The sequence below is a fragment of the Bacteroides cellulosilyticus genome (assembly GCF_020091405.1).
GTDB lineage: Bacteria > Bacteroidota > Bacteroidia > Bacteroidales > Bacteroidaceae > Bacteroides.
Map to the genome: position 1 here is coordinate 4,558,024 of NZ_CP081903.1, position 115,343 is coordinate 4,673,366.

General features: G+C 44.7%; 103 protein-coding genes, 1 tRNA gene and 1 pseudogene (1 of these 105 running past the window's edge). 74 read left to right on the plus strand and 31 right to left on the minus strand.

Going from position 1 to position 115,343, the window contains the following annotated elements; genetic code table 11:
* Positions 1-72: 72 nt before the first annotated feature.
* The 13 genes from K6V21_RS17045 to K6V21_RS17105 form a co-directional block, all read right to left on the minus strand.
* Complete coding sequence (locus K6V21_RS17045; RefSeq protein ID WP_004322064.1) at positions 73-798, minus strand: hypothetical protein; 726 nt, start codon at positions 796-798, stop codon at positions 73-75.
* Entirely contained in the window at positions 795-3,326 is a 2,532-nt protein-coding gene (locus K6V21_RS17050) for a hypothetical protein (protein ID WP_151927948.1), read from the minus strand. Before K6V21_RS17050 ends, K6V21_RS17045 begins: the two co-directional genes overlap by 4 nt.
* A 4-nt stretch (positions 3,327-3,330) precedes the next feature.
* Complete coding sequence (locus K6V21_RS17055; RefSeq protein ID WP_004322062.1) at positions 3,331-3,969, minus strand: hypothetical protein; 639 nt, start codon at positions 3,967-3,969, stop codon at positions 3,331-3,333.
* A complete protein-coding gene (locus K6V21_RS17060) occupies positions 3,969-6,680 on the minus strand; it encodes a helicase HerA domain-containing protein (RefSeq protein WP_151927947.1) in 2,712 nt (903 codons plus the stop codon). The genes K6V21_RS17055 and K6V21_RS17060 overlap by 1 nt, the downstream gene beginning before the upstream one ends.
* Positions 6,681-6,790: 110 nt before the next feature.
* Positions 6,791-7,084: a hypothetical protein gene (locus K6V21_RS17065; RefSeq protein ID WP_004310185.1), complete on the minus strand. Its 294-nt coding sequence runs from the start codon at positions 7,082-7,084 to the stop codon at positions 6,791-6,793.
* 11 nt (positions 7,085-7,095) lie between these two features.
* Positions 7,096-7,473 (minus strand): DUF4134 domain-containing protein, encoded by a 378-nt coding sequence (locus K6V21_RS17070; RefSeq protein ID WP_004322059.1) that lies wholly within the window; start codon positions 7,471-7,473, stop codon positions 7,096-7,098.
* 60 nt (positions 7,474-7,533) lie between these two features.
* Complete coding sequence (locus K6V21_RS17075) at positions 7,534-7,857, minus strand: DUF4134 domain-containing protein (protein ID WP_004310187.1); 324 nt, start codon at positions 7,855-7,857, stop codon at positions 7,534-7,536.
* 1 nt (position 7,858) lies between these two features.
* On the minus strand, positions 7,859-8,311 hold the full coding sequence (locus K6V21_RS17080) for a hypothetical protein (protein WP_032497462.1): 453 nt from the start codon (positions 8,309-8,311) through the stop codon (positions 7,859-7,861).
* Between the two features lie 235 nt (positions 8,312-8,546).
* Entirely contained in the window at positions 8,547-9,434 is an 888-nt protein-coding gene (locus tag K6V21_RS17085; RefSeq protein ID WP_007901068.1) for a toprim domain-containing protein, read from the minus strand.
* A 106-nt stretch (positions 9,435-9,540) separates the two neighbouring features.
* Complete coding sequence (locus K6V21_RS17090; RefSeq protein WP_004310190.1) at positions 9,541-10,647, minus strand: AAA family ATPase; 1,107 nt, start codon at positions 10,645-10,647, stop codon at positions 9,541-9,543.
* Positions 10,625-11,023: a helix-turn-helix domain-containing protein gene (locus K6V21_RS17095; RefSeq protein ID WP_004322056.1), complete on the minus strand. Its 399-nt coding sequence runs from the start codon at positions 11,021-11,023 to the stop codon at positions 10,625-10,627. Before K6V21_RS17095 ends, K6V21_RS17090 begins: the two co-directional genes overlap by 23 nt.
* 176 nt (positions 11,024-11,199) lie before the next feature.
* A complete protein-coding gene (locus K6V21_RS17100) occupies positions 11,200-11,973 on the minus strand; it encodes a hypothetical protein (protein WP_004310192.1) in 774 nt (257 codons plus the stop codon).
* 133 nt (positions 11,974-12,106) lie between these two features.
* The gene (locus K6V21_RS17105) at positions 12,107-13,237 is read right to left on the minus strand and encodes a site-specific integrase (protein ID WP_004310193.1); all 1,131 of its coding nucleotides are present in this window, start codon (positions 13,235-13,237) and stop codon (positions 12,107-12,109) included.
* Between the two features lie 285 nt (positions 13,238-13,522).
* Here K6V21_RS17105 and K6V21_RS17110 point away from each other — a divergent pair, with 285 nt between their 5' ends.
* The 3 genes from K6V21_RS17110 (at position 13,523) to K6V21_RS17120 (ending at position 17,602) form a co-directional block, all read left to right on the plus strand.
* Complete coding sequence (locus K6V21_RS17110; RefSeq protein WP_224319328.1) at positions 13,523-13,744, plus strand: hypothetical protein; 222 nt, start codon at positions 13,523-13,525, stop codon at positions 13,742-13,744.
* 8 nt (positions 13,745-13,752) lie between these two features.
* Positions 13,753-16,848, plus strand: coding sequence for a leucine-rich repeat protein (locus tag K6V21_RS17115; RefSeq protein ID WP_224319329.1), 3,096 nt, complete (start codon positions 13,753-13,755; stop codon positions 16,846-16,848).
* A 238-nt stretch (positions 16,849-17,086) separates the two neighbouring features.
* Positions 17,087-17,602, plus strand: coding sequence for a DNA-binding protein (locus K6V21_RS17120; RefSeq protein ID WP_224319330.1), 516 nt, complete (start codon positions 17,087-17,089; stop codon positions 17,600-17,602).
* Between the two features lie 72 nt (positions 17,603-17,674).
* Here the strand turns inward: K6V21_RS17120 and K6V21_RS17125 are convergent, their stop codons facing one another.
* Entirely contained in the window at positions 17,675-18,553 is an 879-nt protein-coding gene (locus K6V21_RS17125; protein WP_224319331.1) for an Rpn family recombination-promoting nuclease/putative transposase, read from the minus strand.
* Between the two features lie 110 nt (positions 18,554-18,663).
* Positions 18,664-19,869 (minus strand): MFS transporter, encoded by a 1,206-nt coding sequence (locus K6V21_RS17130; RefSeq protein WP_224319332.1) that lies wholly within the window; start codon positions 19,867-19,869, stop codon positions 18,664-18,666.
* 195 nt (positions 19,870-20,064) lie between these two features.
* Here K6V21_RS17130 and K6V21_RS17135 point away from each other — a divergent pair, with 195 nt between their 5' ends.
* Positions 20,065-20,565 carry a hypothetical protein gene (locus K6V21_RS17135; protein WP_224319333.1) on the plus strand — a complete coding sequence of 167 codons (501 nt, stop codon included), beginning with the start codon at positions 20,065-20,067 and terminating at the stop codon, positions 20,563-20,565.
* 110 nt (positions 20,566-20,675) lie between these two features.
* On the opposite strand, the gene K6V21_RS17140 is transcribed toward K6V21_RS17135, so the two are convergent.
* Together K6V21_RS17140 and K6V21_RS17145 are read right to left on the minus strand one after the other, a co-directional pair.
* The gene (locus K6V21_RS17140; RefSeq protein ID WP_217715573.1) at positions 20,676-21,290 is read right to left on the minus strand and encodes a flavodoxin family protein; all 615 of its coding nucleotides are present in this window, start codon (positions 21,288-21,290) and stop codon (positions 20,676-20,678) included.
* Positions 21,291-21,389: 99 nt separating this feature from the next.
* On the minus strand, positions 21,390-22,571 hold the full coding sequence (locus K6V21_RS17145; protein ID WP_224319334.1) for an iron-containing alcohol dehydrogenase: 1,182 nt from the start codon (positions 22,569-22,571) through the stop codon (positions 21,390-21,392).
* A 402-nt stretch (positions 22,572-22,973) separates the two neighbouring features.
* On the opposite strand from K6V21_RS17145, the gene K6V21_RS17150 reads away from it, so the two are divergent.
* Positions 22,974-23,876, plus strand: coding sequence for a helix-turn-helix domain-containing protein (locus K6V21_RS17150; protein WP_217715571.1), 903 nt, complete (start codon positions 22,974-22,976; stop codon positions 23,874-23,876).
* A gap of 2 nt (positions 23,877-23,878) precedes the next feature.
* Positions 23,879-24,775, plus strand: coding sequence for a helix-turn-helix domain-containing protein (locus K6V21_RS17155; RefSeq protein ID WP_224319335.1), 897 nt, complete (start codon positions 23,879-23,881; stop codon positions 24,773-24,775).
* Here K6V21_RS17155 and K6V21_RS17160 read toward each other — a convergent pair.
* The 5 genes from K6V21_RS17160 to K6V21_RS17180 all read right to left on the minus strand — a co-directional run bounded on the left by K6V21_RS17160 (position 24,772) and on the right by K6V21_RS17180 (position 32,248).
* Positions 24,772-25,902, minus strand: coding sequence for a vWA domain-containing protein (locus K6V21_RS17160; protein ID WP_224319336.1), 1,131 nt, complete (start codon positions 25,900-25,902; stop codon positions 24,772-24,774). The genes K6V21_RS17155 and K6V21_RS17160 overlap by 4 nt on opposite strands.
* Before the next feature lie 10 nt (positions 25,903-25,912).
* Entirely contained in the window at positions 25,913-28,246 is a 2,334-nt protein-coding gene (locus K6V21_RS17165) for a DUF5682 family protein (protein WP_224319337.1), read from the minus strand.
* 116 nt (positions 28,247-28,362) lie between these two features.
* The gene (locus tag K6V21_RS17170; RefSeq protein WP_217715567.1) at positions 28,363-29,442 is read right to left on the minus strand and encodes an ATP-binding protein; all 1,080 of its coding nucleotides are present in this window, start codon (positions 29,440-29,442) and stop codon (positions 28,363-28,365) included.
* A gap of 12 nt (positions 29,443-29,454) precedes the next feature.
* The gene (locus K6V21_RS17175) at positions 29,455-30,933 is read right to left on the minus strand and encodes a DUF5691 domain-containing protein (protein ID WP_224319338.1); all 1,479 of its coding nucleotides are present in this window, start codon (positions 30,931-30,933) and stop codon (positions 29,455-29,457) included.
* Entirely contained in the window at positions 30,920-32,248 is a 1,329-nt protein-coding gene (locus tag K6V21_RS17180) for an SWIM zinc finger domain-containing protein (protein WP_224319339.1), read from the minus strand. Before K6V21_RS17180 ends, K6V21_RS17175 begins: the two co-directional genes overlap by 14 nt.
* A 273-nt stretch (positions 32,249-32,521) precedes the next feature.
* On the opposite strand from K6V21_RS17180, the gene K6V21_RS17185 reads away from it, so the two are divergent.
* From K6V21_RS17185 to K6V21_RS17235, 11 genes and pseudogenes are all read left to right on the plus strand, one after another.
* Complete coding sequence (locus K6V21_RS17185; protein ID WP_224319340.1) at positions 32,522-33,157, plus strand: SagB/ThcOx family dehydrogenase; 636 nt, start codon at positions 32,522-32,524, stop codon at positions 33,155-33,157.
* 332 nt (positions 33,158-33,489) lie between these two features.
* On the plus strand, positions 33,490-34,074 hold the full coding sequence (locus K6V21_RS17190) for a DUF3575 domain-containing protein (protein WP_217715563.1): 585 nt from the start codon (positions 33,490-33,492) through the stop codon (positions 34,072-34,074).
* Positions 34,075-34,080: 6 nt separating this feature from the next.
* Positions 34,081-35,622, plus strand: a complete 1,542-nt coding sequence (locus K6V21_RS17195) for a DUF3868 domain-containing protein (protein ID WP_224319341.1) — start codon at positions 34,081-34,083, stop codon at positions 35,620-35,622.
* A 60-nt stretch (positions 35,623-35,682) separates the two neighbouring features.
* Positions 35,683-37,269, plus strand: coding sequence for an Mfa1 family fimbria major subunit (locus K6V21_RS17200; RefSeq protein WP_224319342.1), 1,587 nt, complete (start codon positions 35,683-35,685; stop codon positions 37,267-37,269).
* A gap of 3 nt (positions 37,270-37,272) precedes the next feature.
* Complete coding sequence (locus K6V21_RS17205; protein ID WP_025830674.1) at positions 37,273-38,241, plus strand: FimB/Mfa2 family fimbrial subunit; 969 nt, start codon at positions 37,273-37,275, stop codon at positions 38,239-38,241.
* Between the two features lie 33 nt (positions 38,242-38,274).
* Positions 38,275-40,722 carry a fimbrial protein gene (locus K6V21_RS17210; protein ID WP_224319343.1) on the plus strand — a complete coding sequence of 816 codons (2,448 nt, stop codon included), beginning with the start codon at positions 38,275-38,277 and terminating at the stop codon, positions 40,720-40,722.
* Positions 40,723-40,765: 43 nt separating this feature from the next.
* Entirely contained in the window at positions 40,766-43,036 is a 2,271-nt protein-coding gene (locus K6V21_RS17215; protein WP_224319344.1) for a DUF4906 domain-containing protein, read from the plus strand.
* Between the two features lie 27 nt (positions 43,037-43,063).
* A complete protein-coding gene (locus K6V21_RS17220; protein WP_073313941.1) occupies positions 43,064-43,858 on the plus strand; it encodes a DUF1566 domain-containing protein in 795 nt (264 codons plus the stop codon).
* Positions 43,859-43,927: 69 nt separating this feature from the next.
* A complete protein-coding gene (locus tag K6V21_RS17225; RefSeq protein WP_025830675.1) occupies positions 43,928-44,341 on the plus strand; it encodes a DUF4469 domain-containing protein in 414 nt (137 codons plus the stop codon).
* 46 nt (positions 44,342-44,387) lie between these two features.
* Complete coding sequence (locus K6V21_RS26780) at positions 44,388-45,263, plus strand: helix-turn-helix domain-containing protein (protein ID WP_258770949.1); 876 nt, start codon at positions 44,388-44,390, stop codon at positions 45,261-45,263.
* A 10-nt stretch (positions 45,264-45,273) separates the two neighbouring features.
* Positions 45,274-45,417 (plus strand): annotated as a pseudogene (locus K6V21_RS17235) (PD-(D/E)XK nuclease domain-containing protein); the annotation flags it as partial.
* 72 nt (positions 45,418-45,489) lie between these two features.
* Here K6V21_RS17235 and K6V21_RS17240 read toward each other — a convergent pair.
* Together K6V21_RS17240 and K6V21_RS17245 are read right to left on the minus strand one after the other, a co-directional pair.
* Positions 45,490-46,620, minus strand: coding sequence for an OmpA family protein (locus tag K6V21_RS17240; RefSeq protein ID WP_025830676.1), 1,131 nt, complete (start codon positions 46,618-46,620; stop codon positions 45,490-45,492).
* A gap of 449 nt (positions 46,621-47,069) precedes the next feature.
* Positions 47,070-47,705, minus strand: coding sequence for an HU family DNA-binding protein (locus K6V21_RS17245; protein WP_224319346.1), 636 nt, complete (start codon positions 47,703-47,705; stop codon positions 47,070-47,072).
* A 396-nt stretch (positions 47,706-48,101) separates the two neighbouring features.
* Here K6V21_RS17245 and K6V21_RS17250 point away from each other — a divergent pair, with 396 nt between their 5' ends.
* From K6V21_RS17250 to K6V21_RS17280, 7 genes are all read left to right on the plus strand, one after another.
* On the plus strand, positions 48,102-50,192 hold the full coding sequence (locus K6V21_RS17250; RefSeq protein WP_224319347.1) for a BT4734/BF3469 family protein: 2,091 nt from the start codon (positions 48,102-48,104) through the stop codon (positions 50,190-50,192).
* Positions 50,193-50,396: 204 nt separating this feature from the next.
* Complete coding sequence (locus K6V21_RS17255; RefSeq protein ID WP_224319348.1) at positions 50,397-50,540, plus strand: hypothetical protein; 144 nt, start codon at positions 50,397-50,399, stop codon at positions 50,538-50,540.
* A gap of 50 nt (positions 50,541-50,590) precedes the next feature.
* Positions 50,591-51,466: a helix-turn-helix domain-containing protein gene (locus tag K6V21_RS17260; RefSeq protein ID WP_224319349.1), complete on the plus strand. Its 876-nt coding sequence runs from the start codon at positions 50,591-50,593 to the stop codon at positions 51,464-51,466.
* Positions 51,467-51,554: 88 nt separating this feature from the next.
* Positions 51,555-51,977, plus strand: a complete 423-nt coding sequence (locus K6V21_RS17265) for a pyridoxamine 5'-phosphate oxidase family protein (protein ID WP_224319350.1) — start codon at positions 51,555-51,557, stop codon at positions 51,975-51,977.
* Positions 51,978-52,119: 142 nt separating this feature from the next.
* Positions 52,120-54,072: an LruC domain-containing protein gene (locus K6V21_RS17270; RefSeq protein WP_224319351.1), complete on the plus strand. Its 1,953-nt coding sequence runs from the start codon at positions 52,120-52,122 to the stop codon at positions 54,070-54,072.
* Between the two features lie 143 nt (positions 54,073-54,215).
* Positions 54,216-55,445, plus strand: coding sequence for a two-component regulator propeller domain-containing protein (locus K6V21_RS17275; RefSeq protein WP_224319352.1), 1,230 nt, complete (start codon positions 54,216-54,218; stop codon positions 55,443-55,445).
* A 16-nt stretch (positions 55,446-55,461) separates the two neighbouring features.
* Positions 55,462-58,197, plus strand: a complete 2,736-nt coding sequence (locus K6V21_RS17280; RefSeq protein WP_224319353.1) for an ATP-binding protein — start codon at positions 55,462-55,464, stop codon at positions 58,195-58,197.
* Between the two features lie 46 nt (positions 58,198-58,243).
* Here the strand turns inward: K6V21_RS17280 and K6V21_RS17285 are convergent, their stop codons facing one another.
* On the minus strand, positions 58,244-58,969 hold the full coding sequence (locus K6V21_RS17285; RefSeq protein WP_217715545.1) for an RDD family protein: 726 nt from the start codon (positions 58,967-58,969) through the stop codon (positions 58,244-58,246).
* Between the two features lie 100 nt (positions 58,970-59,069).
* On the opposite strand from K6V21_RS17285, the gene K6V21_RS17290 reads away from it, so the two are divergent.
* The 10 genes from K6V21_RS17290 (at position 59,070) to K6V21_RS17335 (ending at position 68,718) form a co-directional block, all read left to right on the plus strand.
* Positions 59,070-60,032 carry a stage II sporulation protein M gene (locus K6V21_RS17290; protein ID WP_007216298.1) on the plus strand — a complete coding sequence of 321 codons (963 nt, stop codon included), beginning with the start codon at positions 59,070-59,072 and terminating at the stop codon, positions 60,030-60,032.
* On the plus strand, positions 60,013-60,945 hold the full coding sequence (locus tag K6V21_RS17295) for a hypothetical protein (protein WP_217715544.1): 933 nt from the start codon (positions 60,013-60,015) through the stop codon (positions 60,943-60,945). Before K6V21_RS17290 ends, K6V21_RS17295 begins: the two co-directional genes overlap by 20 nt.
* A 16-nt stretch (positions 60,946-60,961) precedes the next feature.
* The gene (locus K6V21_RS17300; RefSeq protein ID WP_224319354.1) at positions 60,962-61,576 is read left to right on the plus strand and encodes a DUF4129 domain-containing protein; all 615 of its coding nucleotides are present in this window, start codon (positions 60,962-60,964) and stop codon (positions 61,574-61,576) included.
* Positions 61,573-62,850: a DUF4350 domain-containing protein gene (locus K6V21_RS17305; protein ID WP_217715542.1), complete on the plus strand. Its 1,278-nt coding sequence runs from the start codon at positions 61,573-61,575 to the stop codon at positions 62,848-62,850. The genes K6V21_RS17300 and K6V21_RS17305 overlap by 4 nt, the downstream gene beginning before the upstream one ends.
* Positions 62,851-62,861: 11 nt before the next feature.
* Positions 62,862-63,836, plus strand: a complete 975-nt coding sequence (locus tag K6V21_RS17310; RefSeq protein WP_029328080.1) for an AAA family ATPase — start codon at positions 62,862-62,864, stop codon at positions 63,834-63,836.
* The gene (locus K6V21_RS17315) at positions 63,833-65,143 is read left to right on the plus strand and encodes a DUF58 domain-containing protein (protein ID WP_224319355.1); all 1,311 of its coding nucleotides are present in this window, start codon (positions 63,833-63,835) and stop codon (positions 65,141-65,143) included. The genes K6V21_RS17310 and K6V21_RS17315 overlap by 4 nt, the downstream gene beginning before the upstream one ends.
* A gap of 73 nt (positions 65,144-65,216) precedes the next feature.
* The gene (locus K6V21_RS17320; protein ID WP_224319356.1) at positions 65,217-66,350 is read left to right on the plus strand and encodes a GyrI-like domain-containing protein; all 1,134 of its coding nucleotides are present in this window, start codon (positions 65,217-65,219) and stop codon (positions 66,348-66,350) included.
* A gap of 17 nt (positions 66,351-66,367) precedes the next feature.
* Positions 66,368-67,204 (plus strand): zinc finger domain-containing protein, encoded by an 837-nt coding sequence (locus K6V21_RS17325; protein ID WP_224319357.1) that lies wholly within the window; start codon positions 66,368-66,370, stop codon positions 67,202-67,204.
* A 20-nt stretch (positions 67,205-67,224) separates the two neighbouring features.
* On the plus strand, positions 67,225-67,695 hold the full coding sequence (locus tag K6V21_RS17330; RefSeq protein ID WP_224319358.1) for a GyrI-like domain-containing protein: 471 nt from the start codon (positions 67,225-67,227) through the stop codon (positions 67,693-67,695).
* A 249-nt stretch (positions 67,696-67,944) separates the two neighbouring features.
* Entirely contained in the window at positions 67,945-68,718 is a 774-nt protein-coding gene (locus K6V21_RS17335; RefSeq protein WP_007209821.1) for a class I SAM-dependent methyltransferase, read from the plus strand.
* A gap of 55 nt (positions 68,719-68,773) precedes the next feature.
* On the opposite strand, the gene K6V21_RS17340 is transcribed toward K6V21_RS17335, so the two are convergent.
* The gene (locus K6V21_RS17340) at positions 68,774-69,397 is read right to left on the minus strand and encodes a hypothetical protein (protein WP_224319359.1); all 624 of its coding nucleotides are present in this window, start codon (positions 69,395-69,397) and stop codon (positions 68,774-68,776) included.
* A gap of 164 nt (positions 69,398-69,561) precedes the next feature.
* Between K6V21_RS17340 and K6V21_RS17345 the strand changes: the two genes are divergently transcribed.
* On the plus strand, positions 69,562-70,344 hold the full coding sequence (locus K6V21_RS17345; RefSeq protein WP_224319360.1) for a DUF4377 domain-containing protein: 783 nt from the start codon (positions 69,562-69,564) through the stop codon (positions 70,342-70,344).
* A gap of 142 nt (positions 70,345-70,486) precedes the next feature.
* Here K6V21_RS17345 and K6V21_RS17350 read toward each other — a convergent pair.
* Positions 70,487-70,560: transfer RNA gene (locus K6V21_RS17350), tRNA-Asp, on the minus strand.
* A gap of 339 nt (positions 70,561-70,899) precedes the next feature.
* Here K6V21_RS17350 and purU point away from each other — a divergent pair.
* From purU to K6V21_RS17450, 20 genes are all read left to right on the plus strand, one after another.
* Positions 70,900-71,757 (plus strand): formyltetrahydrofolate deformylase, encoded by an 858-nt coding sequence (gene purU / locus K6V21_RS17355; protein WP_217715534.1) that lies wholly within the window; start codon positions 70,900-70,902, stop codon positions 71,755-71,757.
* 9 nt (positions 71,758-71,766) lie between these two features.
* On the plus strand, positions 71,767-72,360 hold the full coding sequence (gene hisH, locus K6V21_RS17360; protein ID WP_224319361.1) for an imidazole glycerol phosphate synthase subunit HisH: 594 nt from the start codon (positions 71,767-71,769) through the stop codon (positions 72,358-72,360).
* A gap of 16 nt (positions 72,361-72,376) precedes the next feature.
* The gene (gene hisA / locus K6V21_RS17365; RefSeq protein ID WP_224319362.1) at positions 72,377-73,108 is read left to right on the plus strand and encodes a 1-(5-phosphoribosyl)-5-[(5-phosphoribosylamino)methylideneamino]imidazole-4-carboxamide isomerase; all 732 of its coding nucleotides are present in this window, start codon (positions 72,377-72,379) and stop codon (positions 73,106-73,108) included.
* An 89-nt stretch (positions 73,109-73,197) separates the two neighbouring features.
* Positions 73,198-73,956 carry an imidazole glycerol phosphate synthase subunit HisF gene (gene hisF, locus K6V21_RS17370; protein ID WP_007209752.1) on the plus strand — a complete coding sequence of 253 codons (759 nt, stop codon included), beginning with the start codon at positions 73,198-73,200 and terminating at the stop codon, positions 73,954-73,956.
* A 73-nt stretch (positions 73,957-74,029) separates the two neighbouring features.
* Positions 74,030-74,641 (plus strand): bifunctional phosphoribosyl-AMP cyclohydrolase/phosphoribosyl-ATP diphosphatase HisIE, encoded by a 612-nt coding sequence (hisIE, locus tag K6V21_RS17375; RefSeq protein WP_029328897.1) that lies wholly within the window; start codon positions 74,030-74,032, stop codon positions 74,639-74,641.
* A 38-nt stretch (positions 74,642-74,679) separates the two neighbouring features.
* Positions 74,680-75,405, plus strand: coding sequence for a cell division ATP-binding protein FtsE (locus K6V21_RS17380; protein WP_007209750.1), 726 nt, complete (start codon positions 74,680-74,682; stop codon positions 75,403-75,405).
* A gap of 21 nt (positions 75,406-75,426) precedes the next feature.
* Positions 75,427-76,746 carry an aspartate kinase gene (locus tag K6V21_RS17385; RefSeq protein ID WP_022391971.1) on the plus strand — a complete coding sequence of 440 codons (1,320 nt, stop codon included), beginning with the start codon at positions 75,427-75,429 and terminating at the stop codon, positions 76,744-76,746.
* Positions 76,747-76,841: 95 nt separating this feature from the next.
* Positions 76,842-78,002 (plus strand): diaminopimelate decarboxylase, encoded by a 1,161-nt coding sequence (gene lysA, locus K6V21_RS17390; RefSeq protein ID WP_224319363.1) that lies wholly within the window; start codon positions 76,842-76,844, stop codon positions 78,000-78,002.
* Between the two features lie 160 nt (positions 78,003-78,162).
* Positions 78,163-78,477, plus strand: a complete 315-nt coding sequence (locus K6V21_RS17395) for a nucleotidyltransferase family protein (RefSeq protein WP_224319364.1) — start codon at positions 78,163-78,165, stop codon at positions 78,475-78,477.
* Positions 78,478-78,635: 158 nt separating this feature from the next.
* Positions 78,636-79,529, plus strand: a complete 894-nt coding sequence (locus tag K6V21_RS17400; RefSeq protein WP_224319365.1) for an Rpn family recombination-promoting nuclease/putative transposase — start codon at positions 78,636-78,638, stop codon at positions 79,527-79,529.
* A gap of 50 nt (positions 79,530-79,579) precedes the next feature.
* Positions 79,580-79,879, plus strand: coding sequence for a hypothetical protein (locus tag K6V21_RS17405; RefSeq protein WP_224319366.1), 300 nt, complete (start codon positions 79,580-79,582; stop codon positions 79,877-79,879).
* 181 nt (positions 79,880-80,060) lie between these two features.
* Positions 80,061-81,044 (plus strand): tyrosine-type recombinase/integrase, encoded by a 984-nt coding sequence (locus K6V21_RS17410; RefSeq protein ID WP_224319367.1) that lies wholly within the window; start codon positions 80,061-80,063, stop codon positions 81,042-81,044.
* A 483-nt stretch (positions 81,045-81,527) separates the two neighbouring features.
* Complete coding sequence (locus K6V21_RS17415; protein WP_224319368.1) at positions 81,528-82,823, plus strand: DUF3575 domain-containing protein; 1,296 nt, start codon at positions 81,528-81,530, stop codon at positions 82,821-82,823.
* Between the two features lie 64 nt (positions 82,824-82,887).
* Positions 82,888-83,259 (plus strand): hypothetical protein, encoded by a 372-nt coding sequence (locus K6V21_RS17420; RefSeq protein ID WP_224319369.1) that lies wholly within the window; start codon positions 82,888-82,890, stop codon positions 83,257-83,259.
* A 40-nt stretch (positions 83,260-83,299) separates the two neighbouring features.
* Positions 83,300-84,322: a DUF5119 domain-containing protein gene (locus tag K6V21_RS17425; RefSeq protein WP_224319370.1), complete on the plus strand. Its 1,023-nt coding sequence runs from the start codon at positions 83,300-83,302 to the stop codon at positions 84,320-84,322.
* 70 nt (positions 84,323-84,392) lie between these two features.
* Positions 84,393-85,553: a fimbrillin family protein gene (locus K6V21_RS17430; RefSeq protein WP_224319371.1), complete on the plus strand. Its 1,161-nt coding sequence runs from the start codon at positions 84,393-84,395 to the stop codon at positions 85,551-85,553.
* A gap of 517 nt (positions 85,554-86,070) precedes the next feature.
* On the plus strand, positions 86,071-86,955 hold the full coding sequence (locus K6V21_RS17435; RefSeq protein WP_224319372.1) for an Rpn family recombination-promoting nuclease/putative transposase: 885 nt from the start codon (positions 86,071-86,073) through the stop codon (positions 86,953-86,955).
* A 406-nt stretch (positions 86,956-87,361) separates the two neighbouring features.
* Positions 87,362-89,047: a fimbrillin family protein gene (locus K6V21_RS17440; RefSeq protein ID WP_224319373.1), complete on the plus strand. Its 1,686-nt coding sequence runs from the start codon at positions 87,362-87,364 to the stop codon at positions 89,045-89,047.
* Positions 89,048-89,058: 11 nt separating this feature from the next.
* Entirely contained in the window at positions 89,059-91,077 is a 2,019-nt protein-coding gene (locus tag K6V21_RS17445; RefSeq protein WP_224319374.1) for a fimbrillin family protein, read from the plus strand.
* 147 nt (positions 91,078-91,224) lie between these two features.
* Positions 91,225-91,518, plus strand: a complete 294-nt coding sequence (locus K6V21_RS17450) for a hypothetical protein (RefSeq protein WP_224319375.1) — start codon at positions 91,225-91,227, stop codon at positions 91,516-91,518.
* Positions 91,519-91,729: 211 nt separating this feature from the next.
* On the opposite strand, the gene K6V21_RS17455 is transcribed toward K6V21_RS17450, so the two are convergent.
* Both K6V21_RS17455 and K6V21_RS17460 read right to left on the minus strand, forming a co-directional pair.
* Positions 91,730-91,951 (minus strand): dephospho-CoA kinase, encoded by a 222-nt coding sequence (locus tag K6V21_RS17455; protein ID WP_224319376.1) that lies wholly within the window; start codon positions 91,949-91,951, stop codon positions 91,730-91,732.
* Between the two features lie 141 nt (positions 91,952-92,092).
* Positions 92,093-93,850 carry an AAA family ATPase gene (locus K6V21_RS17460; protein WP_224319377.1) on the minus strand — a complete coding sequence of 586 codons (1,758 nt, stop codon included), beginning with the start codon at positions 93,848-93,850 and terminating at the stop codon, positions 92,093-92,095.
* Positions 93,851-94,383: 533 nt separating this feature from the next.
* On the opposite strand from K6V21_RS17460, the gene K6V21_RS17465 reads away from it, so the two are divergent.
* The 7 genes from K6V21_RS17465 to K6V21_RS17495 all read left to right on the plus strand — a co-directional run bounded on the left by K6V21_RS17465 (position 94,384) and on the right by K6V21_RS17495 (position 100,676).
* Complete coding sequence (locus K6V21_RS17465; RefSeq protein WP_224319378.1) at positions 94,384-95,034, plus strand: hypothetical protein; 651 nt, start codon at positions 94,384-94,386, stop codon at positions 95,032-95,034.
* A gap of 15 nt (positions 95,035-95,049) precedes the next feature.
* Complete coding sequence (gene dnaB / locus K6V21_RS17470; RefSeq protein WP_224319379.1) at positions 95,050-96,426, plus strand: replicative DNA helicase; 1,377 nt, start codon at positions 95,050-95,052, stop codon at positions 96,424-96,426.
* A 166-nt stretch (positions 96,427-96,592) separates the two neighbouring features.
* Positions 96,593-97,099, plus strand: a complete 507-nt coding sequence (locus K6V21_RS17475) for an HU family DNA-binding protein (RefSeq protein WP_217714565.1) — start codon at positions 96,593-96,595, stop codon at positions 97,097-97,099.
* Positions 97,100-97,123: 24 nt separating this feature from the next.
* Positions 97,124-97,225 carry a smalltalk protein gene (locus K6V21_RS17480; protein WP_167332571.1) on the plus strand — a complete coding sequence of 34 codons (102 nt, stop codon included), beginning with the start codon at positions 97,124-97,126 and terminating at the stop codon, positions 97,223-97,225.
* A 22-nt stretch (positions 97,226-97,247) separates the two neighbouring features.
* A complete protein-coding gene (locus K6V21_RS17485) occupies positions 97,248-97,721 on the plus strand; it encodes an N-acetylmuramoyl-L-alanine amidase (protein ID WP_217714564.1) in 474 nt (157 codons plus the stop codon).
* A 78-nt stretch (positions 97,722-97,799) separates the two neighbouring features.
* Complete coding sequence (locus K6V21_RS17490; RefSeq protein ID WP_224319380.1) at positions 97,800-98,279, plus strand: ferritin; 480 nt, start codon at positions 97,800-97,802, stop codon at positions 98,277-98,279.
* A gap of 132 nt (positions 98,280-98,411) precedes the next feature.
* On the plus strand, positions 98,412-100,676 hold the full coding sequence (locus K6V21_RS17495) for an ATP-binding protein (protein ID WP_224319381.1): 2,265 nt from the start codon (positions 98,412-98,414) through the stop codon (positions 100,674-100,676).
* 108 nt (positions 100,677-100,784) lie between these two features.
* Here the strand turns inward: K6V21_RS17495 and kbl are convergent, their stop codons facing one another.
* On the minus strand, positions 100,785-101,975 hold the full coding sequence (gene kbl / locus K6V21_RS17500; protein WP_007216316.1) for a glycine C-acetyltransferase: 1,191 nt from the start codon (positions 101,973-101,975) through the stop codon (positions 100,785-100,787).
* Positions 101,976-102,129: 154 nt separating this feature from the next.
* Between kbl and K6V21_RS17505 the strand changes: the two genes are divergently transcribed.
* The 5 genes from K6V21_RS17505 (at position 102,130) to K6V21_RS17525 (ending at position 107,512) form a co-directional block, all read left to right on the plus strand.
* Complete coding sequence (locus K6V21_RS17505; protein ID WP_224319382.1) at positions 102,130-103,086, plus strand: NAD-dependent epimerase/dehydratase family protein; 957 nt, start codon at positions 102,130-102,132, stop codon at positions 103,084-103,086.
* A gap of 19 nt (positions 103,087-103,105) precedes the next feature.
* Positions 103,106-103,954, plus strand: coding sequence for a DUF4348 domain-containing protein (locus tag K6V21_RS17510; protein WP_217714559.1), 849 nt, complete (start codon positions 103,106-103,108; stop codon positions 103,952-103,954).
* Between the two features lie 17 nt (positions 103,955-103,971).
* Entirely contained in the window at positions 103,972-104,970 is a 999-nt protein-coding gene (gene murB / locus K6V21_RS17515) for a UDP-N-acetylmuramate dehydrogenase (RefSeq protein ID WP_224319383.1), read from the plus strand.
* A gap of 27 nt (positions 104,971-104,997) precedes the next feature.
* Complete coding sequence (locus tag K6V21_RS17520; RefSeq protein WP_224319384.1) at positions 104,998-105,762, plus strand: MBL fold metallo-hydrolase; 765 nt, start codon at positions 104,998-105,000, stop codon at positions 105,760-105,762.
* A 109-nt stretch (positions 105,763-105,871) separates the two neighbouring features.
* On the plus strand, positions 105,872-107,512 hold the full coding sequence (locus K6V21_RS17525) for a DUF3352 domain-containing protein (protein ID WP_224319385.1): 1,641 nt from the start codon (positions 105,872-105,874) through the stop codon (positions 107,510-107,512).
* A gap of 62 nt (positions 107,513-107,574) precedes the next feature.
* On the opposite strand, the gene K6V21_RS17530 is transcribed toward K6V21_RS17525, so the two are convergent.
* Positions 107,575-107,949, minus strand: a complete 375-nt coding sequence (locus K6V21_RS17530) for a DUF3127 domain-containing protein (protein ID WP_217714555.1) — start codon at positions 107,947-107,949, stop codon at positions 107,575-107,577.
* A 177-nt stretch (positions 107,950-108,126) separates the two neighbouring features.
* Here K6V21_RS17530 and dnaN point away from each other — a divergent pair, with 177 nt between their 5' ends.
* From dnaN to K6V21_RS17565, 7 genes are all read left to right on the plus strand, one after another.
* Positions 108,127-109,251 carry a DNA polymerase III subunit beta gene (gene dnaN, locus K6V21_RS17535; protein ID WP_007209735.1) on the plus strand — a complete coding sequence of 375 codons (1,125 nt, stop codon included), beginning with the start codon at positions 108,127-108,129 and terminating at the stop codon, positions 109,249-109,251.
* Positions 109,252-109,362: 111 nt separating this feature from the next.
* Complete coding sequence (locus tag K6V21_RS17540; protein ID WP_224319386.1) at positions 109,363-110,133, plus strand: 3'-5' exonuclease; 771 nt, start codon at positions 109,363-109,365, stop codon at positions 110,131-110,133.
* A gap of 4 nt (positions 110,134-110,137) precedes the next feature.
* Positions 110,138-111,352 (plus strand): bifunctional phosphopantothenoylcysteine decarboxylase/phosphopantothenate--cysteine ligase CoaBC, encoded by a 1,215-nt coding sequence (coaBC, locus tag K6V21_RS17545; RefSeq protein ID WP_224319387.1) that lies wholly within the window; start codon positions 110,138-110,140, stop codon positions 111,350-111,352.
* Positions 111,353-111,382: 30 nt separating this feature from the next.
* Positions 111,383-112,264: a DUF4835 family protein gene (locus K6V21_RS17550; RefSeq protein WP_224319388.1), complete on the plus strand. Its 882-nt coding sequence runs from the start codon at positions 111,383-111,385 to the stop codon at positions 112,262-112,264.
* Positions 112,265-112,300: 36 nt separating this feature from the next.
* A complete protein-coding gene (gene recN, locus K6V21_RS17555) occupies positions 112,301-113,965 on the plus strand; it encodes a DNA repair protein RecN (protein ID WP_224319389.1) in 1,665 nt (554 codons plus the stop codon).
* A gap of 37 nt (positions 113,966-114,002) precedes the next feature.
* Positions 114,003-114,743 carry a 23S rRNA (guanosine(2251)-2'-O)-methyltransferase RlmB gene (gene rlmB / locus K6V21_RS17560; RefSeq protein WP_217714549.1) on the plus strand — a complete coding sequence of 247 codons (741 nt, stop codon included), beginning with the start codon at positions 114,003-114,005 and terminating at the stop codon, positions 114,741-114,743.
* Positions 114,744-114,746: 3 nt separating this feature from the next.
* Positions 114,747-115,343: the 5' portion of a serine protease gene (locus K6V21_RS17565; protein WP_224319390.1), read on the plus strand. The gene runs 1,107 nt beyond the window's last position; 597 of the gene's 1,704 nt are visible here — the first part of the coding sequence; its start codon is at positions 114,747-114,749; the stop codon falls past the right edge of the window.

A 115,343-nucleotide genomic window follows, 5' to 3' on the forward strand; every position in this document is an offset into this window, starting at 1 on the left:
TCCTTATCAATTTTGGTACATAGAAGTCATAATCTAACTTGTGGCATTATTTACCTCCTTCCTCTTTTACCGTCAATAATCCAGTCGCCCCGCATTGCGCCATCGTCCGAAAGCACCGTCAATAATTTCCCGTTTGGTACGTTCCCGGTAAATCTTCGATTTCCAGTAGCCGATACGTACCTGTATGTATCTCCATGTCTCGATGTATGCCCGGTTCAAGTGTTGCTCAATGCTGTCCAGCGACTTGTTCACGGACTCCAGTACCATAAGCAGGTCGCTGGTCGAGCAGGCCGCTGCGCCCGTGGCATACAGTACGAGGTCGCTCACCGACTTATAGAGGTGTTCGCCCTCGTTGGCGATGTCCCGTATTGCTTTTTCATTGATAGTCAGTATCAGTGCGTCTGACGGCTCGATGTTCCCATGTTTCAGGATTTTCTCATGGAAAGCCTCCAGCATGGTCTTATAGTCACCGATACGGTCACTTACCGAGCTGTAGGTATCCTTCACGTTCAGCACCGTCCGCAGGGATTGGTACATCACGTCGATGACATCAAAGGCACGGGTATAGCGGTCAAGGTCGATATTTACTTCCTTGTATTTGCCCGTCTCCTCACGGCTGTACTCATGCAGCAGTTGGTTGCTGTATTCCAGCGTGCTTCGGGCCAGCAACAGGCTGCGTTGTTTTTTGTGGTCATTTATGTACGCTTCCACCGACACGATATCGAATGTCCATTGGCCCTTGGCGACATCGGGTAGTAGCGCAAGCAACGTAATGGCTATCAGTATAGTGCGTTTCATGGCCGTACCTCCTTTCTGCCACTTCGGGATGTCCGTGCGTTTTCTACCCAGCGGTCATGGCACTCTTCCACGAGTGTCAGCCTACGACCCTCGTCCGTATCGAGTCCCGGTAGCACATCCTTCAGTACGTCGATGATGTTCCGCTTGTAGTGCATCATCTTCTCCAAGGATACGAGGTCGGCGTATATTTTCGTGATACGTGAATCCACTTCTCGTGCGATTTCGAGGCGGTCACTTGACCAAAGCAGGTGGTACACGTCGCTGTTCGGTACTTCTTCCATAGGTTCTGTACGGGCATACTCGGTAGTGATTTTACAGTTGGGATATTCCCGTGCGATTTCCGATATGCGATTATTCACGATTTTAGTCTTTTCCTCGTTCGGCAGGTTCGGATCGAGTGTCAGTACATCGGCAACGTGCGTGTCTGTGTATGCCGAAGTCAATTCCCAACTGATTTGGATAATGGCACGGTGAATCTTGATACCCAGAAAGTATTTCGGCTTCCGTGCGATAGAAATAGTCGCACGGAACGTAATGATACCATTGATGTTCGGCATCGTCGCCTTACGGACGAACGTATAGCCGCTCCATGTACCTCCGTCCTGCCAAGTGAGGCTATAGGCTGTCTTGCAATCCTGCATGATAGCCGGTAGGCGGTAGTAATCATCTGTCGGCACATCGTTCTCTGCTTCCGCTTCCTGCTTCGCATCTGCGTACTCCTTCTGTTTTTGTTGCCACTCGGCAAGTTCGCTTTTCAGTTCCTCGATACGTGTCCGGTTGGAGTTATATTGTTGCCGATAAGCTGCTGCGTCTTCCACGCTCGCCTCGGCAATTTTTTTCAGAAGGTCGGCGTTTTCCTTTTCCAAGGCACTAATCTGAGATTGAAGAACGGCGACTTGATTGTCCGCTTCCCGTATCAGTGCGTCCAGTTCTGAAAGATCCAGTTCGTTCTCCGTTACCGAGGCCTGCATGACGCACTCTTTGGAATGGGCGTCCAGTGAGCCGCCACACTTGCGACACTTGTATTGTGTCGAGCCTTGTCCCAGCGTCGCCCCGTCTGAACAGGTTACACTGATGGTCACGCTTTCGCATCCCTGCAATTTTGCAGCGTCCGTCGCCTGATAATAGTTCCGTGCATCGGATGCTATGTAATAGACATAGCCTTCCTCGTTGTCATTGAACTCCGAGAGGCGGGCATTGAGTTGCGCTTTGAACGTATTCAAATCCATCGAATAGGAGTCGAAGACATCCTCATAGACCACCTCCGTCCGATTCCAACTCTGTGTCACGTGTATCTCGTAGGCGTATGCCTTCTTTGTCTGTTTGTTACCCTTACTGATGATATAGGCCTGTTGTCGGGTATTGATAGTATAGGTGTAGCCATCGTTGCTATTGTTGAGCTGTTGTACTCGACTTCTTGACCATCCGGCATACCGTTCTGAATTGGCGAGGGCCTGCTCCCGTTGCGAAGCGTTCGGATAAAATCCCGGATCACTCGTGTTAAAGCGTGTCCATGCACCCCCGTTCAATATGCTGTTGTCGTCTGTCGGTGGGTAGTAGTCGCATAGAGAAATGCTTCCTTGATCACGCCGTGCGATATACCACCGTTGCGTGTAATAGTTCCCGACAGCATTGTCCATATAGTCGGTCATCCACGATGTGAGGTCGTAATTGCTGAAATTGAACAATGCGGCCACGCTATCCTGACCGCCCACCATGTCGATTAGCAGACTGCCGATGTCATGTTCCGCCTGCTCGAAGAGAGTACTGTAGTGTTCATACAGGTTGCCGATTTCATTGACTTTGCCACCCAACAGGTCATGGAACGCACTACTTTGCAGTAGAGCGTCACCGAGGTTCTCCATACCTGATGTTGCCAGCCCTACGCCCATGTTATAAAGGTTGTCAATGTCGCCCTTTAAGTTCTCAATCGTGAAATTGCCCGGCACTTTGGTAAAGTTGTCCAACATCCGTTGCCAATCGGTACCGCCCAGTTCTGCGAGGTTCAGCAAGGTGGCAATGTCGCGGTCAATTTCCAGAAAAGCGATGTCCGAGAACGACAGCGTGCTGTTTGTCACCACACTTTCGAACTGCATACACAGGCTCTTCGTATCGTCGCACACTTTCATCAGGTAGCTGCCCCAGTGGATTGCTGTTTGTGGTGAGCGCAGCATCAGCTTCGCCACCACCCATATTTTCGGCATGATTTTTTCTGCCACCATGTGGTAAATTCGACGATAGTAGTAATTTTCCGTGCTGCTGCACCAGATGCCAAGGTCGGACAGAGCCTTGTGTTCCAAAAATTTGGAAGAAAATATCCCTGCTGCCGCCACTTCTGCCGCCGTATAGTGTTTCAGAATATCATCCACCTGCTCGCGGTAGTAGCTTTCGGCTACTGCCTCCGTGCCGAATGCTGCGGCCATGGCCGCCACGGTACGAGCGTCATAGTTCACGCTGTAATATTGTGCGTGAACATGCTGTGTCAGGGCAGGCAATAGGATAACCCAAAAGATAAACAGCCGTTTCATCGTTTCAGACCTCTTTTATGTATTCCGGTTCCTTGTGATTGAAATACCACCGTTCAGATTCGATACAATTCTCCGTGACAAGTCGGCAGAACATATCATGTATGATGGTAGTATCCTTGATGGCCCTTTTGATCCGGGCTTCTTGGGAGCCGAACCATCTCAAAAAGAAAGGCTGGTTTAGATAAGTTTCGCGCACGGTCTGATAACGTAGCCATCCCAAGTCACTTAGTCTTTTTTCACTCATCGGACTACTGTTCAGTTCCCTGAATAGTTCTTCTCGAAACCTGTTTTCATCGAAGACAGGTTTGCTGTTACATAGCCTGTCGCACATATCGTAAAACTCCTTTTCTTTGGGGTTTTCTTCATAATACCGGTTCAAATACGCTTCCAGTTCTACATCGGACATACCCAACCGAAGGGAATACTCTGCCAACAACCGTTCGATGGCGGCTACTTTGTCCGGTGTCATGTCATCCATGCGGAGCAGGTTCTCCTTGGACAGCATACAAAACTCCCGGAGGGACAAAACAGTGAGTTCCGGATTGCTGACAGAGATTTGTTCGCGCGTCAAGCTGCTTTCAAACCCCATCATATTTATCCCGTAGCCCAGTGACAGGGTGATTAAAATCCTTTTCGTTTTCATTATGATGTTATTTTAGTGGTTAAGTTCAGTACACATCCCGCTTCATTAACTTTCTGCGCAAACGGCAATGCCTTGCCGATACCGCTGGTATTCCAGTCGCGGCAATATGCCTCGATAGCCTCTTGGTGGCTGCATTGTAACTCGCGCTTGTAAAGCTTCAGAGCCTCTTTCTCCGCTCGTTCGGTCGTGTAAGTCATGTAGCACTCGCGTGGTTCTTCCACGCCATAAACACCGCTGGTCGTGCCCCGACGGATAAACACCTCGCGGAAGAAGCTGCGTCCTTCCTTGTTTTCAAGGCGGTTAATGGTGAAAATTTTCTTACAGTCCACGTCCGTTAGGCCAAGAATCGTCTTGATGGTGTCGAAACGTTCCTTGAATTTGCTCTGGTCAAGCAGCATCACCACATCCGAGTTATTGATGATGGCCTCTTTCACGATTTCGCTGCCGATGATGTCTTGTATTTCCTGTGTCACCACGCCCACACTGGCCCAGAATTTACGCGCTGTTTTGTACATAAATTTAATGTACTCCGCCATCAGCGGGCTGGCGATGGCTTTCCATGCTTCCTCGATGACAAGGACTTTGCGGTTCTTCTTGATGCGCATTTTTTGCAAGAAAACATCCATGATAATCAGCGTGACCAAAGGAAAAAGCAGCGGGTCATCTTTTATGCTGTCGATTTCGAAGACCACGAACGTCTCGTCGAACAGCGAGCTGTCCATGTTCTCGTTCAGCGTTTTTTCGTGGTTGCCGCCCAAATAGAAGTCCTTCATCATATAGCGGTATGTCGAGAGGTCGATGCCCGTGATACGGTTCTCCTCACAGATATCCGGGATGCGCTGCACGGAATATTCATAGAAAGAGTTGAATGACAGTTCCTCCACTTTCAGTTCCTTGCGTCGGCCCTCTATCTCGTCAATGATACCCTCGATGCGGACCGCGCGTTCCCGTTCGCTTTCGTGCCGCTTCTCACTGCTGTTGCGGTCATCAATAACGAGGCTCTTACGCAAGTCCTCACGCTGTTGGGGTGTGAAGCCCTCGAAACCATTGAAGTAGGCGTCGTAATATTCCGTGATGACGTGCTCTATCAGACGGTCTTCCGTCTTTGTGACCGTTCCCTGCGTACCTTTCCAGATAAGCAAGACGAGGTTTTTCAAGAATCCCTTTTTTTCTACGTTCATCTCTTCCCGATTGATGCGGAACGGATTCATCGTGATGGGCCGTTCCTCGGTATAGCTGATATACTTGCCGCCGAAATACTCGCATAGCCCCTCGTATGAGTTACCCGTATCGACCATTACCACGTCCGTCCCCTGTTCATGCAACTGGCGCACGACGGAGTTCATGTGGAAACTCTTTCCGCTGCCCGAAGGCCCCAGGCAGAAAAAATTCGAGTTGTCGGTCAGCTTGTTCTTTCCCTCTTTTCCCGTGATGTCGATAGCTACCGGAACACCTTGACGGTCAGTATAATAAATTTTTATCGGCGTTTCCTCACTATGCTGCACCCGTTCCTTGTACATCAGGCATACCGCAGCGTCGGAGAGGGTCAGAAAACGGTCATATTCCTCGTTCAGGCTGTAACAGTTGCCCGGAAATGAACTGACGAACAGTTCCAGTTGGTTGTATGCACGCTTACTGATATGTATGCCCATGCGCCCAAAAGCGTTTTCCAAGTGATTCGTGCATTTTTGAAGGTCGGTGTCGGCAGGCACGCCCACCACCATGTTGAAGTGCGTGTACACGAGCAGTTTGCTTTCACGGGCTATTACGTCCTGTACCTGCTTGATGTCCTCTACGGCCATTTGGTTACTCGGATTGGGGATGCTTGCGTGCCGGTTCTTCTTTTTGTCGAGTAATGCCAGTTCACGCTTCTGACTGGGCAGGAAAATAATTTGGTTGTACACCACCGTTTCTGCGTTCGGAATATTATCCACCACCGAGACAAGATCCACTGGCATCTCGGTATTATTCACCTCGATATTGGTATAGGGACGTATCAGCGAGGGGAGTGCGGCGCAGTCCACGTCCACGAGGCTGTACACCTTACAGCGTTTATCACCCATAGATACCGTTTCGTCGTCAGACTTGACATTCGTCATCGAGACCGTACGGTCTTTGAAGTTCATCGCAAAGTAACGGTCCACATATTCGCTTGCCTCGGCTTTGTTCAGGAATTTCACTTGTACACCGCTGTCGCGTAGTAGGTCTCGAACCTTATAAATCTTCACGAGGAAATCGCGCCATTTCTTGCTATCGTAAGAGAAAAGACGGCTCTTCTTGGCTTCCTGTGTGATAGTCAGATAGCAAAGGCTGTCCGTGTACGGACGCCCATTAAAATAACGGAAGTACGATGCCGAAAGAAATTCTTGATTATGCTCCGGCTCCTTCGCGAACTGTTTTCTCACGAAGATGTCCTGTTTGTGTAAGGCATATCCTTCGCCCAGTGTTTGCGCAAGGGCAGAGAATAGATGCGTGAAATCGTAATAGCTGTCAATGTCCGCCGAATACTTCTGTACCGGATTTTCGATTTTTAAGACGGCGGAATATTCACCCGTCTTGGTGTACAGCACACCCACACCATCTGTATCTTCCACAGAGAAATAGATATTCTGAAAGATGTGCTTGCGCTTGCCGCCCGTACCGAACGTATAGACTGACAAGGCCATACCCGTACATAGGGCGATGAAAAATAAAATGATATATAGGGTCATTCCGATATGCGTTCATTAAATAGGGGCAGGTCTGCCTCGGCTGGAGGCGAACCCGCCCGCGTTCAACAATCAATCAGCCACACACATTGCCGTGATGGTTTTTCTTATAGTCATACTTTGTGCGAATAGGCATACACATACACTCCACGTTTTACATTTTTGCTGTGCAGCCCTTTTCGCTGTTTGAGGATGATAAGCACGATTCCCGCAGATAAGACAGTTGCCAATACGACCAGTCCGGCCACAAAGCCCATAAGACAGTAGGCGGCGATAAAGCCCACAATGGCTCCACCAGCCACGCCTGCCGCCCAATAGATGTAGCGACCTTGTAATCCCATCAGCTCCAAAGGCCGTTGTAACCCCTTGAACAGCGGATAATCCGGATAACGTCCGTCATTAATCATTTCTTGACTGTTTATGCGTTAATTCCGAAGAACAGAGGTAATGCTTGGGCTGCCGCAATCAAGAAAAGGCACGCCCCAACTACCATCATAATCTTCTTCTTGACATCCTGTTCCTCGTTGTTCATGGCGATATACACCGAAATGGCTCCGATGATGGCCACGACACCAGCAATGGCATAGCAGAGTTTGACCATGACAGGAACGTATTTCACAATTTCCTCCGCTACGGTTGATAGAGCTGTCGTACCGGCCGAGTAATCGCCTGCCGTACTTTGAGCCATAGCAGGTATGCCTCCCAACAGGGCAATGATTAACATTCTTACTTTGGTGGAAACTTGCATGATAGTTTTCTTTGCCTTTCGGCACATTCTTTTAAATTTCTGAAACATATTTATTACATTTTTGTGGTACTCTTGTTTTTGAATTTATTTTACACTTCTATCAGCCACCTATATGCGGTAGCCGAAGAAAGCAGGGAACACGATTGAAGCTCCAATGATGAAGAGGCACGCACCGACAAGTGATACGATAGACTTCACCACGCCGTCCTCGCCTGTGTTCATTTTGATATAGATCTGGAGCGCGGCAACGACTACGAAAACCGAGGCGACAGCGTAGCAGATGTACAGCACGTACAGCATCATCGTCACCACGAAGTCGTGCATCGTTGCCAGTGCGTCTGCACCCCAACTGTAGTTTACGCTGCCACTTTTGGCGAATGCCGCATAAGGGACAAAGCACAATGCACATAATATTTTTTTTGCTTTCGACATTTTACAATCGGTCTTTGAGAGGTTTCCACACCAGTTCCGGACGGTTGCCCGTCTTTCCTTTGGCAAGCATCGCTTTGTACAGTTCGTCTGCCGTGTATGCGTCCGACAGGTAGGTCTCGGTTTCTTCCATCTGTTCCTCCGCTTGGGCTTTCAGGCGTTTTAGCTTCTCCGCCACGGCTATCTCGCCATTATTGTCTGCGGTTTCCGTCTCCTGTGGTGCAGGCGAAGCGGTAGGGGCAACATCTGTTTCATATTTCTCATTACCCACATTGAATCCCGTATCGCTCTCCGTCACGTACACACTCTGTTCATCTTCTGGCGCACCGAGGTCAAATACCTCTTCTTCCGGCTTGCCATTTCCTTTTTTTCCATAAAGGTCCTGCACGATGATAACTGCATAATAGACGAGATAGGCAACCGTCAGGACAATGGTGAAAATAAAATATGATTTCATATATTTTTGTATAATATGATTTTTATATTTGGTTGTGTGTGCAAAATAAGAATGGATAATTTGAAAGATAAAATTATTGATTATAAAACGTATCGTTTCAATATAATATTTTTTCAAAATCTAAAAATCATATTTCAAAATCATATTCAAATATGATTTTGGATAAGAAAACAGGAAAAGTCGGGATATAAAAAAAAGCCCTCCGTGATGAAGGAGGGCTTAGGGAGCGGTTTTTTCATTGTTTCTTCCCACGTAAGTAGTCGTTCAGGTCTTTGTAACCGGCATAACAGTTTGATTCGTTATAGACGCATCTGCCATACATCCCGGCTATGGTTTCCACTGTCTTTTGTCCGGCAAGGTCATTGTCAAGGTAACAGTGAATATACGTGTATTTTTGCAAATACGTCAATGTCCTTTTCAGATTACTGACCGAGTTCATAACAAGGTAGTCACAGGGGGCATTAATGCAAATGGCACTATCGTCCGTCTGTTTTAGGGTTAGATAGGACAGAAAGTCCATGAATCCTTCAAATAGGCAGACACGGCTCTGTGCCTCACCACGCGATTGGGGTATCAAGGAAATGTCCTTGTTCTTGATACATCCTTTGTAATAAGGGTTTCGTACCTCGTATCCACCGGATATATTGCCAAAGGCCAGTGCAAAGTAACGTCTCTGGCGCAGTTCGTAATGGACTTCCTTGCAGAACATTCGTCCGATATCCGAATCAATCATACGTGAATGGAGATATGAGAGCAGTGCGTGGTGTCGCAGCGGCACGATAATCAAATTCTTCATGTCGGCTTCCACTGGTCGAGAGGTTGCGGGCAACGCCCGGGTTCTCGGCAGCGACACACCATTGACATACCGTTTGATGTATGCTAATGCTTCACTCACACTTTTAGTTCCGCAAAGGTACTTACCCAGTTCCACAAGGTCGCCTCCGGTAGCCTCGCCAAAATCATACCATTCATTCAGCCGGTCATTGACTTTGAACGATGGCGTCACCTCTTTCCTGAGAGGCGAAAGATACCAATATTGCTCTGATTTCATATACTGCGCACGGTGGCCGAGCTGGGCCAAAAAGTCCACGATACGCACTCGTTTTGCTTCGTCTATGGTCATATTAAATTTCTTTTCACTTGTTTGTACAAAAGCGGTTTAGTTTAGTTTGCGCCCCTATATATATAAATACTAAATTAAACTGAATTATATAGGCCCGCGCCCGCTCTCATTCTTCATCGAAAAGCATGGTTTCTGCCTGTGTCATGTCATAATAAAAAAGTTTATCTCGTTTGATAACCAGTTTTAAGGTGTCAGTCAGATATTGCAGCAGTTTGACCATTACGTTTCTCCCACGCTTAAACCCGATTGCCTCGTAAGCAGTCATCATGGCTTGCAGCATATTTTCAAACCCACGGATGGGTTTGTCTCCAAATGCAGCGGAAAGGGCTTCACGGTGCTGTTCGATGCTTAGTTCCATAAAACCCGTCCGCTGTTTCGGTTTCTGATGTGGGGCATTCTCAAACAAATGCCCTTCTGCGAGAACCGGGAGCCCGCCCTCATTGACAGTGAAAGCAAAAGGTTTAAACTCTTTCTCACGGATGTGTAACGCATGAACTTCGCTGACGTTGGGACAATCGTTGTTTTTGCTGATGACCAGTACAGTCTCCGCCTTGTTGCTCATTTCCGTACCGATATGCCCGCGCACATTGTTATCTCCTTTATTCAAATGTAGCACACAGTGGATATGCAGGTCATACTTTGATGACCATTCCATCATCTTGTTAATGACTTCCACGGACTCACCGGTACTGTTTATGTCAAGCATCAGGTCACGGATACCGTCGATGATAACAAGTCCGTATCCTTTTCTTTGACGTAAGGCGTAGTCGATGACCCCAATGCGTATTGCCGGAGAGTATTCGCGCAAGCAAATAAAGTCGAGGTTTTCACTGTCGGTTGTAGTGGGCAGTCCGGCAAGCCGCAAGATGCGTTCCAGTACATTGTGACAATGGAAGCGGCTCTGCTCCGTGTCCACGTACAGAATCTTGCGTTTACCTTCCGGGAGGTGCGCCCGGTAGTTCAGCACTTGTTTCCCTGCCAGCGATGCAGCGACAATGGCCGAAACGTTAAATGTTTTTTTTGATTTCGCCTTGCCGGTTGATGCGCTGAAGTTGCCGAGCGTAGCAATGGTCGAGTTGTCTATCCAGATAATCTGTGGCGGCGTTTCATAGGTATCCGTCGCCCGAATCTGCGAGGCGGAGAGGATATCCGATAAGAAATCCTCCTCCGGCCTCATATCCACATTATATTCAGTTCTTCTTTCGTTTTCCATGGCGTCTTTGATTAAAGAAAGGTTGTGTGGCAGCGGCCTCGTTTGCCATACGTGCTGCTTCATCTACGGTTGGTTCATAATTCTGCAAAAGCCATTCGTCCAGATCTTCTTTGGCGAAATATATCATTTTGCCACGTGGCTTGTAGTGCGGAATCTCCTTGCCTGATGTTAGCTTGTACAGCATACTCTCGGATATTCCGATATACATACAAGCCTCTTGGAAGGTAAACACCTGTTTGGTGGTATATATATTTTTTTCCAGCAATGCGATGCGTTCCAACAGACTTTCTATCGGATCTAATTTCTTTAGGATGGCTTCGACGCTTGTAAGCCGTTCACTCAGCCGTTCCATGAATGTCAATCTATTATTTTGCATAAATGAGTTATTATAAATTTAGACAATGAAGTATATCCTCCGTTATGTAGCGCGCTAACGGAGGTCAAAGATAGGGCAACCCAAAAGGTCAGCGTGAGTTTGTACCGTGATAGTAACCACGTATCACGGCAACTGTCACGCTTTTACCTTTCACATACTTCGCTTATTGGCACTTCTTACCACTCTCTCAGTTCATCAATGGCTCGTCTGATACCGTAACCTGTTGATGTCATGTTGTTACGCAAGGCAGACAGAGCGGATGAAAGGCTTGAAGCTGAAACGAATCCTTTTCCATCCTTGGTTTGCAAGAACCGCCCACTACTGAGAACGGACTGCCATTTGGCTTGGATAAACGAGTGCTCAAGGAGTGTATCAAACAGGATGGCCACATGGCGGATATTGTTTACACGAATACAGAATCCTTCTTTACAGGAAAGCAGGGCTTCCATATCTTCAACGTGTAGGGTAGAAACGCAAAACAGATGATAAGCATTGGCACAAGCTGTAATACCTATCATCTGTTTACGAGTGAGATTGCATCCAAAAGAAAGAGGATAAATTCTTGTCGGTCCATCTTTGCAGCACGTGACGGACTGTGATGGTGGCACAAACGTATCATACGTTCGTTTCAGTTCCATACACTTCTCGAACGAGAAGTCTGCTTCGGTAAAAAATGCTCGGATAAGATGGGAGCAATCGTTTAATAGCCCCTTGACGATATGAATGTTCATTTCATGGCAGTTCCGGCAGACCGCATGGTCACAGTCGATATACCGGTGGCTGTTTACGAAATCCTCCACGTAACGGTAGTACTGCTTATTGCCCGTCACGACATCACGGAGATACATTGTTTTTGCTTCAACGAGCAATGCGAATAATTCTTTCGCTACATCCTGTTCTGCAACAAAATGGTGCAGATGTTTTTTCCCTCCAAAAAGAGAGAGAGCCATTGTTAGGTCTTTTCATGATGAAATATTTTAAATTGGATTTATATGATATATTATAAGAGTGTTGCTCCCGAAAGAGAATCCTGTCGGAACAACACCCTTATAAGTGATTACATATCTGATGTTCATTGCATTGTCAATCGAATAAACCGTTGGTCAGATTTACTGCATCGTCTTTTTTCTTATTGACGATTTTGGCATACACTTGGGTCATCTTTACAGATGTATGACCGAGTAATTTAGATACAGTGTACAAATCGGCCCCCAATGTCAGCATCATTGTGGCGAACGTGTGGCGGGCGGTATGAAAGGTGAATCGCTTGGAAATTCCGGCGGCTTTGGCCCATGGTTTGATAAGCTGGTTGATACCAGAAGGCAAATCGAACACATGGTCGTCTGCTGTCTTGTCCCCACGTTCCGGCATCCACTTCAACGCTTCATTGGAGAGCGGAAGGTAAATCGGTTCTTTCGTCTTCTGCATGGCTACTGCCAAGCGGTATTGGCCGTTGTCAATAAACACATCTTTCCATTGCAATCCGATAATGTCACTGATACGTAGTCCACAGAAGCAGGAGAACAGGTAGGCACTTTTTACCCCTTCGTTCTGCATTGGTGTAGCGATTAATGATCTCACTTCTTCAATAGTCATATACGAACGCACACTTTCCGGCATCTTGGGCTTCTCCGATTTTTCCATTTCGTTGAATGGATTCTTTAAGATCCGTTTCGCACGGACAGCGGCATTTAACGCACCGTTGAAAATCTGGTAATAGGTATTACGCGTAGAAGCCGAGATGGGTTTTCCTTTGGGACGGTAGTTTGTCAGCATATAGTCGATATAGCCGTGGCAAAAAGTGAGGTCAATCTGATTTAATGTGAATCTTTCTCCTGCATACTCTTTCAAGATATCGGTAACAGATTTTATCTGGCCTATGTTTTTCTTACCACGTTTCTTCTGTTCCTCTTTATAGAGTTGCATCCAGTCCAGCAGATAAACCTTATCCTTGTGATTCATGATACCGGCTTCACCACTTGTCAACTCTATGATACGCTTCGATTTGATTGCATTTGCGGCAGCCATTGTCGTTTCGTTCTGTTGGCGGGCATTACGATCCGTTTCCGGAATAAGATACATTTTCAGATACTCGTATGTCCGCTTACCATTTCGGTATATATCCAGATACAAACTCTTGCTGCCATTGGCCAACTCCTTCGTCCGAAGACGAATCGGCTCCTTTACTTTTATTGGCTTTCTGGTCCTTGGCATATTTGTGTCCTTTTATTCGTTATTTCCTATCACAAAGGTACAAATAAAAAACGAAATCAAGAAACAAACAAGAAACAAAAATGCACCTAAAAAAAGCAAAGCAACAGAAAACGTAGAAAACAACTGAAAATAAAAACTCGTATATAAATTATTGATATATAGATGATTTATCTATATTTATTTGGAACTTGTTTTCATTTTATATATGTCTTTATGATTATTGGTAAGTAACTTCCCATCATGCGGCATGCATCCCCAATTATAAACATATAAATTTACAGAATTATGAAACACAAGGAAAACTACGTATCACCGCAGATTGAAGTGATACCTATGGAGACAGAAGGTGTGATAGCCGGCAGCGGCGATTTGCCCGGTGTGGGCGATGGAGGCGGTGGCTACCGCACTGCAGGAACTTACCGTAGCGGTTCTACTCGCGGCTATAACGGCGTCGCCGTTAGCGATCTTGAAGACATGATAAACGACATCCTTACCATAGAACAATAATGAAAACGATGAAACAGATTTATGTAGCCCTGACGCTTGCACTGGCTGTTGTCGCCTCAGGCTGCAGCACCGACGACTTGTCGGACACAGTCCGCACTCTCCCCGACAAACCAGCCGAAAAGATGACTATACACGCCACCACCGGACAACAGTCCGGCACCCGCGTAGCGTATGAAGACGGTGCGGCGGGCATGAACGGCAAACTAACCTGGCAGAAGGGCGACCGCCTGACCGTGGTGCGGATGAACGGCAGCGACTACGTGGCTTATGCCGACGACTATGAATATGGAGGTACGGAAGGAGCCACTTCCGGTCCTTTCACGGGAACAGCAATTACCGATGCCGGTAACAGCTGGACGATTTACTACCCCCATACCGTAGCGGTGAGCACCTATTACGACACCGTCACCCTCCCCATGACTGGACAGACGCAGACGGCGGACGGCAACACCGACCACCTCAGGAACTATCTGCTGCTGTCGTCCACGGGTATCAAGGATCTTGATGCCGGTTTCGACCTGGAGATGCAGAACAGCATCATGAAGTTCGAGTTCAGCAATGTGCCTGCCGAAGTGGGCGAACTCACACGCCTGGTGTGGGCGGCTGAGACGGAGACGGACTCCCACATCCGTTACACCCACTACCTCATGCTGAACTTTGCTCCGGGAGCGGTGACCTTCGATGCCGACAAGCACACGCTGACTGCTTACCTCGCCTTTATGCCCGAAGAAATGAAGGTGAAAACAGGAGGAAAGTTCACCGTGATGCTGATGGGAGACAAGACTTACCTGGCAGAAACAACAATAGACGGAGGAAAGACTTATGCTGCGGGAATGAGGTATACGGCAGTGGTAGACGGAACCTCGATGAAATGGGAAGAGAAAGCGGTGATGATATTCACCGTCCGCCCCGACAACAGCAACCACCAATTTAATATTCCATTTCCTGAAAGCGGCACTACTCCTGCTGAACTTACCGTAGACTGGGGAGACGGCACTACTCCTACGACGGTGGCATCGGGTACTGCTCTTTCTTCAAAAGATGCCTTTTGTCATAGCTACTCGTCAAGATACGTAAACTATAATATTATCATCACATCCGGTCAGACGGACAAGACGTTGCAACAGACACCACCTTTTGGCTATGATAGAAGAGGTTCTCGTGGGAACCTGATCAGCATCGACACCCCGTTGCTGAACACGGCGGAGACAGACTTCGGGAGTTGTTTTAGGAGTTACGCACTGCGAAGCATTCCTGAAGACTTGTTCGCTAATAACCCGCAGGCAACGAACTTCAGCTACTGTTTCTGCTCCTGCATTTCACTGCGAAGCATTCCTGAAGGCTTGTTCGCTCATAACCCACAGGCAACGAACTTCAGCTACTGCTTCTCCGAGACTCGCCTGCAAAGCATTCCTGAAGACTTGTTCGCCAATAACCCGCAGGCAACGGACTTCAGCTACTGTTTCTCCTCCTGCACTTCACTGCAAAGCGTTCCTGAAGGCTTGTTCGCTAATAACCCGCAGGCAACGAACTTTAGAGACTGCTTCTCCGGCACTTCACTGCAAAGCGTTCCTGAAGGCTTGTTTGCCAATAATCCGCAGGCAACGGACTTTTGGGGCTGCTTTTCCGGGACTTCACTGCAAAGCGTTCCTGAAGGCTTGTTTGCTCATAACCCGCAGGCAACGGACTTTTACCACTGTTTCTCCTTATGCACTTCACTGCAAAGCGTTCCTGAAGGCTTGTTCGCCCATAATCCGCAGGCAACGAACTTCAGCTACTGCTTCTACCAGACTCCCCTGCAAAGCGTTCCTGAAGGCTTGTTCGCCCATAATCCGCAGGCAACGAACTTCAGCTTCTGCTTCTATAAGACTCTCCTGCAAAGCGTTCCTGAAGGTTTGTTCGCCCATAATCCGCAGGCAACGAGCTTCAGCTACTGTTTCAACCTGACTCCCCTGCAAAGCGTTCCTGAAGGCTTGTTCGCCCATAACCCACAGGTAACGGACTTTTATCACTGCTTCTCCGGCACTTCACTGCAAAGCGTTCCTGAAGGTCTGTTCGCCAATAATCCGCAGGCAACGGACTTCAGCGGCTGCTTCAACAAGACTCCCCTGCAAAGCGTTCCTGGAGGCTTGTTCGCCCATAATCCGCAGGCAACGAACTTTTGGTGCTGCTTCAGGGACTGCACTTCACTGCAAAGCGTTCCTGAAGGCTTGTTCACTAATAACACACAGGTAACGAACTTTAAGGAGTGTTTCAGGGACTGCACTTCACTGGAAAGCGTTCCGACAGGCTTGTTCGCTAATAGCCCACAAGTAAAGGATTTCACCTGCTGCTTCGAGGGCTGCACTGCACTGCAAAGTCTTCCGTCAGGATTGTTCGCCAGTACGGTGGCAACGGACTTCAATTGTTTCTATAGGTGCACCTCACTGCGTAGTATTCCGGCTGATTTGCTTGCTAAGCTCCCGGCGGTAACGAATCTCTCCGGCTGCTTCTCCGGCTGTACTGCACTGCGCTCCATTCCGGCAGGATTATTCGACAAAAATACACGGATAACGAGCTTCCGGAGATGCTTCGCCGACTGTACTGCACTGAATAGTATTCCGAATAAACTGTTCGATAATAACACGAGTGTAACGGACTTCACCGGCTGCTTCGAGGGCAGCTCTATGGCTGTCATCCCGAAGGGGGTGTTCGACAATAACAAGTGGGTGGAGTCTTTCGAAAACTGTTTCAAGGACTGCCTTCCACTACGAGCCGTTCCGACTGGACTGTTCGATAAGAATACACGGGCAACGAACTTCCGGAGATGCTTTTCCGGCTGTCTGTATCTTGGGATGAATGAAGCAATATTCAGTGCTACCAAAGACTACAAACAACGCTTCCCCAATACCAATAAAAAGATGGATTTCAGAGAATGCTTCAAGGGTGCAGGAAGCGCTTATGTTCTACCGGATATGATGGCCTTCACTGGCTCTGCTCCAGATTTATGGAACTATGATTTTGGCCGTGCGGGATATAGTTCTACTGATTGTTTTGCCAATGTCAGTTTTTATCTCAACAATTATTCTATCATCCCCTCCGCATGGGGAGGTGTTAAAGAATAATTACCTCTTTTATTCGTGCAGGTATTTCCTGTTGCTTCCCCTTGAAACTGCGTGCGCACGGAGCAAAAAATGCGTGCGCACGCAGTTGAAAATGGAAGCGCACGCATTTTCAACGCGAAGCGCACGCAGTTTTTGCTCCGTGTTCAGATCTGAAAAACCGCGCCACAGGGCCTTCCGGAGCCACCCCGGAAAATCCCTTTCCCAGACCGACGCATCATTTAATAAAAACTATAACGATATGCCAAAATTTAGATTTGTAAGAAAAAAGAACCTTCAGAAGAAGGACGACCCGGGCAAGTGGTACGCTTCGCCCACAGTAACGAACCGCCTGAACACCGGCACCGTCTGCCGCGTGGTGACCCGCAACACCACCACTGCGCCCACGGAGCTGGAATCGGGCTTCAACCTGGTGTGCGATGGCATCCCCTTGCAATTGCAGTTGGGCAACAGCGTGCAACTGGGCAAGCTGGGAACCCTGCGCCTCAGCTTCGGCAGCGTGGGCGTGGAGGATGTGGACCAGTTTAATGCCGCCACCATGATAAAGAACGTCAAGGTAATCTTCACCCCCTCCAAAGAACTGATGTCCGCCATCAAGGACGGACTCTCGTTCGAGAATGTAGGTGTGGTGGACAATGGTTTCACTTATGCCAGTACCCGCGCTTATAAAGAAGCGAAAGGGCAGGGCGGCGGAAGCGGCTCCGGTTCCGGTGGCTCCGGTGGTGAAGGTGGTCTTGAAGAAAATCCGTTGGGATAGAGGCCGATGGCCTTATAAAATCAAAAAAGAGAGGCGTCCGGCGGTTGGTGGCAACGGCGGACGCCTCTCTCTTTATAGGTTGGCAATCTCTTCGGTGGTTAAGCCGGTAATATCGGCAATCGTCGCGTAATCCAATCCTTTATCTTTCATCTTCCGGGCATTGGAGAGGCGCTCTTGCTCTCTTCCTTCTTCTCTTCCTTCCAACCTTCCTTCCAATTTAGCCGAGTCTATCACATCATTCTGGATCATTACCGAGTCCAGATGCCTGTCATAAGCCAGACGTTCTTGTGGAGTCATGGAGTAATATTTCAGTTTCTCACGTGCTTCTTCCAAACCGGGAGCCTTGGTGTCCGGTCGTATTATTCCACTTTTCAGATAGCTCATCCATTCTTCCAGAGGCGTAACGGCCACCTGATTGAATTCATTGACACGGATAAGGACATATTCCGGGAAAATTTCAGCGGGCATACGTGTCACAATGGCATTTTTTTCCTTGACGTTGATTTGCAGCTTGTCTCCTGTATGTACGCCGATGAAATTATTTTGTCCGTAATACAGATAGTCGCTTCCGATGCCGATATCGAAATACAGGATGCTGATGGAATATATCTTCTTCACATGATAGTAGGCATCGCCCAGCGAAATGTGTTCGGTGATGGCTTTTGCCACTCCGTAAAGGATGCGTTCCAAATAATAGAGTTCGCGCGTGTTTTGTATTTCGATGATGATGATTTCATCCTTACTGTTGCGTGCCTTAATATCTACACGATTAAATTTATCATCGGCGGTCTGCTGGTTACTTTCACTTTCGAGTATCTCAAGGATAGTGACTTTTTCCTTCAGGAATACAGTCAGGAAGCCTTCAAGCACGCCAAAGTTTGCTTTTTGACGCAAAAGGCGCTTGATGGCCCAATCAAATCGTATGTATCTGTCTTCCAATTTACTTTCCATAATCGTCCTCCTTTTTTTTTAGAACAAAGCAAAGGTATGGCTTTTACTTTAAAAAGCAATGCGACCGGAAGACATTTTCTTTTCCGTCATTGTTTTTTACATCATCTCTGTCATTGTGTTGCGACTTTCAGTCCCATCGTTTTCGAAGATTGCACCGTGCGAATTCTCAGAACAACGAATACTATGCTGACCGCAAGAAACAGCAAAGAACCGATTACGGAATAGCGTGTATCAAGGAAAGTGATAAATGCTCCGCAGGCTGCCGCACCTACCGTTGTGCCCAGATTGGCAGATAATAGGAACAAGCCGTTAGCGAAATCCGGAGCTTCGGGAGCGGCTTCGGTTATCATATACTGCATGGTGTTCTGCCCGTATCCTGCCAGAATGCCCAGAATCAGAATAATAACAGTCATGGCCGCAAGCCATTCCCCTAAAATGAATATACATATATAAAAGGTGAATAGTGCGAACGGAATGAATATCATGCTGCGTATCGGGTTGGTGGCTAACTGTTTTCCTGCAATGACGTTTCCGGTAATATTGGCAAGCCCGTATATCATCAGCAAGATGCTGATGACACTATAAGAAACTTCCGTAACCGTTCTCAGATAATCAGACATATAACTGAAGAATCCGAATAAAGCACCGTTTATCAGGGTGACAGCCATAATGGAATACCAGATAATCTTCTTTTTCAGCACATTGAGTTGCGCACCGTAAGATAGCTTTTCTTTAACGGGCATGGAGGGTACGAAAAGGAGGGTAGCCATAAATACCAGCGCATTCACCACCGTGAAAAACATCATACCCATCGTAAACGACACCTCACTCGCTATGTAGCTGGTCACCGGTACACCCAATACCATGCCGGCGGATACTCCGATGAAGACTTTGGCTACGGCCTTCGGAGCTTTCTCTTTGCTGACAGATGCGGCCGCTACCGTGAAAGCCATCGATACATATACAGGATGAAGGAAAGCCGGAAGGGCACGGGCTATCAGTAGTAGGGTAAAGTTGGAGGTAAGCATCGAAATGATGTTGCTCAGTGTGAAGACTCCCAGTGCCAGTAGCATGACTTTCTTCCGGTTTATGCCCGAGAAAAGTAGCGGCGTAATGGGCGCTGATATAGCCACTACCAATGCGAATATACTGACCGTCCATCCTGCTTCGGGAACGGTTACGTGGAAATGCTCGGCTATCAGGGGGAGGATTCCGATGACTCCCATTTCGGTGTTGATGATTCCGAAGACTCCTGCGGTGAGGATGAATACGAGCAAAGCGCCCGAACCGGGTTTCAATTTACTTATTTGTTCCATAACTCTGTTTGTTCTTTAATAACTACATTGCAAAGGTCGGAAGAAGGGAGCGAAACCTTGGTAGACAGATTACGGGGATGATAACCCGAATTACAGGTTATAGGAAAAGGGAATGGCGATAAATCGGGGCGGTGAATTTTGGAAAGTCGGTTATATTTGTATCTTTACGGCGTTTTATAAAGTAGATATTAGGCCATGAAGACATTAAGTAGTAATAATCTGAAGTTATTAAAAGTCATACATCTGCTGTGTGCTTTTATGTGGATAGGTGGTGCTTTCAGCATGTTGTTACTCCTATCAGGTATTCATCCGGCGGAAAGCCATGAAATGTATATGCGTTCCCTGTCGCTGAAAATGATAGACGACTGGCTGATTATTGTCGGGGCAAATGGTTGCATCATTACAGGATTGATATACGGTATTTGGACGAAATGGGGATTCTTTAAGCATCGGTGGATTACTGTGAAATGGGTGTTGACCCTGTTTATGGTGTTATCGGGAACATTTGCGATGGGGCCTTGTGTGAATGGCAATGTATATTCGCCCGACGAGATTGCCCTTTATACTTCGGATAACGAAGTGTTCTGGAATAATATATCGCAAACGATTGTCTGGGGAATTCTTCAGACTGTACTCTTAATCGCAACCGTGGTGATTTCTGTTTATAAACCTTGGAAAGGGAAGCTGAAAAAGTAGTGGGATTCTAAAAATGAAATGACGGTGTGTCGAATCTTCATCCGTCATTTCATAAGGGTTGGTAAGGAATAATCCGATGTGAGATGTTAATGATTCTATTATGATTTCAATTAACGGATAAAGTTTGTCCGTACCAAAGGTTCTGCTTCCGGGTGCTTCTGCCCGTCAGCCGCATTTTTCAATAACCAGGCCATATTTCTGCCTAACATTCGCATAGTCTGTAATCCTTCCGCATCTTGCAGGACATCGCCCGGCATCATTCCATGAATAATATTCCAATATTGGGAAGAAACAACAGGCATATGGTTTATTGTGAAATACTTATTCAATCTGTCAAGAGTAGCACTGGCTCCACCTCTCCGGCAAACAGCTATTGCCGTAGCCGGTTTGTACTCCATCAACTCCGAGCTTGAATAGAAAAGACGGTCTAACAGGGCGCACAGCGAACCATTGGGACCGGCGTAATAGGTCGGTGAGCCTACTACCAGTCCGTCAATACCTTCTTCCAGTTTCTGGCGGATGTTGTTGTACAATTCGTCTTTAAAGATACACCGTCCCAATTCAGTGCAGCGGTTGCAGGCTATGCAACCTTGTACGGCTTTTGTTCCGATAGAAATGATTTCTGTTTCTACTCCGTTTTCATTCAGCGCCTTTGCTACCTCCGATAAAGCCAAATGTGTATTTCCGTTTTTCCGGGGACTTCCATTTATCAGTAATACTTTCATCTTTTTTTCTTCTTGATATTAATTATATTCGTCAGACTTTGAAGCGTATATTTATATTAAAAACATTGGCATGACTTATAAGGTTCGCCCATCCATCCATCAACGATAGGATTTATCGAAGATTCCCGCGCAATCTTCATCCGTCATTTCGCAAGGATTGGCAAGGAATAATCCTCCCTGCATGGAGCGGGCGCCTCGGGCAAGCGTCATAGATTCTTCTTTCTTGAATCCGTAATCGCTCATCTTCAAATCGGCCACACCGCAATCCTCCTGCAATTTGACAAGTGCCGTGATGAAATCTTCCGGCTTGTCGGCATTTTCAATGCCCATTGCTTTTGCCATTTTGATGAACTGTTCGTCGCAGGCATGACGCTCGATGAAGAACTCATAGAAAGCACGGGAAATCATAATCAGTCCTGCGCCGTGAGGAAGATTATGATGGTAGGCACTCATGGAGTGTTCCATGGAATGTTCGGCCGTGGTGCTTGTCAGTTGCATGGTGATGCCTGCCATTGTGCTGCCATAAGCGACGCGTTCTCTTGCTTCCATATCATTTCCGTCTCTGACTGCACGTGGCAGGTATTTCGTGATATTTTCGATGGCGGACAATGCAATTGCTTCGCTCAGAATATTTACACCGTTGCTTATCATTACCTCTGTGTTGTGGAACAAAGCATCGAATCCCTGGTATGCCGTGTATTTGGCGGGAACGGTTCGCATCAGTTCCGGGTCTACGATGGCAAGAACGGGAGTCAGTTCCGGTGCGCCGAAACCGATTTTCTCATTCGTGTCGGGATTGGAGATAACGCCCCAACAGTTGATTTCGGAGCCTGTTCCTGAAGTTGTGGCAATGGTAACTATGGGCAAGCCCGGATTTTTCAGTGGCATTGCTTTGCCGGTGCCGCCAAAAACATAATCCCATAAGTCGCCCGGGTTCGTTGCCATTGCCGCTATGGCGACTGATGCATCGAGTACGGCACCTCCTCCGAGAGCCAGAATAAAATCGCAGGCATTTTCTTTGGCAAAAGCGGCTCCTTCCATGACGACGCTTCGGTACGGGTTTTCCATAATCTTATCGAAGATGGCATACTCGATGCCGGCCTTTTCCAATTGTTCAATCGTGCGGTCGAGCGAACCGTTGACCTTGGTCGACTTACCATTTGAAATCAAAAGTAGGGCTTTCTTGCCGGGCATTGTCTGCTTGTGCAGATTGTTCAGTTCGCCTGCGCCGAATAGGATGCGGGTAGGGTTGTAAAAAGAAAAATTCATTCTTGTATTCATACGTCTTTCAGTTATTTAATTTTGTAATCGTTTTAATGGTTCTCCATAGGGAACTATCGAATGCTGCAAAATTAGCTGTCTTCATGTTATTGCAGGATACCCGGATTACAGATTGAATAACCCTTTTTACTGTTTCTGCGCATTCTTGTATTCACCACAGAGGACACAGAGGTTATAATAAAGAATTATTTCACCACAGAGGACACAGAGTAGCACAGAGTTTATTATAATCTCTGAATTAGAAGTCTAAAAACTCTGTGCTACTCTGTGTCCTCTGTGGTGAAAAGTATGTAATGAATGAAAGTTATACCCCAATTACAGATAGTATAACCCTTATTACAGACACCTTATTATTCTGAAAAAATAATTCATATCTTTGCTGCTGTTCAAATACTTAGGATTATGGAAAAGGTTATAAATTTGGATAATGTGGACCAGTACAATCATTTGTACGGACTTGAAACATTGCACCCTTTGGTAAGTGTTGTCGACCTTACGAAAGCGACGAAAGCGGTCAATCAAATACAAATGCATTATGGTGTTTACGCACTTTTTCTGAAGTTGGCAAAGACTTGTGATATTAAGTACGGCCGTCAGTCTTATGACTATCAGGAAGGTACTATTGTCTGTTTTGCACCCGGACAGACGATTAGTGTGAGTACGGTTGGTGACCAAATCAGCCAGCCCGTTTACGGTCTCGTCTTTCATCCCGATTTGATTCACGGGACTGCACTTGGGAAAACGATAAAGAACTATACCTTCTTCTCTTATGCAGTGCATGAGGCTTTACACCTGTCCGATCAGGAAAAAGAAACCGTGATGGACTGCCTGAAGAAAATCAGCATCGAACTGGAACATCCCATAGACAAGCATAGCAAGTCATTGATTGCAATGAACATAGAACTCTTGCTCAACTATTGCATGCGTTTCTATGAGCGCCAGTTCATCACCCGCAGCAATGCGAATAAAGATGCTTTGACGAAGTTCGAACAACTGTTGGATGAATATTTCCAGAGCGGTCTTCCGATGCAGGAGGGGTTGCCGTCAGTGAAATATTTCGCAGACAGGATTTATCTTTCTCCCAATTACTTTGGTGATATGATTAAGAAGGAAACCGGGAAAACACCCCAGGAACATATACAGACAAAGGTCATCGAACTGGCCAAAGAGCACATCCTCGGAGCGGAAGAAACCATCAGCGAGATTGCTTACAGGCTGGGATTTCAGTATCCGCAGCACCTGAACCGCCTGTTTAAGAAGCGCGTAGGCTGCACCCCGAACGAATACCGACTGCAAAATTCATAGCTTTGAAAAAGGATATATTGAACATAGAGACCGTACATCAGTGTAATTGTTGCCTGGGCAACAAGACACTGCATCCGCTGGTGAGTGCTATTGACTTATCCAAAGCCAACGTGATGCAACGTACCATCAAGTTCGACTTTTACACCCTGTTATTGCTGGAAAGTGAATGTTGCGACTATATCTATGGACGTAAATACTACGACTATTCCAATGCCACCATGTTGTTTCTGGCTCCGGGAGCATCTATCGATATGAATGCCGGGAAGGTTCTTCCCCAAAAAGGTTGGCTGCTGGCATTCCATCCGGACTTTCTGTGTAATACCTCTCTGGAGCAGCACGTCAGGCATTGTCCGTTCTTCTCTTATAGTCCCAATGAAGCGTTGCATCTGTCGTTGCGTGAGAAAACGAAAGTTGTGGAGTGTTTCTGCAATATAGAGCAGGAACTAAAGCATGCGATAGACTGCCATAGCAAGGTGTTAATCTCAAGATATATAGAATTGTTGCTGGATTATTGTTCCCGCTTCTACGAACGCCAGTTCATTACGCGGAATGAGGCGAATAAGACAATATTGTGTAAAATGGATACGCTGTTGGATGAATATATCCGCTCCGGGCAGTTGAAGACCAAGATATTGCCGACCGTAAAGTATTGTGCAAATCTACTTCACTTGTCGCCACGCTATTTCATGGACCTGTTGAAGTTTGAAACGGGGAAGAACCTGGATGAATATTTCCAGTTGAAAAGGATAGAGATAGCCAAGAAAATGTTGTCTGCCAATGAGAATACCGTTAGTTCGGTTGCCGAAATATTGGGCTTTTCAAGCGTGCAATATTTCAGCAACCTGTTCAGAAAACTGGTAGGAGTAGCCCCTAATGAATACAGGCTTTCACAGAACTAAGTACTTTTGATGTTCTGCGATATCCACATCCCTATATCTTGTTTGCTAAGTGCTGCCGCCATGAGGTCGGGAAATTTATCGGGTGTACAGGCGAAAGTCGGTACACCGATATTTGCCAGAAACTCCGCATGGTCCTTGTCGTAAGAGGGGGCGCCGTCGTCATTCAGTGCAGGCAGCACGATGAGTTGCACACCACTGTTCACTAAAGATACGAACTTCTTGCGCATTTCCCGGGCATCGCCACCTTCATACAAGTCGGTAACCAGCACGAGTACCGTATCCTGCGGACGGGTAATCACTCCCTGGCAATAGGTCAGGGCACGGGCGATGTCCGTACCTCCACCCAACTGCACGCCAAAAAGCAGATCTACCGGGTCTTGTAAATCGTCGGTCAGGTCTACAACCGCCGTATCAAATACTACCATCCGTGTGCTTACTGCCGGAATGGAAGCCAGCACCGAGCCGAATATTCCGGAATAAATCACCGATGTGCCCATTGAACCGCTCTGGTCCAAGCAGAGGATGATGTCTTTCATCGCTTTTCGCTTCCTGCCGTAACCGATGCGCACTTCCGGGATAATCGTCTTATATTCCGGCTGATAATTTTTCAGGTTCTTGGTGATGGTGGTTTTCCAGTCTATTTCGTTATAACGCGGATTTCTCCGGCGGGCGGAACGGTTGAGTGCTCCCGTCACAGCCTGTTGGGTAGGGGCGGAGAGTTTGCGCAACAGTTCATCCACCACTTTGCGGACTACTTGCCGTGCCATTTCCTTATTCTTTTCCGGAATTACGCGGCTGAGTGACATCAGTGTAGCTACCAGATGCACATCCGGCACTACGGTTTCCAGCATTTCTTTTTCCGTCAGCAGTGAGGTAATGTTCAGCCGTTTGATGGCATCGCGTTGGATAACTTGTACCACCGTCTGCGGGAAAAACTCGCGGATGTCTCCCAGCCAACGGCTTACTTTCGGGGCGGACGAGCCGAGTCCGCCGCGCCGGTCACTGTTGTATACGGCTTCCAGAGACTGGTCGATGCGTTGCTCTTCCTGCGTCAGCGTGATGCCTGTACCGTCGGCCTCGTTTCCACCCAATATCAGGCGCCATCTTTTCAGATATTCTTCTTCCATAGTTTACTCTTTACTTCGTTTCAATTCCTAATAATTGGCGGATCAGCGGGATTACTTTGGCTGCTTCCGCTTCATTGTGGGCGGAGACTGTGACCGTCTGCGTCTGTATACCGCCTGCATTGCTTGCTTTGGCTTTTTCGCCCAGTTTGCGGCGTTCCGGTGGGGTGAACTCGCTGAATGTGCGTTTCAATATGGGGAGCAGTTCCATGAAAGTCTCCTTATCCTGCCCGCATACCCAGTTGTTTACAAGATTCCAAAGATTGTCATCCAACAACAGGATAGCTCCGGAAGAACGGAGAAATCCTTCGAACCAATATGCCATGTCTGCCGGAGCGTTGCCGACGGAAGAATAGTAACTGAGGGTGTTCTGTGCCTCCTCCGGTGAGATGTCCCCTTTGTCGTTCAGCAGTCGTGTGGCATAGCCGGACAACAACGGATGCACATTGACGGAAGTGCGCACCTGGCGGATAAATTCAAGCCACATCGTGTTCAGTTCCGGATCGTTAAGGGTGGATACCGCATAGTCCGTAGACACCAGTTTGTTGAGAATATCCGCTGCCGCCTCTTCATCGATATTGATGCAGACAAGCACGCCTCCTGCAAGGATACGGGCAATCATGGCATGAAGCATATTACCTACTTTGGAGAAATCCAGATTGCGCACATTGCCATAACGGACAATGCTGACCAGATCGGGAACGGCTTCCATCATTTCGATAATATCTGTAGAGGCAGCCGAAAGACAGTCGAGTTGCATGGTCATGGCTTCCACTAAGTCCGGTAGATTGGCAGGGATTACCCGGTCAAGCAGCCGGGTGAGTTCCGGAATATGCCGTATCTCTCCGGTCTGTTTGAGCAGATACTTTTGGGTGGCTTCTTCCAGTGTATTTCCCCAGATGGCTTTCTCGATGATGCTGATAATCTGTTCCGGTTTGTGGTAAAGCGTCCATTTTTCCTTGAACGTACCTTTACCGTCGGAGCTGCCCGGGATGGCCCAATCTATTTCTAAAAGGTGCAGGCGGTGGAAGAAGATACTTCTTTCCAGATCGTTCGGTTTACGAAGGTCGAGCGTCAGTTCTTTGATTTCGGCGGTAAACGGAACGCGCAGCCGCTTTTGTGTCTTTTCCACATCTACCAGCAGGGGAACTTTGGGGACATTGTCCGGAACGCGCCCCAAACGGTCGCTGATGATAAGTTCCTCTTTGATGATTTGCAGAAGGATGTCGTCGCCAAAGCCCATGACGGTGGTGATGGCTTCGTTGAACTCTGCCAGCGAAGGAGCGGGGAGGTTACGCAAAGCAGCTGTCACCTGTGCCAGACGAACCGTTTCGATGACGTGGGCTACTGAAATATCCATATTCTTTTTGCGGAAAAGCGAGGCGGCCTGGCTGACCCAGAGAGTACCGTCATCTTCAGGATGATGCCAGAGATAATGATACCAGCCGGGAGACTTTATTCCCGCTCCATACCCGCTGCGGAAGGAGAGGCGGTCGTAGGTCCAGGGTATCCAGGTACATTCCACTTTTACTTTGGCAAGTCCTTTCAGCAGTTCATTGTCTTCTTTCACTTTGGGCATATTCTCAAGTGCAGGAACATGCCAGGCACCACAAACCACGGCGATACGCTCGAAGTTCTCTTTCTGTGCCGCACGTATCATTTTGCGCATCCAGGCTTCACGGAGCAGGTCGCGGGGAGAGGTATGTTGGGGGAGTTCTTCACGTAGTGCGGTGACCGCTTCTTGTACTGCCAGAAATACGTCGGCACTGTCTTTGCGGTGCTCGATGGTAGTTTCCCACCAACATTCGCCATCCGTATATCCGGCGGCTTCCGCCAGATAGTCGAAAGGGTCTCTGTATATATCGCCGGTTTCTTCTTCGGTTTCGGAGGCAGTTTCCTGTTTCTTTGCACTTATTTCCGCTTCTTGAATGCTTGTTTCCGTTTCAGCAATAACTTCCTGTGTCGTCTCTTGTCCTTCCGGTTCGTCCTGCGGCGTTTCTTCTTTTTCTTCTTCCGCGGTTTTCTGATTCAGCGCCATAGAATGTGTCAAGGGCAGATCGAAGAAACGCAACGGCACTTCATTGCGCATTGCATAGCATATCGTCTGCCACTCCGGAGAGAACTCGGCGAACGGATAGAACACGGCATTCTGCGGCTGGTCGGGCTGATAGGCAAGCAGGGCAACAGGCGGTTCCATTTGCTCGCTCAATGCACATGGAAGCAATGCCTCAGCTTCTGCCGGACCTTCCAGAAGGATAAGGTCAGGCTGTAGCTCCTGCAAGTATTCCAGTACATTCCGGCACGAACCGGGACCGTGGTGTCTTATTCCTAATAAATGAATGGACATTTTCTTAGTCTTTTAGTTCATTAAGATTTTATTTGATTAACAGATGATTTGACAAGAGTAACTTCATTCTCCTCCCAGAAGGAGGGGAATTGAGATACTCCTTTGAGACACTCTTATCAAATCATATCTCTTGAAGCCCGGTAAATATCTTTCCATCCATCGCGGTTCTTCACAACCGTCTCCATATACTCCTGCCATACCACTTTATCCTGTACGGGGTCTTTCACCACTGCACCCAGAATACCCGAAACAAGGTCTTCGGCATGTATCTGTCCGTCTCCAAAATACCCCGCCATAGCCAGGCCATTGTTCACCACGGAGATAGCCTCAGCCGTACTCAGCGTTCCGCTTGGACTTTTCAGTTTCGTCTTTCCGTCATTGCTAGCCCCTTGGCGAAGTTCGCGGAAGATGGTAACCACCCGACGGATTTCTTCAAGTGCCGGTTTCTCTGCCGGAAGCTGCATCACCTTTTCAAAGCTTTCCACGCGGCGGCGTACAATGTCTATCTCTTCGTCAATCGTATCCGGTAAAGGAAGAATAACGGTATTGAAACGCCGTTTCAAGGCGCTCGACAGATCATTGACTCCTTTGTCGCGGTTGTTTGCTGTTGCAATGATATTGAAACCGCGTATCGCTTGTACTTCTTTATTCAACTCCGGAACCGGAAGTGTTTTCTCCGAAAGAATCGTGATCAGAGTATCCTGCACGTCAGAGCCGATACGTGTCAACTCTTCGATACGTCCTATCTTACCTTCCTGCATAGCCTTCATAATTGGGGTTTGCACCAGTGCACCTTCACTGGGTCCTTCTGCCAGTAGTCGGGCATAGTTCCAACCGTAGCGGATGGCTTCTTCTCCAGTTCCGGCAGTACCTTGCACTATCAGTGTGGAGTTGCCGGAAATGGCAGCGGCAATATGCTCGCTCACCCAGCTTTTCGCCGTACCGGGAAGTCCGTATAGCAGCAATGCGCGGTCTGTTACCAGAGTAGCGACTGCAATCTCCATCAGGCGGCGGTTGCCTATATATTTAGGTGAAACCTCGAATCCGTTCTTCAGTTTGCCCCCCATCAGGTAAGTAACTACGGACTGCGGAGACATCTCCCAGTTTTCGGGAACAGAGTTTGTTTCATTCTTTTTCAATTCGTGCAACTCTTCTGCGAATTGCTGTTCGGCATGTTGTCTAAGTAAGGTACTCATATTGTTTTTATATTATTTATTGTCATTGAACATGGTATTTATTTTCTCTTTCATTCTCATGTATTCAGCTATCGACCGACTGAATTTGGCTGCGAAGTGGTCCGCTTCATTTGCCAGTGTATATTTCTCCAGTTGGGGATATACTTCCCGGGGCAAGTAGAGCGCCAGACGTTCTGCGGTCTCTTTGGGAGGATAATAATAATCGCTTTGGAACAATCGCTGCAACACCCGTGCGGAGAACTTTGGTCCCCACTGTTTTCCGTCTTCATTATACCAGGAGTCGAGGGCACTGAGGTTCTTGTTTGGGGTCTGGAAGTCGATTTCTTCCCGTTGTTCCGGTGTCAGCAATCCTATCAACGAAGCAAAATAATGTTCACTCGCATCTTCTTTCAGCGTTTGGTAAGCCCATAAGTTATCATTGAAATTCACTATCGGCCGGCGCAGGTTGAAGTATTGACTGAACGGAGGCTTTTTGGCCAGTTTGGCGGCTGCCTTTTCCGGAGAACAGTCGTATAATTCCGCCCAAAAACTGAGGGGTACACGTTCCGCAAGCTGACGCAGAAGAAATTCGTCGTCCTTCTCCATTTTATTGGGGCTGACTTCTTCCAGTCCTAATTTCTTTAGTTCCGGAGTAAAAGCGATTTTCTCATACGACCAACCCAGCAGCATCTTATAACGGAGTTTCCCACGCAGCATCCCGCAGTATGTCTTTACCAGTTCGGAGTCGGGCAGGCTGCATAACAGCCGGCGGGCGGTTTCTTTTACATTACTACTCCGGTCAGTGGTGATAATTTCTTGCAGGAAAGGCTCATCCTTCTTGCTCAGTTTGATGCGAAGGCACTGTATCAGTTCGTCACGGTGGGCGGCGGACTCATTTTTCAATTCGGTTTGCAACAAGGCAAGTCCCTGTTCCGGGTTTTCTTTTCTCAGACGTTGCAACATTCGCTTCCGTTCTTCGTGCGAGGCAGTTTCCCAAGTCTCGTTTCCGGTGTCTCCCCAGTCGGGAAGTTCCATGTGCGGGAGTAGCCAGCGGCCACGTTTTCCCGCCAGCAAAGAGAGCAATGACTGCTCTTCGTGCTTGTCGGGATTGTTGCGGTCGTAGGCTCGGGAGATTAACGGGCGCAGGTAGAAAGGCAGAATCAGCTTGTTGCATCGCACCGCTTTCCGATAAGCATATAATAAGAGGTATCGGTTGCGCTCGTTCACCATCTGGACAAGCATTTCGCCGACGGTGCGGTCGAAGTAAGGCAGGCTGTCTTCCGGAGCCTCACTGATGGGAGTGGTTTCTTCGGCGGACTGCGGTTCTGTTCCGGCACGCTGATAGGCGAAGGTTAACGCTGCTATCTGATAGAAAGCGGCTTCCGCATCTTCGGCTTTTTCTTGTAGGAGGTGGAAGTTCTCTTCCAGTGCTTCCGGGAAGCCGGACGGGGTGAATTCTTTGGTTGCAGTTCCCAGTAATGCTGCATTTATGATTGGCTCAGTTATGTTCATCTCTCCAAATATAACAGTTAGATTGATACCACATCGTGTTCAGTTCCCAGCAATTGGCATCCGCCAGCAGGAAAGCGGCAAAAGGCTTTCCGCCTGTGACGGCAAGGATGTCTGTTTTCGTTGTTTCCTGCATCTGCACAGGCATGCGTTCGTTGTTCACGTCCTGTATGTACAGTTGCTTTCCTTGTGCGGACAGCCTGATGTTCTCTACCAATATAGGGACGTTTTCGGCAAACGGATTGACTTGCAGCGTCTCCCTGTATCGGCTTGCAGCTTCCTGCAGGTTACTGCAAAAATGCGGAACGTATGTCTCACCGGATAATTCGCACTCCTTGAACAGTGCACGCAGATTGCCTACTCCTTTGTAGAAACAGAGTTTGGCGTGATAGATGCTTCCGGGCATAAGGTTGTATTCGGGCAATGAACCGGGAGCCGTGAAGCTGAAGTAAACGGCGAAACGGTTGCTTTGCTGGCCGTGCAGCCAGTAAATATCATTGTTCAGCTCATTCACCTTTTGGCTCTTTTTGTGGAGTACTATCCATTGGTCCTCAATGACTTCTCCTGCCAGCACATCTTCTTTGGCCTGCGGGTAGCCTATCTGGGTACGGATTTCATTCTGCCAGTCTTCCGGTTGCTGTTCCAGATTTTTATAAGCTTTCATCAACAGATAAAGCTTTCCGAGTTGGTCGGTCAGTTTGTACTTCCAGGTTTCATCGTAGAAGTTGATTTCCTGAATGCTTCTCAACCGGTTGGCAAGTCCGGGAGCCTGTGCATCGACCATGCGGCGGGCAATACCGTCAAAAAGAGTATAAGCCCGTTCCGGTGTGTTGATTAACCCGTTGCGCAACAAGTCCTTTATCCAGATTTCCAGTTCGTCTATACCATTCAGCACTTTGGTATGGCGCATGGCTTGCCGTTTGGCTTGCGCCGCTTCGTCTACGGGAGCATCGCTTTTAGCTTTCTGCTCTTTCTTTTCCGCTTTCTCTTCCCGTTTGGAAAGCCAGGCGGTCACCCAGTCCGGTTCGTCCGCTTCTTTGAATAAATCAGTTTGCGCGGCATACAAAAATAAAAGTCCCAATCCGTGTTTACATGGAAACTTCCGGCTTGGGCACGAACACTTGAATGCAACATTTTTTGTATCGACTACGGTCTGGTATGGAGTCTTTCCACTTCCCTGGCAGTGTCCCCAGATGGCACGGTCGCTGTGTTCCAGCAATACCCATTTGGTTTTTGTCGCCAAGCCTTTTCCCGCTTTCACGGAAGCTGCATCCGGGGCTAATTGTATGATTTGTTCTTCTGTTAGATTTAATAACATAATAATCTTAGTCAGCTATTAGTGTGTTTTTAGATTGCAAGTATAATGCTTTTTTTCTGTTTTTCAGATTTTTCGAGGAGAAGAGTTTTCTGTTTTACCGGAAATCATCTGATCCGGATTCTTAAAGCCGGGAAAGATTCTGTAACTTTGCGGCAACAGGTATCACATACCTGCGAGTAATATATAAAACCGACTTGTATGGATTTTGAAACTTGCATAACCTCTCATTCTTTTTTCGTATATTTGCCTCATAACTTTTAAAATACCACAGTTATGAGAAAAGTACAACTATTGTTAGTTTGTTTAGTGCTTTCAGTGGCTGCTTCTGCTGCTGATAAGGTAATTAAGTTGCCAAAACCCAATTTGAACCGTGCCGGTGCGGTAATGAAAGCATTGTCCGAACGTCAGTCTACACGCGAATATGCTTCGAAAACATTGAGTCTTGCTGACTTGTCGGATTTGTTATGGGCTGCTAACGGAATCAACCGTCCGGAGTCCGGAAAGCGGACCGCTCCGTCGGCTTTGAATAAGCAGGATGTAGATGTGTATGTGGTACTGCCCGAAGGAAGCTATTTGTACGATGCCCAAAGCCACCAGTTAACTCTGGTTTCTGAAGGAGATCATCGCGATGCTGTTGCCGGTGGTCAGACTTTTGTAAAAACGGCTCCGGTATCTTTGGTACTGGTCAGTGATGTTTCCCGTTTTGGTGATGCTCAGAAAATACAAAATCAGTTGGTTGGAGCTATGGATGCAGGCATCGTCTCGCAGAATATCTCTTTATTCTGTGCTAATGCCGAGTTGGCTACAGTGCCGCGTGGTTCGATGGATGCCACTCAGCTAAAGAAAGTCTTAAAACTGAAAGACGTTCAGATTCCTATGCTGAATCATCCTGTGGGCTACTTTAAATAATGAAATGAATAAAAGAGATGAGGAGCAGAATCAATACAAAAATTGATTCTGCTCCTCATCTCTTTTATTATAAAGTAGAACATTTACTGAATGCCTTTTCCGGAAGAAGAACTCCCTAATAAACTTTTACTATACTCCCTTTCTTCTCTTTCTCAATTTCCATTCAAAAAGGAGAGATAATACTTAGAATATCAACAAGCCCTCAACGAAACTTCAGAATCTGTGTGCAATTTCAGAAGTTTTTGTTTTAATACATATTTATTTCATAATTTCGCCATGTTTTATAATAAGATTAAGATGCTGGCAATCCGAATCACGCATACATCTATTTAATGAGAAAGCAATATATAATAATTATTCTGTTATTGTTCAGTGGTATATCAAAGTGCACTGCACAAAAAGTAGCAATAAAGACAAATCTATTCTATGGCCTGTATACCCGTACACCTAACCTTGGGGTAGAGTGGGGGCTTTCGCCACGCGGCACGCTGGAATTGGGAGGTGGATATAACTGGTTCACTCCCAATCAAACCACTTCTCATCAGAAGCTGGTACACTGGTTGTCGGTAGCGGAGTATCGTTACTGGACATGTGAGAGATTCAACGGACATTTCTGGGGAATACATGTTTTGGGAACTCAATATAATATTGCCGGGCACAAATTACCTCTTCTGTTTGGCAGCGATTCCAAACAGTTCCGATATGAAGGTTGGGGAGCGGGAGGTGGTATATCTTATGGATATCACTTCTTTCTTGGTAATCACTGGAGCTTGGAAGCCAGTATTGGGATAGGGTATGTGCGTTTACATTACGACAAATTCAAATGTGAGACTTGCGGAGAGAAAATAAAAACAGAAAACCGCAACTATTTCGGTCCGACAAAAGCGGCTATATCACTTGTATACCTTATTAAATAACACTCAATGAACAGATTTTTAATATATTGGATTTTGACCATACTACAGGTAATTCCTGTGTCCGGGGAGACTTTTCCAGAAAAGAAATGGTATATAGGAAATATACAATCAACCCCTCTTGAGCTGACTCAACAAGGAGACTCCTTACACATACGCATACTTTATGGTTTTGATGGAGTGAAGGTCAGTTCTAATCATTCCATACAATTGATTCCGGTCTTAAAAGGATCCGATATGCAAATGGAACTGCCGGAAATCTCAATAAAAGGGCGCAACAACTATCATACATCAAGGAGGAAACTCGCCCTGATGGATGAGATGGAACTTGAGCTTTACCGGTCCGAAGCTCCGTTTCAGATTTTGAAAGGATTTGGAAGTGACGGAAAGCGGCAAGTAGAATACTCCGTATCCATTCCGTTTGAAACGTGGATGGAAGATGCGCGCCTGGACATCCACGAGGAAGTGATGGGCTGCTGTAAACCCGGCAAGTTGATATCCGCTTCTCCGCTTTTCAGCATGGTTGCAATGGAAAAACTCCCGGTTACGGAGACGTACCAGGCTATTCCGCATATCAGTTATGTCCAGCCTGAAGTTGAACCTGTCAAGCGCCGTGAGGTATCGTGTGAAGCATTCCTGGACTTTGTTGTGTCGAAGACCGATATAAAAGCGGATTATATGAATAATCCGGTTGAGCTGAAAAAGATATCTGATATGATTGAAGAGGTAAAGGGAGATTCAAGTATAATAGTCCGTGGAATATCCGTGATAGGCTATGCTTCCCCCGAAGGCTCCTTCATCTTTAACAGACAGCTTTCCGAGGGGCGTGCAAAGGCGCTTGTCCACTATCTTCTGCCTCGTTTCTCTTTTCCTGAAGAAATGTATAATGTGGAATATGGAGGTGAGAACTGGGACGGTTTGCGCAAAATGGTTGCAGAGTCCGATATGCCTGAAAAGGAGGGCATTCTTGACATTATAGACCATGTACCCGCAGCGATAAACTATAAGACCAATACCAGTCGCAAAAAGTCATTGATGCTGTACAAGCTGGGTAACCCTTACAGGTATATGCTCCGTGAATTTTATCCGCATCTGCGGAAAGCCGTTTGTAAGCTGAATTATGATGTTCAGAACTTTGATGTGGAACAGGCAAAAGAGATGTTGCGCAGCCGTCCGCAAAATCTGAGTCTGAATGAAATGTATCTGGTTGCGCTTACTTATGATAACGGGTCGCCGGAATTTATAGAGTTGTTTGAAACGGCGGTACGGATATTCCCCAATGATAAAACCGCTAACCTGAATGCAGCTTCGGCCGCACTTTCACGCGGTGACCCTATTCTTGCTGAGAAATATCTGCAGAAGGCTGATACCACTGTTCCTGAATATAAAAATGCTATGGGGGTACTTTTCCTCTTAAAAGGAGATTATGAACAGGCAAAGGCATACTTGAACAGAGCAGCAGGATCAGGATTGGAGCAAGCACATCTCAATCTTAATGAGTTAGTTAAGAAAGAAGAGAATGCCCGGTTGATAGGCAAACAGAACAATTGATTTTTTATATACCGTGATTGACAATAATCATTTTATTAACTATTATAAAACATAAACAAAATGAAAACAAGGAGTTTTCTGTTATCAGCATTGGCGGCATTAATGCTTGCAGGCTGTAGTGAGGATGCCCGTGAAGATGAGATTCCGGGTAATGTTTTGGTCGGGAAGGCATATCTGTCACTTTCGTTGCAAAGTCGGACGAGTACGCTTACAAGGGTAGATAATGTAAAAACGGAGGATGGTTCTGCTGAAGAAAGCGCGGTGGAAACCGTTACGGTTCTGTTGTTTGACGAGGATGAAATGTGTCTTGATGTAGTAAACGTTCCTTCTGGAGAAATAACTGTAGGGAATAGTGGTGGAAGTACGCCTACTACTGCTACAGCCAGTAAGGCTCAATTGGTTCCGGAGAAAACCAAGAAAGTATTTGTGGTTCTCAATTCTGCCAAATGGACTTTTACAAAAGAAGCTGTAGTAGGAAAAGCATGGTCTACAATCAATACTGCTATTGAGGCGGTAATTGGTGATGTTGCTACTAATAGTAAGTTTGTGATGGCGAGTGCGGGTACGAAGGCTAATGGGGCATTGACACCGGTAACTGTGCATAAACCGGCAACGTATACTGCGAGTGATGTGGCAGCTGCAAAAAAAGCAGCAGAAGATGCTCCGGCTACCATCAATGTAGACCGGTTGAGTGCAAAAGTGCAAGTCTCGCAGGCTTCTGGTTTTACAAAGCCTACAGGTTCAAATTTCACTTTCAACGGTTGGGAATTAAGTGTAACTAACAAGAGTGTGAGATTATATAGTGACCTTGTTACTTATGATAATGCTACCCCTGGAGCTGTTTATCGTCGGGATAAGAACTATTTGGAGAGCGAACAACCTGATGTTAGTGATAATAATACTAAGGAAGCGAATATGGACGCAGTTTTCAATTATCTAAAAAATATTAAGAATGTAAGTGAGAATATGCCTGCCGTAGCGCAAATTGACAACGCAAGTCTATATTGTCTTGAAAACACCATGGAGGCTAAAGCGCAACAACTGGGCTTTACGACTAAGGTGGTAGTAAAAGCCCAGTATACTCCTGACGGTATAACTAAAGACGCAAATTATTTCTCTTGGAAAGGAGCCTATTATACACTGGAACAACTTAAAGCTGAATATCTGAAACATAGTGACGGCACGGGATTGAAAGTAGACCTACCCATATTCTTGATAAAAGCCGGGGTTATGTCACAAGCGGAATTCGATGAAGGTCAAGACAAAAGGAATGAAATTGTCGCCAATCTTTCAGAAGGTGCTGCAGCTAATCAATTAAATGCAAAAACCGGTATCATCGGACGTTTCTGTGCCGTACGCTACTATCACGAATCTGTCTGTTATTACGACGTCTTGATCCGTCACGACCAGAATATTACAACTAAGATGGCTTTAGGCAGATACGGTGTGGTACGCAACAACTGGTATAATATTGAACTCAATAGTGTGAGCGGTCCCGGAACCCCGTGGATTCCCGATCCGTCTGACCCTGATCCTACCAATCCCACTCCTCCGGATACTGATGATGATGAAGCGGACGCTTATCTCTCTGTAAAAATCACTATCAATCCATGGACTTATTGGTCACAGGGTGTTGATTTGCATTGATAAATGGGAATCGAAACACACATAAAGAAATACATGATAATCCTTGCCGTCAGCTTGATGGCAGGGATTACCGGTTGTGATGTCCTTCATGACGACCTCAGTCAGTGTGACCTTTTTCTTAGATTCCGTTATGACTACAATATGGCAAATGAAGACTGGTTTACCGAACAAGTGGAAGAGGTGAAAATCTTTGTGTTCGATGCAAAAGGGAGATACCTTCAGACATTAACCGAAAATGGTGATGCGCTGAAAAGACCGGACTACCGCATGCCGGTACCATATCGTATGAAAGGCTGTACGGCAATTGTTTGGGCCGGAAAGACAGATAAATTCTATTCGCTTCCTGTAATGACCGCAGGTGATCCGGTTGATAAATTGACTCTGAAGTATGAGCCTGAAAATAATATAAGCAGCAACCATCTTGATGCGCTATGGCATAGCGGTCCTTTGCAAATGTTTTCTCCGGAGGGCATCAGTAATACGGAAACTGTCAGTTTATTGCGTAATACCAACGATATTACGTTAAGTATTACACGTGGAGATGGCTTGACTGACATGTCAAAATATGACATCAAACTTGTTGGTGCAAATGGTTCCTACGACCATAAAAATAATTTTGGAGATATAAACAAGGATATTATTTACTATCCCTGTTCAGAAGAAAATGATGCTAAGACACCTTTCAAGGCACAACTGCATACTCTCAGATTTGTGAAGGGCAGCAATATGTCTTTTTCCATAACAGAAAAGTCATCCGGGAAATCAATTGATATAGGAGGTCAGGCGGTCATTAACCTTATTGACTATCTGCTGAAGAGCAAACCGGATACGATGAGCGAGCAGGAATACCTTGACCGCAGGTATCAATGGGATATTAATATCCGTATTGGTGATGAGGAAGAAAATGGTTACATCGCATTGTGCATAACCATTAATAACTGGATCTACTGGTTTCAACCAACAGATATATAAGCCATTTCTGAAATGAAACTTCGGCGTAAGAGAATGAAAATGACTATAAACATAAAATTTCCGGCAGTTGTCTTGCTTTTAACAATGCTGGCCCTCTTAACTTATTCTTGCAGTGACGAGAATGAACCGGCGGGTACAAGTATTTATCAAGGAGAAAGGATACCACTGGGCATTACTATGGGGGCACGCAACACTACCGATGAAGATAAAGTGATAAAATCCGTACGCGCCATTGTTTTTAATGACAAGGACCAACTTGTGTATAACGCAGTTTCCGATGCTTCCATAAACGATGATAACACATTTACTGCAACAATCAGGGCTGCACGGGGATACAACAATATTTACATCATCTGTAATGAGACGACGGAACTGACGGAAAAACTCAACGCCATTAAACGGGAAAATGAAATAGAAAACGTGACATTCTCAGCCGTAGGTATCGTTGCTCCTCCGCCTATGTATGGAAATGTGACACATGCTTATGTCGAATCCCGTAGCGACGGGTCAAATGCCACCGTTATAGTTAATAATGTCAGAATGACCGAACTGCCGATAAGTGTGACACGTATGGTGGCCCGTCTTAGCTTTACAGCTATTAAAAATATAACCAATCCGGATGAAGATTTCAAAGTAGCCAAGCTCACAGTTAAGGTATGCCGTATGCCGGTCGGTACACCCATAGGAGAAGGGCAGCCATCTACAGGCGATGTCTGGTCAGACGACCTTGCGATATCAGGAACAGGCACGCTTGACAATAATGGCGATTATACTATAAAAGATAATAGCTATACTATTCCTGCCGCACTGGATTTCATAACAATTCCTGCCACATATATTCCTGAGCACTTGCTATCCCAACCTGAAAATGCTTCTCAGGCAACCTACCTTAAGATTGACGCACAGTGCGTACTTAAAAACGGAAGTTCTCAGGTGCTGAACTGCGTTTACCTCTTGAATATCGGTCAAGAGCCTCCCAAAAACTATAACCTGACACGAAATAACCATTATCAGATATATGCCACCATTACCGGTATGGGGGCAATGGGGCTATATGCGCAAATAGTGGCCATGGAGGAACATGATATTACCATCAACTGGAAACCTATCGACGGACTGGTCATTGTGAGCGACAAGGCGGCAGATTATGACGCGGTTGCCGATACATCCAAAAATGTCAATATCTGGAATGATGTCAGCGTTTATTCAGGTATACTGAAAGCATATCATTCGGAGACGGGATATAAGGATGTATTGTTCAAATATGGCAGCTTGATAGCCGTGCACAGCGGCACAAGTGCGGGTGAGGAGTTTATAGCTCCTGCCAGTGCCAGTGTACTGAACGATGTACTTTGGTATCCCGGTTCATACGATCCCTTAAGCATCAGCGGGTGGACAGGTATTCCCTACCTAAACACAGGTGGAATACCTGCAAATAACACCGTAGACCAGGTTAAAGCCGGGGTGGGAGATCCCTGCAAGCTGGCCGGACTTTCCGAAACCCAGATCAAGGCTCAAAACATTGTGGATAACGGGCAGTGGCACATGGCTACCCCGGATGAGAACAAAGCCCTGATAGCGGCATCGGATAACGAGAATAATTCATACGGTTATCCTTCTTTCCATTGGCTGCTTTCCCCGCATAACCGGTATAGAGACGCGGGCGGTGTATCTCAGGGGGACCATTCCAATGGAGGGTATTGGACCGATGACGCTTCGGTATTCGAATTCTCCGGTAATCCATCGGGTGCAAGTTTCCAAAGCGGTAAGGACAGGCAAAGTGCCTATATGATCCGCTGCGTGCGCAATGAAATACCGGAAAGCAAGATGGAGGCGGGTACCATCTCCAGTCCTACTTATCAGGGAACCGAAAAAGGTGTAAAAGCTTATTTCGGTATAAAATCCAATGTGCCTTATTGGACGGCAACGCTTGTCACGGGAGAAGGTGCGGGAACAGCGGATCCGAACGATTTCTCGTTCGTATCGGATGGCACCATCGTACATACGACCCACGGAAGCAATACGGAAAATATACCTGTATACGTCAAACGTAAAGAAAGTGCTTCACCGCGTTCATTCAGAGTGAAGGTGGAAGGGGGCGGTTTGGACGGACAGACAAGGAGCATATTGCTCACCGTCTCGCAAAGCGGATATGATTTACGTGCTACTACCGGATTAAGTAGTCTGGGTAATATACCTCAAACGGGAGATACTTATATGGTGAATATCCAGCTTACTCCGACGGATATCTCCATACCTGCCGGAAAACTGTATTTGCAGGTTATTTATGGAGGCGTCCAAAAGTGTCTCAGTACTATAGTGGAGACTGCATCGAATACGTATAGTTATTCTGTCTCGATAACAATTCCTGAGAACAGCAGTCCGAGTCCTATCAATCTTACTGTTAATATTCTACTGGAGAAAGATACCGGAGTGACAGTTCCTCTCGGCAGTCCGTCAATTACACAAAGCGGCTACTGATGTCCTCTCCCTGGATGAAAACTTGACAATAAACATATATGATATGAACCTAAGAACAAAATATAAAAGATATTTCCGGACAGCCTGCACCACCTTGCTGTTGCTGGCGTTCGTGGGCTGTGCAAAAGATAAACTGGCAGAGTACGGTCCCGGTGACGCTACCGGTAAGGTGGTTATGGTCAGCCTGAAAGTCGGTATTCCCCCAGCTATAGAGCCTGCATCAACGAGCGGATATGCCGCCGCTAAGTCGCTTTTTAGGGATAGGAACGATTCCGGATTGCCGTTTACAGTGGCTTTGGAACAGGGACAAGAGCCACATGAGGTAACTACCCGGGTGTCTGACGGCACGACCAAGTTACATAACCTTTGGCTTTTCCAATTCGATGAGCACGGTTCCATTAACGGAAATCCTCATAAACTGAGTGATGCGGTAACAGCCATAAATGATTTGATGACGATAGATGTCCCCCTCGTAGTATCAGAGAACCAAACCTTATACCTGTTGGTATTAGGCCCCAAACTTAACTATGATATGAGCGGAGTGAGCACTCTTGATGAACTCAAGAATTGGAGTTTTGACTATCTTATTAATGTAGAAGGGCATACCCAATCGCTTATCACCGCAGATGATGAAGTGCCGCTGGCCGGAGAAGTGTCAGGTGTCACTGTGGTGGACATCGACGGTGGTAAGCGTGGTCTGGTAGAATACAACAAACCGACCGGCTTTGTGGGAGGCATCGAAATCGAGAGGTTGATGGCACGCGTTACCTTACGTTACAAGTTCGAGGTGGAAAATTACCGGTTACAAGGTTTGAAACTGCTGAATGTGAACAATACTATCCGGCTCACCAATCCTGTAAAAAATACCGATGCGGATACATACGCCACATTTGAAATGGATCAGTTGGGTGAGCCCGATTCCAATGGCTATTACTCGGCAACATGGTATGTAGCGCAGAATCGGCAAGGGACGGTCGCAACTATTCTGAGTGAAAGCCAGCGGTACTACAAAGTGGTCAATAAGGCGCCTTCAGGTGCTGCGCCGCCACTGGGTACGCAGATAGAGGCATGGGCATACCCTACTACCGGAACAGACGAATACGCGATCTACCAGATGTATGTTGGGAATAACAACACCGATAACTTCGATGTGGAACCCAACCATTTTTATAATTTGCGTACTGCTATAAACGCAGAGATAAACTCGGCGAAGAATGATGAACGGATCAGGGCATATACCACCAGCCAGTATGTGGAATTTTTTTCCAGCCTTAACGTAAAGGCTTCCGGGGCATCATTCAGCTACACCCAGTACAACAAAGCGGGTGTCGATTATGACCTGGATGCAGCTTATAGTGTCCGCCCGATAGTTATACAGACTCAAGGAAGGAAAGTGGAAGTGGAAATATATACTGACGCAGATTGTACGCAGAGAGCCGATAAGGGAAGCAGTTGGCTCCTCTTGTCTTCCTCTTCCAACTATACGGATGCATTCAATAATGTTAAAGAGCCATTGGATACCCGTGTTACGGCAAGTTCCATACTTCCCACTCAGGTGAAGTTTTATCTCTATAATAAGGAATACATTTACGATGATGACGGCAAACTGGTCGACCCGGGTGAATCCGATAAATCAGGAAAGCGTTCTTTATACATTAAAGTAACTACTACGACAGAGGGTGAAGGAGAAACATTGCAAACTTTCCATATATTCAGACTGGACCAGCGCCCGGCAGTATATGCCGGGTGTTTTGGAGGAGAAAGAGACACGGACGGAAACTATACAATGGGATTGGTGCATGACAGACCGAAACGTAGTGTATACCAGTATGACGTACCATCGGGTAAATTGGAATATGGTTACAATGCGATTGTAACAGCTGATTATTCATACGGGACGGATGACGTGTATTATGGAAAAACCGCAACGGTAAACCTGGCCGAGAATATAAAGAACCTTACTTGGAGTGGTAATATACCTGTCCCGCAGAAAGATGCTTCCGGACATATATTGCTATATCAATATCAACACCCCGCTAGTACATTTTCTGCAAGGGCTTGCTATGATAAGAACCGGGATGAAGATGGAAACGGACGAATAGAAGGGGAGGAGTTAAAATGGTATTTACCGGCATCCAATCAACTGATTGGCCTCTATATCGGCAGTCTATTAGATGCCAGCAGCGGGCAAACAATTACAGAAGATGGAAGTACTTCTGCCAAAAGGTGGTATTACGGGCTTAACTCTTACTATAAGACTGAGGGTAGTGCAAGGTGTGTAAGAGACATCCCTCTCCCTTCCGTTACTTATTAATGATAAAATGAAAATATAAAGAATAAAATGAAAAGAATAACTGTCATAATCTTCGCGTCCCTTTTTATCTTGCTAAAGGGATATTCCCAGACAATAGAAGTCTATGAAGATTCAAGGGGAAACAAGTATGCGGCTATTAATTCGAAAGATTTGCCGAAACAAAGGATCAGAGATAAAAGTGCTGTCTTTTATAACAACATTCAATTATACGAGTACACCCCGACTGGTCAAGATACGAATCCTATTATTGATACTAATGGCAACCCTGTTTATGCGGACAGGATTATCCGGCATATAGATAGCATGTATGATGCAGGCAAAATCAATAAGACTGTATCTGCATTTTTTATAGTCTCTCCGGATATCGTATATAGCGATGGCAATGATAGCGAGGGAAAAGATAGTGGAACGCAAACAATGAATTGGGCTACGGCAAATGGCTATCTCGCTACGGCAAACAGTAATAGTTATAGTACGGAGAAGAATATTGCCGTTCCCAAGGGATGCGCTATGTATCGGGGGAAAGACGGTCAGGACGCTCCGGGAACATGGCGGATACCTACACTGCGTGAAGGAAGCCTGATTATGATTTATTATAAGGAATTAGAGGCTACAGCTACCCAAGATACCGATTGTAAAGCATTTGCCTTATCTGACATAGCAACCACCTATTGGTTAGCGACGGAAAATACAACTTCTTCTCAAGCATGGTCAATGACAATTTATCCTGATGCGACAAGAGTGAAATATAAGTCTGTCAGAGATCTCTCCAAGGCAAGCTACTATTATCTCCGTTGCATCCGGGATATTCCGCCGGAATGAACTATCAATCTATAAGCAAGATTTTTCTCAGCCAAAAGCCGAAGAGTGTATAATCAATCATCAAACAAAATGAAAACAATAAAAGCTGAAATGTTACTGGTGGAAGGTTCGTCGTTTCCTGTCATTCAGGAGGTTTACGACCCTTTGAGCAGAAGGCGTAACGGAACCATCACTCCGCAGGCTCCCATTATTATTACCGGATGCAATTTAGAGATGCTGACGTGGGAAAACACAAGATTATGTATTATTCCCGCAGTAAACGACAAGATACTGATAGAGCTTAACAATGTGCACAGATGCTCAGAAGATAAAGTTTGTGCAATCCTTCCGCAAGTTGACGAGGGCGAATATTTTCTGGCACTGAAAATCTTGATGAAAGATAAAGAATGTTTTATCTATATTTTCTCTGAGCCGTTGATTGTGAGTCTAAAAAGATATGGAAGAGTAGATATGTATCCACATTACTATGATGGGGATAAGTGATTGCTATTTATGATGCAAATAAAACAAATCTGAAACCAGACATATTATGGTAGTGAGAAAAAATAACGAATATGATCAGGCTGATACTTCGCCTGAGTTTGAAGAGTTCAATGTTTACACGGATCTAAGTGATTTACCTCTTGATGGAAATCCTAAATATCTTGATGAATGCATTGTAGGAGTATGTACGGAAGGTTCTGCCTTTTTCAGTGTGTTTTCCAATAAGCGAAAAGTTATCAAGAACGATTTGATAACAATTTTCCCTTACCAGCTAGCCTGTGTGACTGATTTTAGTGAAGATTTCTCTATGACATTTCTTAAGGTGCCTAAAAAGATGTTTTTAGACACCATTTGTGGCACATATAGGCCTACTCTTGAGTACTTTTTTTATATGAGGAAAAATTTCAGCTTACCTATGTGTGAGGAAGAGTGTGACCGGTTTATTCATTTTTGTTATATACTATCTTTCCGCATAGATTTACCATGCAGCTATTTCAGGAGGGAATCCATAATGAATCTTTTGAAGGTTTTCTTTTGGGATATGTATGTATCGTATAAGAATAGTCCACAGTCGGAAAAACCGATAAAGTATACCCATAAGGAAAAAAAGATGTTCGACTTCTTTTGTCTGGTAATAGAATATCATACAGTCAGTCGTGATGTCGCGTTTTACGCGGAAAAAATGCATATTTCCCCTAAGTACCTGACAATGCTGATGACGGAAAATAGCGGACGTTCGGCCAAAGAGTGGATTGTTGAGTATACCATTCTTGAAATCAAGGCTCTTTTGAGGGATTCGAGCCTGGAAATTAAGGAAGTGGTTTCACGAACCAACTTTCAATCAAACTCCGTAATGACCCGTTTTTTTCGTGAATATACGGGGATGACTCCAACTGAGTATAGGGAAAGAGAGTCTTTCTGAGTGAGATGATACTGCGGAAGCGGCGTTGAAGCAAATTGGTGAGAAAGATTATTTGATACCTTATCAGGCTGACGGGCGTGAAGTGATAAAACTCGGTGTGGAATTCAGTGCTGAGAAACGCAATATCAATCGCTGGCTGACTGTAATGTCATAATAAAAAGGGTTATCCTCTTCAAGAAGATAACCCTTACATTACATGAATTTACTCTATTTTTTAGCCTTTTGTTTATTTGGCATCTTCAATAATAGAACAGATACTAACCCGGTTCCAATCCGGTTCTGTGAACATGTCACCCACTCCCTGACCTTCGGCAGTAATACGTGACGGGTTGATTTTATACTTATTCACCAAGATTGTTTTTACAGCTTCGGCACGCGCTTTAGCTATTCTTGCATTGACTTCGGCACTACCTTCCGGTGAAGCGTATCCCTTAATTACCACTGTTGTATTTGCGTATTTCTTCATGTAAGAAGCTACACGTTCCACATTTGGCAACTGAGAGGCATCGACTGTAGATCTACCTTGTCTGAAAGTAATGATGGATTCCGGAATACGGCTGGTTTCCACTACCGTCTCAACAGGAATTACCCGGTTCTGTAAGTTATTGACTTCCTGTTGCAGTGCACTGATCTTCTGTGCGTCAACATTGATCTGGCCGTTCTTCTCATTCACTTGCGAGCGAAGATTATTGATAGAATTGTTCAGGTCGCTTATTTCGGCCGGATCATAGAGCTTCGCCAAAGTGAAGTGATGACTTCCGTTGCTGCCACCAAAGTGATAAGCTACGCCTGCCGTCAGCTCAAATGCCGCATTGTTCGCATTGAACCGGCTCCGGTTGTGTTCACCTTGCATATCATATACCAGTGCCGGTTTCACTCCTACCGTCCAAGCTTTAGCTTCGCCAAGGTTGAAGTTGAAGTTCAGTCCGAAACGGCTGGACCAGGAATTCACATCTCCAGGGCCGTCCATGTAGTAGTGCAGCCATCCCGCACCGGCCACGGCTTCGACTTCGAATATGCGGGGAACGCCCGTATAACCTGCGAACAGGTTCATCAGGTTGACCTTGCCCAATAAGCTAAGGTCGGAAACATCGAAAGCTGTTTTGCTATTCGTGGTGTTTATATATCCCATGCCTTGAACTCCCAGTCCGAAAACAGGAGTCAGTTGCTTGGTAAACTCAAGTCCCAAAGCCGGACGGGCGTTCTTGAAGAATGCGCTGTGGGTTAGGGGAGTTATCATGCCGGTTTTTAGTTCTACAGACCAGTTGTCTGTGAATTTGCTGCCTTGTACAGTAGTCTGAGCATTCGCTGTGAGTGCTGCTGCTACAAAAACTGATAGAATAATTGACTTTTTCATAATTAAAATAATAATTAATTGGTAATATTGCAAAATTGTTATATTCTGAAGCGTTTTGCCCTTTCTTCAGAATTTGAGAAATTATGAGTTTAGGTTATCATGTTAATTTTCCGTATTTATCCTGATTTGCTTGGGTAAATATCTAATATTCAGTGATTAATTCCTTTTTCATAATTTTATTTCTTTAATTCATGTTTAAGTTTGCTATTTGCTTATGACAACATTGTGTCTGAAGAATAGTTCGATAACCGAAATTAGAATTAACAAGAATTTAGCATTGTGTAATTTGTGTTTAAGTATGAATAGCTATCTGAAAAATAACTTTATGCAAATTGCTCTCACTGCTCTCACTGGTATGTTAATGAATTGTTTTTTAGAACATTAATTGTAGTGATGGCAAAATAAAAAGTGAGAGCAACTTGCTTGCCCTCACTCCGTTTTTAACAGTTCTACATTTTAACTTCTTCTGTTACACCATAATAGCCCGGATTCGCCACATATAGCGGTTGTGTCAGAATTCCGATATTTTTCAGCTTTCCTTCCTCTTTCAGGCGCCGTATATGCCTCATTGCAGTCGATTTCATCATGCCGCACACTCTTTGGAAGTCACATCTGGTCAGCATCCGGTGTTCGCTGAAATAATTCGTCAGCCGATGGTCAATCTCTTCGTCAGTCAGTTTATTGGAGTGCCCGTTATGCTTGATGTTTTTCAGCCGGACGGCACCGATTTCATTTTTCAGAGTCTGGTCCGCCCGGAACTTGATACCTTTCAGTTTTACTTTCGTATTCTTCCGTTTCGTATCTTTGGTGATTTCCCCCGTGCAAGTCAGAGTGGGGTGGAAATAGCCGATCCCGTCCAGATGCACCTGTTTGCCTTCTGCCAGTTCGTCGCCCATCGCGTGCGACAGGGCATCGAGCACGGCGCTTACATCCGTTTCCGTTAGTGAGCAGCGTTCTTGAATTTTGCGCCGCAGCCTGGCCGTGTCCGCTGTTCCGTTGAGCGTGATGCGTGCGTGAAGTTTCGTTTCCTCCTGAGTTTGGCTTGGGGCCACCGGGTTTTCATACCACTCGAATAAGATTGCCATCGTTGTTTGTTTTTAAATGAATGATGCATTAATTTGTTTTACATAAGGGATAGTTACGTTTAGGTAACGGCAGGGGTGTGCGTCAACCAAGATTGACAGCTCTGCCAACCTTGGTGAACGGTTCCGTCAACCCATATTGACGGGCCTGTTCACCTGGGTTGACACCCTGTTCCCGTTACTGCAAATATACAAAATAAATAAGGGTAAGTCAAGTGATTCCTTATATTTCTCTCAATTATTATTGATGTATTTTGATTGAAGTGGCGCAGTTGGATTTTATTTCAGTAAATGTGCAATAAATAGTCCTGAAAGCTTGACTTTGCCTTTCTAATGTTGTACTTTAGCAGTCCCGTAACGGGAGGATTATAAATAAATAAATTTCAAAAATATAATTGAATGAAAATCACCTTGATAAGACATGACAAAGAGAGTGGTAAGGAAATGCTCACTGTCTGTGACGCCGGCGTGCTGATAGAGAAAATGAAATCGGAAACAAAAGCCGGGTATGTGACAGGACTCCGAACCGTCCTGCCGGAACTGGAAGGAACCCATGCGATGTACGAGCATATTGACAAATTACCGCGTATTTATCCCGCATTGGAGTATGCCCGTACCAAAGACGGCGGGCGGAAGATGAAGCAATACAACGGACTGCTGCAGCTGGAAGTGAAAAAGCTGGCGGGCTTGGGAGAAGTTGACCTGGTGAAGCGGCAAGCCATGCTGTTGCCGCAGACTTTCGCCGCTTTTTGCGGTTCCAGCGGAAAGAGCGTGAAGATATGGGTGCGTTTTGCCCTGCCTGACGGAAATCTGCCTAAAAGGGAACAGGAGGCGATGCTTTTTCATGCGCATGCCTACAGGTTGGCTGTAAGTTGTTACCAGCCGTTACTCCCGTTTCCCATTACTTTGAGAGAACCTTCGCTGACACAAAGTTGCCGCATGACGCTGGATGAACAGCCCGAATATAATCCGGCTGCCGTATCGTTTTGTCTGGAACAGCCCTTCTCTATGCCCGGAGAAGAGACTTTCCGGCAACGTCGCCTGGCGGAGAAAAATCCGTTGTTGCGGATGGAGCCGGGTTATGAGACTTCGCAAACATTTGTCATGCTTTTTGAGAGTGCGCTCGACAAGGCTTTCCGCGAGCTGGAGAATTGGAGGCGGGGCGATGATTTACAGCCTTTGCTCGTCCACCTTGCCGAACACTGCTACAAAGCCGGCATACCGGAAGAGGAAGTGGTGCGGCAGGTGCTGATTCATTATCATCGCCAGTCCGATGAGCAGACGGTGCGCACTATACTTCATAACCTGTATCAGGAATGTAAAGGTTTCGGCAAAAAGAGCGCACTGACTCCCGAACAGGACACCGCGTTGAGGCTGGAGGAGTTTATGGAACGCCGCTATGAGTTCCGCTATAATACGGTCTTGAATGACCTTGAGTTCCGCCAGCGCGATTCCATTCATTTTTATTTTAAGACTATGGACCGCAGGGCGCGCAACAGCATTGCCATCAATGCCCTGAAAGAAGGTATCCGTGCCTGGGACAGGGATGTGGAACGCTATCTGACGTCCGACTTCGTGCCTCTGTACAATCCGGTCGAGGAGTATCTTTGCGGTGTGGGCCGCTGGGATGGGAAAGACCGCATCCGGGCGCTTGCCGACCTCGTGCCGTGCAACAATCCATATTGGCGGGAGCTGTTCTATCGCTGGTTTCTCAGTATGGTGGCGCATTGGAGGGGACTCGACCGGCAGCATGGCAACAGTACGTCGCCTCTGTTGGTAGGTGCGCAAGGTTTTCGGAAATCTACGTATTGCCGCATTATTCTGCCACCCGAGTTGCGCTTTGGTTATACGGACAGTCTTGACTTTAAGAGCAAGCAGGATGCCGAACGTTATCTGGGACGCTTTATGCTGGTCAATCTGGATGAATTCGACCAGATTAATCTCAATCAGCAGGGCTTTCTGAAACATTTGCTTCAGAAGCCGGTGGCTAATCTGCGGAAACCGTATGCGAGCAGTATTCAGGAGGTGCGCCGTTATGCTTCGTTTATCGGTACGAGCAATCAGATGGATTTGCTGACCGATCCCAGTGGCAGCCGCCGTTTCATCTGCATTGAGGTGACTGCGCCCATCGATACGAATGTTGCCATCAATTACAGGCAGTTGTATGCCCAGGCCATGCATGATATATATAAAGGTGAACGTTACTGGCTGGACGATAAAGATGAGGCGATTTTGAAACAAACCAATCGCGATTTTGAACAGGTCACTCCGCTTGAGCAGCTTTTCAGTAGCTACTTCCAGCCTGCGGAAAGTGAAGAGGCGGGAGAGTGGCTGACTGCCATGGAAATCTTCAACTATTTGCAGACCAAGACCAGGGACAGATTGTCAATCAGTAAAATAGCATGCTTCGGCCGCTCACTTCGGAAACTGGACATTCCTTGTAAGAAGTCGAATAGGGGGACGGTTTATCTTTTGGAGAAGGTGGGATGAAGTTGGGGTGGCACTCTAAATACCTGCATAAACCCTGACATAACAAACACGAAAAAAGGCTTCCAACTCGTGGAAGCCCCGGAAATCAAGTTGTATAATTTGCCGTCAAACAATAACTACACAACTGATAAAAATTCACGCCCAATTTTATGAATACCTTTTAACGGGGAATGAATAATAGAGTTTACGTAAACTAGTTTTCTCATGAATTTGATACTCTTGCAAAGGGTTATTTTTCAGATATACAAGAATAAAGAAGAGGCAGCTTACGCATCGCTGGCAAAGTTTTTATTCGTGGCAGATGCAAAAAAACATGATTTAAAATCAGGTGTGGAAGTGGGATTATGATGGGAATCAATATATTTGCAAATCGTAATGTCATAGTAAGAGTTTATTAAATGAAGAAATTAATCCCCCGGTATACATTTTATAAGAGCAAGTATGGGAGTGAACTTTTAGTGGATGTCGTGGAACTGAAATACGTGAAGCGTTTTCTGGCTGAAGGGGCTGTGCATACGTTGACTTATTATGATATTACTTTCATAACAGAAGGCGAGGGCGGTTTTTCTATTGATAATCAGATGTGTGAGGCGATACCCGGTGATGTGTTCTTCTCTAAACCCGGAGAAATACGGAATTGGGATACGGCTCATATCGCAAATGGCTATGCATTGATTTTCGAGGATGAATTCTTGTCTTCCTTCTTCAAAGACCCTTTGTTCGTACAACACCTTCCGTTCTTCAATATGGAAAAGACGGCTTCCAAGCTTCATTTGTCTGATGAACTTTATAAGCGTATGATTCTGCTTTTGCATGATATAAAATCAGAGATAGATTTGTACAGGCAGAATGACGTGCATGTGCTGAGGGCATTGCTTTACGAAGCCCTTATGCTGCTCAACCGGGCTTATCTGAATATGTTATCTCTGAGAGAGAAGGATAAGGAAGCCGGCAGCATTCACGTCAGTAAATTTATAGAATTAGTGGGAGGGAACTTGAAAGAACAACATTCCGTCCGGTTTTATGCGGATAAGCTCTGTATTACTCCCAACTATCTGAATGAAGTTGTAAATTCGGCAATGAACATCAGTGCCAAACAATATATCCTGAATAAGATTATGGACGAGGCTAAAAAGCAGCTCATCTATACCGATATTTCCATATCAGACTTGTCATTTGAACTTCATTTCTCTACCGTTGCCTATTTCGTGCGTTGTTTCCGGCAGTATACAGGAGAGACGCCATTAGCTTACCGGAAACTGTATAAACCGTAAAAAGTGCTATTTCTCCCTTGGTTTTTATTGCGTTGATTTTCTGTGCCGTGTTTATCTTTGCCGCAACAATAACCAATAAAATAATGAGATGATGAGAGATGCAGAGAAAACAGTAGGAGGTATGATTGATAAGTTGAAAACCGCTTTCATCGGTTCGATAGATGCAGAGGGGTTTCCGAATATCAAAGCTATGTTGCAGCCTCGGAAAAGGGAAGGGATAAAAGTTATCTACCTGACCACGAACACTTCGTCAATGCGTGTTGCACAATACCGGAAAAATGATCGTGCAAGTATTTACTTTTGTGATACGCGGTTCTTCAGGGGAGTGATGTTGCGCGGCACAATGGAAGTGCTGACGGACGACGCCAGTAAGGAGATGATATGGCAGGAAGGCGATACCATGTATTATCCGGAAGGTGTGACGGACCCGGATTATTGTGTGCTGAAGTTTACGGCAATTTCCGGGAGGTATTATAGTAATTTTAAATCGGAAAGTTTTGTAGTTGACTAATTATCAGATATCTTTATCTTTTTAATGCTAAACTTGTCTTTTTTGTGTTAGCCTTTGTCCATTTTGTGTCTTTTCTCTCGGTTGATATAGCCTAATTTTGCACGTAGTTTACTACTGACTATGTAATTTTAATATTGTATTTATGAGACAAAAGTACTTAAAAATCGCTATGATTGTGATTGCCACAATTGTATTCAATGGTTTGATGACAGGATGCGTGGAAAAAGACGTATATAATCCGGATGCAGGCAAACAACCTTTACCTGATCCGGATGGATATTTTGGTTTTGAAACGCGTGGTGATGTGAAGCTTCTGGTGAACTATGATGTTCCGAGTTTTACTGCTCTTGTAGAGGTATATGACGAAGATCCTATGGTGGAAGGTACGTCGGTGAAAAAAGAAGGAGTGGAGGCTATATTCAAAACTTATACAGATAATAACGGAAAGTATGAGGGGAAAATGAATATACCGACCTCGGTGGGGAAAGTTTATTTATGTACGGAAACTTGTGGACTGCCAAGATGTGTAGAAATGGAAATTAAAGACAATGCTGTTAGCTTTGATATGAGTGTGAATCAGTTAAGACCTTCTACACGAGCATATTCGTTTGATGACACAAACCCACCGTATACTATTGATAGGTCTAAGAATCTTTATTCACTGTGTAAATGGGGAGAGGGAGGAAATCTTACTTATATTTTTAATAACAGTACTCTTAGTAAAGATTACATTAATAAGGATTATATCACGTCTGTGAATCAGATTGGTGATGAGAATATTTCAGATGTAACGAAGCGACTGAAGAAATTTTTCAATCCATATAATACGAATGTGGATAATTCAGGATTGTTTGTTGCACCCGAGGTTACTAATATAAAGATAAAAGAGAAAACCAAATTGGATGTTGTGTTCCTTGATCGGGATGCTTCTTTTGATAATACGTTTGGGTATTATTTTTATAAGTCTGGTGAGAGGGTAGATGTGAATAGTGTGAAAAAATATATTGTATTTCCAGATGTCGCTTTTTCAAAATTTGGAGGTTTATTATCTATATTAAGCTGTGGAAATAAAGTACGTTTGCTCTATTTTGATGAGAGTGGTAATGCCACAGAAGAATTTCCGGAAGGATATACGGTAGGTTGGTTTCTCTATGCTGATGGATACAATGGGTACTACAAAGATTCTGATGTTAAAGTGGATGAGATCAGGACGAAAAATCTTCGTACTTCTAATGAATTCGATTTAACTAAGAATGGATTTGTCTCTGTGAAAGATGAAAAGAGTGGAAAGACCATTATAGGTGTTGAAGATGGAGCGAACCAAAGTTACTGTGACCTTTTGTTCTATGTAGATGCCACTCCGGAAGGAAGTATTGACGACCCTGATAGACCTGTTATTAAACCTGACGATGGTAAAGACGATCCGGAACCGGATCCGGTAGAACCTCTTAAAGGTACGCTGGCGTTTGAAGACATCTGGCCTTCGGGTGGTGATTATGACATGAATGATGTAATAGTGGAATACAGGCGTGAAGTTTCTTTTAATACCAAGAATATGGTAACAAAGATAGTCGATATATTTACTCCGGTACATGATGGCGCTACATTCTTAAATGCGTTCGCTTATCAGATAGATCCCGGACAACTTGGTAAAGTGACTTCAACGGATGTAAAAGTAGAAAATGAAACATCGTCCATTATAGTGACACCTAATGTTAAGGAAAGTATTGACAAGACGTATACAATAACCAGAGAATTCAACGCTTCTTTTAAGAAAGATGATTTGAAAGGTTATAATCCATATATCATTGTAAAGTATGCTGATGGACAAAAGGATAGGACAGAGGTTCATTTACCTAAGCATAAAGCCACATCTTTAGCTAATCAGTCGCTTATTGGCACTAATAAGGATGCTTATTACATTGACCGTGAAGGAGCATATCCGTTTGCCATTGATATTCCTGTATTGGGCTTCAAGCCGGTAACGGAAAGGCAGCGCATTGACAGTGAATATCCTGATTTCACGAAATGGGCAGAGTCAAAGGGGGCCAAATATACAGACTGGTATGAAAATTATACCGGTCTCCGGAAATAATCTAATTGTGGGGGATGGAGCAAGCGGACAGCCTTTGGCTGAATGGTTTGCTCCATTTTTTTTTGTTTTTATGGCTTCAGTATGCTCTTTATCGAATTTAATTACTACTTTCGCTTTAACCAATGCCTGAATGGGCCTTATATATGAAAGGATTTCTGATTATAAAGAATAATATTCTTAGTAAGCAAACACTTCTTCTTGTTTATATTTTAGTTTGGGGTATGCAGGCGTATGGCTCCGCTAATCTCTCTTCTATTTTCCCACATAATTATCGATATAAAAGTTTTAAGAATATATATTTCCCACTAGAATCGAATATTGTAAATGCAATTTTTCAAGATGACACGGGATTGACATGGATTGGTACTAAAAGTGGCCTGTTCTCTTATGATGGATATCAAATCTATAAATTAGCAAAGGAAACCGATATAGAATATGCCAATATCACTGCAATAGTACAGATAAGTAAAGAATATCTGTGTATCGGGACTAATAGGGGATTACGTTTTTTAAATTTGCTTACTGAGCAATTTGAGAACCTGTATCCGGCTACTCAGGTGGTTAAATCCGTCCGTTCCTTGGCTGTTTGGAACGATAAACTTTGGATTGGAACTAATGATGAAGGATTACTGTATTATGATTTCCAGAATGGATCTATTTTGCACCTGCCATTAGAGTCCGGAAAAAGTAAATCAATAGTCTATGCATTTGCACCTGCCAATGGCAAGCTTTATATAGGCTCTTATGATGGCTTGAGTTGCTATGACCCCACAAAACAAGTGAGAGAAACAGTCTCATTGCCTGAACAATTCCGGAAACTGATGGTAAATTCATTGCTGTGGGATGAACAGCAAAATTGCTTATGGATTGGGGCGGAAGGATGTTTACTCCAATATTCTTTTAAAGATTCTCATGTAGAAACATCTCTTGCATTGCCGTCGAATACTGCTAAAACGTTGGCTTTTGATAATAAAAATAATATTGTGATCGGTACGGATAATGGCTTGTATATTTATAGTCGGAGCCTGAGGAAAGTCAACCATGTACTTCGTGATTTGCGAAATGAGCAATCTTTGTGTAATAATGTTATCTCATGTATTTATGTTGATAAAAATAATAATGTTTGGCTAGGTACTGATTATGGCATATCGTTGATTATTGATGACTCTGCTTTTCAGTTTATTCATATTTCAGAATTGATAAATGAAAGGAATGGAAATCATTTTACCCATATATATAAGGATAGCAAAGGAGGGTATTGGCTAGGAGGAACAAACGGGCTTTTGCTATTTGGAGAAAATGGTGACGTGAAATGCTTTAATACAGAGACTCCGGACGGCTTGCTTCTGCACAACCGAATCAGATGTATATGAAGATCGTGATCGTATCATGTGGATTGCTACGGATGCCGGGGTGGCAAGATATGATAGAAAGAAAAAAGAGTTTATACATTACAATATAGTAGACAGGCTGAATCAGAAGAAAGCTAATTGGGCATATGATGTTTATGAGAATAAATATGGTTATTTATGGATTACAACCTATCTGGGTGGAATATTCATCGTTGACAAGCAAGAATTGCTTGCACATGATCATGAGGCTTTATTTCGGGCGGAATGGAATTTATCCGACTCACTTGTTTCAACAAAGTTTAGTGAGATTGCCTATCAGATAGAGGCTGATAATTATGGTTTTATGTGGGTTAATACTCAAAAAGGATTAGCCCGGATAGACTGTAAATCCCGAAAAACACGCATACTGGACATTGGTCTGAATCAGATGATTTATGATGGAATACAGTCTATTTGGTATTCGTCGGACAATGAACTTTATAGAATCAATGTCCTGACTTGTGCCATTGAGAAAATAGGTGAATTAGCCAAAGGAAGTCTGGTGCATTCTTTCGTACTGGAAAATAAGAATATCTGGGTTTCGTGTACAGAAGGAGTCATGGCATGGGATGTAACTTCTTTGCAGAGAACGGGTGTCGCATTTCCAGGAAGGTATTATCAGGCAGGATTTTATGACAAGCAACATGAGGTTATATTGTGGGGAGGATATGATGGGATATCTTATATGCCCACCCATGCTATAAAGAAAGAAAAGAAAGCAAGTCCGGTTATTATAACAGCTGTCAGAAGCAATGACAGGCGATTGCTACCTATGGTGGATTATATCGGGAGTAGTATCCGATACCAGAATAGGATAGAATTGCCGCATACGGAGAAGAATCTGACATTTGAGTTTTCTACATTAGCTTATTCGTCGGAAACAGAGTTCTATTATCGTTTAGGAAATACGAAGCAATGGAATAAATTGGAGCCGGGACGGAATTATATTTCTTTTGCCAATTTACATTCCGGCAGGTACAAGTTGCTTATGCGGAGTGGGAACTCTGATAATCCCCGGATATCTCCGGTTACGGAGTTTGGCTTTACCATTCTTCCGCCATGGTATGCGTCGGTGATAGCGTATATTATATATACACTTATACTGGTAGGCATCGCTTTTATTATCATAAAATACATCCGAAGGAATATCAAGCTGAAATATGAGCGTATAGAGAAAGAGAAAACATTAGAATTGTCAAATCTGAAATTAGACTTCTTCATTCATATTTCACATGAACTCAAGACTCCTTTAAGCCTGATCATAGCTCCTTTAAGTACTCTGATTACAGAAATTAAGAAGCCGGAACATAAAAAGCGGCTGGAGTCTGTATACGGACATGCATTGAAATTAAATTCATTGATTCATGAAGTGCTTGATTTCAAGCAGATTGATTGCGCAAGCGAGAACACTTTGATTCGCTCTAATATCGAATTATGTTCTTTTACAAGGAATATCCTGGATACTTTCTCCATGGCTTTTGCATCGAAAAATATCAGGCCGGTCCTCATATCCGATAGAGAACAAATATGGATGAATCTGGATATGATAAAAATGGAATCTGTAATATCGAATATAATCACTAATGCGATTAAATTCATTCCTGCTGAAGGGGGAAAAATCGAAGTTAGTATAATTCAGGAAGCTGAAACGGTGACTATACAGATTTCGGATACCGGCAGTGGCATAAGGCATGAAGATCTTCCTTATGTCTTTATCCGCTATTTTCAGAGTAAAAACAAAGAGAGACGTAAAGATGGAAGTGGCATTGGGCTGTATATAGTTAAGAAGTTTATAGAACTGCATGATGGCCATGTCAGCATTAATAGTGCCGGCGATAAATGTGGAACTTTAGTTACCGTAACCTTACCTTTATCCGGTGCAAACTGTATATCTTCCGTGCAGAACAGTTTTCAGACGGATCAACAATTGAGCCTGCTTTCGGGAAAACCCATATTATTGATTGTTGATGATAACGTTGAAATGGTAACCTATCTGGTGGAAGCTTTTTCTAAAGAATACTGTTGCCTGTATGCTTTTAATGGAAAAGATGGGATAACCATTGCCTCAGAACACCATCCGGACATAATTCTTGTAGATCAGATAATGCCGGAAATGGATGGAATTGAATTCTGTAAGGTGATACGCAAAAAAATGCAGATAGCTTTAGTACCTATTGCGATGTTGACAGCGAAGGATGATAAAGATACAGAACTCAAAAGTATGAAAGCAGGAGTAGATGCGTTTATAGCTAAGCCGTTTGATATTGATAAATTGGAACTGCGGCTGGAACAGCTACTTAAAACCCGGCGCAGGTTAGAGAAACGACTGAGTATTGAAACAATCGGGCAACCTGTACAGATACAGGAGAAAGAAATAGATACAGGGGAAGCATTTATAACCAAGCTTGTTGCCATCATGGAAGAAAACATGGAAAATACAGAATTCAATGTTTCTATGCTTTGCCAATTAGTGGAGATGGATAATAAACAATTGTACCGGAAAGTAAAGCAGTTGGTAGGAGTCACTCCCGTAGACCTTATTCGCCGGATAAGAATGAAGAAGGCAGCTGCTTTATTGTCGCAAAACAGGTTTTCTGTTTCGGAAGTGATGTATATGGTCGGCTATTCAAATCCGTCTTATTTCTCGAAATGTTTTGTAGCCGAATATAAAGTTTCTCCGAGTCAATATGCATCAGAAGACCAGAATACATTGAGACATGCAAATGGGGATTGATTTAGATAGAGGGAGGACTTGGATCGATGTTTTTATAGCGGAGGAATCAGATTTCTTCCAATGCATAATACTGGTAGTCGCGGAGAACGGTCTGGAGAAATTTCTCCTGATTGTCCTCGCGGGGTGTCACGGAAAGAAGTTCCTGAACTTTCGTTGTCAGTTGTGCAATGTACCGTATGCGGTCTTTTTTCCCGGATTGTAAGGTTCGGGTAATTACGTTTATCTGTTCCAGCGATAAGTCAGCGGCTTGCGGATAAGTAGGCTGGTAGTTCTGGGTCAGATAATCAAATTCGTCAAGGCTGACATGTATCTTGCGATAATTTTTTTCCTTGATAACCATGGTGCCGGCGGCAAGGTCTCCCATCCGTTGACTGTTTTTGGTTAATAGGGCGACTAATAGTCCGAGACCTCCGGTAATCGGGCCATCGATAGGGAAGAGGAGCCACCGGAGTAAGTAGGAGCTTATGCTTGGAACGGAACCGTCAGCTTTTACAACACGGATGTTCATCAGTCGTTTCCCAAGGCTTTGTCCGTAATTGAACATCTCACATAGAAAAGAATAGAACAGCACCGGTAAATAGATTACAGCCAGGAAGAAAATCATTGTGAAATCCGAAGGCAGGCGGAGCTTGGATAATACCGTTACAGTTGAAAATATATAGAACCCAATCAGAACGTAATCAATAATCAAAGCAATGATTCGCTCGCCAATACTGGCGGGCGTCTGGCTGATGCGGACAAATTGCCCCGTAAGAATAGTAGATTCTGCCATTGCTGATTGAATATTTCTAAGTATTTCGTTGCAAATATATCATTATTCTCTTACTTTTGTTATTGATTTCAGACAAAACTCATTCGAAGTCAGTAAAAATATGAAAGAAGTAACGTTTATTCGTCGGAATATAGAAAAATGGAAAGAAGCCGAAGGCGTGGTGGAGCAAGCCACAAACTCGTCTCCTGACCGGCTTGCCGATGTGTATACGGATCTTACTGCCGATCTGGCATTTGCACAGACGCATTTCCCGACTTCCCGTATTACTATCTATCTGAATAATCTCGCTTCCGCTTTACACAATAAAATTTATCGGAACAAGCGTGAGAAATGGTCGAGAGTCATCACTTTCTGGACGAAGGAAATTCCTCAGGTTATGCACGATGCGCGCCGGGAATTGCTGGTTTCATTCCTGATTTTTATAGTGAGTGCCTTGGTCGGTGTCATATCCGCTGCCGCTGATCCGGATTTTGTCCGCCTGATTATGGGAAATTCTTATGTAGACATGACGTTGGACAATATTGCGAATGGCGAACCCATGGCGGTGTACAATAGTTCATCTGAGGTCCCGATGTTTTTGGGAATCACGTTGAATAATATTATGGTTTCTTTCAATTGCTTCGCAATGGGGATACTGACCAGTTTTGGTACAGGTTATATGCTTTTCAGTAATGGAGTCATGTTGGGAGCTTTCCAAACATTCTTTTATCAGCACGGTTTGCTTTGGGATTCTATGCTTGCCATCTGGTTGCATGGAACGCTCGAAATCTGGGCTATCATTGTAGCCGGTGCTGCCGGTTTGGCTTTAGGTAACGGATGGCTTTTTCCCGGAACTTATTCAAGACTGGAGTCTTTTAAAAGAGGAGCGAAAAGAGGATTGAAAATTGTAGTGGGGACAGTCCCTGTGTTTATTATGGCAGGTTTTATTGAAGGTTTTCTCACACGCCATACCCAACTGCCGGATATGTTGAGACTCGGCCTGATCCTTACATCCCTGACATTTATTTTATTCTACTATATTTATCTACCTAATAGAAAACGACATGGAATCACAAAAGCCTAAAATCGCAATGTATGTAAAACGTAATTTCGGTGAGAAACTGAGTGCGTCTTTTGATTTTATAAAAGAAAACTGGAAGCTGATGCTGAAATTTACTACGTATCTGCTTTTACCGATTTGTCTTATTCAAGCGCTGAGTTTGAACGGACTGATGGGATATATAGCGGTGCTGACTGATTTATCAGGTGGTGGCGTGTCTTCTGATGCATCTCTAATGATGTCATTCTTTTCTTATTATAGTCTGTACATGTTTGTTTTTTTGATAGGAACGATTGCGCTGACTTCTTTGATTTATGCATTGATCCGAACCTACAACGAACGTGACGAACGTCTGCAAGGCGTAACTTTGGGGATGTTGAGGCCGATGTTGCTCCGTAATGTGAAAAGATTGGTTGTGATGACTCTTTTTGGATTGGTCTTAATGGTACTTTTAGGGGTGATTATGGGACTTATGGCGGCACTGATTTGGCCCGCCCTGTTCCTGGTGATTCCGTTTGTGATTATTTTGGCTGTACCACTTGCTCTCTGGGCACCGATTTATCTCTTTGAGGATATCTCCGTTATGGAGTCTTTGAAGAAGACTTTTCGTCTGGGTTTTGCTACGTGGGGAGGTATTTTCCTGATTTCCCTTATTATGGGGTTGATTGCCGGTATCTTACAGGGAGTGACGATGATGCCCTGGTATATAGGCACTATCGTGAAATCCATATTTGCAATGAGTAGTGGAGGCAGTGAGGCTACGGTATCGGTAGGATATAATTTTATGCTTTATCTGTTGGCCATTGTCCAGGCATTCGGTGCCTATCTTGCTATGATCTTTTCACTTGTAGGTCTGGCGTATCAGTACGGACATGCTTCGGAAAAGGTGGACAATATCATGGTGGAAAGTGATATCGATAATTTTGATAAGCTCTAAAAACAGATTTGTATAAATGATAACTTCTCCGGCTGATACATTGGTATGTGATACTGCCCAGCTTGCCGTGTGGCAATCTGATCCGGCGTATGACTATGGCCGTGAGTTGATGGCTCCTGATATTAATGTGTTTGAATGGTTCAACAGCTGGTTTGGAAAGATTCTGCAAAAAATATTCGGCAGCCATTTTGCGGAGGAATACTCGGAGCTTATTCTGATAGGCATTGCTATCCTTCTTTTAATTTTGGTAATCTGGTTCGTTTACAAGAAGCGACCGGAGTTATTCATGATTTCCCGTAAAAATGCTTTGCCTTATGCGGTGGAAGAAGACACTATTTATGGAGTTGACTTTGCGCGAGGTATTGCTGACGCGCTTTCGCGTAGTGATTACCGGGAAGCGGTACGATTGCTGTATTTGCAGACGTTGAAACAACTCAGTGATGAAAAACGTATAGACTGGCAGCTCTACAAAACGCCTACACAATATGTTTATGAAGTGCGGATGCCCGCTTTCCGACAATTGACCAATCATTTCCTGCGAGTGCGTTATGGAAATTTTGAAGCTACGGAAGCATTGTTTCATGTCATGCGGTCTTTGCAGGAAGAGGTGAAGAAAGGAGGCACTGTATGAGAGGAAGCCATTGGTTTATCATCTGTATCGTATCCTTTCTGGTCCTGATGTTTGCAATAGAATGTCGGTTGCCGAAGAAATTCGTATGGACTCCTACTTTTAGTCACTATGATAAACAGCCTTTCGGATGTGCTGTTTTTGATAGTTTGCTCTCTGCTTCATTGCCGATGAGATATTCGGTATCCGGGAAAACCTTTTATCAGTTGGAGCAGGAAGATACGGTTTCCCGCCGGGCGATATTGGTTGTTAACAATCATCTGGCTTTGACAGATGTAGATGTGAATGCCTTGTTGAAAGGGGCGGAGCGGGGAAATAAAATAATGTTGGTGAGTAATTCATTTACAGGAAACTTACGGGATACACTGGGGTTTGAGAGTAGCTACTCTTATTTTAATCCGATTGTGTTGAGAAAGTATGCCGCTTCGTTGTTGTCGAAGGATAGTTTGCATTGGGTAGGAGATTCTACTGTCTATCCCCGGCGGATCTTTCGTTTTTATCCGCAATTGTGTTCCTCTTATTTCTGGCAGGACTCGCTCTCTGTGAAAGTGTTGGCGGAGAAATCTATTTCATCAGATGAATTCAGATATAACTTTGGGGTGAAGTTTGATTCATTGCAAGTGGATACCCTTTGCAATGTTCCGGTTGCCATGTCTTGTTCGTGGGGAAAAGGGGAAATTATTTTGGTTTCTACTCCGCTGCTTTTTACCAATTATGGTGTACTGGACGGAAAGAATGCTGCTTATATTTTCCGTCTGTTGTCTCAGATGGGAGAGTTTCCGATAATACGCACAGAGGGGTATCTGGAGGAAGCTGCACAGGTACAGATGTCTCCTTTCCGCTATTTTATTTCGCAACGACCGCTTCGCTGGGCTTTGTATCTGACAATGATTGCCATTCTGCTCTTTATGGCATTTACTGCGCGAAGAAGACAACGTGTGATACCTGTGATTCATGAACCGGAAAATAAATCCATGGAGTTTACAGAACTGATCGGTACGCTTTATTTTCAGAAGAAAGACCATGCTGACCTGGTTCATAAAAAGTATATTTACTTTGCCGAAGAGTTGAGAAGAGAAATCCAGGTGGATGTGGAAGACGTGGCGGATGATGAACGCTCTTTCGATAGGATTGCTCAGAAGACCGGTATGGGTGCGGAAGAAATCGGTAAGTTTATCCGTACGGTCAGACCGGTGATTTATGGAGGGCAAACGATAACTGCGGAGCAAATGAAGCAGTTTATTGATAAAATGAATGAAATAATCGATCATATATAAAGAAGAAGTTTATGGAAGAGAATACAGAAAAACGGGTGGATCTAACTCTCTTTTCCGAGAAGATACAAGAGTTGAAAGACCGGATTGCTTCCGTTATTGTAGGGCAGGAACAGATGGTGGACTTGGTGTTGACCGCTGTGTTGGCAAATGGGCATGTGTTGATAGAAGGAGTGCCGGGAGTGGCGAAAACATTGTTGGCACGCCTGGTTGCCCGTCTGGTCGACGCAGATTTCAGCCGCATCCAGTTTACTCCGGATTTAATGCCGAGTGATGTGCTGGGTACAACGGTATTCAACATGAAAACCAATGATTTTGATTTCCATCGCGGTCCGATCTTTGCTGATATTGTACTGGTAGATGAAATAAATCGTGCTCCTGCCAAAACACAGGCTGCCTTGTTCGAGGTTATGGAAGAGCGTCAGGTCAGCATTGACGGAGCGACCTATCCGATGGGAGAACTTTATACGATTCTGGCTACACAGAATCCGGTGGAGCAGGAGGGGACTTATAAATTGCCCGAAGCACAACTTGACCGTTTTCTGATGAAGCTGACGATGGATTATCCCTCATTGGATGAAGAAGTGAATATTCTGGAGCGTCACCATACGAATGCTGCATTTGTGAAGCTGGAGGACATTACCCCGGCTATTACCAAAGAGGAGCTTTTATCGCTTCGTAATCTGATGAAGCAGGTGTTTATAGACCGTACATTGCTTCAGTACATCGCCTTGATTGTACAGCAGACGCGTACAAGTAAAGCTGTATATCTGGGGGCTTCTCCGCGTGCATCCGTGGCCATGTTGCAGACCTCGAAGGCTTATGCGCTTTTGCAGGGACGTGATTTTGTGACACCGGAGGATATCAAGTTTGTGGCTCCATACGTACTTCAGCATCGTCTCATCCTGACGGCGGAAGCTGAAATGGAGGGCTATTCACCAGTGAAAGTAACGCAACGCCTGATTGATAAGGTAGAAGTCCCGAAATGATTCTGACCCGTCGGTTTTATATGGTTCTCATCCTGATTATCCTGTTGATGGGTAGTGGGTATGCTTTTGCTCCGTTGTTTACCATCGGGCAGGGGTTGCTTTTTGTCCTCTTGCTGTCGGTGCTGGCAGACGGATATATGCTTTACCGGATTCGTGGGATTCGGGCATTCCGTCAATGTTCCGCTCGTTTTTCCAATGGGGACGAAAATGCGGTGAATCTTCGGGTGGAAAGCTGCTATCCGTATCCTGTCTTTGCGGAGGTTATCGATGAAGTACCTTTCATTTTTCAGCAGAGAAATATCAGTTTCTGGGTACAGCTTCAGGCGAATGAAGGAAAACAAATCTGTTATCATTTACGTCCGACAAGCCGGGGAATTTATGGTTTCGGACAGATTCGCGTATTCGTAACCGGTCGGATAGGTTTGCTCTCCCGGCGTTATACATGCGGAGAGGAGCAGGATATTAAAGTGTATCCTTCTTATCTGATGCTGCATCGCTATGAATTGCTGGCGATGAGTGATAATCTGACGGAGCTGGGAATCAAGCGTATTCGTCGTGTAGGGCATCATACAGAGTTCGAACAGATAAAAGAGTACGTCAAGGGGGATGACTACCGTACAATCAACTGGAAAGCCAGTGCCCGCCGGCATGAACTTATGGTGAATGTATATCAGGATGAACGTTCACAGCAGATTTACAGTGTGATAGACAAGGGAAGGGTTATGCAGCAGGCATTTCGCGGAATGACCTTACTGGATTATGCAATCAATGCTTCCTTAGTTCTTTCGTACGTTGCCATGCGGAAAGAGGACAAGGCAGGGATTGTGACTTTCAATGAACATTTCGATTCGTTTGTTCCGGCCTCAAAGGCTTCCGGTCAGATGCAAACTCTGCTTGAGAATCTCTATAGCCAGCAGACTACCTTTGGTGAAACGGACTTTTCCTCTCTCTGCGTGCATTTCAATAAACATGTCAGCAAACGCAGTTTCCTGGTTTTATATACCAACTTCTCCAGTATGGGAAGTATGAATCGCCAATTGGCTTATTTGCAGCAACTGAATCGTCAGCATCGCTTGCTTGTTGTTTTCTTTGAAGATGCTGATATGAAAACGTATATTGCCGCTCCTGCGAAGGATACGGAGGGATATTACCGCCATGTCATTGCAGAGAAGTTTGCTTTTGAGAAGCGTCTGATTGTATCTACACTGAAACAGAATGGTATCTATTCTTTATTGACTACACCTGAAAATCTCTCGATTGATGTGATAAACAAGTATCTGGAGATGAAATCAAGACAATTACTCTGAAAAACAGGAGCAAATCATAAAAGATGCCTATTTTGGATAATCATATCCGGAATAGGCATCGTATATTTGTGCCATGAATCAAACAGTGGACAAACAGTACTGCCAAAGTTGCGGGATGCCCCTCCGTTTTGATGTGGAAGAGTATTTAGGTACCAATGCCGATCACTCCTGCAGTGATGAGTATTGTTACTATTGTCTGAAAGATGGGAACTATACAGTGGATATCTCTATGAATGAAATGGTGGATATCTGGGTGAAATACACAGATAAGTACAATTGGTATTCGGGAACCGACTATACTCCACAAGAATTAAGAACCTTATTGAATAAGCGCCTTCCCACCCTGAAACGCTGGCGACAGAAAGAGATGACGCAACATGTTCACTATGAAGCTGTCAATGGGGTTCGGACTTATATTGATCAAAATCTCTTTCATGAACTCGATCCTGAACAGTTGGCTGAAATGGTTCACCTTTCATTCTTCCATTTCCGAAAGGTTTTCAGGAATGTTACCGGTGAGAATATCGGTACATATATCCAACGTTTACGGCTGGAATATATTGCCCATCTGCTTATCGCTACCGGACAGAGTATTGAAGAGATAGGTATGCAGACTAATTATCAGACAAAGTTTAGTCTGGCAAAGGCTTTTAAGAAGCATTTCGGCATTTCAATGTCAGCTTATCGCGAAAAGTATAAATCTGTCAATGCGAAACAAGAACCGGATAGTATGCCCGAGGCTAAAATTAAACGTATCAATACTTTGAAAGCCGTTTGCATAGAAGTAGGTGATACTTTTCGTGATAAATATGCTTACACTACAATCTGGAAGCAATTACTGCATTATAAAGCAGTTCATTTGCAGAATGGTCCCGGTAATCGTTTTGTGAGTATAAGTCAGGATAATCCTTGGGTTACACCGATGGAACAACGGCGGTTCTATATCGGGGTTCTGGTTGAAGGGAGTGTCAAGTCCGAAGGGAAATTATTACTTCAGGAAATTCCCGGAGGGATGTACGCTGTTTTCAGGTATAAAGGCAGTTATTCTGATTTACCTGAATTTTATAAGACGATCTATAATCAATGGTTTCCTTACAGTATGTATCATCAGAAACGTCCGTTGACGTTTGAGGTGTATCTTAATGCACCGGATGAAACACCGGTTGAGGGATTGCTGACGGAGATTTATATTCCTATTGATAAATAACTAAATGATATAAGAGTATGTTAGAATTGCCAGAAGTACTTACACTGAGTAAGCAAGCCAATGATGTTTTAAGTGGTAAAACGATTACGCAAGTGTTCAATGCTACCAAGCCTCATAAGTTCACGTTCTATAGTGGCGATCCACTGGAGTATGGGAAGTTACTCGTCGGAAAAACGATTCTGTCGTCTAAGGGATATGGAATGTTTGTTGATTTTTACCTGTCGGGCAATGTGATAATGAATATCGGTGATGGGGTGAGCGTACGTTACTATAATCCGGGTGATAAAGTTCCTGCCAATTACCAATTGCTGCTGACTTTTGAAGATGAATCGTTTCTTGTATTCACGGTTGCTATGTATGGTTTTATCAGTGTCTATCCCGATGGCGTTATCGATAATAAATATTATACGATAAGTCGTGAAAGTATTTCTCCGTTGAGTGATGCTTATACGGAAGCGGAATTTGAGAAATTATTTGCTTCAGCCAAAAGGACATTGACGGCTAAAGCTCTGCTGGCTACCGAACAACGTATTCCGGGTGTAGGCAATGGGGTAATGCAGGATATTCTATTCAATGCCGGGATTCACCCGAAACAGAAAGTGCTTGATTTGTCGGATGGACAGAAAGGGGTACTTTTTAAATCTCTGAAGGATACCTTAATGGCTATGACTTCCGGAAGAGGTCGTGATACCCAGACGGATCTTTATGGAAATGAGGGAGGGTATAAAACGATTCTTTCTTCCAAAACATGGAAGAATCCCTGTCCGCGCTGTGGCAGTGTGATTGTGAAAGAAGCCTATCTTGGAGGGTCGGTTTACTATTGTCCTGAGTGTCAGAAAATAAGGAAAATATAATAACAACTTAAATTATAGTTATGGCGAAAGTAACAGACATTATGCTCCTGCAACAGCCGGAGCAGACGGCCATTATTGTGGAAAAATGTGCCGACATGAATTCTTTGGGGCAGTATATTGGAGAAGGTTTCATGCGAATAGGAACTTATCTGAAAGAAATGAATGAACTGCCTTCGGATATACCATTTGTGGAGTATTCGGCTTATGAAGAGATGACAACTGATAAGATCCAAATGGTTATCGGATTTTATACGGCAAATCCGCTTCCGGATAAAGGTGATATGCGAAGCATTATTATTCCGTCAAGAAAAGTAGTAGTTTGTTTGCATAAGGGTTCGTATGATGAATTGGCAAACCTCTATAATGAAATGGCGGCGTGGATAAAGATAAAAGGATATGAACCGACAGGGACGAGTGTGGAGCATTATTATACCGGACCGGAGGTGCCTGAAAAGGAACATGTCACAAGGGTAGTGATGCCATTAAAGTAGGTTTTGTGCTTGGTCTACAGCTGCTTAGAGAAAAGCGGCTTTCTTTTTTTCTCCTGATAATTTGCAGGAATAAAAAGTCTGCCTATCTTTGTGGCGATATAAAAAAATGTTGGATGTTTAAAGTTAAGAAGGATTCGGTAAGTAAATAACTGTGGGCATTATGCTCTCGGTTATCCTTTAGTTCAACTCGTGCATATTCTTGCAGGAGTTATTTTTATACCTATATATTAACAATAAAATTTAAACATCATGAGTAACGAAAATAAATCTATTCACGAATTCGATTTTAGTTTAATCTGCGAATACTTTTCAAGTGTAGAACGTCAGGGACCGGGAAGTGCTGAAACGACAATCAAGGCTCTTAGCTTTGTTGAGGGGCTTACGGATAAATCTCTGATTGCTGATCTGGGTTGTGGCACAGGTGGCCAAACGATTACGCTGGCGCAACATACTCCGGGGCAAATCACAGGCATTGATTTGTTTCCTGATTTTATCAACCAATTCAATAGTAATGCCGAGCACTTTAACCTTCAGGATAGAGTGAAAGGTATTATTGGATCAATGGATGAACTCCCGTTCCGGAATGAAGAATTAGATCTTATCTGGTCGGAAGGAGCCATCTATAATATTGGTTTTGAATACGGGTTGAATCTATGGCGTTCGTTTTTGAAGAAAGGCGGTTATATTGCCGTATCAGAGGTATCATGGTTCACTGACGAACGTCCGGCTGAGATCAATGATTTCTGGATGGATGCTTATCCTGAAATAAATACGATTCCCAATAAGCTGGCACAGATGCAGAAGGCCGGATATATCCCTGTAGCCTGTTTCTGTATACCGGAAAATTGCTGGATCGAGCATTTCTATATGCCGCAGGTTGAAGCCCAAGAAAACTTTCTACGAAAATATGCGGGTAATCAGGCGGCTGAAGAACTGATTGCCAATCAGCGCCATGAGCAACAATTATACTATAAGTATAAAGACTTTTATGGTTATGTATTCTATATCGGAAAGAAAATCTAAATGAAGAAAAGGCCGTATCAGAATGGATGATAATCCTTTGTTGATACGGCCTCTTTTATGGGTTGTAAAACTCTAATTCATCCACTGCTTTCCATCCAAAGATACCGTTTTTCATTGTAACATGCAATATACATCCCATGGCTACTTGTGCATTTATGGGGACATGGAAGTAAAGGCAGTCGTCAGGATTATCCTGGTCGACAGCTTTCAGAATTCTGCATTCAGGCAATATGGTCCGATAACGAGCCAATTTATTGGGCTTTAGAAAACGGACTTCTGTTACCCTGTATTCTTTGCGTACGGGAGTCTTACTTGCTAACCAACGATTCATATTCAGTAACAGATTGATACCCATACCGTGAAAAAGCATCCCTATGACAATGCCACAGGCGATGGTCTTCAGGTAATATCCGACTTTTGTGTATTTATCTGCCAGTAGTATGCCAATAACAATGACAAAAATGGCGGTGAAAAGCATCACGAATGCCATGAGTGGGCGATAACTGATACCCCGAAATGCTGTTTGCTGGAGCAATACAGTACTGGGAGTGGCCAGATAACCCACTCCGACAAGTATTGCCAGGATCACAATTACTATCAGCCAGACATATATAGATTGCCTGCGCTCTTTCTTTTTTTCCCGGATTTGTCCGGTGGTTGTTATTCTTCGATATCTCATTCTGTTGACGAAGGTACGCTTTTATATCTTCATATAGCCTATCTCCTTTAAAATTCTATTCAAGCTTCTTCTGAGAAAAGAAATAAAAGGCTTTGTTTATAATAAACTTAAAGAGATTTTGTATATCTTTGCATAATTAAAAAACTAGACTTAAAGAAAACATTATGAAGACAAAACGCTTATTAGGATTATTGCTATTAATCCAGTCAATCACTGGCTTTGTTGCTTGTAGTGATGATGAACCACAAGATAAAGTAAAAACTGTAAAAATGCTTATTTCTGACAAAACAGGTACTTATCAGCCTTGGGGAAGTGATTCTCCCATCGATTGTATGCTGGTGAAAGAAGAAAGTGAAAGCGACTACAAAACGCTGGATTTTCAAGGAATTACTGATTTCGTTTACGAAAAAGGCTATGAGTATGCTTTATGGGTTGAGAAAAGAACCTTGGTTGATCCTCCTGCGGATGGGAGTAGCATTGTCTACAAATTGATAGATGTAATATCGAAGGCAAAAGTAGAGTATGAATACACTATAAAAGTAGATGGCCCTAATCCTTTTATTCTGTCTCCCGAAGGTGGTGAATATGAAATACCTTTTACCTGTAAAGCAAAGAAATTTGCAGAGGGTAGCCTGGTTGAAGATAGGTATATTTCTTTAAAAGGGTTGAGATATAATATGGGTACCAATTACGGAGGACTGACAAGAGTCGTAAAAGATAGCGATAAGGTTGGGTTTTATAAATTTGTAATAGAAGGTATTCCGCGCTTTAATATGAAAGCGGCTCCTGTATGGTATTGTGGTATTTACACTCCGGATGCAGATTTACTTTTCGGACCTGAGCCTGAGCCTATTTATAAGCAACTATTTGAACAACCGCAAACAGAGGGTGAGGATTATTTTATGTATTCGGTAGTCTTTATGTCTACAGGCACATTTGCTGAATAAACTCTAAAATAATATTTGAAATACAAAGAAAAAGAATCTGAAAGAGGTGGATACATCAAGGTTTGGAATGTAATTGCTATTAGACGGAATCATCCGGTATTGAACAAAAAACTCTGAAATCATCCGATTTCAGAGTTTTAAGCGGTGCGTACGGGACTCGAACCCGTGACCCCATGCGTGACAGGCATGTATTCTAACCAACTGAACTAACGCACCATAATTTCATTTCTTTAATTGCTTTCTCTCTCGATTGCGGTTGCAAAGGTAGGCATTTCTTTGAAACCTGCAATAGCTACGATGAAATTTTTTTGCTTGATTTTATCACTTTTCCTTTTATATCCTCATTTTGAGAACATTGGAATATGAAAAAAAATAAGTTCTTGCAGAGCTTTTTGTGAAAGGGGATTGGGATAGTTTTGTAATGAAAACGAAGCTTTCTGTTGCTTGATTTAAACTTCTTGCTCGAAAACTTCGTTATTTTACAATAAATCGTTATTTTTGCAAACTCAAATCGAGAAAATTGTAATTTGAAAACGATAAAAACGATAATTTAGGATGATGAAAACGGCCAAACTGTTACTTCACTGTCCCGACAAACCGGGAATTCTGGCAGAAGTGACAGACTTTATAACGGTAAACAAGGGAAATATTATCTATCTGGACCAATATGTCGATCATGTGGAGAATATCTTTTTCATGCGTATCGAATGGGAATTGAAGAACTTCCTGATACCGCAAGAGAAAATTGAAGATTATTTTGCTACGCTGTACGCACAGAAATATGAAATGTTTTTCCGTCTCTATTTCTCGGATGCGAAACCACGCATGGCGATATTTGTGTCTAAGATGTCGCATTGCCTGTTCGATTTGCTGGCACGCTATACGGCAGGAGAGTGGAACGTCGAGATTCCTCTTATTATAAGCAACCATCCCGACCTGCAACATGTAGCCGAACGTTTCGGAATACCTTTCTATCTGTTCCCTATTACAAAGGAGACAAAAGAAGAACAGGAGAAAAAAGAAATGGAATTGCTGGCAAAACATAAGGTGAACTTTATTGTACTGGCGCGTTATATGCAGGTGATTTCAGAGCGGATGATTGATGCCTATCCCAATCGGATTATCAATATTCATCACTCTTTCCTTCCTGCATTTGTGGGAGCAAAACCCTATCATGCAGCATTTGAACGTGGTGTGAAGATCATTGGTGCTACCAGTCATTATGTAACAACAGAATTGGATGCAGGACCGATCATTGAACAAGATGTGGTTCGTATCACTCATAAAGATACTGTAGAAGATCTTGTAAATAAGGGGAAAGACCTGGAAAAGATTGTTCTCTCACGTGCCGTGCAGAAGCATATTGAGCGCAAGGTACTGGCATATAAGAATAAAACAGTGATATTTAGTTAAGGTATATTCATGAAAGTAGCGATTATCAAATATAATGCGGGTAATATTTATTCGGTGGATTATGCACTGAAGCGTTTGGGCGTGGAGGCTGTGGTAACGGCGGATAAAAATGAATTGCGTGCGGCGGACAAAGTGATCTTTCCAGGTGTGGGCGAGGCGGAAACAACCATGAAGTTTCTGCGTGCCAGTGGTATGGATGCATTGATTAAGGAACTTAGACAACCTCTTTTAGGGATATGTCTGGGTATGCAAGTGATGTGTCGCCATTCTGAAGAAGGAGGAGATGTGGATTGTCTGGGGATTTTTGATACGGAAGTGAAGCGTTTCGTTCCACAGAAGCATGAGGATAAAGTGCCTCACATGGGTTGGAATACGCTTACTGAGACGAACAGTGGCTTATTCAAAGGTTTTACAAAAGAAGAGTTTGTCTATTTTGTGCATAGCTTCTACATTCCGGTCAATGAATATACAGCTGCTGTGACGGATTATATACAACCGTTTAGCGCTGCCTTGCATAAGGATAATTATTACGCTACCCAATTCCATCCGGAGAAGAGTGGGGGTGTGGGAGAACGTATCCTGCGCAATTTTTTAGAATTATAATTAAGTAGATGAATATATGATAGAGCTTATTCCTGCAATAGATATTATCGACGGAAAGTGTGTACGCCTTTCACAAGGCGACTATGCTAGTAAGAAGGTGTATAACGAAAATCCGGTAGAAGTGGCCAAAGAGATGGAGGCGCACGGTATTCGCCGGCTTCATGTGGTAGACTTGGACGGAGCGGCTTCTCATCATGTAGTCAATTATAATGTTTTGAATAGAATCACCTCACAGACTTCCCTGATAGTTGATTTCGGTGGTGGTGTGAAAAGTGATGAAGACTTGAAGATAGCTTTTGAGAATGGGGCGCAGATGGTTACAGGCGGCAGTATTGCGGTGAAAAATCCTGAGTTGTTCTGCCATTGGCTGGAAGTTTACGGCAGTGAGAAGATAATTCTTGGTGCGGATGTGAAAGACCGGAAGATAGCTGTGAATGGCTGGAAGGATGAAAGTGCTTGTGAATTGTTCCCTTTCCTGAAAGAATATGTAGAGAAAGGCATTCAGAAAGTAATTTGCACGGATATTAGTTGTGACGGTATGTTGCAGGGGCCTTCTATTAAACTGTATAAGGAAATGCTGGAAGAACATCCCGACCTTTACCTGATAGCAAGTGGCGGTGTCAGCAGTATGGAAGATATACGTGCATTGGAGACGGCTGGGGTACCGGCTGTTATTTTTGGTAAGGCTCTGTATGAAGGGCGTATTACTTTGAAGGAAATTGAAAGATTTATGATTTCTGATTTATGATTTATGGAGGCGGATATATGCGGTTTCTAAGTCTTCATTCATAAGTCATAAGTCATAGATCATAAATTATAAATCATAAATCATTAAAGGTGTTAGCGAAAAGAATTATCCCCTGTCTCGATATCAAAGACGGACAAACAGTGAAAGGAACCAATTTCGTCAATTTGCGTCAAGCGGGCGATCCGGTGGAACTGGCACGTGCGTATAGTGAGCAAGGTGCTGATGAATTGGTTTTTCTGGATATAACAGCCAGTTTCGAAGGTCGCAAGACATTTGCAGAGTTGGTGAAGCGCATTGCTGCCAATATTAGTATTCCGTTTACGGTAGGTGGCGGTATCAACGAATTGAGTGATGTAGACCGTCTGCTGAATGCCGGTGCAGATAAGATTTCTATCAATTCTTCTGCAATTCGCCGTCCCGAACTGATTGATGAAATAGCTAAGAACTTCGGTTCGCAGGTATGTGTGTTGGCGGTAGATGCCAAACAAACTGAAAAAGGCTGGTGGTGCTATCTGAATGGAGGCCGCGTAGAAACAGATAAAGAACTGTTTACCTGGACCAAAGAAGCTCAGGAGCGTGGTGCCGGAGAAATACTTTTCACCAGCATGAATCATGATGGCGTAAAGACCGGATACGCTAATGAAGCGCTTGCTGAAATGTCTGATAACCTCTCTATTCCGGTGATTGCATCGGGCGGAGCAGGAGCAAAAGAGCATTTTCGTGATGTGTTTTTGCAAGGAAAAGCAGATGCGGCGTTGGCAGCCAGCGTTTTTCATTTCGGAGAAATTAAAATTCCCGATTTAAAATCGTATCTTTGCGCCCAGGGAATCTCGATGCGAACGGTGTAAGGGGATGATAAAATGGTAAGATGATAGGATGCTTATACCGCATTATAATTCGTAAATTGTAATTCGTAATTATATAAAAATGGATTTTGATAAAATGAACGGACTTATTCCGGCAATCATACAAGACGCAGACACCGCTAAGGTGTTAATGTTGGGCTTCATGAATAAAGAAGCTTACGACAAAACGGTAGAAACCGGTAAAGTGACTTTTTTCAGCCGCACCAAGAACCGTCTTTGGACGAAAGGTGAGGAGAGTGGTAATTTCCTGAATGTTGTTTCTATCAAGGAAGACTGTGATCAGGATACATTGCTGATTCAGGTACACCCTGTGGGGCCGGTTTGCCATACAGGTACGGATACATGCTGGGGTGAGAAGAATGAACAGCCTGTAATGTTCCTGAAGCATCTTCAGGATTTTATTACTAAGCGCCATGAAGAGATGCCGGAAGGTTCTTACACAACCAGTCTGTTTGAGTCAGGTGTGAATAAAATGGCACAGAAAGTGGGTGAAGAAGCTGTGGAAACAGTGATCGAAGCTTGTAACGGAACTGATGAACGGTTGATCTATGAAGGAGCCGATTTGATATACCACCTCATCGTGTTGTTAACATCCAAAGGATACAGTTTGGAAGATTTGGCACGCGAATTGCAGGAACGTCATAGCGCTTCGTGGAAGAAACACTAAGTCGTAAATTGTAATTCGTAATTTGTAATTATAGAAAGATGGCTGAACCGCTGATACGATATAAAGATGTGGAAGTACACCAACAGGACTTGTGCGTGCTGAATGAGGTAAACCTTGAGCTGCAGAAGGGAGAGTTTGTGTACCTTATCGGTAAGGTAGGTTCGGGTAAGACCAGTTTGCTAAAAACACTCTACGGAGAACTGGATATTACTGCTGGCGAAGCAATGGTACTAGGGTATGATATGAGTCGTATTAAGCGCAAGCATATTCCGCAGTTGCGTCGTAAGTTGGGCATCGTGTTCCAGGATTTCCAATTGTTGACTGACCGCACGGTGAACGATAATCTTGCTTTTGTATTGAAGGCTACGGGCTGGAAAAACAAATCGGAAATAAAAGATCGTATTGCTGAAGTGCTGATGCAGGTAGGAATGGGTAATAAAGGATATAAGTTCCCTAACGAACTTTCGGGAGGCGAACAGCAACGCATCGTTATTGCCCGTGCTATGCTCAACTCTCCGGAGATTATCCTGGCGGATGAACCGACCGGTAATCTGGATGCGGAAACGGGACGTGCTATTGTAGGACTATTACATAACATCAGCCGCACGGGTGGCTCACTGGTATTGATGACTACGCACAACCTCCATCTGCTTCACGAGTTTCCGGGACAGGTATATCGCTGTGCAGGTCATCAAATAACAGATGTAACGTCCGAGTATTCGGGGATGATGCCGACTGTAGAAGAAACAAATAATAATATATAATCATTTAATACAGGAACGAAAATGAAAGTTTTAAAGTTTGGAGGTACTTCCGTAGGTTCTGCACCGCGGATAAAGGAAGTAGCCAAATTGATCACTGATGGTGAACAGAAGATAGTTGTACTCTCGGCTATGTCGGGCACAACTAATACATTGGTGGAAATTTCGGACTATCTGTACAAGAAAAATCCGGAGGGTGCCAACGAAATCATTAACAAGCTGGAGGCTAAATATAAACAGCATGTGAATGAGCTGTATTCCACTCCCGAGTATAAACAGAAAGGCCAGGAACTGATTAAATCTCATTTTGACTACATCCGTTCTTATACCAAAGACCTTTTCACGCTGTTTGAGGAGAAAGTGGTTCTGGCACAGGGAGAACTGATTTCTACTGCCATGATGAACTATTACCTGCAAGAGTGTGGTGTGAAGTCCATTTTGCTTCCGGCTTTGGAATATATGCGCACCGATAAGAATGCGGAGCCCGATCCTGTATATATTAAGGAGAAACTTCAGATGCAGTTGGAATTGCATCCCGGTGCTGAGATTTACATTACGCAAGGATACATTTGCCGTAACGCTTACGGAGAAATAGACAATCTGCAACGTGGTGGAAGCGACTATACCGCTTCTCTGATCGGTGCAGCTATCAATGCTTCCGAAATCCAAATATGGACCGATATTGACGGTATGCACAATAACGACCCGCGTATCGTTGACAAGACTGCTCCCGTGCGCCATCTTCATTTTGAAGAAGCTGCCGAGCTGGCTTATTTTGGTGCGAAGATTCTTCACCCCACTTGTATACAGCCTGCCAAGTATGCCAATATCCCGGTGCGCTTGCTGAACACGATGGACCCTACCGCTCCCGGTACTATGATTTCCAATGATACTGAGAAGGGCAAAATTAAGGCAGTTGCAGCAAAAGATAACATTACGGCTATTAAGATTAAATCCAGCCGCATGTTGCTTGCCCATGGTTTCTTGCGCAAGGTATTCGAAATATTTGAAAGCTATCAGACTTCTATCGATATGATTTGTACTTCTGAGGTAGGAGTATCTGTATCTGTTGATAATACGAAGCATCTCAACGAGATTCTGGACGACCTGAAGAAGTATGGAACCGTTACGGTGGATAAGGATATGTGTATCGTCTGCGTGGTAGGTGATTTGGAATGGGAGAATGTCGGTTTCGAAGCGAAGGCACTGGATGCCATGCGCGACATACCGGTACGAATGATCTCATTCGGTGGTAGTAACTACAATATTTCTTTCCTCATCCGTGAGTGCGACAAGAATAAGGCATTGCAGTCGCTTAGTGATGCACTGTTCAACGAGGAATAAGAGATAACCCTGATACAACCCGAGCGCTTTTACCAATCCTGATAAAAGCGCTCTTTTTAACTGAACAAAGAATACACTATATTTAGATAAAGAATATGAAAGGAACATTCCCCATAGATAAATTCCGTGAGTTGCGCACCCCGTTTTATTACTATGACACGAAGGTGTTGCGTGAAACCCTTTCCTGTGTGCGCACCGAAGCTGCAAAGCATGGCAACTTTGACGTGCACTATGCCGTGAAGGCAAATGCCAATCCTAAAGTGCTTTCCATCATCCGTGAGAACGGATTGGGGGCCGACTGTGTAAGTGGCGGTGAAGTCCGTGCGGCAATCAAGGCAGGTTTCCCGACGAATAAGATAGTGTTTGCCGGAGTGGGCAAGGCAGATTGGGAAATCAACCTCGGCTTGGATTATAATATTTTCTGTTTCAATGTAGAGTCCATCCCCGAACTGGAAATCATCAATGAACTGGCTGCGGCAAAGGGTAAGGTTGCGAATGTAGCTTTCCGCATCAACCCCAATGTGGGGGCACATACCCATGCCAATATCACTACCGGACTGGCGGAGAACAAGTTCGGCATCAGTATGCAGGACATGGACAATGTGATAGATGTGGCGCTGGAGATGAAGAACGTAAAGTTCATCGGATTGCACTTCCACATTGGTTCGCAGATATTGGATATGGGCGATTTCGTGGCTCTTTGCAACCGTGTGAACGAATTGCAGGATAAACTGGAATCTCACCGCATCCGCATCGAGCACGTCAATGTAGGTGGCGGACTGGGGATTGATTATAAGCATCCTAACCGCCAGGCGATACCTGACTTCAAAGATTATTTTGATACCTATGCCGAGCACCTGAAATTGCGTTCCTATCAAACGCTCCATTTTGAACTGGGGCGTGCCATAACGGGGCAGTGCGGTTCGCTGATTTCCCGTGTGCTTTATGTAAAACAGGGAGCTAATAAGAAATTTGCCATTCTCGATGCCGGTATGACGGATTTGATTCGTCCGGCATTGTATCAGGCTTATCATAAGATAGAGAATATCACTTCCGAGGAAGCTGTGGAGGCGTATGATGTGGTAGGGCCTATCTGTGAGTCTTCCGACGTCTTCGGCAAGGCGATAGACTTGAATAAGGTGAAGCGCGGAGATTTGATAGCGTTGCGTTCTGCCGGTGCCTATGGTGAGATTATGGCTTCAAGCTATAACTGCCGTGAGTTGCCGAAGGGGTATACATCGGACGAATTGGTATAACAGGAATAACCTTTTGCAGATTGACGGTATTCGCCATTTGATAAAGGATTAAGAGTATTATTGCAGGCGAATGGCTATTCTCCTTAAAGAAATACGATGGTTTTAGTATCTGTATAGAGGAGAAATGCTTATATTTGTACATAAACTCAAATTTCTAAAAATGAGACGGTCAGAGATTATAGAACAGATAAGAAAGACAGTATGTGGTATAGCGCCTACGGCAAAAGCCATTCTGTTTGGCTCGGAAGCACGAGGGGAAGCTCGCTCCGACAGTGATATTGATTTGTTGATTTTGCTTGAGGGAGAGAAACTGACATTGGCTCAGGAAGAAGCAATAACCTTGCCCCTTTATGAATTGGAATTGAAAACCGGCGTTGCGATTAGTCCGATAGTAATGTTGAAGAAGCTTTGGGAGAATCGTCCATTTAAGACCCCTTTTTATGTAAATGTAGTAAATGAAGGTATTGTGTTATGAAAGAAATATTAGATGAGGAAAGTAAAAGAAGGACAAGTCAGACTTTTACTATTTTATAGCAGAATAAGCATTGTGAAGATTAATCTGTGAGAAAAAGGCTATTTGTAGTACCAGATATGATAATTCTCTGTATCTTTGTTGTCACATAACACACAACAATGGGAAAATTTATCAATCCGTTCACCGATTACGGTTTTAAGAAAATATTCGGCCAAGAGATTTCTAAGGATTTGTTAATAGACTTCTTAAATGATTTGCTGAAGGGTGAACGGGTGATAACAGATCTCACATTCTTGAACAATGAACAGTTGCCTAAGTATAACGAAGGGCGAGGTCTTATCTATGATATTTATTGCTGCACCGATACCGGTGAAAAGATAATCGTAGAGATGCAGAATAAGTCTCAGTTGCATTTTAAGGAACGTGCGCTTTATTATCTTTCTAATGCGATAGTGCAACAGGCTGAGAAAGGGAATGAATGGCGGTTCGGTATTAAAGCTGTATATGGAGTTTTCTTTATGAACTTTTTATTTGACAGCAGTGTTAAATTGAGGACTGACGTCATCCTTGCCGACCGTGATACGGGTGAGTTATTCACTGACAGAATGCGCCAGATATTTATAGCTCTTCCTCTTTTTCAGAAGGAGGAAGAAGAATGTGAGAATGATTTTGAACGTTGGATATATACATTAAAGAATATGGAGACACTGAAACGAATGCCTTTTAAGGCCCGCAAGGCAGTCTTCGAAAAGTTAGAAGAAATTGCCGATGTGGCTTCTCTTAGTAAAGAGGAGCGTGAACGTTATGAGAATAGTGTAAATGTATACCGCACTAATTTGTGTGTGATGGATGCAGCGAAAGAAGAAGGGCGTGAAGAAGGACGTCAAGAAGGACGTGAAGAAGGACGTCAAGAAGGTCTTGAGGAAGGTCTTGAAAAAGGACGTCAAGAAGAACGTCTTGCTAATGCTCGTAGCATGAAAGCTGAGGGAGCTGATTATGCATTTATTTCTAAAATCACAGGCCTGTCAGAGGATGAAATCAGGAACCTATAGGGTGTGAAATTCTATATTTAGGTGTAGAATATCTTAATCTTAGAATTTATATGGCAACATTACTTGAACCATTTCCTTATTCAAAGGAAGGACTTGCTGAAATGAAAGCTGTTCTTGATAGCTATGATGTTGATTCTCTTAGTAAAGAGGAGCGGAGACGCTATGAGAATAGTGTGAATGTTTATCGCACTAATTTGTGTGTACTGGAGGCAGCAAAACAAGAAGGATTTGAGGAAGGACGTCAAGAAGTGCGTCTTGCTAATGCTCGTAGAATGAAAGTTGAGGGAGCTGATTATACATTTATTTCTAAAATCACAGGCTTGTCGGAGGATGAAATAGCCGCACTGTAACCTGCTATCTCATAAAACCATATATATTGAGCGTGCAAACCTATAATAAGGTTTGCACGCTTTTTCTTTCTCCTTCCCTCACTTCCCCTCACTTTCTTTACTTTGTATTCACAAACATTACACTTGTGGTTCCTGTTCTCAGGACTCACTTCGTAGTGTACAACTTTAAATGATAAAAGTGATGAATACAGAAAGGATTGAGAAAGATGACGGAAGGCTGGACCTTTCGCAGTATATGACGAAGGTCATTGACGAATTAAAAGAAGACAGGAGGTATCCTGCGGTGCATACCTACACCAGCACCCTGCACTCTTTTGCAAAGTTTTCCTGTGGTGCGATGCCCGTGAATGACGTGTTCACTCCCGGGCGCCTGAAAGCGTATGAGGACTGGCTGCTGCAAAGGCGGCTGAGTTGGAACACTATTTCCACCTATATGCGCACCTTGCAGGCGGTATATAACCGGTTGTCCCCACCCGGTACGCCGGAGCACAATGCTAAACTCTTCGATGACGTGTATACCAAGGTGAAGTCGCAGACCAAACGTGCGTTGACTGAGGAACAGATGGGCAGGCTGATGCACACAGGTCTTGCCGTGCCCTGCGAAGAATTGCAACGCGCACAAGCCTATTTCCTGCTGATGTTCCTGCTGCGCGGCATGCCGTTCATCGACCTTGCCCACCTTCGCAAGAGGGATGTGCGCGACGGCAGGATTGTATACCGCCGCCACAAGACGGGCAAACAGATTACGTTGCGCATCCCCCGGGAAGCCTTGCCCTTACTGAAAGAGTTTAAGGATAAGGACGCTGCCTCCCTCTACCTTTTTCCTATATTGAATGATGCTCCGGAAGGGGAGGACGCCTTGTACAGGCACTACCAGAAAGCCTTGCGGAATTTCAATAAGATGTTGGAAGCACTGGCAAAACGTCTTTTGCCCGGCATCAAAGTCAGTTCCTATACTGCGCGGCACACCTGGGCCACATTGGCCTACCATATAGGAATGCCCATCGGAATCATTTGCCAGGCATTGGGACACTCTTCGGTTCGCGTGACGGAAACCTATCTGAAGCCCTTCGAAAATGAAAGAGTGGATAAAGCTAATCGTAAATTGATTTCTACTGTTAGAAAAGGTAAATGGGGGAATGATATGAATTGTAATATGTTATGAAACAATATATTGCAAGGGAATTACTTATCAAGTAACGGAGCTTTGTGCCTGCAAAATTGAACATTATTTTTGATTCTCCAAAATAAAAAGTCTTTTTTTCACGTCAATAACTTAAATTTTATCCATTAATCTATTTACAAACACTAAAAACATCTCATATTGCTCTTGATGCAAACTGAAAAGCACACATCGCTTTATCCATCTTTGATTCTTCAAAAACGGACTCTTCGTCTATTTGCTTTACTTGTCGCAAAATAGGCTTCTTTTAAAGTAAAATTAGAATAATTGGTAAGAAAACGCTTTTTCTTTTTATGCCGGAAGACTGTTCTTCCCGTTACTTGATAAGTAATTCCCCGCTTGCTGAGCCGTTACTTGATAAGTAATGGAAATAATAAAAGAAGTTACTATGCGAATACTCTATACACAAACTACCGAATATGTCGCCCATTCTATGAAGCGATTTATTGCGAGCTCCACTTGCTTATGAAAAAAGAAGTATTTATAATCATTTGCGGCATTTGGCTCTTTTTGTTGCCGCCTTCCGTTTTTGCAGGCAAAGTAGCGGATACGGACGCGAACATGGATGCGGACACACTCCTTTGCCGACGCGACAGTTTCTTCCGCGAATCCCTGTTGCTATATTTCCGTTTCGACCGGTCGCTGATAGACAGCAACTATATGGATAACGGCAAGACGCTTGGTGCTTTTCACGTCCTGCTATCCAACAATACCGCCGCCTCACTTATCGACACTGTCTTCATCACGGCTTATACCTCTCCCGAAGGTGACAAGACGCACAATATCCGTTTGGCTGAACGTCGTGCGGATGCAGTGAAAGACTACCTTTCCGAAAAATATCCGGCCATCGAGCATCAGCGTATACTTACCGACCCGCAGGGGGAGAATTGGGCAGGGTTGCGCAGCATGATTGAAGAAGATGACTCCGTTCCCGACCGGGAAGAAGTCCTGATGATACTGGATTATGTAAAAGACCTCAACCGTTGCAAGGAATTGCTGAAACGGCTGAATTGCGGATATGCCTATACTTATATCCAAGACCGCATATTACCCCGGCTTCATATTACTGTCTGCACGGTGCAGATGAAGGATGTGAAGGGGATTGCCCTTTTGGGAAAGATAAAGGAAGAGGAGCGTGTTTTTGGAGGGATGACGAAGGAGAGTGGAACTGACCCTCTTCAATGGTTTCATTATGGGCAGCCATCCCTGTCCGTTCGCGCTTACCGTCGCCCCTTGTTTGCATTGAAAACAAATCTGTTGTTCGACGCTGCCTTAATGCCCAACATAGAGATCGAACTCCCCATCGGTAAACGCTGGTCGCTGAACGGCGAATATATGTTCCCCTGGTGGCGGCTGGATGGTGATAAATACTGTCTTCAGGTGCTTTCCGGTGGACTGGAAGGGCGTTATTGGTTGGGGAGACGTTCCAATCGTGAGGTGCTGACCGGACATTTCTTCGGAGTGTATGCGGGTGGAGGTAAGTATGACCTGCAATGGAAAGAGAAAGGCTACCAGGGAGAGTTTTTCATCGCTGCCGGATTGAGCTATGGCTGGGCACGTCGCATCGCCCGCAACCTGCACCTGGAGTTCAGCCTTGGCATTGGTCTGCTACGTACCGACTACCGTCATTACCATGCCCGCGACAACTATCAGACGCTGCTCTGGCAGGAAAACGGAAATTATACCTGGCTTGGGCCTACGAAAGTAAAGGTTTCCCTCGTATGGTTGCTGACGCGCCGTAAAGCTGCTGGCAATAAATAAATCATCATAACCCCATTATTAATCATTATAAATCACTACTGATCATTATAAACCACTACGTCCTATGCTTACACAACAAACCCAGAAAGCAATAGCTATCTTGCATGACATCGCCGGCCATCAGGCGCTTGCCGTAGAAAGTTATCATATCACCCCCGACGAACTTGCCGTCATGCTTGCCCGTCTGGAATGCCATAAAATAGTGAACCGCATCCCCGGTGCTCCGGTCGATAAAGAGACCTCTTACCAACTGTGTCGTCCGCTTAACGACATTTCACTACTGGATGTACTGGAAGCGACCGGCGAGCATTTGAACTGCAACCATCCCACCACCGAGGCCTTCTACTCCCGTTACGGGCGTGTGGCGTCGAAGCTGGGTGTGGTGAACCATATGACACGCCTGTATCTGTCAGAGATAAAGTTGGTTGACTGCTGACCGGGCGGGAAGAATGAATGGAAGATAAAAAATCAGATGAATGAAAGATACAGTATTTAAGTCGGGACATTATAGCCGGATACGACCGTTGCCGTGGCTTTTTGCGCTGTCGTGGCTTTTGTGCTTCTTTGCGTCGTGTGAGCGTCGCGAACTGACTTACTATATGGAAGCCGAAATCACAGTAACAGCCGATTGGAGCCATGCGGGAGTGCCGGAAGAGAAAGACGACGGTGCTACGCTGGTCATCTTCCCTCAGGATGGCAGTGAGCCCCGCGTGATATTGACGGGCGAACGTGAACGTACCACCGTGCGTTTGCCGCGAGGGACTTATGATGCCATACTCTTTAACCGTTCGTTCACCGATTTCAGCAACCTCCTGTTTACTGGAATGGAGTCTCTGAAATCGCTCGAAGCGTATGCTAAAGAAGTGGTGACCCGTGCCGATACGCGTGTTATCATCTCTTCGCCCGACAAACTGGCATCGGGCACGGTTCGGAACTTCGAAGTGACGGATGACATGCTGGGCAACTATGCCCCTCCGGCAGCACGGGGTGTCTGTCCCGAAGGTGCATGCAGGATGCACTTCACGCCCACGCCGCTTACCCGGCACATCCGGGTGACGCTGAACGTGAAAGGTCTGCACAATGTAAGCGAGGTACGTTGCACGCTGGGTGGAGTGCCTCTTTCGGTCTTCCTTCACGACGGGCATGCGGGGGAGGAATTGGGCGGCCAGCAGTTCACGGTGGGCAATCCGGTTTTTGCCGAAGGCTCGTTCACCGACGGCCATCTGACGGGAGAGCTTGATGTATTCGGCTTCGACCGCTCGCTGTCACATTCTATTGCGCTGAAAGCGCAGCTGGTGGATGGCAAGACGGTGGTGGAGCAAATGCTGACGGACATAATGGTGGAAGAAGAAACGGATAGTGCCGGAAACATTACGCTTTCTATAGATGCCTCTGTTCCCGAAACTTTCCCCGATGTGAAACCTGAGGGCGGTTCCGATTCGGGCTTCGATGTGGATGTGGATGAATGGGAAGACGAAGAAGTGGATGTTCCGGTATAAACAGACCGCCGGAACAGACCTGAAGTTATCAATGAAACTCTTTTTTATTAATTAAAATATGTATCAATTTATGAAAACGAAAAGTTTACTTTTAGTAGCGGCAGCAGCCATGACTATGGCAAGTTGCTCGCAAAATGAGATTGTAGAGACAAATCCGGACGCTAACCGTGCCATCGGATTTGGAGTGTACACGGGAACGCAGACAAAAGGGCTGGTAACGGACAATTCAACAACGGATGGCGTTACCGCCAACGGTTTGAAGGTGGATAGCAAAGGCTTCGGTATTCTTGCGTATCAGACGGATGGGGACTATAACACTACCAATCCGAAAGGTCTTTTTATGGACAATGTGCATGCTACTTGGGAGAGCGGAGCGCCGGGCAGTTGGAAATATCTTCCTGTTAAATTCTGGCCTACTAACACTAGGGACAAAATTTCATTCTTCGGCTATGCTCCTTTTACTACCGCTGCCACAGGAACTCCAAGCGCAAACGGCATAAAGATAACCAATGCGACAGCTTCGGAAGACCCGCTTTTGGAATTTACATTGCAGGATAATCAGAAGGATATGGTGGACTTGGTGGTATCGAATGTGAAAGACCAGCTGAGTACTACGGCCGGTGGCAAAGTCACTTTTGAATTTAAACACGCGCTTACCCGTGTGGCAATGCATGCTAAGACCAGTGTGGCTACTAATGCCGAAACCAAAGTGTACATCACCGGCATCAAACTGAAACATACTACGAAACTTGCCAAGAAAGCCACTTTTGATATGAATGACGCCACATGGACACTTCCGGCAACGTCTCCCGGAAATGATTATTTGACAGCTGATTATGCCATTGCCGCAACTTCTGCCAATGGTGTGCTGAAACTGGCAGATCCTAACTGGAAAGGCTATACCACGCCTGCCGTTGAAATTAATTCAACAGACGCCAACCTGTTTACTGACAACCAATATCTGTTCTTCATTCCTATTGGCGGAACAACAGGTACCAGCGGAACCAGTGATGTAAAAGCTGAAATTACTTATGACATCGTTACAGCTTCTTCTTCCGATGCGTCTGTAAAATCTTCTCACACCAAAGAGGTGGATTTGGGAACAGGTGTATTTAAACAAGGCAAAGCCTATAAGTTCACGTTTACAATTACGTTGAATGAAATTAAGGTGGATGTATCGGACTTTAATTGGGATAGTCCTGAAGAAGGTAAAGACGTACCAGTCAATTAACCTCGGTCTTTTGTTTTTGCCTCGGCAAATTACAAATCCGCCGTAATTTTCCCCTAACCCCAGCCTGGGCAAGGTTGAATGTCCTTGTCCGGGCACACAGTTAACCCCAAAAGTTAACACAGCGCTCTTTGACATGCTGGAAACGAAAAGTTATGAAAATAATGATTATCTGATTATCTTTGAACCACACTGTGCAGGCATGAGCTAATAATGCGAGTCAGGAGTTGAAATTAGCTCTTGATTGTAGGGTTATGAATTAATTCACCACAGAGTAACACAGAGTATCACAGAGTTTAATCAATTTGAAATCAAAAGAATAGAACTCTGTGATACTCTGTGTTACTCTGTGGTGAAAACTCATTACTATACAGAAAGGAAACAAAAAACGTTATCCGTTGTACCTGTAACGGAAATAATGCTTACCTTTGTTTGTGCTTCTGTACAGTCCCTGTAAGACTCCGTTTTTTGGCGAGTCTAGGAGCACCTTTTAAAATTATTCACTAAACAGCAATTGATTATGAAATACTTAAATCCCAGAGCCGACTTGACCTTCAAACGGGTCTTTGGCGAACATCCCGATTTGGTAATGAGCCTTCTGAACGCTCTACTTCCTTTGACCGCCAATCAGGAAATCACCGATATCGAATATCTTCCTTCGGAGATGGTTCCCGAGAACCCGTTGCGTAAGAACAGCATCGTCGACGTCCGTTGCAAGGACAAGCAAGGACGGCAATTCCTGGTGGAAATGCAGATGATCTGGTCTCCCGAGTTCAGACAGCGCGTATTGTTCAACGCTTCCAAGGCATACGTGCGCCAGATAAACACCGGCGAAGAGTATGAACTGCTACAACCTGTGTATTCACTGAATCTGGTCAATGAGGTCTTTGAACCGGAACTGGAGGGTTATTATCACCATTATCAGATGATTCATGTGGAGAATACGGATAAAGTGATTGAAGGTCTTCAACTGATTTTTGTGGAACTGCCCAAATTTACCCCGCATACGTTCTCTGAAAAGAAGATGCAGGTGCTCTGGCTGCGTTACCTGACTGAAATCAACGAACATACCCGCGAAGTGCCGGAAGAACTGATGGCGAATCCGGAAGTGAAAAAGGCGGTTGATGCCCTGGAAGTATCAGCGTTTACGGATGCACAGTTGGCAGGATATGAAAAGTTCTGGGATATTATCAGTGTAGAGAAAACACTGTATAATAGTGCGATACGCAAAGGGCTGGCGGAAGGGCTGGCGGAAGGTATGGAGAAAGGTATGGAGAAAGGTATGGAGAAAGGAAAAGCGGAGGAGCGTCATCTCATAGCTTTCAATTTTAAAAAGCAAGGAGTTTCTTTTGAAGTGATCTCCCAATGTACAGGATTGTCAATAAAAGAAATAGAACTATTGTAGTAAAGCATCGGGCATTGACGTCTGATTGTTATGTTTACCCGCCTGTTTTGATTGTTCCAATATGCCAAATGGACTATTGTTCTTTGGTGTATTGGACTTTTCTTATTAGAGAGGCGAAGTGAGGAGTTAAAGGAGTTAACTCCTCAAAAAGACAAATTATCATCTCACTCAAATCGGAAAAGAAAGGAATTATTTCACCACAGAGGACACAGAGAGCACAGAGGTTATAATTATCTCTGAATTAGAAGTCTAAAAACTCTGCGTTCTCTGTGTCCTCTGTGGTGAATTGATTCATAACCCTACAAGAAGGAGCCAAATTTAACTCCTGATTTGCATAAATCATAAATCTTCTCGTTTCCAGCATGCTTCAAAGCGTGTAGACCTTATTTTTTAGAAACGTAAGATTATGAATGTAAGATTTAGGACATGGATTTTAGCGTTGCTTCCCTTTTTCCTTTCGGCATGCGGAGGCAGTGCATCCCCTGGTAGCGACGAGCCATCCGGCCCCGTTCCCATCGGTTTTTCTCCCGCGGTAGAGGCGCAGACGCGCGGAACAGACTATAATAAAAATAACCTCCCCTCATTGGGAGTGTTGGCTTACCTTACGCAAGGAAGTGAATTCACCCCCGCATCTTCCACTCCCAACTTCATGTACAATCAGGAAGTGACGAAGGCTGGCAGCTCATGGACGTATACCCCTATAAAGTTCTGGCCTGCCAACAGCAACGATAAACTTACTTTCTTCGCTTATGCGCCGCATAACGCCACAGGACTGACACTGCCGGGAAGCACCGATGCAGGATATCCCTCATTCACCTACGAGGTGAAAGCCACGGAAGCAGAGCAGACAGACCTGCTGTTGGCATCCCCTGTGCTCAACCAAACAGCTGGTGCCGGTACAGTCAATTTCTCCTTCAAGCATGCACTGACACGGGTTGTTATCAATGTGGAGGCGGGAAGTGGTTTTACGGGAGTAACCATCAACTCCCTTTCCATCAAAACCAAGAAAACCGGTACGGTGGCCTTCAAATCCCCCACATCTGTGGGTGCTACCGACTGGATGCAATGGAGCAATATAGCCTCCGGAGCGGAAAACGACATATCCTGCGCCGCCACCTTACCTTCCTCTTCCAGTACCGTAACAGCCGGAGCTACCCAAAAGATAGCAACTTTCTTTTTGTTGCCCGTAGCCGCTACGAGCGCTGCGTCTGAAAAGGCCACACTTAGCTTCACTTATACGATGAATGGAGTAGGAGACACAAGAACTGTGACCGACCTAGAGCTGCCTTCCCCGGCCGACTGGTTGCCTTCTACTTCAATCACCTATAACCTGAAAATATCAAGGGATGCAGTGACGGCAGAGGTAAGTAGCATCAGTGTATGGAGCGGAACAAACGTAAATATGGATAAGGGTGGAGAGATAGCGGAAGGATATAAAGCAGAAGATATTAAAACAGGAGATTACTATTATAACGACGGAACCTGGAGTGATGGCGGCTATCGTGTGCTGACCGACGGGACGGCACTGCAATACAGTATACCACCGATGGCAGGTAAAACGTGCATCGGCATCGTATATGCCAATGGTAAAACGGGAGAAGAGCGTGAAGACAATATATCGAAATATAGTGGTACGGGACTAAACGGAAAAATAAGAATACAAGGCTATGTCGTAGCTCTGGATATAACATCCGGTGTGAAAAGAGGCGGAGATACAGGGAGTGTTTCTACTAATGCAACCGCTTTCACCGGCTATTCAGATTCGCAAACCCTTAGTACAGATAAGGGTACCAGTCCCCTTCAGGTGCTTGCGGCGCTGGAAATCTTTAATGCTGCCATTGCAGCACCCGCTTTCACCAGTGGCTGGTATTTGATGTCGGCGGGACAGACCAAGTATGCATATGAAAATAGGGCTGTCATTAATAAAAGTAGAAAGGCTATAGCTGGTTATAATGATATGGATTTTGATAATCTTTGGACAAGTTCATATAACGTTACAGGTAATGGCTATTTTGCAATTTTCAAGAACGGAGCTTTCGACGATTCGCAAAGCGATGCCGGGCATCCGATTTATCCAGCTTTTACTTTTTAAAATAACATATAATGAAAAGAATCGCAGAAAAAATAATCTTATTGGCACCTCTTGTGTCGCTGTTTATGTCTTGCAGCCCGGAGTTAGAAGATACTTCCGAAATGACAATTGCCTCCTTGCAAGTCACGCTCAACGGCTTTCGTGGCAGAGTAGATACACGCGCACAAGAAAGCGGATACCAAACTTCCTTCACGGGAGAGGAACAAATAGGGGTTTTCGCCTTAAAAAACTCCGGTAATGTCATTCTGGAAAACAATGTTCCTTATAAGTATAATGCTGCCGGAACATGGCAACCCGCCAATACAAACAATCAGATCCATGTATACGGCGCCGGCATTACTTACTATGCCTATTATCCTTACAACGGCAGTATGAATGATAAGAAGAGCGTTGCGGAAATAACCTCCGCATTCACCCCTCCGGCAGACCAGAGCGACTATGCTAAATATACCTCCGCCGACCTGATGACAGGCGCAGGTACACTTAACGGTGGCACATTGGCTTTCTCTTTCACGCATGCCATGTCTTTGATAGAGATCCAGATTAATGAAACGAGCAATTCGGATGCTCCGTATGATCCTGCTCCTGTGTTTTATGGCATGGCTCCTTGGAAGATGCCGGATGGGATATACCGCTATCTTGTGCGTCCCGGCGCAGACGCTGAAGTTGCATTTGACTATGGTCCTGCCGACAACCGCTACGCTTATCAGAAATCCCTTGCGGCTGCCGATGTTAAGGCAGGAAACTATACACGCATTGCGGCTCCTTTCAAAAATTTCTCTATGACGTTGAATACGGGAAGTTATGTAGCCACCACATTGGGCCCGGTTTCAAAAGTGATAGTAAATGGAAATACATATACTGCAACTGCGGTCGGTGGAAGTAGTAACGAATATATATTGAATGGACTGAGAAAAATTCCGGAACCTCTCGCTTCCTTCGATGTTTATATCACCGATAATTTGGCAAAAGCGGAGAGTAAAGAGCAATTGCTGGTTTCTGCCACCACTACCAATCTGACAGTAAATGCTAACACCTTGACAGTGACCTTGCCGCTAAGTGCAGGCGGCATGGAAGGGGCAGGTACGGAGGCTGATCCGTATCGGGTGACAACTCCGCCACAGCTGAGGGGAGTAGGAAAGGAGGGAACGGAAAATGTCGAGGCGGAAACAGAGTGCTATGTACAAACCCAAGATATAGATTTAAATATGTATGCCAATTGGAAACCGGTGAAAAGTGGATTGTTATATGATGGCAAGGGTTTTAAGATTAGCAATCTGAAGAGTACACGAGGAGGAATATTTTCCTATTGTGGAGGGACGATACAAAATGTGCATCTTGCTTCCGGAGAAATAAAAGTTAGTGGTATATCAGTTGGAGGTATAGTGAATAAAAGCGATAGGTCCGGTTGCAAAATCCTCAAATGTAGTAATGCGGCTACTATTGTATCAACTAATGGTGGCGATGTCGGCGGTGTAATAGGTGAAGGTAGACATTGCATCATCGAATATTGTAAAAACTCTGGAAATGTCACGGCAGATGTATATGGTGGCGGTGTTATAGGACTTACTTGGGGGAACCAGATAGATCCGGGTAATCCTGGTATGGATACGGAAATAAGGTATTGTTATAATACTGGCACAATAACCAAAAGTAATGCGCGTAACGGTGATGGACATTGTGGCGGGATATTGAGCCGTCTGGTTAGAACATTGGTCATGGAATATTGCTATAATGCCGGGCAAATAATAGATAATGGTAGCAATAATGCGATAGGAAGTCTCACTGGAGAATTAGATAATAGTTATTCGAGAAACAATTATGGAATTTCTATTCCAAGTGTTCAGCTGCATTGTACCAATAATAATGGATCTTCAACCAATGACGCCTTTTTTGATGACGGCAACAATAAATGGCCTGTATATAGCACTGATTCATCTAATGGTTGGGGAAGTGCACACTGGAAATCTTACAGCCAGGGAAAATATCCCAAGTTGCTATGGGAACCGAACGAAGAAGAAGGCTTATAGCCTTCATTAATCAATTAATAATTAATTTTTTATTCAAACAATGAAAAGATTTAGAAGAGGTGCGCAGCAGGCACCCGATGCCACAGATGCATCAAAAAAAAGACTACTCGTGACGTAATTTCAGATGGCTTCCGCTGGACGGAGGCCATGCGTATAGTTCGTGCCGACCATCCGGAAGTGACTATTATCTTGCCGAATGAGAAGATACAGGTTCGTCCCGGTGATGATGTGCGCAGTCTGATAGCTCCGTATGTAGCCGTTATCCGTCAGGCGTTGGACAGCAAGAGGGTAGGTGAGTGGAAAGGTTATACCGCTGAGTGCCGCATCCGTCAGGTGCGCCGTTTGCTCACCCATTACTTCTATTTTCACGAAGGTGCCATCAGTGAACAAGCTTTCGATCTGTTGGTTGAGGATTTACTGTTTGTGCATAAGGCAGGCTGACGCGTGCGTGTTTTTATTCCCCCGGAGACGGGGGATTTCGGAAAGAAAAGAGTATCTTTTAATGATTCTCATTCAGTTCTTGTATGAATTCATTTAAGTGATACACAAAGGAGATACTTTCCTTCCACAAAATCGTTCCAAATTTTGTGATAAGGGCTTAGGCTAGGGAGTGCCTGTATCAAACAATTCGTATCCAGTACGACAATGCGTTTCATTGCTTGTAGGGAGTTCTGAGATGTTGCTTACGCAATTCATTAAGCTTTTGTTGATCTAATGTACCGTTTTCCCAAAGTTTATCCAACTCTTTTTGTGCCCGGTGTGCAAAAAACTTAGAAAGTGCTTGTTTTAATTCGTACAATTCCTCTTCGGTCTCAATACTCGCCATAGCATGTAGCATTTCTATTTGAGCAGCATTAGGATTAGTTAGTTTCATATTATTATCTCCTATATTTATCCGATTGTTAGTATTAACATCGCAAATATAGGAAAAGTTTTTATGACTAAATTATAAGGAGGTAGAAATTGCTCTTTGATATGTTGGATTTGAATGAAATGATGATTTACTGAGTATCTCTTACACTTCCTCGCATACCCTCATTTCCATCCCCTTATATACCACCACAATCTTATGCAGCTGGGTAGTGCCTACGGCACGTTTCACCGTATCCGTATCAGCATAGCGGTTGGCCTGGGCGATGGCTTCTTGACGTAGTTCCTCCACACGGTTTTCGGGGTCACGATACTTGGCATACTTCAACTCCACAATATAACTGTGCGCCATGTCGGAGTAGATCTCCAGCATCGGGCAGAGGAAAATATCGACATAGCCCGCCTGCGTGTCCTGTTCGGAGACGGGACGGTAGAAGCGGTTCTGAGCGGTCATGGCAAGGGTGAAGCCGTGGACGAAGAACTCACCTTTCTGCTTGTCGCGCTGCGAGGCATACGTCTTCAGGCAGTCGGCGATGTAGTCGAAGTAAGCTTTCCAGTCTCCCCGATAAGCGAGACGGCTCGCCAGTTCGCTTTTTTCGTAACTGCTGAAACTCAGGTCTGCATCATTGTAAGTATTCAGCAAGTAAGTATAGAGTTGTTCTTGAACCACCAGATTAGGGATGGTTAGTTTTGTCTTTCCTTCGTGCATCCCGCTGATGGTGAGCATGCCGAAATAGTAGAGCAGGCTCACGAAGTTATCGGGATTGGTGATGCCGGAGGCGGGAAATCCTTCTTTTAGTTCTCCGGTGATGAAGCCTTGGCTCACGAGAGTCTGTATGACGGAAGCATCGTGGGCAAACTCCTTGTCCTTGCGGATGAGCATGCGCAGCTTCTCGTAGTCGATGCGGATGTTGCTTTCTATCATATTTAACGGCGCTTTGCCATTGTCAATATAGTTTTTCACGAAATAGAGCACCATGTTGGAGTTGTACATCGTGGTTCCACCGTAGCTTTCCTGTGCAAAGCAGTAGTTGTCATACCACGGCTTCATTATCTCTATCAACTCGTCGATGGTATGGCGAAAGGGGCTGGTGGTAGAATAATAGGTCAGCATCTCGCGCACCTCTTCTTCCGTGAATCCCATCATCTGGTTGAATTTCGGCGTGAGGGAATAATTGGTACCTATGTTGAATCCGCTGGTGAGGTCGTCCATCGTCACGGGGCTTACGCCGGTGATGAAGCAACGCTTGATGCTGGAATCCGTTCCAGCCTTTACTTTATTGAAGAAAGCGCGCAGATAACCTTCGCCATGCGTCTCGTTGGTATAGCGGTGCAGGCTTTCGGGGTCGGCGAGGATGGCGTTGGTGAAGTGGTCATATTCGTCAATGAAGAGATAAATATCCCGCCCGGCACGCTCGCACTCTGAAACCAAGTAGTCCAGTTGATTGGTAGCTCCGTCCATTTCATCCAATTTCTCTTTGATGCCTTGCGGCAGCAGGTCGGCATAGACTTCGCAGAAGTAGTCGAAGCGGATTTGGCAATGTGCATCCAGCCCTTTGCGATAATTATTCAGTTCGCCGGTGATGCCGGAGAAGTTGAGGTAGAGCACCAGATAGCTATTGCGGCTGGGGGTGGGGTGTTGCCCGATGTAGAGGTCTCCGAATAGGGCGTCGAATTTGTCACGGGTACGCACATCATAATATTGTCTCAGCAGGTTAAGCGTCAAGCTTTTCCCGAAGCGGCGGGGGCGGATGAAGAAAAAGAATCGGTCCGCCTGCTCTATCGCAGGAATAAAATGGGTCTTGTCTACATAATAATAATTGTCGAGGCGTATATCTGCGAAGTTCATCATGCCGTAAGGGATACGTTTCCTGCCGGGTACTATGTATTTCAGTGGGTCCATATTCTATCCTCCTGTTTTTAATCTGTTGTCGTTATTAACGATACAAAGATAACAAAAGTTTTTGTAGGGATGGTGCATTATCTTTGAAATTACTCACTATTAAAAATCACCTATATACCTGCAATGATTTTATTTAGTGATGTTTATATTTATGTTGGTGCAAATATTTGCTATTGCGCTTTGAATGATACTTCCTAATTTTGCGCTGTAATACAGAATAAGAGTATATTGTATGTTTTTATTTGAAGTGTAAATAAGTAAACAACTGAACAATGAAAAAGAAAGAAAAATTGATTAAGGTAAACGGTAAAGGAAAACGCATCATCTGTTCGGGGCAAACGCATCATGCGTTGGGGCCCGATGCATCATCTGTTTGACTCAAACACATCATCTGTTCTGATAGATATACTTTAGTATATCATTTCTTCTAATATAATTATGTTATGTCCATTTGCTGGCGCAAGCGTGGCGCAAGGGTGCTTGCGCTTCATTGAATATCAGTGAAAAGGGGTGGCGCAAACGGCGTTAGGGATATGGCGCAGAAAAAAGTGTTAATTTGTAGAGTTTATCTGATAATGGAAAATAATTGGTTGCGTGTAGGCTACGTCATGGTTTCAAGGGCGTTGCTGATGAGTATGTGTGAAAAGCAGGGGGCGGCGAATGGTGACGAAGAGGCATTCCTGAGAGTATTGACCCACGTGAATTACAAGACAAAGGTGGCATGGTGTAATGGGGTGGAAGTGACCTGTGCCCGGGGGGAATCCGTTATCTCTTTTATGGGTTGGGCGGACATTCTGGGGTGGAGGAGAGGACATGTCCGACGCTTCTTTGAACGCTGCATTGCCCAAGGGCTTGTAGAAAAAGTACCGGGCGACTGCCTCAGTCATATCCGCATTCCGGGCTATGATGCCTGGACGGGCAATTCCGGTGAAAAAAAGAAGGTAGAGAAGAAGGTGGATGAAGTCTTTGAACGGTTTATTGACAAGTATGGCGAAGTGACGCACATACGCATAGAGAGCAAGGCGTTGGTTGGGAAGTTGTGGAAAAAGCTTTCTACCCGTGAGCGGAAACTTGCCCTTGAACGCATAGAAGACTACTATTATAGCCTGAGTGATATACGCTATTGCCGGAGTGCGGCCAAATATCTGGATCTCAAGATTTTTAATGAAGATTTTACGAACTGAAAATGAAAAAAATGTATGGCTGAAATTCTGAACCCCCACGATGCCGACCTGGAAGAAGTCGTCCTCGGCGCCTGCCTGCTGGAAACGGCAGCCATGGCGCTCGTGGCCGACAAGCTCCGCGCCGAGATGTTCTACGAACAGAACAATTGCGAGATATTCTCCGCCCTGCTGGCTATGTACCATACGGGCCGGTCCATTGACATCATCACCGTGAAGAACGAACTTGCCGCCCGTGGCAAACTGGAAGCCGTGGGCGGGCCGTTCCGGCTGACGCAACTGACTTCGCGCGTAGCTTCTTCCGCCCATCTGGAGCAGCATGCCGCCATCCTGCGCGGGATGTACGTGCGGCGCGAGGCTATTATCGGCATGCATCGTCTGCTGGCTGCCGCTTCCGATGAGACGATAGACATATCCGACACGCTGGTGGAACTGCATAACCTTGCCGACCATCTGGAAGGTGAGGCGGCCTTTGCCGATTATCTGCGTGATATGGACCGGCTGATGCTGGATACGCTGAAACTGATGGATGCCCGCGTGGCAAACAACCTGAACGGCGTTACGGGCATCCCTACGGGACTTGCCGAGTTGGATCGCCTGACGGCGGGTTGGCAGCCAGGAGAACTGGTTATTATTGCCGCCCGTCCGTCGGTGGGCAAGACGGCTTTCGGATTGCATCTGGCACTAACGGCAGGGCTTGCGGGCAGGCATGTGGTGGTTTATAGCCTTGAGATGCAGGGCGAGCAACTGGGCGACCGCTGGATAACGGCTGCTGCCGCCGACATCAATGCCAGCCACATGCGCACGGGACTGATGACTGCCGACGAGCAGCAGCAGGCTTTGGAGGCTGCACGCAAGTTGGCACGCCTGCCTGTTTATGTGGATGACAATCCGAAGATGGGAATGGATCATATCCGCTCTTCAGCGCGGCTGTTGAAGGGCAAAGGATTGTGCGACGCCCTTATCATCGACTATCTGCAACTTTGCGAGGTGGGTTCCGGGCAGAAAAACCGCAACCGCGAACAGGAAGTGGCGGAAGCGAGCCGCAAGGCGAAGATAATGGCGAAGGAGCTGAATATACCGGTGATTCTGCTCTGCCAGTTGAACCGTGACTGTGAAGGACGCGGCGATCACCGGCCCGCACTGAGTGATTTGCGTGAGAGCGGTGCGATAGAACAGGATGCGGACCTGGTGATGTTGCTGTATCGTCCGGCTGTTTATGGGATACCGACGGAGCGCAAGAGTAAATATCCCTCGGAGGGGCTGGGTGTGATTATTGTGGCGAAAAACCGTAATGGGGAGACGGGGGATGTGTACTTCGGGCATAATGCCAGTATGACGAAGATAGGGGAGTATGTGCCGCCGCTGGAGTGGATGATGAGGAATGCGAAATAGGTATTAAGTATTAAGTGTTAAGTATTAATTGGGGGATGAAAATAATTGTCGTTTGGTGAGGAAATAAATAGCAAAACACTTGACTTTGGCTGCTGGATGTTGTATCTTTGTGAAGTGCTTAATGATAGGCATTACGGATTTTTTTAACCTAAACTTTAATTTTTTTATGGATGTACTTGTAGAACGCTTTCAGCGTAGAAAAATCGTGAGTGATAAAGATTCTCCGATGTTGTTTTATCTTCGTCAGAAACCCCGCTCTGCCGGCACGGTGGATATCGACACCCTTGCCGCCAGTATTCAGAAGAATTGTGCTATGACCAAAGGTGACGTAAAACACGTGATCGAGGCTCTGGTAGAAGAAATTCAAGGGACACTTGTCAATGGAGACAAGGTGAAACTGAATCAATTCGGGATATTTCACATGACGTTCCGTTGTTCGGGCGTGGAGAAAATGGAGGATTGTAAGGTAAGGAATATCAAACGGGTGCATATCCGTTTCACACCGGACAAGGGGTTGCGGCTGGTGAACGGAACCGTGGCGGCAACCCGAAGTCCGGCCAATGTATCCTTTGCCCTGGATAAAAAGGAGGATGAAGACGGTTCCTCCTCCGGTGGTCAGGGAGGTGGTAATTCCGGCGGAGGCGGTGGTCTGGATGAAAACCCGCTGGGGTAAACTTTAATCTAAACTTAATAAGGCATGAAAAAGAAATTGACTTGGGATGCGGTGTTGAAGATTGTGATTGCTCTGGCTTCGGCTGTGTTGGGAGCGTTTAGCGCGCATGCGATGACAGGGAAATGATACCGGGATAATACTTTAAGAAATGAGAAAAATTGATTTAATCGTCATTCATTGCAGCGCCACCCGCGCTGACCGTTGCTATACGGAATATGACTTAACCACAGACCACCTGCGCCGGGGATTCTCCGGCGCAGGTTATCATTATTATATAAGGAAGAACGGGGATATCAAAAATCTTCGCCCGGTTGAAAAGCCCGGTGCGCATGCCCGGGGATACAACGCTCACTCGATTAGTGTGTGCTATGAAGGCGGGCTGGATGTGAATGGCCGGGCTTCTGATACAAGAACAGATTTACAGAAACACTCTCTTCGTGTATTGGTGATGTTGTTGTTGAGGGATTATCCGGGTTCTCGGCTGGCAGGTCATCGTGACCTTAGTCCTGACCTGAACAGCAACGGCGAAATAGAACCGGAAGAGTGGGTCAAGGAGTGTCCATGTTTCAATGCTGAGACTATTTTGCAGGAAACGCCCGTCAATCCGGACTATTTTATATAAAAAATGTTATCAAATGAACAATGTCTGTGTATCATTGTTACTTTTGTAATGATTTCAATTTAATTAAAAAATACGATTATGATTACTGAAAAATTACAAAATGCAATTAACGAGCAGATTACAGCTGAAATGTGGTCGGCTAACATGTATTTGGCTATGTCTTTCTATATGGAGAAAGAAGGATATTGTGGTATGGCGCATTGGTTGAAAAAACAGTGGGCAGAAGAGAACGAACATGCCTGTGCATTGGCTGGTTACGTAATCAAACGTGGCGGTAAAGCCAAAGTTGATAAGCTGGATGTAGTTCCCAACGATTTCGGTACTCCGCTGGAAGTATTTGAACAGGTGTACAAACACGAACGCCGTGTATCCGAAATGATCGACAAGTTGGTGGATGTGGCTGCTGCCGAAAAAGATAAAGCAACGCAGGACTTCCTGTGGGGATTTGTACGCGAACAGGTAGAAGAAGAGGCTACGGCTGCAGGCATCGTTGATATGATTAAGAAAGCCGGTGCTACGGGTATCTTCTTTGTAGATGTGAAATTGGGCGAACGTTAATAGTCTTTTTGATATAGAATTGCCAAGCAGGGAAGCTGTCTGAAAAAATCAGATAGCTTCTTTTTTTCTTTTCTTGGGATTATGCATATTTTATTCTACCTTTGTTGCACTTATGGATCAGATAGTTGAATAATGAAGTATACATTTCTGTCTATATATGCATGGCTTTTTCTGTTTTTTTTCGTTTTGAACAGCTGTTCGGACCGGGAGGAGCGGCGAATTTTAATCGTGCATTCTTACGAGGAAAGTTATGTCGGCTATCCTGATTTCAACCGCTTGATAGATAAAGAATTCAGAAGAAACGGGGTTGATGCGGATATTCGTATCGTATATCTGGACTGTGAGGCTTTCCAGGAAGAACCGGAGTTGAAGTACATGTATCATCTGCTCGATTCGGTTTCTGATGGTTGGAAACCTGAAATAATTCTGGTGAATGATGATCAGGCTGCCTATTCACTGTTCAAGTGTTGTCATCCTTTGGTGACAGAAATTCCGGTGGTTTTTGGTGGAGTGAACTATCCTAATTGGGAATTATTGAAAGAGTATCCTAATGTGACGGGCTTTCATGACCGGATAGATCTGATGAAGAATATACGCCTGGGAGCAAAGTTATTTGGTGAAGATGTGGAGTTGTTTACAGTGCTTGATTCTACGTATATCGACCGGCAGATACGGGCAGATATAGAAAATCAACTGAAAGATGAAAAAGTGACCTGTATGGTCGGCTATTCGGGAACTCCCCGTGAAAAGAGGCTGCATTATCCCCATAAAGAGGGATATGCCCGTTTTTCCAGTCTGTCGGTACGAATTGGAAAGAAACAGGAAACTGCAAACTTTATCTGGACTTTAAGTAAGTATTCCATAGGAATGTGCTACCTCCAGATGAAACGCGACTATACATCGGTTAATATTGGAAATATATGTGCAAGCCCCAGTCTCACTGCGATTAATGAGGCATTCGGCTATAACGAAAGATTGCTTGGCGGATATATCACGACATTCCCGATTCTGGCCGAAGAGGAAGTGAGTGCTGCCATACGTATTTTGCATGGTGAGAAGCCTTCGGATATCCCCATCAGGGAGAGCCGTAAGAAATATGTGGTAGACTGGAACGTGATGCAGCAACGGGGCATTTCCAAAGAGAGTATTCCGGCGGAATGTACGATTATAAATATTCCTTTCCGGGAAGAATATCCGGTAGCATGGGGAACCGGTGTTGTGTTGATTATCATTCTGCTTTCCACGTTGTTTGTCTGGCTCTTCTTCCTTTATCGCCGCGAACAAGGACGGAAGAGACGTGCCCTTTATGAACTGGAAAGTGAAAAGGAAACATTGGCGTTGGCTATTGAAGGTAGCGACACCTTTGCCTGGAAGCTGGAAAATGACCATTTCGTATTTGAAAAGGAATTCTGGATATCACAGAAAATGAGTGCTAAATCACTTGGTTTTGAGGAACTCTTGTCGTTTATGCATCCCGATCATTGGGATGAGGTGAAAGGGTACTGGAAAAACATTTCTAAGGCAGGCAAAGTGGTTTCTCAGGTGCGTTGTGACTTTAATGAAAAAGGCTATCAGTGGTGGGAGTTTCGTTATAAGACGATACAGCTTCCCGGTGGAGGATATAAAGCTGCCGGTCTGTTGCTGAATATACAGGCGATTAAAGATCGTGAGCAGGAATTGGAAGAAGCAAGACTACTGGCTGAAAAGGCTGAATTAAAGCAGTCTTTCCTGGCAAATATGAGCCATGAGATTCGTACGCCGCTGAATGCAATTGTGGGCTTCTCCAATATATTGGCGCTTGATGATGATGTGAGTCCGGAGGAACGTTTGGAATACATCGGCAGTATTAATAAGAATAGTGATTTGTTGCTGAAACTAATCAATGATATTTTGGAACTTTCGCGCATCGAGTCCGGATATATGTCATTTGAATACGAGAAGTGTTTGGTTTCAGAATTGGTCGATAGTATTTATATGACTCACCAGATGCTGATTCCCGAACAATTGGAATTCATCAAAGAGTTGGGTGCGGTGCAGGTGGAAGTGACGGTTGACAAGGGGCGCTTGACGCAGGTGATCACTAATTTCCTGAATAATGCTTCTAAGTTTACTAAAACCGGATATATCAAGTTGGGATACCGTTATCTTTCTGAATCGGACCGAGTGGCTATCTATGTGGAAGATACCGGAAGAGGCATTGAACTCTCAGAACAGAAAATGATCTTTAGCCGCTTCTATAAACAGGATGAGTTTTCGCAAGGAGCCGGCTTGGGACTTTCCATCTGCCAGGTGATTGTAGAAAAATTGCGGGGCAAAATCGAACTGTGGTCGGAACCGGGGAAAGGAAGCAGGTTTACGGTGGTGCTGCCGGGAGTAAAAGCTACAAGCTACAAGTGACGAGTTGCAAGTTCCTTTCGGTGTGGTAGTCTGGCGAATAATTATTCGCTTACGAATACAGCGCAGCAACTTGTAACTCGTCACTTGTAGCCTGTAGCTTATCGCGCTTTAGCGCGATAATACTCCAAGTTCTTTTCCTACCTTGATGAATGCATCTATACACTTGTCCAGATGTTCTCTTTCGTGTCCGGCGGAGATTTGTACACGGATGCGTGCCTGGTCTTTCGGAACCACGGGATAATAGAATCCGGTGACGTAAATGCCTTCTTCTTGCATACGGGCGGCGTAAATCTGCGAAAGTTTGGCATCATACAGCATCACGGCGCAGATAGCACTTTGTGTAGGCTTGATGTCAAATCCGGCGGCAGTCATTTTCTCGCGGAAGTAATTAACGTTTTCTACTAATTTGTCATGCAGGGCATTGCTTTCTCTCAGCATATTGAAGACTTCGATACTTGCACCGATCACGGCAGGAGCAACAGAATTGGAGAACAGATACGGGCGGCTGCGTTGGCGCAGCAGGTCGATAATCTCTTTGCGTCCGGTGGTGAATCCGCCCATGGCTCCGCCAAAAGCCTTGCCCAGTGTGCCGGTGTAAATATCCACACGTCCGTAAGTTTTGAATAGCTCGCTCACACCGTGACCTGTAGGACCTACTACACCGGCAGAGTGAGATTCGTCTACCATGACCAGAGCGTCATACTTTTCTGCTAGATCACAGATCTGATCCATCGGAGCTACATTGCCGTCCATGGAGAATACACCGTCTGTTACGACAATGCGGAAACGCTGGGCCTGTGCTTCTTGCAGGCACTTCTCCAGTTCGGCCATGTCGGCATTGGCATAGCGGTAACGTTTGGCCTTGCACAGGCGTACACCGTCAATGATGGAGGCGTGGTTCAGGGAATCGGAGATGATAGCATCTTCCTCGCTGAATAGAGGTTCGAACACTCCGCCGTTGGCATCGAAACAAGCAGCATAGAGGATGGTGTCTTCGGTTTTGAAATAGTCGGAGATAGCAGCTTCCAGTTCTTTGTGGATGTCTTGTGTTCCGCAGATGAAACGTACGGAAGACATGCCGTAGCCACGGTGATCCATCATCTTTTGGGCGGCGGCAATCAGTCGCGGATGGTTGGACAAACCTAGGTAATTGTTAGCGCAGAAATTCAGTACTTCCTTCCCTTTTACGGTGATGGCGGCTTGTTGCGCACTCTCGATCAGGCGCTCTTCTTTGTAGAGTCCGGCCTCTTTGATTTCAGCAAGCGTATTGCTGAGGTGTTCTTTCATTTTCCCGTACATAGCTTTATAAATTAAAAGTTTGTCATCTTATTACTAAACGATACAAAGGACACGATTTTTCTTCAAATAAACAATAGCAAAATGATAGAATAATGAAAAAAAAGTATGTATATTTGCACGTCTCTAAGGATGGAGCACCTTATAAATAAGTCGTATGAAGAATATTTTGGTAATTGGAGCAACCGGACAGATAGGTTCGGAACTCACATTGGAATTGCGTAAACGTTATGGAGATGACCATGTTATAGCCGGATACATTCCGAGTGCTATGCCTAAAGGCGAGTTGAAGGCATCTGGACCTTCTGCTATTGCCGACGTCACCGACCGTCAGTCTATTGAAGTGGTGGCACGCCAATTCAAGATTGATACGATTTATAATCTGGCGGCTTTGCTCTCGGTTGTTGCCGAAAGCCGTCCGGCCATGGCTTGGAAAATTGGTATAGACGGATTATGGAATGTGCTGGAAGTGGCGCGTGAATACGGTTGCGCAGTGTTTACTCCGAGTTCTATCGGTTCGTTTGGAGAAGCTACACCTCATGTGAAGACGCCGCAAGATACGATTCAGCGTCCTCGTACGATGTATGGCGTAACCAAGGTAACTACTGAATTGTTGAGCGATTATTATTATACTAAATATGGAGTGGATACCCGTGCGGTTCGCTTCCCGGGCATCATTTCCAATGTAACTCCTCCGGGAGGGGGAACTACAGACTATGCGGTCGATATTTTTTACTCCGCAGTGAAAGGTGAAAAGTTTGTATGTCCTTTGAAGCCTGGTACTTATATGGATATGATGTATATGCCTGATGCGCTGAATGCGGCTATTTCATTGATGGAAGCAGCACCGGCACGTCTGAAGCATCGGAATGCTTTCAATATTGCTGCCATGAGTTTTGATCCGGAGGAGATCTGCCAGTCCATCAAGAAGCATGTGCCCGACTTTGAAATGGTGTATGAGATTGACCCATTGAAGCAATCCATTGCCGACAGCTGGCCCGACAGCTTGGATGACAGTTGTGCTCGTGAAGAGTGGGATTGGAAACCGCAATATGATTTAGAGTCCATGACGGTGGACATGCTTGAAAAGTTAAGAGCTAAACTAAATAAGTGACCTTATGGTCCGGTAAAGAATGAGAAAAATAGGATTGGGGTTCTTTCTTCTCGTTTTCTTGGTGTCGTGTGGCAACAAGAAAACGAAGATGGACCCTTTTGCGACAATCACCAATTTGGTGGATTCAGCTGCACACAAGGCTGATACTGTATCACAGGCCGAAGTTGATAATGACCCAAAGCCAATAGAAGCGGATGAATCGTTTGATGATTTTATCTACAGTTACGCTTCAGATGACGCCCTGCAACAGCAGCGGACCAAATTTCCATTGTCTTTTTACGACGTTGATAAGCCTTCTAAAATAGAGAAGGGAGAGTGGGAACATGATTATCTGTTTACTCAGCAGAGTTATTACACATTACTCTTCGACAATGAAGACGATCTGGAGCTGGTGGGGGATACTGCGCTGACTTCCGTGCAGGTGGAATGGATTTTCCTGGAGAACCGCATGGTGAAGAAATACTACTTCGAGCGTACCAAGGGCGTATGGATGCTGGAAGCTATCAATCTCCGTCAAATGGAACAGGGAGAGGATGAAGACTTCGTTGCGTTTTATTCGCGTTTTGTGACCGACAGCGTTTATCAGAGCCGGCATATTCGCGAACCTTTACAGTATATCACAATAGATCCGGATGATGAGTTTTCTATCCTGGAGACTACACTCGACTTGAATCAGTGGTATGCTTTCCGTCCGGTATTGCCTGTGGATAAACTGTCAAATATCAATTACGGACAAAAGAATAGCGATAACTCGAATACGAAAATACTGAAAGTAAACGGGATTGGAAATGGATACACTAATATATTCTATTTCCGCAGGCATCGCGGAGAGTGGGAATTATATAAATATGAAGATACGAGCATTTAGAAAATTACGAATTACGAATGATGGAGCATGAGATGAGAAAAATACCCAATACATTCGGACTTGATGTAGAAGCTGCCGTGTTTTTGGAATACAGCTCAGTAGAAGAATTGGAGAAGTTGATTGCCGCCGGGTACATCACTTCTCCTTATCTGCATATTGGCGGAGGGAGTAATCTGCTGTTTACCGGAGATTATAAAGGGGTGATATTACATTCGCGCATTGGCGGTATTGAAGTAATAGCAGAAGATGAAGAAAAGGTTGCGTTACGTGTAGGTGCCGGTGTGGTGTGGGATGATTTCGTGGCTTATTGTGTGGAGCATGGTTGGTACGGAACTGAAAACCTGTCGCTGATTCCCGGAGAAGTGGGAGCCTCGGCGGTGCAGAATATTGGTGCTTATGGCGTGGAAGTGAAAGACCTGATTTCTTTTGTGGAAACAATGAACATAGAGGGCGTGAAGCATGTTTACCGGATGGATGAATGTGGATATTCATATCGGAACAGTATTTTCAAACGGCCGGAAATGAAACAGGTATTCGTTACGTATGTCGGTTTCACCCTGAGCAAGAAAGAACATTATATGTTGGATTACGGTACTATCCGTCAGGAACTTGAAAAATATCCGGGAGTAGACTTGAAAATATTACGCCAAGTGATTATCAGTATCCGTGAAAGTAAATTGCCTGATCCGAAACTGCTGGGTAATGCCGGAAGTTTCTTTATGAATCCTGTCGTTTCTCGTGAAGTATTTGAGGTCTTACGGGAACAATATCCCCGGATGCCTTTTTATGAGATGGGGGCTGATCGGATAAAAATCCCTGCCGGTTGGATGATAGACCAATGTGGCTGGAAGGGGAAATCGCTGGGACCTGCTGCTGTGCATGATAAGCAGGCGTTGGTGTTGGTAAACCGGGGAGGGGCAACGGGAGCTGATATCGTAGCTCTTTCGGATGCTGTAAGGGCATCGGTGCGTGAGAAGTTCGGCATTGACATACATCCCGAAGTGAATTTTATTTAGATGATTGATAATTAATATGTAATTAAAGTGAAACTAAGAATATTGGGAAGCGGAACATCGACAGGGGTGCCTGAAATAGGCTGTAAGTGCGAAGTTTGCACTTCTGCCGATCCGCGCGATAACCGCTTGCGTGCGTCTTCTTTGTTACATACGGATGATGCGGTGATACTGATTGATTGCGGACCGGATTTCCGGGAACAGATGTTGAGGGCAGCCTCATTTGAAAAAATAGATGGAGTACTGATTACTCATGAGCATTATGACCATGTAGGAGGACTGGATGATCTTCGTCCTTTCTGCTGTTTCGGTGAGATTCCCATATATTCCGATGACTATACGGCAACTCACTTGCGTGCGCGAATGCCCTATTGTTTTTTGGAACATAAATATCCCGGTGTACCTCAGATTTTCTTGCAAGAAGTGGAACCGGGAAAAAACTTTTTTATCAATCATACGGAGATTATTCCTTTTCAGGTGATGCACGGGCGTCTGCCTATTCTGGGGTATCGCATAGGTAAGCGTTTGGCTTATATTACAGATATGCTGACCATGCCTGAAGAGTCCTATGAACAATTGCAAGACTTAGACGTTCTGGTTGTGAATGCCTTGCGTGTCAAGCCGCATCCTACGCATCAGAGTATTTCCGAGGCATTGGAGACGGCGAAGCGCATCGGTGCGCGCGAAACTTATTTTATTCACATGAGTCATCATGCCGGATTGCATGTGGAACTCGAAAAGCAGCTTCCTCCTGATGTGCATCTAACTTTTGATGGAATGGAAATAGAGTTTTAAAGGCAGGCATTCTAAAACTTTTTTTATATCTACTAAAGTTTTTGAAACATTTGTTTTGTTTTATTAGTAGAAATACTTATTTTTGCCGAAACTTGATGCCTGAAAAACCATGAAGTTACGCCTTATCATAAGAATTGCCATGATTGTGTCCATAGTGTTGCTATGTACGGGGTTCGGGGTGTATTCATTCTTTAGGTTGAATGAGGTGGAGAGTCAGAAAGATTTTAATCTCTATACTCTAGTGCCTCAAAGCGCAATAGCTGTGCTGGAAACAGACCGTATGGCAGAATTGGTGGATGATATCAACCAGTTGAGTTGCAGCAAAGATAATCACTTCCTTTATGCTTCCGAACTTTTTGTTTATCTGAAAAACTATCTGCATACCTTGCTTGAGGATACTCCGCACGGACTTAGTAAGCAGATGAACAAAATGCTTATCAGTTTTCATGAGCCGGATACACCATTGAACCAAGTGTTGTATTGCAGTCTGGGATCAGGTGATTATGAGCTGGTGGAGTCATTCATCAGGAAATATTGTTCCAGTTCATTCCCTTCTAAATTCTTTGATTACAGAGGTGAGGAGATCAGTATTTATCCTATGCCTGACGGACGTTTCCTTTCAGCGTATTTCACATCGGACTTCCTGGCGATCAGCTTTCAGAAGCGATTGATAGAACAGGTGATTGACGCGCGGCTCTCCAAAAAGTCGTTGATAGACATGCCTTCATTCAGACTGATGCATGCTGGGAAGAATGCGAACGTGGAAGCTACGGTGTATGTGCGCATTAAATCGGTGGAGATGGGTAAAAATACAGATGGTATTCGTTCGCAGACCTATTTGGGAAGTTGGGCGGAATTTGATTTGAAGCTGAATGAGAATGCTATTTATTGTTCGGGGATTAGTCACGGATCGGACACTACACATACTTTTATAAATGCTTTGCGTCGCCAGCAGCCGGTAGAGGGGTTTCCGGGAGAACGGCTTCCACTTTCTACTTTCTTTTATGATTGTTGGGCCATTTCGGATATGAATGCCATGTGCAGCTTTACGGCGAAACAGGAATATGCCAAGGCAACTTATTCCGATTATATTAAAGAAAGAGATGAAGAATGGATGGATTTCTTGAAAATGTATGCAGGAGATCAGGTGATATCCTGTCTCTTCCAGTCGAAAGATACAGTAAATGAGATTCCTTGTGCGGTGATGAGTGTTCCGGTGAAGAATGTGTTGCAGGCTGAACGCCGCTTGCAGTCATTGCTTTATACTTCTCCGAAGGAAGTGGATGCGCCTCCTGTTCCGCAGGCATACCCCGATTATCATCTTTATCCAAAGGCGAAAGGATATCGTTATTATATATTGCCTCGTAATACCTTGCTGACTCAATTGACAGGCATCACAGAGTCCGCCCTTTATACGTATGTGTGTTTTTATCGCGGGCATCTGCTGATGGCACCGGATGTTGCCAGTCTCACGGCTTATATAGATGCCATGGAGAATGAGGAAGTATTGGATGATATTCCGTTGTATGAAGAGGGGATCGGGAGTCTTTCACCCACATATAGTTTTGTAATGATGGTGGATATGGAAAAGATGGTGGAGCAACCGGAAACTTATGTGCGTCTGATACCTAACTTTTTCTTTCGCCAGGCTAAATTCTTCCGGCATTTTATTCTTTCGATACAGTTTACCTGTGTAGAAGAAGTCGTATATCCGAATCTGGTGCTTTTATATAAAGGGAATAAAATATAAGATTTAACACACAAAAAAGGGAGAAAACATTCTCCCTTTTTTGTGCTAAAATTCTTTTCAGTTTAGAATGGCAGATCGTCTTTCGCATCACCTGCCAGGAATTCCGGTGCGGCAGTCGGTGCCGGCGGCGGAACAGATGCGCCCGGTGCGCCTGCAGGGGCTGTTGCACTAACACGCTCTACTTTCCATGCGCGGATACTGTTGAACCAACGGTCCTGCCATTGGCGTGCGTCCACATCAAATGATACGGTCAGTTCTTCGCCCATCTGGATGTTAAACTGTTCTATTTTGTCTGCTCCGAAAACATCGAAACACATTTTGCGGGGATATTGGCCGTGGTCTTCAATCACGTATTCTTGTGCTTTCCACTCATTGCCCGACTTTGCCACTCCGCCTCTTGGTTGGAGTATAGCGATAATTTTTCCTGTAAATTCCATTGCGTTCTTTTTTAATGATGCGGCGAAGTTACAATTTTTTAGGGAAATCCGGAGAAGTTCCGGGTGTTTTTTCTTAATTTTCTTTGCTGTGGGAAGATCTTTTTTTGTAACTTTGTCCGATACTATGAAGTTATAGTACGAATAGGGAATAATATAAAACTTAAATACACAGAACATATGAAATTTATCGTTTCGAGTACTGCGCTCTCCAGCCATTTACAGGCTATCAGCCGTGTGATTAATTCGAAGAATGCGTTGCCCATTTTGGATTGTTTCCTCTTTGAACTGAAAGACGGAACATTGTCGATTACTGTTTCTGATAGTGAAACAACGATGGTGACATCAGTTGAAGTGAATGAAAGTGATGCTGACGGACGCTTTGCCGTAGCTGCCAAAACAATTCTGGACGCATTGAAGGAAATCCCCGAACAACCGCTGTCATTTGAAGTAAATACCAATTCTTTGGAAATCACAGTACAGTATCAGAACGGTAAGTATAGCCTGATGGGACAGAATGCAGATGAATTTCCTCAATCGGCTATGCTGGGTGATAATGCCGTACGCGTAGAAATGGATGCATCCGTATTGTTGGGTGGAATTAATCGCGCTGTATTTGCTACGGCTGATGATGAGCTTCGTCCGGTGATGAATGGTATCTATTTTGACATTACCACAGAAGATATTACAATGGTGGCATCTGATGGTCACAAATTGGTGCGTTGCAAAACACTGGCTGCCAAAGGTAATGAACGCGCAGCATTTATTCTGCCCAAAAAGCCGGCTTCGTTGATTAAGAATTTGTTGCCTAAAGAACAAGGACAAGTTGTTATTGAATTTGATGAACGTAATGCTGTGTTTACATTGGAAAAATACCGCATGGTGTGTCGTCTGATTGAAGGACGTTATCCTAATTATAATTCGGTGATACCGCAGAATAATCCTTATAAAGTGACTGTGGACCGTATGCAGTTGGTAGGTGCATTGCGTCGTGTATCTATTTTCTCATCACAGGCAAGCAGTCTTATTAAGCTGCGTATGCAGCCCAATCAGATTGTGATTTCGGCCCAGGATATTGATTTCTCTACTTCTGCCGAAGAAACACTGGCTTGCCAGTATGATGGTAACCCGATGAGCATCGGTTTTAAATCGACTTTCCTGATTGATATTTTGAATAATATCGCTGCTGATGAAGTGATAATTGAACTGGCAGATCCGTCACGTGCAGGTGTCATCATTCCCGTTGAACAAGAAGAAAATGAGGAGCTGTTGATGCTACTGATGCCGATGATGCTAAATGATTAATAATTGCTATAGCTACGAGCTACAAGCTACAGGTTACGAGTGCCTTTGGGGATATAGCGTAGCCACTTGTAGCTTGTAGCTCGTAGCTTGTAGCTTATACTTATAATAATAATGAAATTAAACCTCAAAAACCCGATTGTTTTTTTTGATTTGGAGACGACCGGAACGAGTATCAATGTAGACCGTATCGTTGAAATCTGTTATCTCAAAGTACACCCCAATGGTAATGAGGAAGCAAAAACACTTCGTATCAATCCGGAAATGCATATTCCCGAAGGTGCGTCTGCTGTTCATGGCATCTATGACGAGGATGTGGCAGATTGTCCTACCTTCAAAGAAGTGGCCCGTACTATTGCCAATGATATAGAAGGATGTGATTTGGCAGGATTTAATTCCAACCGTTTTGATATTCCCGTGCTGGCGGAAGAATTTCTTCGCGCCGGTGTAGATATTGACCTGAGTCGCCGCAAGTTTGTGGATGTACAGGTCATTTTCCATAAATTGGAGCAGCGTACACTTTCTGCTGCTTATAAATTCTATTGTGGAAAGAATCTGGAGGATGCACATACGGCGGCAGCTGATACGCAAGCAACTTATGAGGTGCTAATGGCACAGCTGGACCGTTATTCGGAATTGCAGAATGATGTTGCTTTTCTGGCCGATTATTCCAGCTTTAACAAAAATGTGGATTTCGCAGGACGTATGATTTATGATGATAATGGTGTGGAAGTATTTAACTTTGGAAAATACAAGGGAATGTCGGTGACAGATGTGTTGAAGCGCGATCCGGGCTATTATAGCTGGATATTAAACAGTGACTTTACGCTGAACACCAAGGCTATGTTGACAAAGATCCGTCTACGTGAATTAACCAATAAGTAGTATCATGGCGAATACACTGAAAGGGAAGAAAATTGTATTAGGAATAACTGGAAGTATTGCTGCTTATAAAGCTTGTTATATTATCCGGGGACTTATAAAGCAAGGTGCTGAGGTACAGGTAGTCATAACTCCTGCAGGAAAAGAATTTATAACTCCCATTACGCTTTCGGCATTGACGAGTAAACCGGTTATCAGTGAGTTTTTTGCCCAACGTGACGGTACATGGAATAGCCATGTGGATCTGGGTTTATGGGCGGATGCTATGCTTATAGCTCCGGCAACAGCTTCAACTATTGGCAAGATGGCAAATGGAGTGGCTGATAATATGTTGATTACGACTTATTTGTCGGCTAAGGCTCCGGTATTTGTGGCACCCGCTATGGACCTCGATATGTATGCCCATCCTTCTACACAAAAGAATCTGGATACGCTTCGTTCTTATGGAAATCATATTATAGAACCGGGTACGGGAGAACTTGCCAGCCATCTGGTAGGTAAGGGACGTATGGAAGAACCGGAAGTCATTATTCAACATCTGGCGAATTATTTTGCCGGGAAAGAAGGTGATTTGCGAGGTAAGACCATTATGATCACTGCCGGACCTACTTATGAGAAGATCGATCCGGTACGTTTTATCGGGAACTATTCTTCCGGTAAGATGGGGTTTGCTATTGCAGATGAATGTGCTGCCCGCGGAGCTAAGGTCATTATGATATCAGGTCCTGTACAACAGCAATTGAAATATCCGGTACGTTGGTTTGCTGTGGAATCGGCAGATCAGATGTATAATGCTGCGTGTAGCTTTTTTGCAGAGGCTGATGCTGCTATTCTTTCGGCTGCTGTTGCCGATTTTACACCGGAACAGGTTGCTGATGCTAAGATAAAGCGGGAAAAGGAAGGGGAAATGACGTTGCGTTTGAAACCTACGAAAGACATTGCCGCCTGTCTGGGACAGATGAAGAAAGATCGTCAGGTATTGGTAGGTTTTGCCCTGGAAACGAATGACGAACAGCATAACGCTGAGGATAAGCTGCGACGGAAGAATCTGGATTTTATCGTTCTGAATTCTCTGAATGATAAGGGAGCCGGTTTCCGGTACGACACGAATAAAATCAGTATCATTGACCGTGAAAGCAAGACGGACTTTCCGTTGAAATCAAAGGCGGAAGTAGCTGCGGATATTGTGGATCGTCTGGTGGAAGTTATGAAGAATAAGTAAATATAGCTAGTGAGGAATAAGACACTTTATATGATTTTGCTTCTGGTTGTGGTGGCGTTAAAGTCTGCTGCTCAGGAATTGAATTGTAAATTTACGGTGAATTATTCTCAGATACAAGGTACGAGTACACAGGTTTTTACTACGCTTGAAAACGCCTTGATGGAGTTTATCAATACCCGTCGGTGGACGCAGGCGCAGTATGAAGTGAATGAACGGATTCGTTGTTCTATGAACCTGACCGTGAAAGAATATAATGAGGCGGACGGACGTTGGAAGTGTGAGCTGATTGTACAGTCTACACGCCCCGTCTGGCAATCCGGATATCAGACGGTAGTTTTTAGCTTTAAAGATACGGATGTTGCTTTCAACTATCGTGAGTTCGATCCGCTGCAACTGAGGGATAATGTTATTGATAGTAATCTGACGGCAGTAATTGCTTATTATGCTTATATGATTATAGGACTGGACATGGACACGATGGCTCCACAGGGTGGTACGGAGGTTTTTCGGGCAGCCGAAGACATTGTAACGGCCGCACAGAACCTTGGTGAAAGCGGTTGGAAAGCGTTCGATAGCAGTCGGAATCGTTATGCGTTAGTTTCTGATTATCTGGAAGATGGCATGGCGCCTTTGCGCAAACTGATGTATGGATATCATCGTACAGGTATGGATGAACTCTCTGTGAATGTTACCCGTGCCCGCGCTGTAATAACATCTATGCTTAGCGGTCTGAAAGAGGCGCAACAGAATAAGCCTATGTCGGCATTGCCCGGTTTGTTTACTGAAATAAAGAAAGATGAATTGATTAATCTTTATTCCCGTGCTGCAATGAAGGAAAAGGAAGAAATATGTGAACTACTCTCTTCTGTCAACCCTTCGCTGACTACCGAGTGGGAAAAGATAAAACAATAATTAGGAAGTGAGTAAGATTAAAATTGTAAATAAGTCATGTTACGTTCGCTTTACATACAGAATTACGCGCTTATAGAAAAGCTTGATATTAGCTTTGGTGCAGGTTTCTCCGTTATCACAGGTGAGACGGGTGCCGGTAAGTCTATTATACTGGGTGCTATCGGCTTGTTGCTTGGTCAGCGTGCCGAAGTAAAAGCCATTCGACAAGGTGCATCGAAGTGTGTGATTGAGGCCCGTTTTGATATTTCAGCTTATGGTATGGAGCCTTTCTTTGAAGATAATGAACTGGAATATGAAGAAGAGTGTATCTTGCGTCGTGAGGTTTATGCATCTGGTAAGAGTCGTGCATTTATCAATGATACTCCGGCTTCGCTTGTACAAATGAAGGAGTTGGGTGAACAGTTAATTGACGTGCATTCTCAGCACCAGAATCTTTTGTTGAATAAAGAAGGATTCCAGTTGAATGTACTCGATATATTGTCTCATAATGATGAAAAACTTTCTGCTTATCAATCTTTGTATAGAGAATGGAAGCGAGCACAACAGGAACTGGCAGACCTCATAGCCCGTGCTGAGCAGAATAAGGCAGATGAAGACTATATCCGTTTCCAGTTGGAGCAGTTGGAAGAAGCAAATTTGTCTGCAGGTGAACAGGAAGAACTGGAACAGGAGACGGATATGTTGAGTCATGCTGAAGAAATAAAGGCCGGTTTGTTCCGTGTCGGACAATTGTTGACCTCTGATGAAGGTGGTCTGCTGGCCGGGTTGAAGGAAAGTCTGAATACAATGCTTGGTCTGCAAAAAGTTTATTCTCCGGCTACTGAACTTGCTGAACGCCTGGAAAGTACATATATTGAATTGAAAGATGTTTCCCAGGAAGTTTCTTCTCAGGAAGAGGATGTTGAGTTTAATCCTGATCGTCTGGAAGAGGTAAACGATCGGTTGAATCTGATTTATACCTTACAGCAAAAACATAGGGCAACCACTGTGGAGGAGTTACTGGCACTTGCTGAAGAATATGCAGCAAAGTTGGCGGCCATTACTTCTTATGATGAACGTATTGGTGAGTTGACAACTCTTTGCGATACTTTATATAATAAGGTGAGAAAGCAGGCTGCTGTTCTTACCAAAGCCCGTACCAGTGCCGCTCGTGAAGTTGAAAAGCAGATGGCTTCCCGCTTGGTGCCGTTGGGTATGCCTAATGTGCGTTTTCAGGTGGAGATGGGAATAAGAAAAGAGCCTGGTGTACACGGTGAAGATACCGTCAACTTTCTCTTTTCTGCCAATAAAAACGGCTCATTGCAAAATATTTCATCGGTAGCTTCCGGTGGTGAGATTGCACGTGTCATGTTGTCCATCAAGGCGATGATAGCCGGTGCGGTGAAATTGCCCACTATTGTATTTGATGAAATAGATACAGGAGTATCCGGTGAGATTGCCGACCGTATGGCGGACATTATGCAGGAAATGGGCGAACAGGATCGCCAGGTAATCAGTATTACCCATCTGCCGCAAATTGCTGCGCGCGGATGCGCACATTATAAAGTATATAAGCAAGATAACGAAACCGAAACCAATAGCCACATACGCCGTCTGGCAGATGAGGAGAGGGTAGAGGAAATAGCCCATATGCTCAGTGGGGCTACTTTGACAGAAGCTGCTTTGAATAATGCAAAGGCGCTTCTTGGTATCAAAAGATAGCCTTTAATTTTTAATTTCTAATTTTAATTTCTCAAAGATGGTTGATAAGAGTGAAATGATTTTCGGCGTTCGCGCTGTGATAGAAGCAATACAGGCAGGAAAGGAAATCGATAAGATTCTGGTGAAGAAAGACATTCAGAGCGATTTATCCAAAGAACTTTTTGCTGTGCTAAAAGGAACTTTGATTCCGGTGCAACGTGTTCCGGTGGAACGTATTAATCGCGTTACCCGTAAGAATCATCAAGGAGTGATTGCTTTTATTTCATCCGTTACGTATCAGAAGACAGAAGACTTGGTGCCTTTTCTTTTCGAAGAGGGCAAGAACCCGCTGTTCGTCATGTTGGATGGTGTGACTGATGTTCGTAACTTTGGTGCCATAGCTCGTACCTGTGAGTGTGCAGCGGTAGATGCTGTTATCATTCCTGCTAAAGGAAGCGTAACGGTGAATGCTGATGCAATGAAAACATCTGCCGGAGCATTGCATGTTCTGCCGGTTTGCCGTGAGCAGAATCTGAAGGTTACATTGCAATATCTCAAAGATAGTGGTTTCCGCATTGTGGCAGCTACAGAAAAGGGTGACTATGATTATACCAAAGCTGATTATACAGGACCGATGTGTATCATAATGGGAGCTGAAGATAAAGGTGTTTCTTATGAGAATCTGGCTCTTTGCGATGAGTGGGTGAAAATCCCAATGCTGGGTACTATCGAGTCGCTTAATGTTTCTGTTGCGGCAGGTATTTTGATTTATGAAGCTGTGAAACAAAGAACCAACTAAGATATGAAGAAGAACTTGTTGTTGACGCTCGCCCTCTGTTTGCTGGCACAGTGGAGTGTAGCTCAGGCACCCAAATGGGTGGAAAAAGCCAAGCGTGCTGTTTTCTCGGTGGTTACGTATGACGAGAGTGATAAGATACTTAATACGGGAAATGGATTTTTTGTTACCGAGGATGGAATTGCTCTGTCTGATTATAGCTTGTTTAAAGGTGCGCAGCGTGCCGTTGTCATTAATTCGGAGGGCACACAAATGCCTGTGGAAGTTATTATGGGAGCAAATGACATGTATGATGTTGTGAAGTTCCGTGTAGCGATTTCAGGAAAAAAAGTACCTGCATTAGTGGTATCTCCTGTGGCCCCGACTGTAGGTGCAAGCATTTATCTGCTACCTTATTCTACACAGAAAGATCGTTCCTATACTACCGGACAGGTGAAAGAAGAGTCTAAGGTAGATGGACAATATCATTATTATACACTTGATATGCAGCTGAAGGACAAAATGGTAAGTTGTCCGGTAATGACTGCTGAGGGACAAGTATTCGGTTTGGCACAGAAATCTTCAGGAAAAGATACAGCTACCATTTGCTATGCAGTAGGTGCT

Coding starts and splice junctions, on each gene's coding strand:
- K6V21_RS17045 (WP_004322064.1), bottom strand. CDS start 798: ATGAAACGCACTATACTGATAGCCATTACGTTGCTTGCGCTACTACCC.
- K6V21_RS17050 (WP_151927948.1), bottom strand. CDS start 3,326: ATGAAACGGCTGTTTATCTTTTGGGTTATCCTATTGCCTGCCCTGACA.
- K6V21_RS17055 (WP_004322062.1), bottom strand. CDS start 3,969: ATGAAAACGAAAAGGATTTTAATCACCCTGTCACTGGGCTACGGGATA.
- K6V21_RS17060 (WP_151927947.1), bottom strand. CDS start 6,680: ATGACCCTATATATCATTTTATTTTTCATCGCCCTATGTACGGGTATG.
- K6V21_RS17065 (WP_004310185.1), bottom strand. CDS start 7,084: ATGATTAATGACGGACGTTATCCGGATTATCCGCTGTTCAAGGGGTTA.
- K6V21_RS17070 (WP_004322059.1), bottom strand. CDS start 7,473: ATGTTTCAGAAATTTAAAAGAATGTGCCGAAAGGCAAAGAAAACTATC.
- K6V21_RS17075 (WP_004310187.1), bottom strand. CDS start 7,857: ATGTCGAAAGCAAAAAAAATATTATGTGCATTGTGCTTTGTCCCTTAT.
- K6V21_RS17080 (WP_032497462.1), bottom strand. CDS start 8,311: ATGAAATCATATTTTATTTTCACCATTGTCCTGACGGTTGCCTATCTC.
- K6V21_RS17085 (WP_007901068.1), bottom strand. CDS start 9,434: ATGACCATAGACGAAGCAAAACGAGTGCGTATCGTGGACTTTTTGGCC.
- K6V21_RS17090 (WP_004310190.1), bottom strand. CDS start 10,647: ATGGAAAACGAAAGAAGAACTGAATATAATGTGGATATGAGGCCGGAG.
- K6V21_RS17095 (WP_004322056.1), bottom strand. CDS start 11,023: ATGCAAAATAATAGATTGACATTCATGGAACGGCTGAGTGAACGGCTT.
- K6V21_RS17100 (WP_004310192.1), bottom strand. CDS start 11,973: ATGGCTCTCTCTCTTTTTGGAGGGAAAAAACATCTGCACCATTTTGTT.
- K6V21_RS17105 (WP_004310193.1), bottom strand. CDS start 13,237: ATGCCAAGGACCAGAAAGCCAATAAAAGTAAAGGAGCCGATTCGTCTT.
- K6V21_RS17110 (WP_224319328.1), top strand. CDS start 13,523: ATGAAACACAAGGAAAACTACGTATCACCGCAGATTGAAGTGATACCT.
- K6V21_RS17115 (WP_224319329.1), top strand. CDS start 13,753: ATGAAACAGATTTATGTAGCCCTGACGCTTGCACTGGCTGTTGTCGCC.
- K6V21_RS17120 (WP_224319330.1), top strand. CDS start 17,087: ATGCCAAAATTTAGATTTGTAAGAAAAAAGAACCTTCAGAAGAAGGAC.
- K6V21_RS17125 (WP_224319331.1), bottom strand. CDS start 18,553: ATGGAAAGTAAATTGGAAGACAGATACATACGATTTGATTGGGCCATC.
- K6V21_RS17130 (WP_224319332.1), bottom strand. CDS start 19,869: ATGGAACAAATAAGTAAATTGAAACCCGGTTCGGGCGCTTTGCTCGTA.
- K6V21_RS17135 (WP_224319333.1), top strand. CDS start 20,065: ATGAAGACATTAAGTAGTAATAATCTGAAGTTATTAAAAGTCATACAT.
- K6V21_RS17140 (WP_217715573.1), bottom strand. CDS start 21,290: ATGAAAGTATTACTGATAAATGGAAGTCCCCGGAAAAACGGAAATACA.
- K6V21_RS17145 (WP_224319334.1), bottom strand. CDS start 22,571: ATGAATACAAGAATGAATTTTTCTTTTTACAACCCTACCCGCATCCTA.
- K6V21_RS17150 (WP_217715571.1), top strand. CDS start 22,974: ATGGAAAAGGTTATAAATTTGGATAATGTGGACCAGTACAATCATTTG.
- K6V21_RS17160 (WP_224319336.1), bottom strand. CDS start 25,902: ATGGAAGAAGAATATCTGAAAAGATGGCGCCTGATATTGGGTGGAAAC.
- K6V21_RS17165 (WP_224319337.1), bottom strand. CDS start 28,246: ATGTCCATTCATTTATTAGGAATAAGACACCACGGTCCCGGTTCGTGC.
- K6V21_RS17170 (WP_217715567.1), bottom strand. CDS start 29,442: ATGAGTACCTTACTTAGACAACATGCCGAACAGCAATTCGCAGAAGAG.
- K6V21_RS17175 (WP_224319338.1), bottom strand. CDS start 30,933: ATGAACATAACTGAGCCAATCATAAATGCAGCATTACTGGGAACTGCA.
- K6V21_RS17180 (WP_224319339.1), bottom strand. CDS start 32,248: ATGTTATTAAATCTAACAGAAGAACAAATCATACAATTAGCCCCGGAT.
- K6V21_RS17185 (WP_224319340.1), top strand. CDS start 32,522: ATGAGAAAAGTACAACTATTGTTAGTTTGTTTAGTGCTTTCAGTGGCT.
- K6V21_RS17190 (WP_217715563.1), top strand. CDS start 33,490: ATGAGAAAGCAATATATAATAATTATTCTGTTATTGTTCAGTGGTATA.
- K6V21_RS17195 (WP_224319341.1), top strand. CDS start 34,081: ATGAACAGATTTTTAATATATTGGATTTTGACCATACTACAGGTAATT.
- K6V21_RS17200 (WP_224319342.1), top strand. CDS start 35,683: ATGAAAACAAGGAGTTTTCTGTTATCAGCATTGGCGGCATTAATGCTT.
- K6V21_RS17205 (WP_025830674.1), top strand. CDS start 37,273: ATGGGAATCGAAACACACATAAAGAAATACATGATAATCCTTGCCGTC.
- K6V21_RS17210 (WP_224319343.1), top strand. CDS start 38,275: ATGAAAATGACTATAAACATAAAATTTCCGGCAGTTGTCTTGCTTTTA.
- K6V21_RS17215 (WP_224319344.1), top strand. CDS start 40,766: ATGAACCTAAGAACAAAATATAAAAGATATTTCCGGACAGCCTGCACC.
- K6V21_RS17220 (WP_073313941.1), top strand. CDS start 43,064: ATGAAAAGAATAACTGTCATAATCTTCGCGTCCCTTTTTATCTTGCTA.
- K6V21_RS17225 (WP_025830675.1), top strand. CDS start 43,928: ATGAAAACAATAAAAGCTGAAATGTTACTGGTGGAAGGTTCGTCGTTT.
- K6V21_RS26780 (WP_258770949.1), top strand. CDS start 44,388: ATGGTAGTGAGAAAAAATAACGAATATGATCAGGCTGATACTTCGCCT.
- K6V21_RS17240 (WP_025830676.1), bottom strand. CDS start 46,620: ATGAAAAAGTCAATTATTCTATCAGTTTTTGTAGCAGCAGCACTCACA.
- K6V21_RS17245 (WP_224319346.1), bottom strand. CDS start 47,705: ATGGCAATCTTATTCGAGTGGTATGAAAACCCGGTGGCCCCAAGCCAA.
- K6V21_RS17250 (WP_224319347.1), top strand. CDS start 48,102: ATGAAAATCACCTTGATAAGACATGACAAAGAGAGTGGTAAGGAAATG.
- K6V21_RS17255 (WP_224319348.1), top strand. CDS start 50,397: ATGAATTTGATACTCTTGCAAAGGGTTATTTTTCAGATATACAAGAAT.
- K6V21_RS17260 (WP_224319349.1), top strand. CDS start 50,591: ATGAAGAAATTAATCCCCCGGTATACATTTTATAAGAGCAAGTATGGG.
- K6V21_RS17265 (WP_224319350.1), top strand. CDS start 51,555: ATGATGAGAGATGCAGAGAAAACAGTAGGAGGTATGATTGATAAGTTG.
- K6V21_RS17270 (WP_224319351.1), top strand. CDS start 52,120: ATGAGACAAAAGTACTTAAAAATCGCTATGATTGTGATTGCCACAATT.
- K6V21_RS17275 (WP_224319352.1), top strand. CDS start 54,216: ATGAAAGGATTTCTGATTATAAAGAATAATATTCTTAGTAAGCAAACA.
- K6V21_RS17280 (WP_224319353.1), top strand. CDS start 55,462: ATGTGGATTGCTACGGATGCCGGGGTGGCAAGATATGATAGAAAGAAA.
- K6V21_RS17285 (WP_217715545.1), bottom strand. CDS start 58,969: ATGGCAGAATCTACTATTCTTACGGGGCAATTTGTCCGCATCAGCCAG.
- K6V21_RS17290 (WP_007216298.1), top strand. CDS start 59,070: ATGAAAGAAGTAACGTTTATTCGTCGGAATATAGAAAAATGGAAAGAA.
- K6V21_RS17295 (WP_217715544.1), top strand. CDS start 60,013: ATGGAATCACAAAAGCCTAAAATCGCAATGTATGTAAAACGTAATTTC.
- K6V21_RS17300 (WP_224319354.1), top strand. CDS start 60,962: ATGATAACTTCTCCGGCTGATACATTGGTATGTGATACTGCCCAGCTT.
- K6V21_RS17305 (WP_217715542.1), top strand. CDS start 61,573: ATGAGAGGAAGCCATTGGTTTATCATCTGTATCGTATCCTTTCTGGTC.
- K6V21_RS17310 (WP_029328080.1), top strand. CDS start 62,862: ATGGAAGAGAATACAGAAAAACGGGTGGATCTAACTCTCTTTTCCGAG.
- K6V21_RS17315 (WP_224319355.1), top strand. CDS start 63,833: ATGATTCTGACCCGTCGGTTTTATATGGTTCTCATCCTGATTATCCTG.
- K6V21_RS17320 (WP_224319356.1), top strand. CDS start 65,217: ATGAATCAAACAGTGGACAAACAGTACTGCCAAAGTTGCGGGATGCCC.
- K6V21_RS17325 (WP_224319357.1), top strand. CDS start 66,368: ATGTTAGAATTGCCAGAAGTACTTACACTGAGTAAGCAAGCCAATGAT.
- K6V21_RS17330 (WP_224319358.1), top strand. CDS start 67,225: ATGGCGAAAGTAACAGACATTATGCTCCTGCAACAGCCGGAGCAGACG.
- K6V21_RS17335 (WP_007209821.1), top strand. CDS start 67,945: ATGAGTAACGAAAATAAATCTATTCACGAATTCGATTTTAGTTTAATC.
- K6V21_RS17340 (WP_224319359.1), bottom strand. CDS start 69,397: ATGAGATATCGAAGAATAACAACCACCGGACAAATCCGGGAAAAAAAG.
- K6V21_RS17345 (WP_224319360.1), top strand. CDS start 69,562: ATGAAGACAAAACGCTTATTAGGATTATTGCTATTAATCCAGTCAATC.
- purU (WP_217715534.1), top strand. CDS start 70,900: ATGATGAAAACGGCCAAACTGTTACTTCACTGTCCCGACAAACCGGGA.
- hisH (WP_224319361.1), top strand. CDS start 71,767: ATGAAAGTAGCGATTATCAAATATAATGCGGGTAATATTTATTCGGTG.
- hisA (WP_224319362.1), top strand. CDS start 72,377: ATGATAGAGCTTATTCCTGCAATAGATATTATCGACGGAAAGTGTGTA.
- K6V21_RS17380 (WP_007209750.1), top strand. CDS start 74,680: ATGGCTGAACCGCTGATACGATATAAAGATGTGGAAGTACACCAACAG.
- K6V21_RS17385 (WP_022391971.1), top strand. CDS start 75,427: ATGAAAGTTTTAAAGTTTGGAGGTACTTCCGTAGGTTCTGCACCGCGG.
- lysA (WP_224319363.1), top strand. CDS start 76,842: ATGAAAGGAACATTCCCCATAGATAAATTCCGTGAGTTGCGCACCCCG.
- K6V21_RS17395 (WP_224319364.1), top strand. CDS start 78,163: ATGAGACGGTCAGAGATTATAGAACAGATAAGAAAGACAGTATGTGGT.
- K6V21_RS17400 (WP_224319365.1), top strand. CDS start 78,636: ATGGGAAAATTTATCAATCCGTTCACCGATTACGGTTTTAAGAAAATA.
- K6V21_RS17405 (WP_224319366.1), top strand. CDS start 79,580: ATGGCAACATTACTTGAACCATTTCCTTATTCAAAGGAAGGACTTGCT.
- K6V21_RS17410 (WP_224319367.1), top strand. CDS start 80,061: ATGAATACAGAAAGGATTGAGAAAGATGACGGAAGGCTGGACCTTTCG.
- K6V21_RS17415 (WP_224319368.1), top strand. CDS start 81,528: ATGAAAAAAGAAGTATTTATAATCATTTGCGGCATTTGGCTCTTTTTG.
- K6V21_RS17420 (WP_224319369.1), top strand. CDS start 82,888: ATGCTTACACAACAAACCCAGAAAGCAATAGCTATCTTGCATGACATC.
- K6V21_RS17425 (WP_224319370.1), top strand. CDS start 83,300: ATGAAAGATACAGTATTTAAGTCGGGACATTATAGCCGGATACGACCG.
- K6V21_RS17430 (WP_224319371.1), top strand. CDS start 84,393: ATGAAAACGAAAAGTTTACTTTTAGTAGCGGCAGCAGCCATGACTATG.
- K6V21_RS17435 (WP_224319372.1), top strand. CDS start 86,071: ATGAAATACTTAAATCCCAGAGCCGACTTGACCTTCAAACGGGTCTTT.
- K6V21_RS17440 (WP_224319373.1), top strand. CDS start 87,362: ATGAATGTAAGATTTAGGACATGGATTTTAGCGTTGCTTCCCTTTTTC.
- K6V21_RS17445 (WP_224319374.1), top strand. CDS start 89,059: ATGAAAAGAATCGCAGAAAAAATAATCTTATTGGCACCTCTTGTGTCG.
- K6V21_RS17450 (WP_224319375.1), top strand. CDS start 91,225: ATGCGTATAGTTCGTGCCGACCATCCGGAAGTGACTATTATCTTGCCG.
- K6V21_RS17455 (WP_224319376.1), bottom strand. CDS start 91,951: ATGAAACTAACTAATCCTAATGCTGCTCAAATAGAAATGCTACATGCT.
- K6V21_RS17460 (WP_224319377.1), bottom strand. CDS start 93,850: ATGGACCCACTGAAATACATAGTACCCGGCAGGAAACGTATCCCTTAC.
- K6V21_RS17465 (WP_224319378.1), top strand. CDS start 94,384: ATGGCGCAGAAAAAAGTGTTAATTTGTAGAGTTTATCTGATAATGGAA.
- dnaB (WP_224319379.1), top strand. CDS start 95,050: ATGGCTGAAATTCTGAACCCCCACGATGCCGACCTGGAAGAAGTCGTC.
- K6V21_RS17475 (WP_217714565.1), top strand. CDS start 96,593: ATGGATGTACTTGTAGAACGCTTTCAGCGTAGAAAAATCGTGAGTGAT.
- K6V21_RS17480 (WP_167332571.1), top strand. CDS start 97,124: ATGAAAAAGAAATTGACTTGGGATGCGGTGTTGAAGATTGTGATTGCT.
- K6V21_RS17485 (WP_217714564.1), top strand. CDS start 97,248: ATGAGAAAAATTGATTTAATCGTCATTCATTGCAGCGCCACCCGCGCT.
- K6V21_RS17490 (WP_224319380.1), top strand. CDS start 97,800: ATGATTACTGAAAAATTACAAAATGCAATTAACGAGCAGATTACAGCT.
- K6V21_RS17495 (WP_224319381.1), top strand. CDS start 98,412: ATGAAGTATACATTTCTGTCTATATATGCATGGCTTTTTCTGTTTTTT.
- kbl (WP_007216316.1), bottom strand. CDS start 101,975: ATGTACGGGAAAATGAAAGAACACCTCAGCAATACGCTTGCTGAAATC.
- K6V21_RS17505 (WP_224319382.1), top strand. CDS start 102,130: ATGAAGAATATTTTGGTAATTGGAGCAACCGGACAGATAGGTTCGGAA.
- K6V21_RS17510 (WP_217714559.1), top strand. CDS start 103,106: ATGAGAAAAATAGGATTGGGGTTCTTTCTTCTCGTTTTCTTGGTGTCG.
- murB (WP_224319383.1), top strand. CDS start 103,972: ATGATGGAGCATGAGATGAGAAAAATACCCAATACATTCGGACTTGAT.
- K6V21_RS17525 (WP_224319385.1), top strand. CDS start 105,872: ATGAAGTTACGCCTTATCATAAGAATTGCCATGATTGTGTCCATAGTG.
- K6V21_RS17530 (WP_217714555.1), bottom strand. CDS start 107,949: ATGGAATTTACAGGAAAAATTATCGCTATACTCCAACCAAGAGGCGGA.
- dnaN (WP_007209735.1), top strand. CDS start 108,127: ATGAAATTTATCGTTTCGAGTACTGCGCTCTCCAGCCATTTACAGGCT.
- K6V21_RS17540 (WP_224319386.1), top strand. CDS start 109,363: ATGAAATTAAACCTCAAAAACCCGATTGTTTTTTTTGATTTGGAGACG.
- coaBC (WP_224319387.1), top strand. CDS start 110,138: ATGGCGAATACACTGAAAGGGAAGAAAATTGTATTAGGAATAACTGGA.
- K6V21_RS17550 (WP_224319388.1), top strand. CDS start 111,383: ATGATTTTGCTTCTGGTTGTGGTGGCGTTAAAGTCTGCTGCTCAGGAA.
- recN (WP_224319389.1), top strand. CDS start 112,301: ATGTTACGTTCGCTTTACATACAGAATTACGCGCTTATAGAAAAGCTT.
- rlmB (WP_217714549.1), top strand. CDS start 114,003: ATGGTTGATAAGAGTGAAATGATTTTCGGCGTTCGCGCTGTGATAGAA.